The sequence below is a fragment of the Pseudomonas pseudonitroreducens genome (assembly GCF_021603645.1).
GTDB lineage: Bacteria > Pseudomonadota > Gammaproteobacteria > Pseudomonadales > Pseudomonadaceae > Pseudomonas > Pseudomonas pseudonitroreducens.
Genome location: NZ_BQHJ01000001.1, coordinates 1 through 113,555, shown reverse-complemented (window position 1 = coordinate 113,555; position 113,555 = coordinate 1). Strand labels below are relative to the sequence as shown.

The window sequence follows — 113,555 nt, the reverse complement described above, 5'->3', positions numbered from 1 at the left end:
CCTGGTCCTGGTCATGGAGCGCAATCACTTGCGCGATATCCACGAACAATCCCCGCAGTCCCGAGGCAAGACCTTCCTCCTCGGCAAATGGCAGAACGACCGAGAAATCCCGGACCCCTATCGCCAGGGGCAAGCGGCCTTCGAACACGCCTACGCATTGATCGACGAGGCCGTCGCCACATGGTCGAAATACCTCCGCACCACTCGATGAGCGTTAATCGCGAAGTATCCTTCATGCAGCCACTCCAAGCCCCGGTCGCGCCATCGTCCGCCGACGATGACGAAATCGACCTGCTCGCCCTGTTCGGCACCCTGCTCGATCACAAGTGGATGATCGCCGGCATCACCGCCGGCTTCCTGCTGACAGGGGCCGTGTACGCCGTGCTCGCCACGCCGATCTATCGGGCCTCCGCGACCATCCAGGTGGAGCAGAAGTCGCCGGGCATTCCGGGTCTGACAGAAATGAGCGACATCCTGGGTGGCTCGCAGTCCCAGGCCGTGACCGAAATCCAGCTGCTGACCTCGCGTAACGTGATCGGCAAGGCCGTGGACACCCTGCATCTGGATATCGACATCCAGCCTTCATGGTTCCCGCTGATCGGCAACTTCCTGCAGCGCCGCTATCAGCCGGAAAACCCCGGCGACCTGGCCGCCCCTCTGCTGGGCATGAGTCGATTTGCCTGGGGCGGCGAGAGCCTGGAGATTGCCCAGCTCGACGTTCCCAATGCCCTCCTCGAAAAGCAACTGACGCTGATTGCCGGCGAGGCTGGGCAGTTCCGCCTGCTTGATGATGATGACAATGTGCTGGTCGAAGGCGCAATCACCCAACCCTACGAGCAGAAAGGCATCAAATTGCTGGTGCAGAGCCTGCATGCCAACCCCGGCACGCGTTTCCGCGTTATCAAACACCTTCGCCTGAGCACCATCCTGGCGTACCAGGACGCCTTGAAGGTATCGGAGACCGGCAAGGAGTCCGGCATTATCGACCTGACACTGGACGATGACGACTCTTCCAGGGCGGTGGCGGTGCTGAATGAAATCAGCCAGCAATACGTCCAACAGAACGTCCAGCGCGCCTCCGCGGAAGCGGCCTCCAGCCTCACGTTCCTGCGCGGCCAGTTGCCCGAGGTCCGCCGCGACCTGGAGGCTGCCGAAAATGCCCTGAGCAGCTACCAGACCAAGGCCAAGTCAGCCGACATCAGCCTGGAAACCAAGGCGCTGCTCGAGCAAAGCGTCGCCCTGGATACCAGCATCTCCGAGCTGAAACTGCAGCAGGCCGAGATGGACCGCAAGTTCACCCGCCAGCATCCTGCCTACCAGGCGCTGGCCCGGCAGATCGGCGAACTCACCGCCAAGCAGCATGGCCTGACCAAACGCGTCGAAGGCCTGCCGGAAACTCAGCAGGACTTGCTGCGCCTGACCCGCGACGTCGAAGTCAGCACCACCATCTATACCCAATTGCTGAACAAGAGCCAGGAGCTGGACGTCGTCCGCGCCGGCTCCGTTGGCAACGTCCGCATCATCGATACCGCCGACGTCGACGTCACCAAGCCGGTAAAGCCGAAAAAGCCGTTGATAGTCGCCATTGCCACGTTGCTCGGCCTGTTCAGTGCCATCGCTTTGGTACTGCTGCGCAAAGCGCTGAACCGTGGCATCGAATCGGTGGATGCCATCGAGCAACTGGGCCTTCCGGTCTATGCCTCCGTCCCCTTCAGTGTTTTGCACAAATCCGAGGAGGAGAAACGTGGCGCCGGCAAGAAGAACAGTCGCGCGGTCGCTCCCTTGCTCGCGACAAGCCACCCGACCGACCTGGCGATCGAATCACTACGCAGCCTGCGCACCAGCCTGCACTTCGCCATGCTGGAGTCAGGCGACAACCGCCTGATGATCTCTGGCCCCAGCCCTGACGTGGGCAAGTCCTTCGTCAGCGCCAACCTTGCCGCCGTCATCGCCCAAACCGGCCAGCGCGTATTGCTGATCGACGTCGACATGCGCAAGGGCTATCTGCACAAGACGCTTGGGGCAAAGGACAAGGCCGGCCTCTCGGACCTGCTCATCCAGCGCTGCAGTTTCCAACAGGCAATCCAGCAAACCAGAGTGGAGAACCTGCACTTCATTTCCCGTGGAGAGATTCCACCGAATCCCTCGGAACTGCTGATGCATCCGAACTTTACCGACGTGCTGGAAGCCGCAAGCCGCGCTTTCGACCTCGTCATCCTGGATACCCCTCCCCTCCTGGCCGTCACCGATGCTGCCATCGTCGGGCACCAGGCCGGTACCAGCCTGATCGTCGCCCGCTTCGGCAGGAACGCTCCGCGCGAAATCGAGCTGACCATCCGCCGCTTTGCGCAAAACGGCATCCAGCTCAAGGGCGCCATCTTGAACGGCGTCGAGCGACGCGCAGCGGATTACTACGGCAATGGCACTTACAGCAACTACCAGTATGAATACCTCTCGGACAAGTCCTGATTCTTGGCCGACATGGATACCCCCAACCAGGGGAGTGAGATATGCAAGCTACAACTGAAAAGCGTTGGTACCTGGTGCAATGCAAACCCAGGCAGGATCTTCGGGCACTCGAAAACCTGCAATATCAGGGCTACGAGTGCTTTCTCCCGACACAACAGATAGAACGATTACGCAACGGCCAATGGAATCATCAGAAAGAGCCACTATTTCCTGGCTACTTGTTCATCGAACTGGACACATCACAAGACAATTGGATGCCAATCCGCTCAACACGAGGAGTTAGTCAGATAGTTCGATTTGGAGCCAACCCGCTGCCAGTTTCAAATCACATTATTAGCTACCTTCGACTTCATGCCCCCTCCGAAGATCATGAGTTTCAGCCGGGAGATAAAGTCATCCTCGACTGGTCAGGAACCAGCGGTATTGAAGCCATATTTCTCGCAAAAGATGGCACCGAAAGAGTATTACTCCTCCTAACTCTGCTGCAGAGAGTAGTTCAAGTCAGTGTTTCTACCAACAACCTAGTCAAGGCTAGCTAGATGTAATTATGTATTTCTGAGCGCTACGTAAAGGTCTACGAAACATTCGTACTCCAGAAAGAAGTAATCGCCATACGCCCGCGTCTCAGGAGTTAAACGAATAATCCTGGGGCGGTAGCGTGGCTATTGAATTTATCAAATAAGATAAACAAGCCAATTAAATACCACCCGAAACATGCCACCTATCTCCTACACTTAATCAACAAACAATTTTCGCAATCAGAAATATTCCATCCTCACTGATTGACAGCACCCAAAGGAAATTAATTTCATTCACAACCATCCATCTACGCAACTCCGATATGTATTTAAAGTGATGTAGGAGCGCTACATGATTATCAAGACGCTTTGTGTTTTCGGCACCCGGCCTGAAGCCATTAAAATGGCCCCACTAGCTTTGGCTTTGTCCGCAGATGGGAGCTTCGATGCCAAGATTTGTGTAACCGGACAGCATCGAGAAATGCTGGATCAAGTACTGGGATTGTTTGGCATTAAGCCAGATTTCGACCTCAACGTTATGAAGCCCGGTCAGGACTTGACCGATATTAGCATTGCCATTCTGCAAGGCATGAAGAATTTATTCAGTACTTACAGGCCGGATGTCGTTCTGGTTCATGGCGACACTGCAACAACCTTCGCAGCCAGCCTGGCAGCCTATTATCAGCAAATCCCAGTGGCCCATATTGAGGCGGGCCTGCGCACCGGGAACATCTATTCTCCCTGGCCTGAAGAAGCCAACCGCAAGTTGACCGGCGCCCTTGCCAATCTTCATTTCGCTCCGACCGATACGTCAAGGAAAAACCTATTGCTTGAGGGAGTGGCCCAAGAGTCCATCATCGTCACCGGAAATACAGTTATCGACGCTTTGCTGGACGTGGTGGGTCGCCTTGACAGAGACACGGAGCTCCGAAACCAGGCAACCGGACCATTCGATTTTATCAATCCACACCGCAAGATCATCCTTGTGACAGGCCATCGCCGCGAGAGCTTCGGCGGCGGCTTCGAACGCATCTGCCAGGCCCTAATGGAAGTGGCTCAGCAGCACCCCGAGATTGACATCGTTTACCCAGTCCATCTCAACCCGAACGTTCGCGAACCCGTTAACCGCCTACTATTCGGCATCCCCAATATTCACCTTATCGAACCGCTGGAATATCTGCCCTTCGTCTACCTGATGAGTCGATCGCACATCATCCTGACTGACTCAGGCGGCATCCAGGAAGAAGCTCCATCGCTGGGCAAACCAGTACTAGTCATGCGTGACACGACCGAGCGCCCCGAGGCCATCGCCGCTGGCACCGTCAAGTTGGTCGGTACGGACACCGCGAATATCGTCCGCGCGCTCAATACCTTGCTAACGGACTCCAACTCCTATCGCGCCATGAGCTATGCCCACAATCCCTATGGGGATGGCAACGCCTGCTCCCGCATTCTCGACGCACTACGCGCCCGATAACTGAGTCACCTCTTTCATTTTCAATCTTGCTTTTGTAGAGGAAATCAAATGCGTTACCAGACTATTTCCGTCGTTGGCTTGGGCTACATCGGCCTCCCCACCGCTGCCGTGTTTGCCTCGCGCAAGAAAAAAGTCATTGGTGTCGATGTCAATCGGCACGCAGTTGACACCATCAACCGAGGTGAAATTCATATTGTCGAGCCTGACTTGGACATGGTGGTGCACGCCGCCGTAGCCGAAGGATACCTGCGCGCCACAACCATTCCTGAACCGGCTGACGCCTTCCTGATTGCCGTTCCAACTCCCTTCAAGGGAGATCATGAGCCCGATCTTAGCTATATTGAATCCGCCAGCAATTCCATCGCACCGGTACTAAAGAAGGGTGATCTAATCATCCTAGAATCCACTTCTCCGGTAGGCGCAACTGAACAAATGGCCGCTTGGCTATCAGAGGCCCGTCCAGATCTAAGCTTCCCGCAGACCCACGGAGAAAACTCAGACATACGTGTGGCCCACTGCCCCGAACGTGTCCTCCCAGGTCACGTGCTTCGTGAACTGGTGGAGAATGATCGAGTGATTGGGGGTATGACCTACAAATGCTCCAACGCCGCTGTCGAACTTTACAAAGAATTTGTTGAAGGTGAATGCGTAATCACAAATGCCCGTACGGCGGAAATGTGTAAGCTGACGGAAAACAGTTTCCGTGATGTGAATATTGCCTTTGCCAATGAGCTGTCGATTATCTGCGACAAGCTGGATATAAATGTGTGGGAATTAATTCGTCTCGCGAATCGTCATCCACGCGTCAACATTCTCCAGCCCGGACCAGGTGTGGGCGGCCACTGCATCGCAGTAGATCCCTGGTTCATCGTCAGCAAGACACCGGAGCAAGCCAGACTAATTCGCACCGCACGCGAAGTGAATGATAGCAAGCCTGAACTTGTAATCGAGAAAGTCAAAGCGGCAGCAGCGCAATTTAAAAACCCGCGAATTGCGTGTTTTGGCCTCGCATTTAAACCCAATATTGACGATTTGCGAGAAAGCCCTGCACTTGAGATAACAAAAAAACTTTCTCAAATATTCCCTGATTCGATAATGGCTGTCGAGCCTAATATTGATAGAATCCCTAGTAAACTGGGATTAAATTTAAATCTGGTAGACATTGATACTGGCTTAAATAAAGCCGATCTTGTCGTTCTTTTAGTAGACCATACAGAGTTCAAGTCAATCAATAAAGAAAAGCTCAATCGTCTAGTAACGATTGACACAAAAGGCATCTGGCAGCAACCCAGCACGACCTAGAGTTTAGTCGAACAAAAATAAATGAAAGATATACTTTTTAGCGCTTTAAGCAACCTCCTCAACTTCCTATTTTCAAAAGGATCAATGGTTGCCGCCGGAATATTAGCAACCCACTTTACCACCATAGAAAACACTCAGACCCTCAGCATAATAATTGCGACAACATCTGCCTTTGGCACACTATTCCAACAGGCTGCATCAACAACAAGCATTCGATACCACTCACAGAAGATAATAAAAACAACAAAGTATCGATCGCTAATCATAATAATCACAAGCATACTTTCATTACCAGTATCAATATATTTATACATAACACATCAGCTTTCCATGGAAAACTCCATCCTAACTGCATTCATACTTATACTAAACGGAACCAGTGGATTAAAACTTGCGGATGCGACAATACAAAAGAAATTTCTGCGGATAAGCATACTGGGCACAGTGCAAGGTGCCGTAATATTTTTATCTATACTTGTAATAGTAAATTCAAACCTAAGTACCAATTTTTACACAATACCATTCTTAATCGCCTCAGCCCTATGGTTTTTCATACCGTCAGCGCAGATAGACCCACGTGAAACTTCCACATCTATCAATACTGCCATCACCAAAACATTCATACCTGCAATATTTACTGGAATTTTCTTCTTACCGGTAATCTGGTTTCTGATCGGAGATATTCAAGAAAGATTTGGGGAGCAAGAAGCCTTCCTCCTTAGCACAGCGAATCAGTGGAGAATGACTATTGGAGTCTTGCCTGCAATATTCGGTGGATATCTTTTATTACTAATCACCAAAACAAACAGCCAAGGAAAAAACAAGAAAGGCAATTACACAATAACCTATTACCCTGCTGTCGCAATTACAATATTTTTCTCAGCAATAATTAGCCATTTAGACTTAATTTATCCAGCAGAAATTGCAAACAACACAAGACTCAAACAAAGCATAATCTTATTTATGCTGGCCAGCGTGATAACAACGCTTAAAAGCTCAATTTCGAGAGAAATGATTGCCGCAGAACTGGCAAAATTAAGTATTGCAAGCAATTTAATATGGGCAATTATTTTCTGTACATTTCATTTCTTCATCTACTACCACGAGGGTGCATATGGAGTATCTAAGTCTTTCCTCGCATCCCAAGTCATTCATCTATGTCTATGGACACCAATAATAATTAAAAAAGAACTTATACCAAGAAGCTTCATAGACATAAATTTTTTTGTAAGTGTTATTCCCCTAGCCTGGATTTTATATGCAAACACAACATAATCAAACCAACTTCACGGCGCATATTCGGGGAGCGTACGGCCCCGGCAACCTTGGTGACGATGTACTCCTCGAAGTATGCATTAATATTTTGCGTAAATATTTTCCCGAGCAAACCACATCAGTTGGCTTGAAAAACCCAAAGAATCCAGGGTATTTAAGAAAATATCAATGTCGGTTCATTCATATTTCAACCCCTATAAAAACTGACTTCCTTTTCTATGGTGGCGGTGGTCAGTTCTTCGAATTCAAAAACAAAAAACACCATGAATCGACCATCCAGAAACTACTTGAGGCGAATAGACAAGGCGTCACACTGACAGATATCGCAAAAATATTTATTAATCGAGCACTAAAAAAAAACAATATATCATTCCAAAAGAGTGCTGCTATTTGCCTTGGGCTCGGCCCGTTTGAAAACCCTTCAGCAGACTCAATTCGAAGTAAGATCTCCCCCTTTCTGAGATCTGACTATAAGACAGTCAGAGATAATGAGAGCTTCCAAATTGCTGCCAAGTATACTCATGACTTGAAGATATATACTGATCCAACATTCCTTACCGGGCACTGGCTTACTTCTCCTATAAAGACACGGCCAACCGATGGTAGTGCTGTTGGCGTGATACTCAGAAAATGGAAACTAAATGATCACGGAAACACCGTTATTCTAAATACCATTGCTGCAGCAAGGTTACTGAGAAAATCGGGAAAGATGGTCTCCTTGATATCTTTTTATCGTGACTACGACAAGGATCTCATTGAAAGCGTTAAGGAATTTGACTGGATAATATGGGATCCGCAGAAGAACTCCCCTAGTGACTTCATCGAGGAACTTTCTAATACTTTCGACATACTTGTGAGCACTAGAGCACACGGCGTCCTTCTTCCTGCTCAGGCAGGCATTCCTAGCGTAGCTGTAGGAATAGAACCCAAGCTAAAGAACATCCACGACTTTCTTCCAAACGGCACTCTTTACTGTGATGGCAAGGATGTATCGGTTATTTTCAATCAAGCACTATCCTGCCTTGAAAGAAAAAGAGAACTAGTTTTAAAACTAAATTCTGATGTAAGAAAACAACAAATCCTCGCAGAAAGCTTCCTCAAAGACTTTGACTCATGGATAAAAACAGCAATAGAAAAACTGCAATAATTCTTTACTTTGGAGTCGGAGTTCAAACCACTCCAAAAATACAACTTATTAAAGGAACACTCGAAAAGAGATATAAAAATGTATTAATATCTGGAATTACCGCAAAACCGTTCGAGCCAGAGTCGAAGCATAAAATCATACCGGTAACCACAAACAATAAGCTCATGAAGGTATTGATATCAGTTACGGCAATAATAAAACTATGCTTCTGGATCAACAGTAAATCTCCCGATTTAATTTATGCCATCAACCCTATACCTGGATTGATAGCATCGACATTCAAAAAAATAAAGAAGACGAAATTCATATATGAGACGCTTGAGATTTTTAGCGGAATTGACTATTTCCCATACAGCAGGAGATATAGAAAATTATGGTATCTAGTAGAGAAGACAGCAATTCAAAATAGCGAAAAATCCTTCACAACGGACGAATTTAGATTAAAGCTACTTCGAAGATACTTAAAAGTAACATCTCAAAAACTAAGCTATACCTACAATACAAATAAGGCACCAACATCCTTAGAAATCAACTCCAAACCATCCCACGTAGTCCTTAGTTACTGCGGGGGTGTTTACCCAGGCCGTCAGATTGACGAAATTATATTAGCATTTTCTCTCTTTAAAAGAATTGAGCGCTCAGCAAAACTTATTATTGCCGGCAGTGGTGACCCACTATACCTAGAGAGCCTCAAGAAGCTTTCATATAATTTAAAACTAGCAGAATCCGTAAGATTTACGGGCTATCTTTCAAATGAAGAACTTAAAAATATAATGCGAAACTCAACAATAACTTTCGCATTCTACAAGAACGACTCACTAAACAATAGACTCAACAGCCCAAACAAAATATTTGATTCAATATTTAGCAAGACCGCTCTAATTACCACTTCATCTCCGCTCGCGAGAAAGGTAATTCTAGCCAACGGAGCCGGAAAAATTATAAACAGCACATCACCACAAGAAGTTTATAACAAATGCAAGGAGTTAATATCTATAGAACACTCCCAACCAAACTATGAGGAACTAATCAAAAAATACTGCTGGGAATCTGAAGAAAATAAAATATTAGAAGCGCTACCAGAAATATGATTTATATAATTCTATCACTGTCTTTTTTCGCCCTAGGACTACTAAGAAGAAAGGGAACCTATTTTTTCATTTTGGCGATTGCATGCCTTCCATTTGCAAACTCACTCTCGTCATATTTTTACAAATTTGGACTGTATTCATATGACTTCTTCTTTTTCGGCACATTAATCTCGTTCATATTCAAGAAAAAAACATCTATTCCATCGAATTTTAAATTGCAAAAGTTTGCACTAATACTATTCATCACACTGCTAGCATATGCACTAATTGCGCTATCCTCCGGTGCAGCAGTAGACGTTTATTTCTTAAGAGATTTGCGGCCAGCAGTTTTTGCCCTTGAATTAGCTACAGCTGCCATCATAATAAAAGACTCTGAAAAGCATATCACCGCAATAGCAGCAATATACATTGTGATATTAGCAGGATCCACCAATCTTTTATGGCTCACGCTTTCAATACTAGGAGCAATCTCACCCGACGATGAATACTACAAAACAAACAACTACAAATACTTCGACGCCAGCACTTATATATCTGCACTTTTTATTGTTTACTTTCTTTCGCAAAGAAAAAACAAAAAACCATAGAGAGCTCAATAAAACACTGCGCAAACTTCAAGCTATCGCACTTTTAGCATCACTATTATCGGTTGTGTTATCCGGCTATAGAGTTCTCATCCTGGCAACACTAGCAGCCGCACTATTAAGCAGCTTCAGACAGCCAAAAAAATTACTTCTTGCGCTAATAATAACTCCTGCCTGCGTAGCTATATTCATATATTTATCAACTTTATTTGGCGCTAACAGGGTTATAGAAAGCATTACCCTCGACGGAGCACTCTCTCAGTTATCAACTCGATACGCCCCTGCCTTTGATGTAATCGCCTCATTCACTCCAACCAACTACTTACTAGGCGCAGGCTTTGGAACCGTATTTGAAATTGACTGGTTTGGATATAGATCATTAGACACTACCAACAATTTTGTCGATAGTGCATACATCACTTTCTTCGCAAAATATGGCCTAGCTGGAATTTTCATGCTTTCATTAATAGTCTTATCTTTTAGATCCCTAGCGCCAACCTCACTAAAAGCCCCAATATCAATCTATCTACTTACCCTCTTCATAGTTTATGCAATTTCATATCAGGCAGCGTCTGCCGGCATGATCGTTGGGTGCATTTTAATTAGCAATTTAAACCTTCACCTATGCAAATAAAAAATGAAAGACTTATCTTCGTTTAAAATTGAAGTGCTTGGCTGTCCTATGCATGCCATCTCCTGCCATAAGACAGTGGAATTAGTACGGGAAAAAATATTAGAAGGAAATTTTATACAACACGTAGTGGTTAATGCCGCAAAGATCGTACACATGAGCTCTGATCCGAAACTGAAAGAATCTGTCACTTCCTGCGATATAATTAATATTGATGGAATGGGCGTTGTATGGGGAGCGCGGCTACTTGGGCATAAGGTCCCCGAACGAGTCTCCGGCATTGATTTATTCCATGAGTTACTCGCTATGAGCGCCAGTAACGGACTATCCGTATATCTACTTGGCGCAACAGATGAAATAGTTTCTCAGACAGCAAAGACGTTGCACGCGCTATATCCAAACATCACAATCGCCGGGTATCACCATGGTTATTTCTGGGACAACGAGGAAGCCATGGTAGAAAAAATTCGCGCTTCGGGTGCGAAACTCCTATTTGTAGCAATAACCTCACCCAAAAAGGAAAATTTCATCAATCGCTGGAAGGATCAACTGGGCGCTAACTTTGTCATGGGCGTAGGCGGGACCTTCGACGTGGTTGCAGGAAAAGTAAAGCGCGCGCCTATCTGGATGCAAAACTGTGGCCTCGAATGGTTCTACCGCGTCATCCAAGAACCCGGTCGAATGTGGAAGCGTTATTTGACAACCAATACTATATTTGCCTGGATACTGCTTAAGGAAAAGATCAAAAAAATCCTGGGCCGGTTCTATATCTCTAATTGACTGAATCCAACTACTCCAAGATTTTTAATATTTCTCTCACCGAATAACCCGATCGACCTAAATTAACGAAGATCTTGTGACATGCTCCCAATCTACAGGCGCAAAGGAGTGCCTAAATGAACCGCAAGGACCGCGGAATCCTCCGCCCCCATCAAGCCACTATCTCCGTGCTGCAGAAGCTGCTTGATCTCAGCGTCATCTGCCTCGGCATGAGCTTGGTTATTGCCGCTGACAGAGTGCACTGGGATTACTCAGCAGTCATCGCGACTCTGTTTGCCTTGGTCATCTTCTATCTGCTCGGAGACTTCGGGCAGCTCTATGTCTCCTGGCGGGGTGAACGAACTCGCGAGGAGTTGCGCAAGGTCGGTGGTATCTGGGCGATCAGCTTTACCGGGGTCGCGGTTACCGACTATCTCAGCCCAGAAATTACCGTGCTCAGTGGTTCAGGGCAGATTCAGTGGTTCTCGTTGGTACTTGCTGGATTGTGCGGTTACCGCGTGCTGTTGCGCACAGGCTTGCATGCATTGCGCCGGAGAGGTTTTAACGCTCGTTCGGTTGCCATTGCCGGTGCAGGGCCGCTGGGGCAGCGCCTGGCAACCAATATTGCCAGCGCCCCCTGGATGGGGCTGGAATTGGCCGGTTTCTTCGATGACACGCTGCATGCCCCGGTTAGCCTGGGCAATGGCGATATAAAGCTGCCTATTTCCGGCACGCTGGACCACCTGGTTGAACAGGCTCGCGCGGGCAAGCTGGATCGCGTCTACATCACCCTCCCGATGCGCAGCGAAACGCGAATCCGCTGGCTGGTGGAACAACTGAGCGATACCACGGCATCTGTCTATATCGTGCCCGATGTGTTCGTCTTCAACTTGCTCCACGCCCGCGCGCAGAACATCGACGGCATCCCTACCATCAGTATCTTCGACAGCCCTATGGTGGGTGCGGCTGCGCTGGTAAAGCGCCTGGAAGATATCGTCCTTTCCTCGTTGATCCTTTGCCTGATCGCCGTTCCCATGCTGGTCATCGCGGCGGCTATCAAGCTCACCTCCCCGGGCCCGGTATTCTTCCGCCAGAAGCGCTATGGCATCGATGGCCGCTCTATCGACGTGTGGAAGTTCCGCAGCATGCGGGTCATGGAGAACGGCGCGACCGTCACCCAGGCAACCCGCAACGACAGCCGCATCACTCCGCTGGGGGCCTTCCTGCGGCGCACCTCGCTGGATGAACTGCCGCAGTTCATCAACGTCTTCATGGGTGACATGTCCATCGTCGGGCCGCGCCCTCATGCCATCGCGCACAACGAGGAATATCGCGGGCAGATCAGCAGCTACATGCTGCGCCACAAGGTCAAGCCGGGCATCACCGGTTGGGCCCAGGTAAATGGCTGGAGGGGTGAGACGGATACGCTGGAGAAAATGCAGAAGCGTATCGAGTTCGACCTGGCCTATATCAACAACTGGTCGCTGTGGTGGGACCTGAAGATCGTCTTCCTCACGCTGTTCAAGGGCTTCGTGCACAAGAACGCCTACTGATCGCCGCCTCCCTCAGTTCAAGAATTTACTGCTCCTCCCCGCCAGCCGTTTCCTACATCCGCAATCCAGCCCCATTGCTACCCTGCGCAGCCTCCCGGCCAGCACCTTGCGCCCTGCAATTACGGCGCTGGAAATCGCTCGCGCCCTCCCCTTCACCCCTTTGTGTAGCCCCCCATGATTCGTCCCTTGTCCCTTGCCATCCTGTCTGCCCTTGCGCTTCAGGGATGCATGTTCTCCCCCGGCCAGAATCTGGATACCGAGCGACTGATACAGGAAGACTCGGCTGAATCCAGTCGCGTGCAGCTGGTGCAGATCACGCCCAAGCTGCTCACGGTGGAAGCGGCTACCCGGCAGGAGGAAGCCGTTCCCGAAGAACTCGCCAGCTTCCGTCCGGAGAGTTACCAGATCGGCGCCGGTGACCTGCTGTACATCACCGTATGGGACCACCCCGAGCTGACGTCGCCCGCCGGCCAACAGCAGCAGACCGACGCCAACGGTCGCCTGGTACGCCCGGACGGCACGCTGTTCTATCCCTACGTCGGCACTCTGCGCGTGTCGGGCAGGACGATCGAAGACGTACGCAAGACCATTACCAACGCCCTGGCGGCCTATGTCGAAGAGCCGCAGGTAGACATTGCCGTGCTGCGCTTCGCCAGCCAGCGAGTGATACTCAATGGCGCGTTCATCAAGGCGGGCCCGCAGCCAATCACCACCACGCCGCTGGCGCTGATGGAGGCCATAGGTGCGGCCCAGCTGGACACCCTCAACGCCGATCTCTCCGGCCTGACGCTGCAGCGCGACAACCAGGTCTTCCATCTGAACCTGGATGCGCTGAACACCGCCCAGGGCGCGGACCTGTACAAGCTGTACCTGAAGGACGGCGACCGCATCTACCTGCCCTACAACGACCGCAAGAAGGTCTATCTGATGGGTGAAGTGAACGCGCCGCGCGCGCTGACCTTCAAGACCCGCGAGATGAACCTGGCCGATGCGCTGGGCAGCGTCGGCGGCCTCAACCAGACCACCGCCAACGGCAAGGCCGTGTATGTGATTCGCGGTGTCGAGGATCTGGAGAAACAGCGCGCCACGGTCTTTCAGCTCGACGCCAACTCGCCCACCGCCTTCATCCTTGCCCAGCAATTCCAGCTGCAACCGCAGGACGTCGTCTACGTCGGCCCGGCCGGTGTGACTCGCTGGAACCGCCTGATCAGCCAGTTGGTGCCCTCCGCCGGCATTCTCGGCACCGGCTCGACCATTCAACGCAACCTCAACGACAACTGAGCGCCTCATGAACGCCTATCGCCTCCTCGCGTTGGTGGTGCTCGCCTGCGCCCTGGCCGCCTGTAACCCGCTGATGCAGGCCTCGCTGAATACGCTGGGCGCCAGCTTCGGCAGCCCAGCTCCGCTGGAGCTGACACGTGCCCAGGTCAATGCCCTGCCCTACTACCAGATCGAGGTCACCACCGAGTACGGCTCGGCAGTGATGGCGCTGGTACGCACGCAAGGCGACCTGCAGTACTGGCAGGCCTCTTCGCGCCAGCTGCTGCTCCTGCAGGATGGCGTGGTGGTGCGCACGCTGGGTTTCCCGGATGACTTGCTGGGCACCCGCCTCGCGCCGGACTCGCCCTTCATCAGCGGGCTGCTGCATATCGGCGAAGAGCAGGCGAGCCAGCGCTGGATCGACCTCGGGCCCGGCTACCTGCTGGACGTTCCGCTCACCGGCAAGCTGCGCCGCGTTGGCAATGAGACCGTACGCATCCTCGATCAGGACCACAGGCTGCTGCGCATTGACGAGCACCTGAGCGCGCCGATCAAGAACATGGCGGCCACCAACAGCTATTGGGTCGACCCTAGTGACGGCTTCATCCTGCAAAGCCGCCAGCAGGTCACGCCCAGCCTCAACGTCACCATTACCCAGTTGCGCCCATTGCGGAGCCAGCCATGAAAATGATTCGGCTAGCCTTGCTCGCGGCCAGCGTTGCAGCCGGCGCGACCGCCCATGCGGCAACACGGGTCGAAGTACTCGGCGAACTGCCCGCTCCGGGCGTCAGGGAAATCGACGAAGGCCTTCGCCTCGGCATGCTGCTGCAACAACTTCAGGTCAACCCGCAGAGCTATTGGCTGGGTGCCTCCTGGCAGCGTCAAAGTTTGCTGCGGGAGCAACGCCGGCTGAGGGCTGGAGTCCTGTTCGACCTGAGCCAGGTGCAACGTCTTGCCCTGCTGCAGGACAAGCCCGGCCTGGCGAATATCGCCCGACGTCTCGGCGAACAGGTGATCGCCCTGCCTGTAACCGGCCGCCAGTCCTATCACCTCGATCCGCTGCAGATAGAGCTCAACGCCGAGCACTCGCCAAAGCTGCAAGGCGGCGATCGGCTGGTCTTCCCGCCACGGCCGACCACCGTGCGGATCATCGGCGCGGTATCGAACGACTGCGAGCTGCCCTTCGTCCCGCTGCAACCGGCCTATCGCTATGCACCGCAGTGCCCCGCACTGGCTGAGGCAGACCCGGATTACCTCTACCTGATCCAGCCTGACGGCCAGGTCACCCGGCTGGGCGTTGCCCTGTGGAACCGCCAGGAGCAAGCCGCCCCACCGGCCCCGGGCGCCGTGCTGCTGGTGCCGCTGGATGCCCGGGAAATCAAGGACAGCGCCCCGGACTTGAGTCGCGAACTGGCCGACTTCCTGGCCACACAACCCCTGCCGGCGGAAACACCATGAAGCCTCGCCACAGTTTCTACCTGCTGCTGGCCGGTGCCAGCCTGGCGGTTGCCGACCCGCGCTACACGCAGAACGATTTCGGCGGCATAGGCCTGCTGCAGACCCCTACCGCGCGCATGGCGCCAGCCGGGGAAATCAGCATCAACGCCAACCGCACCGATCCCTATTCGCGCTATAGCTTCTCGCTGCAACCCTTCGACTGGCTGGAAGGCACCTTCCGCTATACCTCGATCAGCAACCGCAGATACGGTGCAGAGGATTTCAGCGGCAACCAGAGTTACAAGGACAAGTCCTTCGACGTCAAACTCCGCCTGCTGCAGGAGTCGCGCTGGGCGCCCGAGATTGCGCTTGGCGGCCGGGATATCGGCGGTACTGGGCTGTTCTCCAGTGAATATTTCGTCGGCAACAAGCGTGTGGGTGACCTCGATTTCAGTCTGGGGCTGGCATGGGGCTACATCGGCAATCGCGGTGATCTGGATAACCCTCTGGGCTGGGTCGATGACAGGTTCAAAAGCCGCCCAGTACCGGACTCGGATGTAGCGCGCGCGGGGTCGTTCGACGCTAATAGCTATTTCCGTGGCCGTCCCTCCCTGTTCGGCGGTATCAACTGGCAAACGCCGTGGGAGCCGTTGTCCCTCAAGCTCGAGTATGACGGCAACGACTATCAGCACGAGCCCCTGAACAACAACCAGAAGCAGCGTTCGCCGTTCAACATCGGCATGGTCTTCAAGGCCAGCGATTCCATCGACCTGCATGCAGCCTTCGAGCGTGGCAACACCGCCATGTTCGGCATCACCCTGCACACCAACTTTGCCAGTCGCACGGCCCCCGCGAAGGTCAACGATCCTGCCCCGGAACCGTTGCAGCAGAACGCGGCCCAGCGCGAGCCAGATACCGTGGACTGGGCGGATGTTTCCCGGCGCGTCGAAGAGAACGCCGGCTACAAGGTGGAGCGCATCACCCGCAAGAACAGTGAAGTCGTGGTCTATGGCGAACAGACCCGCTATCTGTACCCGCCCGAGGCCGTCGGCCGCACCGCGCGCATTCTCGACAACAGCGTCGATGACGACGTGCAATGGTTCACCGTCGTCGATACACGCTATGGCCAACCCATGGTCGAAACCAGCGTGCCGCGCCGGGTATTCCGCGACGTCGCGAACCAGGAACGCCCGCTGGAAGACTTGCGCCGCACCACCGAACAGACGGCGCCGCTACCGCAACAGGAAGAGCAGCTCTACAGCCAGCGGCCGGACGCCTTCAGCTACAACGTCGGGCTGGGCTACAACCAGAGCATCGGCGGGCCTGACAACTTCCTTCTGTACCAATTCACCGCCGATCTCGACAGCGAATACCGCTTCACCCCGAGCCTGTGGGGCAATGGCCTGCTCAGCGTCAACCTGATCAACAACTACGACAACTTCACCTACGACGCACCGAGCAACCTGCCGCGGGTACGCACCGACATCCGCCAGTACATGACCACCTCGAACGTCACGCTGCCCACCTTCCAGCTGAACAAGACCGCTCGGCTGGACCAGGACCTCTACGGCATGCTTTACGGCGGCTACCTGGAGACCATGTACGCCGGCATCGGTGGCGAGCTGCTCTATCGCCCGATGAACGAATCCTGGGCCCTGGGCGCCAACCTCGACCTGGTGCGCCAGCGCGATTTCGACCAGCACTTCGGCCTGCGCGACTACCAGGTTGCCACCGGCTTCGTGACGCTCTACTGGCAGACCGGCTTCGAGGACATCCTCGCCCAGGTCAGCGCCGGCCGTTATCTGGCGCGCGACTGGGGCGGTACGCTGGACCTCTCGCGGCAGTTCAGCAACGGCGTGCGCTTTGGCGCCTGGGTCACGCTCACCAGCGCCAGCAAGGAAGAGTTCGGCGAAGGCAGCTTCGACAAAGGCATCTATGTGTCGATCCCCTTCGACGAACTGATGAGCAGCTCCACCATGCGCAGGGCCAACCTCACCTGGGACCCGCTGACCCGCGACGGCGGCGCGCGCCTCAACCACTACTACTCACTCTACGACCTCACCGAAGGCCGCGACCCGCTGATGTTCCAGAACCTCTTCGGACGCATCGTGAAATAACTCGACGATCCTCCAGATCATGGCGCGGAAACCAAAGTCACCCACAATGGTCAGACGCCCCTTCGTGACCAAGGAGAGTTCCACCATGAAAGCCCTGCCACTCCTGTTGATGACCGGCCTGCTCGCCGCCTGCAGCTCCACGCCCTCCGGCGACAAGGCGTCGCTGGACGGCGAAGTCTTCTACCTGCAGCGCATGGCGCTGCCACCGACGGCCCAGGTCACGGTCAGCCTGCAGGACGTCTCGCTGGCCGATGCCCCTGCCGTCGATCTGGCCCGGCAGCAGTTGCAGCCGGGGCGCCAGGTGCCGCAGGCGTTCCACCTGGATTACGACCGCAGCCAGGTCAAGCCGGGCCATAGCTACGCCGTCAGCGCGCGCATCGAGGACAACGGCCGCCTGCTGTTCATCACCACTGAGCGCCACAGCGTCAAACTCGACGGTAGCGATCCGCAGCCGCTGCGTGTCCGCGTCGACCCCGTGCGCTGATTCACCGCGCCGCCGGGTTTTCCCCGGCGGCCAGACTCCGTTAATCTCCCCCCTCCCTTCTCCACCTCGGCGGTTCGACATCGCCGGGTTTCGCCAAGGAAGTATCGATGCTGCGATTCCCCGTTCTGCTGGTCGGCGCCCTGCTGTCCTTCAATGCCTTCGCCCTGTCCCTCTCCGACCTCAGCCAGAGTGACGCCACCGGCGGCCTGAAGGACGCGCTGACCCAGGGTGCGCAAATCGCTGTGAAACAGCTCAGCCAGCCCGGCGGTTTCAGCAACGACCCGGCCGTGCGCATCGAGCTGCCCGGCAAGCTGGGCAAGGCCGCCAAGACCATGAAGCAGTTCGGCATGGGCGCCCAGGTCGACCAGCTCGAAGCGAGCATGAACAAGGCCGCCGAAGCCGCCATGCCGCAGGCCCAGGCGCTGCTGGTGGACGCGGTGAAGAAGATGACCGTGACCGACGCCAAGGGCATCCTCCAGGGCGGCGAGCACTCCGCCACCGATTACCTGAACCGCAGCAGCCGCGAGCAGCTGCGCGCGAAGTTCCTGCCGATCATCAAGCAGGCCACCGACCAGGTCGGCGTGGCCAAGCAGTACAACGCCTTCGCCAGCCAGGCCGCCGCTTTTGGCGTGGTCGACGCGAAGAACGCGAACATCGAGAACTACGTGACCGAGGAAGCACTGGACGGCCTGTTCAAGCTCATCGCCGATCAGGAGAAGACCATCCGCCAGAACCCGACCGCCGCCGCTACTGGCCTGGCGAAGAAGGTGTTCGGGGTGCTCTGAGCTTCACCTCGACAACAAAAGAAAAAGCCCGGCTAACGCCGGGCTCTTTCAAATCTGCTCATGGAAATCACACGCTGGCTAATCTTCTCTCTGTTGCTCAACTCTGGTGCTGAGGCGCAACGGAAGCCTTCCACTCGTTGATGGCTTGCAGCGCAAGCGGGTCATCATCGAACCAGCCCCCCTCTGAAAGCCCCAGCCTCTCCTCGAGCAGTACACAGATCGCCAGAGCCGCGTTGGCGCGGTCTTCGCGCGCTTCCCGGATGGTATTTTCAATTTCTTTTCGCAGCTTCATGCTGTCCTGCCTTGGGCTTGGCCCACTGTCATGCGGAGGGCGCTCGGTGCACCGGATGCGGGCTGTGTGATCGGCCTACCGACCTTCTTGCCTCGTTCGGCTCCCTTTGTATTCTTATTTCAGCACCGGATCTTTCTGATTTTTAATTAAGAATGCTTGAGCGGCACACTTGTGTGCAAAGTCTCGCCAGGAGTTTCCTACGCAAGTTTAGGCCATAGACGTACTGGACAATCACCGTTTCGTGCGAGGCGGTGATCGTGCAAGTCCAGAGCCACGCCCGAATTACAGGAGCGCACCATGCACGCAATTCGCGGGTATGGCCCGCTCCTGCAGGTGCTACGGGCGATGGGTATCGCTTCGCTCCACGCCATCCTACGAGAAGCTACCGCGCTCCAGTAAGCGGCCAGCGTCGCCGAGGCGCAGCCAGATGCTGCCTTGCCATTCTAGTACGGCCAGCGGGTGGCCCTGTACCTCGCGCACAGCCTGACGAGGGCCATAGCCCATTGGCAGTTGGGCATCGCGCAGAGTCGGTACGACTTCGTTGCTCAGCCACTGGCGCAGGTTGCGGTTTTCCGGGTGGTAGAAGTACACGAGCAGCAGCGTGTAGAGGCCGCTTTCGCTGACCAGCAGTTCGTCCTCCCGGCTGCCGACCAGGCGCTCCCAGCGGTACTGGTCAGGGTCGAGCTTGCGGGTGGTGCGGCCGCTCACATCGGAATTGGTCAGGCGCGCGAGGTCGCGGGCGGGGAACCAGGCCTGGCGATCGATCATCAGGCCACGCAGGGTGCGGTCGAAGCGCTGGAAGGTGTGGAAGCTCAGGCCATTGTTGGCCGGGAACATCGTCGAAGGGTTCATGCGGTCTCTCCTCGTACAGCGAAAGAGCCGCCCCCGGGAAAGGGAGGCGGACCGTGCAAGGGTGGAAACCGGGTGCTACAGCTATCGACCGGTCGGGCCGAGGCCCGCCTCACACGGTCCGCCATGGACAGCCAGAGTTGGCCCGGCCTTCGAAAAGGCCGGGCCATCCCTGCTATGGCGATAGCTGGAGCACTACAGGTTTCCACACCTGACCACGGCTGTTCCGTGGTGGGGAGAACGCTAAGCAGCAGGCTTGTAGGACCGCAACGCCGTTGAAGAGTCAGGCGGTTCCTGAACGATTACCACGTACCTTACGGAACGATCCGGGCCTGGGAATCGGCTTCAGGAAAAGGTCATGAGGGTGACAGGTCGAAAGGTTCGCGTATGTCGGACGATTCGTTTCGGGCGGCCAGACGGCGGATAACGCTGCGCGTTATTCGCCCTACGCCGAGGATCGATGAGGAATCGAACTGTAGGAGCTAGGGGGACGCCCAGTCCTTGCTAGCGAACGGCCTTCCGGCAGCTCCTGCGCTGGGCGGGTTCGCGAGCAAGCTCGCTCCTACCAGTTAACGCTGGCGCTGATAGCACCGTAGGGCGCATAACCTGGAACAGGTTATCCGCCGGCCTCTACAGGGGGGGGCAACGCTGGCGCGTTATTCGCCCTACGCCGAGGATCGATGAGGAATCGAACTGTAGGAGCGAGGGGGACGCCCAGTCCTTGCTCGCGAACGGCCTTCCGGCGAATCCTGCGCTGGGCGGGTTCGCGAGCAAGCTCGCTCCTACCAGTGAACGCCGGCGCTGATAGCACCGTAGGGCGCATAACCTGGAACAGGTTATCCGCCGGCCTCTACAGGGCGGGCAACGCTGCTGCGTTATCCGCCCTGCATGCGCGATTCACGCCGCTGCGTGCCCTCGTCAGACTTCTTTCTTCACCCTGAACCATGCCGCATAGAGCGCCGGCAGGAACAGCAGGGTCAGCGCCGTGGCGACGATCAGGCCGCCCATGATCGCCACCGCCATCGGCCCGAAGAACACGCTGCGCGACAGCGGGATCATCGCCAGCACGGCGGCCAGGGCGGTCAGCACGATGGGGCGGAAGCGCCGCACGGTGGCTTCGATGATCGCGTGCCAGGTATCCAGGCCATGGGCGCGGTCCTGCTCGATCTGGTCCACGAGGATCACCGAGTTGCGCATGATCATCCCCGCCAGGGCGATGGTGCCGAGCATGGCGACGAAGCCGAAGGGCTTCTGGAACACCAGCAGGAACAGAGTCACGCCGATCAAGCCCAGCGGCGCGGTGAGGAACACCATGATCATCCGCGAGAAACTGCGCAGCTGGATCATCAGCAGGCTGAGCACCACCACGATGAACAGCGGTACGCCGGCGTTCACCGAGTCCTGGCCCTTGGCGGAGTCTTCCACGGTGCCCCCGACCTGCAGCAAATAGCCGTCCGGCAATTCGGCACGGATCGGGTCCAGCGTCGGCGAGATCTGTTTCACCAATGTGGCCGGCAACGAGTCGTCATAGATGTCGGCACGCACGGTCACGGTGGGCAGGCGGTTGCGCCGCCAGATGATGCCTTCCTCGAAGCCGTACTCCAGGGTCGCCACCTGCGACAGCGCCACGCTGCGGCCGCTGCTGGTCTGCATCGACAGGCTGGGCAGCTGCGACAGGTCATGCCGGCCGCGCTCGTCGCCGCGCAGGAGGATCTCGATCAGTTCGTTGTCCTCGCGGTAGTAGCTGACGGTGGAGCCGGTCAGCGAGCTCTGCAGGAACTGCGAAATATCCGAGGTACTCACGCCGAGGGCGCGGGCACGCTCCTGGTCGATGTCAAGGAAGATCGCCTTGCTCGGCTCTTCCCAGTCCAGGTGCACGTTCACCACGTGGGGGTTCTCGCGCATCTTGTCGGCGACCTTGCGCGCCAGTTCGCGGACTTCCGGGATGTGCTCGCCGGAGACCCGGAACTGCACCGGGTAGCCCACCGGCGGGCCGTTCTCCAGGCGGCTGATGCGCGTGCGCAGGGTCGGGAAGTCCTCGTTCATGTGCTTGATCAGCCACTGGCGGATTTCCTCGCGCGACTCCAGGCTCTTCGCCAGAACCACGAACTGCGCAAAGCTCGCCGCCGGCAGTTGCTGGTCCAGCGGCAGGTAGAAGCGCGGCGAACCGGTGCCCACGTAGGCGACGTAGTTGTCGATGCCCGGATGCTCGGCGAGCATTTTCTCCAGGCGATTGACCTGCTCGGTGGTGGCGGTGAGGGAGTCGCCCTCAGCCAGCTTCAGGTCGACCAGCAATTCCAGCCGCGCCGATGGCGGGAAGAACTGCTGCGGCACCAGGCGGAACAGCATGATCGAGCCGATGAAAGCGGCCACGGTCAGCAGGATCACTGTCTTGCGATAGCGCACGCACCACTCCACCACGCGGCGGAAACGCTGGTAGAACGGCGTCGAGTACGGATCGTGGCCCTTGTCGCTGCCGCCGTGCTTTTCCGCGTGGCGCTTGGCGAGATCAGGCAGCAGCTTCTCGCCCAGGTAGGGCACGAAGACCACGGCGGCGATCCACGACACCAGCAACGCGATGGTCACCACCTGGAACAGCGAGCGGGTGTATTCGCCGGTGCCCGATTGCGCAGTGGCGATCGGCAGGAAGCCGGCGGCGGTGACCAGGGTGCCGGTGAGCATCGGGAAGGCCGTGCTGGTCCAGGCGTAACTCGCCGCCTTGAGCCGGTCGTAGCCCTGCTCCATCTTCACCGCCATCATCTCCACGGCGATGATCGCGTCGTCCACCAGCAAGCCCAGCGCCAGCACCAGCGCGCCGAGGGAAATCTTGTGCAGGCCGATGCCGAAGTAGTACATGCAGGCGAAGGTCATCGCCAGCACCAGCGGGATCGACAGCGCCACCACCAGGCCGGTGCGCAGGCCAAGGGAGAAGAAGCTCACCAGCAGCACGATGATCAGCGCTTCGGCCAGCACGCGGACGAACTCGCCCACGCCCTCGCGCACCGCCGCCGGCTGGTCGGACACCTTGCGCAGCTCCATGCCCGCCGGCAGCGTCTGCTGCAGGTGCTCGAACTCGGCATCGAGCTTCTTGCCCAGCACCAGGATATCGCCGCCGTCCTTCATGGCCACGGCGATGCCGATGGCGTCTTCGCCCATGAAGCGCATGCGCGGCGCGGGCGGGTCGTTGAAGCCGCGGTGCACCTCGGCCACGTCGCCGATGCGGAAGGTACGGTCGCCAACGCGGATCGGGAACGAGCGAATGTCCTCCACCGAATCGAAACGCCCGGAAACGCGCAGTTGTACGCGGTCAGTGGCCGTCTCGAAGAAGCCGGTGGCGGTTACCGCGTTCTGCTCCTCCAGCGCCTTCTGCACCGCCGCCAGCGGCAGGCCGAGGGTGGCGAGTTTGGTGTTGGACAGGTCGATCCAGATCTTCTCGTCCTGCAGGCCGATCAGTTCGACCTTGCCGACGTCCTTGATCCGCTGCAATTGCAGCTGCAGGCGGTCGGCGTAGTCCTTGAGCACCGCGTAGTCGAAGCCTTTGCCCGACAGCGCGTAGATATTGCCGAAGGTGGTGCCGAACTCATCGTTGAAGAACGGCCCCTGGATGCCCTGCGGCAGGGTATAGCGGATGTCGTTGACCTTCTTGCGGATCTGGTACCAGAGCTCGGGAATGTCGCGGGAATGGAAATCCTCGCGGGCGACGAAGGTCACCTGCGATTCACCGGGGCGGGAGAAGGAGATGATGCGGTCGAAGTCGCCGGTCTCCATCAGCTTCTTCTCGATGCGCTCGGTGACCTGGCGCGAGACTTCCTCGGCGGTCGCGCCCGGCCAGTTGGTCTTCACCACCATGGCCTTGAAGGTGAACGGCGGGTCTTCGCTCTGCCCCAGCTTGGAGTAGGACAGCGCGCCGACGATGCCCAGCAGGAGCATCAGGTAGAGGACGATGGAGCGGTTCTGCAGTGCCCAGGCGGAGAGGTTGAATTGCATCGGGCGTTACTCCTTCGCCACCAGCTTGATCGACCGGTTCTCCCGGTCGACAGGCCGTACCTCCTGACCTTCACGCAGCACCTGGACACCCGCTGCCACTACCCAGTCGCCATCCTTCAGGCCTTCGAGCACCGGTACGCGGTCCTCGGCATAAGGGCCGATACGCACCGGGCGACGATGCAGGGTGGACGTCTTCGGATCGACCACCCAGACGAACGGCTGGCCGGCTTCCGAGGTCAGCGCAGCGAGCGGCACCGCCAGCGGCACCGTGCCCTCGGCATGGATGTACACACGGGCACTCTGGCCCAGTTCCGCAGGCACCTTGGCGTCGTCGAACGCCACGCGCGCGGCGAAGGTGCGCGACTGCGGATCGGCTGCCGGCGACAGCTCGCGAATCTTGCCGCTGAAGCGCTTGTCGCGCTGTGACCAGAGCTCGACGCTCACTGCCTCGCCGACCCGGAAGCGCTCGAAGGCATGCTCGGGGAAGCTGATCAGCACTTCGCGGTCGCCATCGGCGGCCAGGGTGAAGACAGTCTGGCCGGCGGCGACCACCTGCCCCACTTCCACCCGGCGGGTGGCGATCACACCGTCCTGGGGTGCGCGCAGTACCGCATAGCCAGCCTGGTTGCTGGCCACGTCGTATTCGGCGCGAATCTGTTTCACCCGCGCCTCGCCGGCGCGGTAGGTGTTCTCGATGTTGTCGAACTGCGACTGGCTGACCAGTTGGCGCTCGAGCAGGGTCTTGTAGCGGGTGTATTCGGAGCGCACGGTCTGCAGGTTGGCTTCGGCGGCGACCACCTGGGCGCGCGTGGCTTCGAGTTGCAGGCGAACGTCTTCAGGGTCGAGTTCCGCCAGCGGCTGGTCCTTCTTCACCCGCTCGCCGGTTTCCACCAGGCGTTTGCTGACCTTGCCACCGATGCGGAAGGCCAGTTCCGGCTCATGGCGGGCGTGCACTTCGCCGGGATAGGCTTCGGTGATGTCCCGCGCCGGCAGCGGCTGCACGACGATGGCCGGGCGCACGGCGGGCTTGGGAGGCTCGCCGCTACCGCAGGCGGAAAGGGAAAGGATGAAGGCAGCAGGCAGCGCGACAGACAGAGCATGGCGGAACATGATGTGTGACCTTTCGCAAAACGCGGTTGGAATTCTTATACTCACCGGTATAGTAAAAATACAGAACCCATCAGTCCAGTATTAGAAATGTAAAGACATGTCACCATCGAACTCATCGAACGGACCGGGTCGCCCCAAGGACCCGGCCAAGCGCCAAGCCATCCTCGAAGCCGCCAAGGAGCTGTTCGTGCGCCATGGCTACGACGGCAGCAGCATGGAAGCCATCGCCGCGGAAGCCGGGGTCTCCAAGCTCACCGTTTACAGCCACTTCACGGATAAGGAGACGCTGTTCGTCGAGGCGGTGCAGGCCAAGTGCGCGGAGAACCTGCCCGAGCTGTTCGCCGAACCATCGGCCGATGCGCCGCTGGAAAGCCTGCTGCTGAACCTGGCTCGCGGCTTCAATCAACTGATCAACAGCCCGGAGGCCATTGCGCTGAGCCGGCTGATGATTGCCCAGGGCGGGCAGAATCCACATCTCTCGCAGCTGTTCTTCGATGCCGGCCCGCAGCGCGTGCTGGACCAGATGGAACGCCTGCTGGAACAGGCGCGCCAGCAGGGCAAGCTGCAAATGGACAGCCCACGCCGGGCGGCCGAGCACTTCCTGATGCTGGTACAGGGCTGCGTGCATTTCCGCCTGATGATCGGCTGCGTCGAGCCGCCAAGCGAAGAAGAGACCGAAGCTCACGCGCAGGAAGTGGTGGCGCTGTTCCTCAAGGCCTTCAGGCCCTGACGAAGCCAGGCCCGCACCTGAGCTCCCAGGCATCCTGTAGGAGCGAGCTTGCTCGCGAACGGATTTCCCAGTGACTCAGGCGTTGGGCCGGTTCGCGAGCAAGCTCACTTCTGCAAGAGCAAAGCTGCGGCAAGATGATTCGTAGGAGCGGACTCCGTCCGCGATAGGTTCGAATCGCGCCGAAAGTCATCGCGGACAAAGTCCGCTCCTACGTGAAAGCTCTGCGCTCAGGTCGGCCCTCACCCTAACCCTCTCCCGGAGGGAGAGGGGACCGTCCTGAGCGCCCTGATCGCGCCGCGCTATCCGGCTGGCTCCGGAATCGATCCGGTGCGAACAGGATTTCCCGGCGATTTCGGCGTTGGGCCGGTTCGCGAGCAAGCTCGCTTCTGCAAGAGCAAAGCTGCGGCAACATGATTTGTAGGAGCGGACTCCGTCCGCGATAGGTGCGAATCGCGCCGAAAGTCATCGCGGACAAAGTCCGCTCCTACGTGAAAGTTCTGCGCTCAGGTCGGCCCTCTCCCGGGGAGAGGGAACCGTTAGGTGCAGGATGAAACCTCAGTGTCAGCCGGCTCGGGCTGCCCCCTCTCCCTGAGGAGCGGGGCGCGCAGCCAGGGCTGGGGTGAGGGGGATGTATTGGTACGGCCCCCGAGGAAAAAACAGTTGCTCCTGCGCAAATCCTCGGGCCCTCGAGTTGGCCGTCAGCCCTTCAGGCTCTTCAGCGGATAGATGTCATACCGGCTGGACTTGCCTTCCAGGCTGTAGCTGGGCTTCTGCCCCTCGATGATCGGCGCCTTGCGCGGGCGCTTCACCACCACTCGGTGGCTGGCCAGCTTCAGCGCCGCTTCCAGCAGCGCCGGTGCATCCAGGTCGTCGCCCACCAGCGGGCGGAACAGGCGCATCTCCTTCTTCACCAGCGCGCTCTTGTCACGGTGGGGGAACATCGGGTCGAGATAAATCACCTGTGGCGCCTCCCCCTCCCACGCGGCCATGCGCTCGATGGCGTTGCCCCGCAGCAGGCGCATGCGCGCGACGATGGCGCCCACCTCGAAATCCCCCGCCGCGCGAGCCAGGCCGTCTTCCAGCAACGCGGCAATGATCGGCTGACGTTCGCTCAGGTGCATCTCGCAACCCAGGGTCGCCAGCACGAAGGCGTCCTTGCCCAGGCCGGCGGTGGCGTCCAGCACATGCGGGCGCACGCCCTGCTGGATACCCACGGCCTTGGCAATCATCTGCCCGGCGCCGCCGCCGAACTGCCGGCGGTGCGCCGTGGCTCCCTCGAGGAAGTCCACCCGCACCGGGCCGGGCGAATCCGGCCCCAGTTGCAGCAGTTGCAGGCCGTCATCCCCCAGTTGCACGGCGAAGTCCGCATCACCCTCGCCCATCGGCAGCCCGAGCCGCTGCGCCCACTGCTCGGCGGCAGCCTGCCAGGCAGGCGCCAGCGCCTGGACGACGATGCGCGGCGGGGTGAGTACTTCGGTCATGACGGGGCGATCCTGGGAAAAACCGCAATTCTATCGCAGCGCGCGACCCGCTGGCTCAACGGCAGATCTGCCAGCCGCCCAGGTCGAGATGGAAATGATCATGGTGGGCGCGGTTGTAATCCGGGCCGAGCACACCGTCGAAATTGCCACACGCGCCATCGCGCACGGCACGCAGGAAGCGCGCGGCATCGCCATGTCCGTTCCAGTCCTCGGCCACCACGACACGTCGGCCATCGGCGAGGCGGAAGGCGGTGATATCCAGCGCATTGGCGCTGGCATGCTGACTGCGCCGGGCATCGGCGCGCCCGTAGATATTGCGGCAGGCAAAGCTGCCCAGGTGCTCGACTCCAGCCACCGGCTGACCATAGATATCCCGCGCGACCGGTTGCAGCGAGTGGCGCTCGAACAGTGCGAAGCTCACCGCCAGCGGGCAACTGGCGAGAAAGCTGCTGCTCAACTTCACCTGCGCGCCCTGCACCCGCCAGACGTTGTGCAACGGGCAGCCAGCGACCGGCTCGCTGTCGGCCATCGGCTGCGCCTTGAGATCGGAACTCTGCAACGCCAGGCGGCATAGGTCGACGTCGTCACGCAGGCGCCAGAGCTTGTAGCGGGTCAGCAGGTTGGGCTCATCGCGCACATCCAGCGGTGCCCAGGGATTCCAGCGAGCTGGCAGGCTCAGCCACTGCTGCTGCACCGACAACACAAACCCCGCGCAGGCGAGGACGAAAGCGAGCAGCCACCAGCGCAAGCCTCAGCCCCGGAACAGGCCGTTGATGCGATCGAAGGGCATGGCGCCGTGCATGGGCTGCAGGTCGCCTTTCGCCAACGCTTCGGAAGCACCGAAGAAGGCGCCATAGGCCGCTCGCGCCAGGGTCGAACCGACGCTGACACGCTTCACGCCCAGCTCGGCCAACTCCTCCAGCCCCAGTTGCAGGGCCGGCGAGCCTACCAGCACGTTGACCGGGCGCGGCGCCACGGCGCTGACCACGGCGGCGATTTCCTCGCGGGTCTTCAGGCCCGGCGCATAGAGCACGTCGGCGCCCGCTTCGGCGAAGGCCACCAGGCGGCGGATGGTGTCGTCCAGGTCGACTCGGCCGTGCAGGAAGTTTTCCGCCCGCGCCGCCAGGGTGAAGGTAAAGGGCAAGTCACGGGCGGCTTGCACGGCAGCGGTGACGCGCTCCACGGCCAGTTCCAGCGGGTAGATCGGCGCATCGGCCCGGCCGGTGGCGTCTTCGATGGAGCCGCCGACCAGTCCGCACGCGGCGGCAAGACGGATCGTTTCCGCACAGTGGTCCGGGGTATCGCCGTAACCGTTCTCCAGGTCGGCAGCGACCGGCAGCGGCGTCGCTTCGACTATCTCGCGCGCATTGGCCAACGCCTCGTCACGACTCACCGCACCTTCGGCGTCACGCCGACCTAGGGCGAAGGCCAGCCCCGCACTGGTGGTGGCCAGGGCTTCGAAACCCAGGTGGGCGAGCATTTTTGCCGAGCCGGCATCCCAGGGGTTGGGCAGGACGAACAGGCCATCGCGCTGGTGTAGCGCGCGGAAGGCTTCGCCGCGTTGCTGTTGTGGGGTCATGGCTGTCTCCTTGCCGAACGGGGAAGCAGCAGGTTAGCCCCCTCGCCCGCCCCACGCCACGCACAATTGCCAGCTCAGAGCAGCCCGAGCTGTTCCACTTCCGGTTTGTGCTCGAACAGCGGCGGCAGTCCCGGCAGGCGCTCGCGCAGCAAGGCGTGGAAGCGCTGTGCCTGCTCGGCGGCGCGGTGGTTGTCCGGCGTGTGGAGGAACACGTAGGGCGTCAGGCCCTGCTCGATCCACTCGGCCACCTTGCCGATCCAGGGCGCGAGATGGGCGAGATTGGCGTCCAGGTCCGGCCCTCCGATGAAGCGCACTTGCGGGCTGTCGCTGAAGGCCGCCGGGCGCACCGGCACCTTGGGTTTCTTCGACTGGGCATGGAGCACGGCAGGATCGTCGGACTGCACGGCGAACAGCGCCCGCGAGTCCAGGCAGATGCGCTCGACACCACGGTCCAGCAACAGGCGGTTGAGCGCCCGTTCTTCGTCGCCCTTGGCAAAGAAGGCCGGATGCCGGACCTCCACCGCGATGCGCCGCGTGGAGAAAGCGTCCAGCCAGGCGGCCAGCTCGGCGAGGCGGTCCGGGCCGAAGCCGGCGGAAACCTGCAACCACAGCGGCGCGACGCGCTGGCCCAGCGGCGCCAGCAGGTCGAGGAAGTCCTGGGTGTTCTCCAACTGGCCGCGCAGATCGCCTTCATGACTGATGTCGCGTGGCAGCTTGGCGCAGAAGCGGAACGTCTCCGGCATGGTCTGCGCCCAGCGCACGAGGGTGTCGGCGCTGGGTCGGGCATAGAAGGTGGTGTTGCCTTCCACCGCGTTGAATACCTGGGAGTAGAAGCCCAGGGTGTCGCCGGCGCGCAGCTCGGGCGGGTAGAAAGTGCCGCGCCAGGCGGGCTCGTTCCAGGAGGGGCAACCGAGGTAGTACGGCAGGCTCATGAAAAGTACGGCAGGGTCATGAATCAGGCGTAGAGGTCGAGACCGACGACTTCCTGGCCTTCGTACTGGCCCACCATGCTGGCGGTGCTGGTGTAGCTGGCGAGCGCCTGGGCCGCGCGGGAACTCAGCGGGCGCTGGTACTCGAGATTGTCACGCAGGGTCGCCGGCACACCGTAGCTGCTGGCGCTGGAGGATTCCACGCGGCGGGTCTGGGCCTGCGATTCCAGGCCCTGGCTGGCCGAGGTCGACGCGGGCTGTTCGCGGCGGGTTTCGACGTCACGTTGCACTTCCCGATACGGAGTGACCGCAGTGCCCGTACGGGACCCGCGCTCCGGTGTCTGGGAAAGGGAAGTGAAGCCGTCGATACGCATGGGAGAAACTCGGTGGGAATAAGCTCACTCTAGCGAGCGGGCGCGACTGCGGTCAATTGGCACAGGTCAGGCTTTCTTGGGTGTTGCCACGTTGTCGCGCAGGTACACCGGCTGGGCCTGCTCTGCGTCAACGGCATCGCCACGGGCCCAGGCGAATTCGGCCAGGGTCAGCAGGTCTTCGGCGTGCGGCAGCAGGCTCGCGTCACGGGCGGCAACCTTCACCGCCAGGCGCTCCTCGAAGCCCCAGCCGGTGCCGGAGCCGAACCACTCGCCCTGGGCGTCGCGCGGCAGCTCGACACGCTCGGGCGGCAACACCGCCTCGGCGCCGGCCAGGCGCATCTCGCCCTGCTCCACGCGGTAGCAACCCCAGTACACCTCGTCCATGCGCGCATCGATGGCCGCCGCTACCTGGCTGGCGCCATGCTCGCGGTAGGCACGCTGGGCCAGCACGGCCAGGTCGGAGATCGGCAGCACCGGCTTCTGCAGGGCGAACGCCAGGCCCTGGACGACGCCGATGGCGATACGCACCCCGGTGAAGGCACCGGGGCCGCGGCCGAAAGCGATGGCGTCGACGGCGGACAGCGCGATGCCGGCCTCGCCGAGGAGGTCCTGCACCATGGGCAGCAGGCGCTGGGCGTGCAGGCGCGGGATCACCTCATGGCGCACGAACCGGCGGCCGTCATGCAGCAGGGCGACGGAACAGGCTTCGGTCGAGGTATCCAGGGCCAACAGCGTGGGCATGGTGCTTTCCTTCAATGGCAAACAGCAGAAGCGATAAAAAACGGGCCGGCATTATAAACGCCAAAGGCCCGCGTGTGCGGGCCTTTGGCTGATACGGCGATGGATCAGTTCAGAGCGCCGAGCACCTTGGCGGTGATCTGCTCGACCGAACCGACACCCTCGACGCGGGTGTACTTCGGCGTGCCATCGGCAGCGGCGAGCTTCTGGTAGAAGTCGACCAGCGGCTTGGTCTGCGAGTGGTAGACCGACAGGCGGTGACGCACGGTGGCTTCCTTGTCGTCTTCGCGCTGGATCAGCTCTTCGCCGGTCTCGTCGTCCTTGCCTTCCACCTTCGGCGGATTGTGCTCGACGTGGTAGACGCGGCCCGAGGCCGGGTGAACGCGACGACCGGCGATGCGACCGACGATTTCCTCGTCGTCCACGGCGATCTCGACCACGTGGTCGATGGAAACGCCCGCTTCCTTCATGGCCTCGGCCTGGGGAATGGTGCGCGGGAAGCCGTCGAACAGGAAGCCCTTGGCGCAGTCGGGCTGGGCGATACGTTCCTTGACCAGGTTGATGATCAGGTCATCGGATACCAGGCCGCCGGCGTCCATCACGCTCTTGGCCTGCAGGCCGAGCTCGGTGCCAGCCTTGACCGCTGCACGCAGCATGTCGCCGGTGGAAATCTGCGGAATGCCGAACTTCTCAGTGATGAAGCGAGCCTGGGTACCTTTGCCGGCACCGGGCGCCCCGAGCAGAATCACACGCATCGATATGCTCCTTAATACTTGTTAAGCGAAATCACGGATCCGCCTCGTGGGGCCAATCTCATCATGCTTGGAATGGCGCAGAGGTGCGCCGAAAGGTTGCTCACGATACACAGCGGTCCCACACCACACAAGCCGGCCATGGGGACTGCGCACGCTGATCCCGGGCCATTTCCGCGCCCGGGATCAGCCATCAAATTAATCTCAATTGACGGCTCGGCAATTCACCTTTGGTGGGGGGTGAGCGAGCCTCAGCCGGTATTTCGCAGCCCTGCCGCAATACCCGCCACCGTCACCAGCATGGCTTGCTCCAGACCGCCGCAGGCATCGCCGGTACAGCGTCGCGAGCGTGCCAGCAGCTCGGCCTGGAGCAGGTGCAGCGGGTCCAGGTAGGTGTTGCGCACACCAATGGATTCGCGCGTCTCGGCGGCGTGGGCAAGCAGTTGCGATTGCCCGGTCAGGCCCAGCACCACGCGCACCGACTGCGACAATAGGTCGCGTAAATGCGCACCTAATGGTCGCAGTTCCGATTGCACCAGGCGCTCATCGTAGAGTTGGGCGATTTCCCGGTCGGCCTTGGCCAGAACCATCTCCAGCATGTCGATGCGCGTGGTGAAGAACGGCCACTCCTTGCGCATGCGGCCCAGCAAGGCCCCCTCGCCACGCTCGATGGCCTTGAACAGCGCATCTTCCCAGCCCAGCCAGGCCGGCAGCATCAGGCGCGTCTGGGTCCAGGCGAAGATCCAGGGGATCGCCCGCAGGCTTTCCACCCCGCCCTCGCGGCGCTTGGCCGGGCGACTGCCCAGCGGCAGGCGGCCCAGTTCCTGCTCCGGCGTGGCCTCGCGGAAGTATTCGACGAACTGCGGGTTCTCCCGCACCACTGCGCGGTAGGCGAGCACGCCATCGGCGGCGAGGCGGTCCATTTCCTCGCGCCAGGCAGGTTCGGGCACTGGCGGCGGCTGCAGGGTGGCCTCCAGGACAGCGGCGAGGTAGAGGTTGAGGTTCTGTTCGGCGATGTCCGGCAGGCCGAACTTGAAGCGGATCATCTCGCCCTGTTCGGTGGTGCGGAAGCGCCCGGCCACCGAGCCCGGCGGCTGCGAGAGGATCGCCGCGTGAGCCGGGCCGCCGCCACGGCCGACGGTGCCGCCGCGGCCATGGAACAGCAGCAGCTCGACGCCATGGTTGCGGCAGATGTCCACCAGCGCCTCCTGCGCGCGGTATTGCGCCCAGGCGGCCGCCAGGGTTCCGGCGTCCTTGGCCGAGTCGGAGTAGCCGATCATCACTTCCTGCGGCCCGGCCAGTTGGGTGCGGTAGCTGTCCAGGCTGAGCAGGCGGTCGACGCAGGGGCCGGCGTTGTCCAGGTCATCCAGCGTCTCGAACAGCGGCACGACGCGCATCGGCCGCTCCAGGCCGCACTCTTTGAGCAGCAGTTGTACGGCCAGCACGTCGGACGGCTGCCCGGCCATGGAGATGACGTAGGAGCCCAGCGCAGCGGCCGGCGCCTGGGCCACCACGCGGCAAGTGGCGAGGACCTCGGCGGTTTCCGGCGTCGGAGCGTAGTTTGCCGGCAGCAGTGGGCGGCGGCTGGCGAGCTCTTCGAGGAGGAATTCCTGGCGCACGCTTTCGTCCCACTCGGCATAGACGCCCAGGCCCAGGTACTCGGTGATTTCGCTCATCGCCCTGGCGTGCCGCGTGGAGTCCTGGCGCACGTCCAGCCGCGCCAGGAACAGCCCGAAGGTGGCGGCGCGGCGCAGGGTATCGAGCAAGGCGCCATCGGCGATCACGCCCATGCCGCATGCCTGCAGCGAGCGATAACAGAGGTTCAGTGGCTCCAGCAGTTCGCGGTTGTCCTGCAATACCTCGGCGCCGGGCTCCTCGCCGGTACGAATCGCGCGTTCTGCCCAGGCGCGGGTCGCGCGCAGGCGCTCGCGCAGTTGCTTGAGTAACGCGCGATAGGGTTCGGCGAGGTCGCCCACTGCTGCGCGCAATTCGTCGCTGGCCTGCTGCATGGACAGGTCGGACGCCAGGCTGTCCACATCGCGCAGGTAAAGGTCGGCGGCCATCCAGCGCGCCAGCAGCAGGACCTCGCGAGTGATGGCGGCGGTGACATTGGGGTTGCCGTCGCGGTCACCGCCCATCCAGGAGGCGAAGCGGATCGGCGCGGCGGTGAGCGGCAGGCGCTCGCCAAGGGTGTCCTGGAGGGTGCGGTCGACGTGACGGAGGAAGTCCGGCAACGCGTGCCAGAGTGAATGTTCGATCACCGCGAAGCCCCATTTCGCCTCGTCCACCGGGGTCGGCCGAGTGCGGCGGATCTCGTCGGTGTGCCAGGCCTCGGCAATCAGCCGCTAGAGTTTTTCCTGCACCGCCTGGCGCTCTTCGGGCAGCAGGTCGGCGTGGTCGCCGGCGGCCAGTTGCGCGGCGATGGCGTCGTACTTCTGGATCAGCGTGCGGCGCGCCACTTCGGTGGGATGCGCGGTGAGCACCAGTTCGATTTCCAGCTCCGCCACTTGCCGCGCCAGGCCCTCGGCGCCCAGGCCGGACTTGCGCAGGCGGCCCAGCAGTTCGGCGAGCACGCGGTTCTCGAAAGGCTCCGGCTCCTTCGCCGTGCGCCGACGGATGCGGTGGTACTGCTCGGCGATGTTGGCCAGATTGAGGAACTGGTTGAAGGCCCGCGCCACCGGCAGCAGTTCATCTTCGCCCAGGCCATCGAGGGTCGCGGTGAGCTGTTTGGCGCCTTCGGCAGAACCGCGTCGGGCGGCCTTGGCTCCGGTGCGGATCAGCTCGATCTTGTCGAGGAAGCCCTGCCCGTACTGGGCGCGGATGGTCTGCCCGAGCAGTTCGCCGAGCAGGTGAACGTCCTCGCGCAGGCGCGCATCGATATCCGGCATCGCAATCTCCTGGATAAAGGGCCCTTGTCCGAGAGCCCTTGATTGAAGGGGCGTCGCTTGGTTGCACAGTGCCGCCGGCGGGGCCGGCAGGCAAGCGCTCGACGAACGCCTGCAGTCCTGCTCGGACAACGTCTAGGCTGAAAGTTATCCCCATCGTCGGGAAAACCTGCGGCGGCCTCACGAGGGCCGACCGCCACGTATCGACCCTAGAGGTGAACATGAAAATCCGCGAGCTGGTACGCCATTGGGAAAAGAACGCCAGGGGGCGCATGACCAACCACCAATACAGCATTCCGCTGGACGTCGAGACGGCCGCGCGTCTGGCCGCGCTGCACGACATGTACCCCAAGCGCAGCGTCGAGGAGCTGCTGGGGGAACTGGTCAACGCGGCGCTGGAGGAGCTGGAGGCGAGCTTCCCCTATGTGCAGGGGAACAAGGTGGTGGCACAGGACGAACAGGGCGACCCGATCTACGAGGACATCGGCCCAACGCCGCGCTTCCTGGCACTGTCGCGCAAGTACCTGCATGAGCTGACGGAGGCGGAGCACTCCTGAAACCCAGCGCCCTGGAGTTTTCCGGGGTGCTGGATTCTATTTGTAGGAGCGAGCTTGCTCGCGAACAGGCCTGCCGGCAGCTCCAGCGCTGGGCGGGTTCGCGAGCAAGAACTAGGCGTCCCCCTCGCTCCTACATAAAAGCGGTGCCAACTGTCCGTTCCTACGCATGGCCTCGGATCAACAAATTGGCCCAGTAGGGCGCATGCCCTGGGACAGGTTATGCGCCAGCCGGCGCTCAATGGCGGATAACGCTGACGCGTTATGCGCCCTACGAATTCTCGAGCCCGACAATACGATCAATGCCGCCCATGAACGCCCGGGACGTGCAAATGCCCTGCCGCGGCGCACGTATCGGGAATCACCGAAGGCTCCGCCGGCTGCTCCAGCTCGCGGAGGATGCCGCAATCCTCGCTGCTACCCTCGCCCTGGCATTGCGCGCGCAGGTCACGCAATTGCTGGCTGAGCGACTGCAGTTCGGCGATGCGCACCTCGACGTGGTGCAAATGCTCGTCGATCAGCCGGTTGGCGGTGCCGCAGTCGGATTCGGGGCGGTCGCGCAGGCCGAGGAGGATGCGGATTTCCTCCTGGGTCATGTCCAGTGAACGGCAATGGCGGATAAAGGACAGCCGCTCGACGTGGCTGGCGTCGTACTGGCGGTAGTTGCCTTCGCTGCGCGACGGCGCGGGCAGCAGGCCTTCGCGCTCGTAGTAGCGGATGGTTTCCACCGGGCAGCCGGTCAGTTTCGCCAGTTCACCGATCTTCATTTTCGACTCCTCGCCAGCAGGTGCTTGACTCTGTAGTTGCTACAGGGTGTGCAATCAGCAGCAACTCGTCAAACAGGAACGGACGACATGACTGCCAATCGCCAGGGGCCGACCATCCAGGGCCCTGTCCAAGACCGCGAACATGACGCCTCCGGCTGCTGTGGCTGCGACAAAGGCGCGCTGCTGCGTGCCCCGGCGGCCGAACCTGCACCGCACAGACATGACCACGATCACGATCACGATCACGATCACGATCACGCCCATGATCATGGCGAGGATCGCAGCGCGCGCGCCGAAAGCGCCGCCACGGCTGCCGCCGGCTCTGCCAGCGGCGAGCTGCGCTGGACCAGCCTGCGTATCGAAGCCATGGATTGCCCCACCGAAGAGCGCCTGCTGCGCGATGCGCTGGGCCGCGTGTCGGCGGTGGAAGACCTCGACTTCAACCTGATGCAACGCCTGCTGCGCGTACAGCACCGCTTCGACAGCATCGAACCGCTGCAGAAGCTGGTGGCCTCCCTCGGCATGCAGGCCGAGCCGGTGGACGAAAACGCTCCTGCGTCCGCACCACCCGCCCAGCAGAAACCCTGGTGGCCGCTGGCGCTGGCCGGTGTTGCGGCGGCGGGCGCGGAATTCTTCGAATGGTTCGCCATCGGCCCGCACTGGCTGGTGGCGGCGCTGGCCATCGCCGCCATCCTCGGCGCCGGCCTGCCGACCTATCGCAAGGGCTGGATCGCCCTGAAGAACCGCAACCTCAACATCAATGCCCTGATGAGCATCGCCGTGACCGGTGCCATGCTGATCGGCCAGTGGCCGGAAGCAGCCATGGTCGCCGTGCTGTTCGCCATCGCCGAACTGATCGAGGCGAAGTCGCTGGACCGCGCGCGCAACGCCATTCGCGGCCTGCTGCAACTGGCGCCGGAACAGGCCACGGTGCAGCTGGACGGGCAATGGCAGGAGGTTTCCGCCAAGTCCGTCGCCCTCGGCGCGCGGGTGCGGGTGCGCCCCGGCGAACGCATTGCGCTGGACGGCGAGGTGCTCGATGGCCGCTCCAGCGTCAACCAGGCGCCGATCACGGGTGAAAGCCTGCCCGTGGAGAAACAGGCCGGCGATCCACTGTTCGCCGGCACCATCAACGGCGAAAGCGCTCTGGAATACCGCGTCACCCGCGTGGCCGACGACAGTACCCTGGCGCGCATCATCCACGCCGTGGAGGAGGCCCAGGGCTCGCGCGCACCGACCCAGCGCTTCGTCGACCAGTTCTCGCGCATCTACACCCCGGCGGTGTTCCTCATCGCCATCGCCACCGCGCTGCTGCCACCGCTGCTGTTCGGCGGCGCCTGGCTGGACTGGATCTACCGCGCGCTGGTACTGCTGGTGATTGCCTGCCCCTGCGCCCTGGTGATTTCCACCCCGGTGACCATCGTCAGCGGCCTGTCGGCAGCGGCTCGCCTGGGCATCCTGATCAAGGGCGGGGTGTTCCTGGAAATGGGCCGCTCGCTGAGCTGGATCGCTCTCGACAAGACCGGCACTCTCACCGAAGGTCGCCCGCGCCAGACCGACTTCACCGCCCTGCGGGAAACCGCCGCCGGCGATGTGCGCACCCTGGCTGCCAGCCTCGCCGCGCGCTCGGATCACCCGGTATCGCACGCCGTGGCCCAGGCTGCCGAGGCTGACAACATCGCGTTGTACAGTGTTGGCGAGCTGACCGCCCTGCCCGGCCGTGGGGTGAAAGGCGAGATCGGCGGCCGCACCTACCACCTGGGCAACCATCGCCTGGTAGAGGAGCTGGAACTCTGCTCGAAGGAGCTCGAAGCCCGCCTCGACGCCCTCGAGCAACAAGGCAAGACGGTCATCGTGCTCCTCGACAGCGAGGGCCCGCTGGCGCTGTTCGCCGTGGCCGACGGCGTCAAGCAGACCAGCCGCGAAGCCATCGCGCAGTTGCACGAGCTGGGCGTGAAGACCCTGATGCTCACCGGCGACAACCCCCACACCGCCAACGCCATCGGCGCCCAGGTAGGCATCGACGAGGCGCTGGGCAACCTGCTGCCGGAGGACAAGCTGCGCGAGGTGAAGCAACGCCAGGAAGGCGGCAAGCGCGTCGGCATGGTCGGCGACGGCATCAACGACGCCCCGGCCCTGGCCCGCGCCGACATCGGCTTTGCCATGGGCGCGGCCGGCACCGACACGGCCATTGAAACCGCCGGCGTGGCGCTGATGGATGATGACCTGCGCAAGCTGCCGTCCTTCATTCGCCTGTCGCGCCAGACCCATCGCGTGCTGATCCAGAACATCACCCTGGCGCTGGGCATCAAGGCGGTGTTCCTTGCCCTCACCCTGGCCGGTGAAGGCACCCTGTGGATGGCGGTTTTCGCGGACATGGGCGCCAGCCTGCTGGTGGTGTTCAACGGCCTGCGATTGCTGCGTCATCGCGGCTGATCCCGGTTGATCGTCACCAATGCCCGCCAATACGGCGGGCATTTTTTTTGAACCCCCTGACAAAACCCTTAGTCCCCTAATCAGATGCCCACGAAGCCGCAGTCCCGCGCGGCAGGCATCCACCGGCACTCGAATCGCCGAGGGAACCCCTTACCAAACGTCAGAGGATTCACCCAATGGAACTGAAATCTCAGAGCGCTCGAACCGTCCCGACCGCCTCCACCCGCGCCTCCCTGCGCCCTTCTCTGCGCCTCAGCCTGCTTGCCCTTGGCAGCGCCGTGCTGCTGGCCGGCTGCGCTGGCAACCCGCCGAGTGAGCAGATGGCCGTCACCGAGTCGGCAGTGAACGCCGCCGTCAGCTCCGGTGGACCGGAATTCGCCCCGGTCGAAACCAAGAACGCCCAGGACAAGCTGGCCCAGGCGCGTATCGCCCTGAACGACAAGGAATACGACCAGGCCAAGCGCCTGGCGCAGCAGGCCGAATGGGACGCCCGCGTGGCCGAACGCAAGTCGCAGGCCGTGAAGGCCCAGAACAACGTCAAGGACGCCCAGCAGGGCGTGATGGAGTTGCGTCAGGAAGGCCTGCAGCAGGCCCAGTGATCCTGCCCCTACGTCCGGTCATATAAGGAATTTCGACATGAACAAGCTCATCGTACTGCCCGCCATCTCGACCCTCGCCCTGGCCCTGGCCGCGTGCTCGACACCGCCCAACGCCAACCTGGAGAAAGCCCGCAACGACTTCCAGGCGCTGCAGGCAGAACCCCAGGCCACCCAGCAGGCCGCGCTGGAAACCAAGGACGCCGGTGATTGGCTGGCCAAGACCGACAAGGCCTATCGCGACGGCGCCGAGCAGAAGGACGTCGACCAGATGGCCTACCTGACCCAACAACGCATCGAGCTGGCCAACCAGACGGTGGCCCTGCGCAACGCCGAGGACCAGATGAAGAACACCTCGGCCCAGCGCGCCCAGGCTCGCCTGGATGCCCGTACCGCACAGCTGAACAAGCTCAAGGGCGAGCTGAACGCCAAGCAGACCTCGCGCGGGACCATGGTGTCCTTCGGCGACGTGCTGTTCGATCTCGACCGCGCCGAGCTCAAGCCCGGCGCCATGAGCAATGTGCAGAACCTCGCCGGCTACCTGCAGCAAAACCCGGAACGCAAGGTCATCGTCGAGGGCTACACCGACAGCAGCGGCTCGTCCTCCTACAACCAGGGGCTGTCCGAGCGCCGCGCCGACGCCATTCGCCTGGCCCTGCTGAGCCAGGGTGTCACCTCCGATCGCGTCGTTTCTCGCGGTTACGGCAAGGAGTATCCGGTATCGAGCAACGCCACCCCGGCCGGTCGCGCGATGAACCGTCGCGTCGAGGTGACCATTTCCAATGACGCCAACCCGGTGCAGCCGCGCTCGGCGGTGAGCAGCACTTACTGATTCTTCGGGATACAGCGCTCTTCCAGGATGGCGTGGAGCGCAGCGATACCCATCGATCACTGCACCTGCAGCATGGGTATCGCTGCGCTCCACCCATCCTACGGTCCGGATCCGGCGACACAATCGGCTCTTGCGCTCTTCTTAGGAGCGAGCTTGCTCGCGAACAGATTCACGCAACGAGCCCCTCACCCTGCCTCAAAACGAGAGGGCTGCGGCGAGGGCATGACAATGACGCGGGGGCGAACCTGGGTTCGCGAGCAAGCTCGCTCCTACAAGGAGCCATGGAGCCGCGTAGCCAGCAGGCGCCGATAGAGCTCCGCCATCTCTGCCGAAAATGGCACCAGCACCAACTCCTTCAGCGAACTTCCTTCACCGCGCGGGCGACGCAGTTCGTCCACGGCGATCTGCGCCGCAGCTTCGGCGGGATAACCGTAGATGCCGGTACTGATGGCGGGAAAGGCAATGCTGGCGAGGCCGTTGTCTTCGGCCAGTTGCAGGCTGTTGCGGTAGCACTGGGCGAGCAGTTCCGGCTCGCCGTGCTCACCGCCGCGCCAGACCGGCCCGACGGTATGGATGACGAAGCGCGCCGGCAGGCGGAAGCCGGGAGTGATCTTTGCCTGGCCGGTCTTGCAGCCACCCAGCGGGCGGCAGGCGTGGACCAGGTCCGGGCCGGCGGCGCGGTGGATGGCGCCGTCGACGCCACCGCCGCCCAGCAGCGAGCTGTTGGCGGCGTTGACGATGGCATCGACGTCGAGGCGAGTGATATCGCCCTGCCAGACGCGGATTTCGGGATGGCGCATGAGGCTTGCTCCCTTGGCCCGCACAGCGGGCCCGCCGTCACTTGACCTCTTGCGGGGTCTGCTCGCCCATGCAGCGCACGGCGCGCTTGCGACCGTCGACCAGCACACCGGTCAGGCCCTTCTGGGTCATGTCGAACATCACCAGCACGCCGTCGATGCACTGCGCCTGCTGGTCGGCCGGGTCCAGGGAGAGCTTGGTGTCCTGGCCGGGGATGCTTTTCAGCATGGTGAACTGGGTCAGCTCCAAGGCGTCCTCGGGTTTGGCGAAGTGCAGGTAGCCGTAGTACCAGAGCGTGCCGACCGAGACGAAGATGGTGGCGATGACAGTGAGGATGTAGGAGATCGGATTGCGCTCGTTCATGGATTGCCTTGTTGTTTCGGGTCCGCCTGCGATTCCTGTGGCGTCGCCGGAGAGGGAGAGTTCGGGACTTCGGCCAGCCGGCGCAGACCGGTGAAATGCTGCGGATCATCGAGGAACCGCAGCATCACTTCGCGCCACACGGGTTCGCCGAAGGTTTCCACATGGTTGCCGCGCGTCAGCTGGAAGACCTTGGGCGGCGGCGCGGCCTTGTACAGGCTCAGGCCGTTGGCCAGGGGCACAATGGTATCGTCGATGCTGTGGAAGAACAGCACGGGTGCGCCAGAAAGTCGCGGCATGGAACGGATCGCGCTGTCGCCATCAGGCACCAGCCAGGACAGCGGCACCTGCAGCGGCCAGGTCAGCCAACTGGTGGAAAGGGTGTATTGCGCCACGTCGCGGTAGCTCGCCGGCACTCCGTCGAGCACCACCGCGTGCAATTGCTTCTGCCGCTCCGGGTGCAGCCCCAGGTAGTGCACCGACAAGGCACCACCGAGGCTCTGGCCGAGCAGGATCACCGGCTTGCCCTGTACTTCCGGCGCCTTGTCCAGCCAGGCGAAGGCGGCATCGATATCCTGGTAGATCGCTGGCAGGCTCGGTTCGCCGCCGGAATGGCCGTAGCCGCGGTAATCCAGCATCAGCACCTGGTAGCCCTGTTCCGGCAACCAGTAGGCGCCGCCCAGGTGCCAGGCCATGTTGCCGCCATTGCCATGCAGGTGCAGCACGGTGCCCTTGACCGGCACGCCAGCCTTCGCCGGCAGCCACCAGCCGGCGAGCTTCACGCCATCGGCAGTCGTGAGCGTGACCTCTCTGAACTCGAGTTTGGCCCGCGCGGGCGTGATGGCGACGTCGTCGCTGGGGTAGAACAGCAGGGAGCTGCAGCCGCTTAGGGCGAACAGCAGCGAGACGGCAACAGCGCGGAAACAGCGGTTCAGCATGAGTTCATCCTTGGCATACATCGCACCCTGACTGCCGGGAAGCGCCTTGCGTAGGATGGGTGGAGCTTGCGATACCCATCGCCCTGCAGTGCCGGAATATCGATGGGTATCGCTTCGCTCCACACCATCCTACGACCGAGGTCCAATCCGAGTCCGCAGTCAGAGGATATTGGCGTAATCCGCCTCGATGCGGTCGAGGCTGAGGTGATTGAGGAAGTTCGAGAAGCACATCCACGCCGACAGTGCATTGAGATCACGGAATTGCGGCGGCAGGTACTTGGGCGGCACCACCAGGCCCTCGTCCACCAGTTGGCGCAAGGTGCGCATGTCTTCCAGGGTGGCCTTGCCGCAGAACAGCAGCGGGATCTGCTCCAGCTTGCCCTTGCGCACGGCGAGCTGGATGTAGTTGTAGATCAGGATGAAACCCTTGAGGTACGACAGGTCCTTGGTGAATGGCAGGCCCGAAGGCGTCGAACCGCGGAACACCCGGCTGGCGTTCTGGTAGCTGCTTTCCGCGCTGTAGTTCTGCTCGCGGTAGAAGTTGAACACTTCGAGGAAGTCCGCGCCCTCCTCCGCCATGTGGATGGCACGGGTGCGGTTGGTGAGCTTGCGCAGGCGCGTCGGGTAGGAGGCAAAGGCGATCACTTCCATCAGGATCGCCAGGCCTTCCTGGGTCACGGTGGACGACGGCGGGCCCTTGGCGAGGAAGGTGCAGATCGGCTGGTTGAGGCCGTTGAGCGTGGTGCCGACATGCACCAGGCCTTCGTGGACTTCCAGCGCGCGCACGTCGCGCTCGTTGAACATCGCGTCGGCGCGCACCTTGATGTAATCGGCGCCGGCGGCGGCGTCGGCAACGATGCCGTCGGACTCGAAGACGCGGATGGTGTCTTCCTTGCCGTCGAACACCTTGTTCAGGCGCTCCTGCAGCATCCTCACCGCGTCGCTGGCGGTGAGGGTCTTGGGTTCGTCCTTGAGGTCGCCACGGTCGGCGATGTTGTTCAGGTAGTCCGAGAGCATCAGGCCCAGGTCCGCGAGGGTCGGGTCGCCGGCGTGGAAGGCATCCGATGCCGAGCCGTAGAGCTCCTGGGAGATCAGGCCGAAGTCCTGGGTACCGCGCGCCTCGAGCATGCGGATGACCATGCGGTATTCCTTGCACATGCGCCGCATGATCTGCCCGACCGGATTGAACTGCCCCAGGTGGCGGGTGATGTCGCGCTCGATGTTCTGGAATTCCTGCTTCTTCGCGCTGCTGTCGAAGGACAGCGGTCGGCCATCGTAGTAGGCGCGGTCGACCTTGGGCGCATGCTTGCCGCGCCCCTTGAGGAAGTCGTCACGGATGCTGTCGTCCCATTTGATGGCGTCGAGCACGCGGATCGGTGTCTGTGCCTCGACGATGCGATCGGACAGGCCGCGGATGATCTGCTGGTACTCGTTGGGCGTGGACTTCTTGCGCCGTGGGGTCATTGCTGTTCTCCCGGGGTAACGCGCGAGAAGCGCAGCGCTTCGACGAACACGTCGGAGTTGGCGGGATCGTTCAGGTAGGCGATGACATCGGCCAGCGGGCTGCTCACCAGGGCGCCGGCGCCCTGCTCGGTGTCGACCTTCTCACCCTTGAGCGCGCCTTCCTTCATGTCCTGCAGGATGTGCTCGACATCCAGGTTATAGATCACCAGTTCGTCCTTGTCGGTGATCTCGAAACCGGCCAGGGCGAAGTTGCCGCCCATGCTTTTCGGCAGCCCGGCCGACAGATACCAGCGCTTGCCGTGGTGGGCGACGGTGAAGCCGAAGTCTTCGACGCTGTCGGTGTTGTCCTTGCTGTCGACGTAGCTGAGCGCACGGTAGAGGTTGGAGCCGGAACGGGTCACCTCGAGGAACTGTTCCTCGCCGTACTCGTCCACACGCGACCACTGGCCCAGCAGGTGAGCCGGCGCGGGCTCGTTGGCCGGAATCGGGTCCTTGAACGTCACCAGACAGCCACTGAGCAGGCCGATGCTCAACAGCAGCAGTGCACGCCAGACTTTCATCACGCCCTCCTTAGGTCCGGATGCCTTGGCATGCGATGCGTCAAGGCATCCGGAGTTCCGACACGAAAACCCCGCCGGATGGCGGGGTTGCAATGCAGCAGCTGGAGCTACAGGCCCATCACCAGGTCGAGATAGCGGCTAAGGATGGCACGCATTTCCTCGGTCTGCAGGTGGTCGGCCCCGTCCAGCAGGCCCTGATACTCCATCTGCAGGATGATGGCCGTCAACACCCGCGCATCCTGCTCGGGCTGTCTGGAACCGAGCACTTCGAAGAAATGCACCACGCCCAGGGACAGAATCCGCCGGTGACGCTGCGCCAGATCGCTGAGGCTGGGGTTGAGCAGCGCCTCCTGGCGGAAGGCCTGTTCGGCGAGCAGATGCTCGCGGCGCTCGTTGAGCTGGACCATGACGTACTGGATCGCCAGCTCGACGATATTCGCCGTCAGCTCGCGGCGCGCCTGCGGGTCGTCCTGGGCGAGGCCGGCGGCCATGGCCTGGAGGTCACCCTCGACGCTGCCCCAGAAGGTCGACAGGGCTTCGGCGCTGCGCTCGACGAAGAGCGCGAAGGTATCGGTGATGAGGTCCTGGATGTCCTTGAAGTAGTAGGTGGTGGCGGACAGCGGCACCCCAGCCTCGGCGGCCACGGCGCGGTGACGCACGGCGCGCACGCCATCGCGAACGATGATTCGCAGCGCGGCGTCGAGGATCGCCTGGCGGCGCTGTTCGCTGCCCTGGCGGCTGGCCTTGCGGCCCTGGTATTTGACACTTTCGGCGATGGCGCTGGCGACTTGCGCGGCGCTGTCTCGCGGGGACACTTGGGTCACGGGCATTACCTCCGGCGGCGCGGCCTGATGGCACATTGTTCGAGCTTTTCGGTGGGAAAACAATTGCCGCTGTGCGGCTGCGGCATCGGCGTGCGATGCGAGCCACGAGGCGGGGCTGGCGGCAGGGAATCAGGCCTGGGTGTATGACGTGCTACATAACGGCCAAGCCACCGTTCCGGCATGCATTTCGTCGGATGACATACCGCCAGAGCCGCCGGCATCTGTAGGAGCGAGCTTGCTCGCAAACGGCCGCATGGTGCGCTCCTGGAAGACTTCCGCGCTCCGGAACATCTGTCGCGTCGGGATCGGCGCCCGGGCCTCCCCCTCACCCCGGCCCTCTCCCTCAGGGAGAGGGAGCAGATAGTGCTGGCGGATACCTAGGCCCATCCTGCACCAAACGGCCCCTTTCCTTCAGGGAGAGGGAGCGGATAGTGCAGGCGGATATCAAGGCTCCCTCCTGCTCCGAACGACTCCCTCTCCCCTGGGAGAGGGCTGGGGTGAGGGGCGGACCGAGCGCGGAATCATCGGTTCCAAGCGCACCTTGGCCCTGTCCGGCCGAATAGGGGCGGACTCCGTCCACGAGCGCCGTCGCACCCAGGAGTCGCCCCGGCGGGTCCAGCACGCGGAAACGAAAAAGGCCGCCCGAGGGCGGCCTTTCTCACTGTTCCGGCACTTACGCCTGCGGGCGCATGTGCGGGAAGAGGATGACGTCGCGGATCGACGGCGAGTTGGTCAGCAGCATCACCAGGCGGTCGATACCGATGCCTTCGCCAGCGGTGGGCGGCATGCCGTATTCCAGCGCGTTGACGAAGTCGGCGTCGTAGTGCATCGCCTCGTCGTCACCGGCGTCCTTCTCCTTGACCTGCAGCATGAAGCGCTCGGCCTGGTCTTCGGCGTCGTTGAGCTCGGAGTAGGCGTTGGCGATCTCGCGGCCACCGATGAACAGCTCGAAGCGGTCGGTGACGCTCGGGTCGTTGTCGTTGCGGCGGGCCAGCGGGGACACTTCGAACGGGTACTGGGTGATGAAGTGCGGCTGCTCCAGCTTGTGCTCGACCAGCTCTTCGAAAATCATCACCTGCAGCTTGCCCAGGCCTTCGTGGCCGAGGACCTTGGCGCCGGCCTTCTTGGCGATGGCACGGGCCTTCTCGAGGTCGGTCAGGTCAGCCGCGGTCAGTTCCGGGTTGTACTTGAGGATGGCATCGAACACGGACAGGCGGGCGAACGGCTCGCCGAAGTGGAAGACCTTGTCGCCGTAGGGCACGTCGGTGCTGCCGAGCACGGCCTGGGCCAGCTCGCGGAACAGCTCTTCGGTCAGGTCCATGTTGTCTTCGTAGTCGGCGTAGGCCTGGTAGAACTCGAGCATGGTGAACTCGGGGTTGTGCCGGGTCGAGACGCCTTCGTTACGGAAGTTGCGGTTGATCTCGAAGACCTTCTCGAAGCCACCGACCACCAGGCGCTTGAGGTACAGCTCCGGGGCGATACGCAGGAACATGGCCATGTCGAGCGCATTGTGGTGGGTTTCGAAGGGCTTGGCCGCCGCGCCGCCAGGGATGGTCTGCAGCATCGGGGTTTCCACTTCGAGGAAGCCGCGATCGGAGAGGAAGCGACGGATGTGGGCGATGACCTGGGAACGCACGCGGAAGGTGTGGCGGGTTTCCTCGTTGACGATCAGGTCGACGTAGCGCTGGCGGTAGCGCTGCTCGGTGTCGGTCAGGCCGTGGTGCTTGTCCGGCAGCGGGCGCAGCGACTTGGTCAGCAGGCGCACGCTGGTCATCTCGACGTACAGGTCACCCTTGCCGGAGCGGGCCAGGGTGCCTTCGGCACCGATGATGTCGCCCAGGTCCCAGGTCTTGATCTCGGCGAGGGTCTCTTCCGGCAGGGTCTTGCGGTTCACATAGGCCTGCAGGCGGCCGCTGCTGTCCTGCAGGACGATGAACGAACCACGGTTGAGCATGATGCGACCGGCGACCTTGACCGGGATGGCGGCTGCTTCCAGCTCTTCCTTGGTCTTGTCGGCGTACTGTTTCTGCAGGTCCGCGAAGTAGTTTTCACGGCGGAAGTCGTTGGGGAAGGCAATGGCCTTGGCTTCACGCACGGCGGCAAGCTTTTCCTTGCGCTGGGCGATCAGCTTGTTTTCTTCCTGTTGCAGTTCGTGCTGGTCGAGTTGTTGGTCGCTCATGGTCGTCTATCTGCCTGGCGTCTAAATCAAATTGGGGGGATACGTGTAGGAGCGAGCTTGCTCGCGAAGCTCCTGGACGGGTTCGCGAGCAAGCTCGCTCCTGCAATGGGGCTCTGCGTCAGAGCCCTTGTTTGAGGCTGGCCTCGAGATACTCGTTGAGATCGCCGTCGAGCACCTTGTCGCAATCACTGCGTTCCACGCCGGTACGCAGGTCCTTGATGCGCGACTGGTCGAGCACGTAGGAACGGATCTGGTGACCCCAGCCGATATCCGACTTGGTCTCCTCCAGCGCCTGCGAGGCGGCGTTGCGTTTCTGCATCTCCTGCTCGTACAACCGGGCCCGCAGCATCTTCATGGCGGTGTCCTTGTTGGCGTGCTGGGAGCGTTCGTTCTGGCACGCCACCACGGTGTTGGTCGGCACGTGGGTGATACGCACCGCGGAGTCGGTGGTGTTCACGTGCTGACCGCCCGCGCCGGAGGAGCGGTAGGTGTCGATGCGCAGATCGGCCGGGTTGATCTCGATCTCGATGTTGTCGTCGATTTCCGGCGATACGAACACCGCGGTGAACGAGGTGTGGCGACGGTTGCCGGAGTCGAACGGGCTCTTGCGCACCAGGCGGTGCACGCCGATCTCGGTGCGCAGCCAGCCGAAGGCGTACTCGCCCTTGATGTGCACGGTGGCGCCCTTGATGCCGGCGACTTCGCCCTCGGACAACTCGACGATCTCGGCATCGAAGCCGTTCTTGTCGGCCCAGCGCAGGTACATGCGCAGCAGCATGTTGGCCCAGTCCTGGGCCTCGGTGCCGCCGGAGCCGGCCTGGATGTCCAGGTAGGCGTTGTTGGGGTCCATCTCGCCGCTGAACATGCGGCGGAACTCGAGCTTCTCGAGGATTTCGCGCAGGCGCTGGACTTCCGCCTCGACGTCGCCAACGGCGCCTTCGTCGTTCTCCTCGACCGCCATGTCGAGCAGGTCGCGGGAGTCGGCCAGGCCGCTGGTGAGTTCGTCGAGGGTCTCGACGATCTGCGCCAGCATGGCGCGCTCGCGGCCCAGGTTCTGGGCGTATTCGGGTTTGTTCCAGACCGCCGGGTCTTCCAGCTCGCGGTTTACTTCGATCAGACGATCATGTTTCAGATCGTAGTCAAAGATACCCCCGAATCGACTGGGTACGGTCGGAGAGGTCCTTGATGCTGTTGAGGATCGGTTGGATTTCCATGGCGGGCATCTCTCACGGGTAAAGGGCGTAGAAAAGCCGGCAAGTATACGTGAATTTTCGTCGCCTTTTCAGGCTTTGCGACAAAGCACGCCCACCGTTTCCGCGCCCTCCCCGCCCGTTCAGCCGGCGATGGCCACCTGGTTGCGACCGCCGTGCTTGGCGTTGTAGAGCGCCTGGTCGGCCAGTTCGATGAGCTGGCGGCAAGCCTGCCCGGCCTGGGGAATCAGGGTCGCCACGCCGATGCTGATGGTCAGCGACGAACCCGGGGTCGGCAGTTCGTGGCGGATGTTCAGGTCCTGCACCAGGCGCCGCAGCTTCTCCGCCAGCAGGCGCGCGCCACCAGGCGAGGTATTCGGCAGGACCATGACGAACTCTTCGCCGCCGTAGCGCGCCGGCAGGTCCGAGGGGCGGCTGGCGCTGGCACGGATTGCCCCGGCCACCTGGCGCAGCGCCTCGTCGCCCTGCACATGGCCGAAGGTGTCGTTGTAGGCCTTGAAGTGGTCCACATCGATCAACAGGATCGACAGCTGGGTCTGCTCGCGCAGGCCACGGCGCCACTCCATTTCCAGGTATTCGTCGAAGTGCCGGCGGTTGGACAGCCCGGTGAGGCCGTCGGAGTTCATCAGCCGCTGCAGCACCAGGTTGGTTTCCAGCAACTGCTGCTGGCTCTCGCGCAGGGCGCGGTAGGCCTCGTCGCGCTGCAGCAGGGCGAGGTAGGAGCGCGAGTGATAGCGGACCCGGGCGATCAGTTCGATGGCGTCCGGCAGCTTGACCAGGTAGTCGTTGGCGCCGGCGCTGAACGCCGCGCTCTTTACAGCAGGGTCTTCCTTGGTCGACAGGACGATGATCGGCAGGTCGCGGGTCGCCGGGTTGGCGCGGTATTCGCGCACCAGCGAGAGACCGTCGGCGCCAGGCATCACCAGGTCCTGGAGAATCACCGTGGGCTTGATCTGGATGGCCAGGGCGATGGCCTGGTGCGGATCGGAGCAGAAGTGGAAATCGATACTGGGGTCGTCCGCCAGCGCGCGGCGCACGGCTTCGCCGATCATCGGCTGGTCGTCGACCAGCAGCACCATCACAGCGGAATCGCCTGGGGTGTTCACGGGGTAGTCACTCGTCAAAGGGTTCATCTGATGGGGCTCCGTAGCCTGCACTCAGGCGCAGACTTCAGCGAGTCTTCGGGCGATGTCGCCCAGCGCACGAATCTCCACGGCGGCACCGATCGCCGCCGCGGCCTTGGGCATACCGTACACGGCGCTGCTGGCCTGGTCCTGGGCCAGCGTCAAAAAGCCACGTTCGCGCATGCGTTTCAATCCTTCGGCGCCGTCCCGGCCCATGCCGGTGAGCAGCACGCCAACGGCATCGCCAGACCAGTACTCCACCACGCTGTCGAAAAATACGTCGATCGATGGTCGATAGATGTGCCCGCTGGGCTCGGCGGTGTAGGCCAGCTCGCCGCCCTTGAGCAGACGGATATGGTGGTTGGTGCCGGCCAGCAGCACGCAGCCGGGCTGCGGCGGCTCGCCATTGCGCGCCAGGCGCACGGGGATCGTCGATTGGGTCGAGAGCCACTCGGCCATGCCGGCGGCGAACACTTCGTCGACGTGCTGGACGACCACGATGGCCGCCGGGAAATCCGCTGGCAGCCGCGCGAACAGGTCCGCGAGCGCCGCCGGGCCGCCCGCCGAAGAGCCAATGGCGATCAGCTTGCGCGCACCGCCCCCGCGCCGCACCGGGGCAACGCTGGCGTTCGGGCGGGTATCACGCGGGGCGGTCAGCCAGGCCAGGTTCTGCAACTTGCGCAGCAGCGGCCGGGCCGCCTCCGCGGGGTCGCCGACACCGATGGTCGGGGTGTTCACCGCGTCTACCGCGCCATTGCCCATGGCGTCGAATACGCGGCTCATGTTCTGTTCCAGATCGACCGTGACGACGATGATCGCGCAGGGACTCTGGGCCATGATCCGGCGGGTGGCCTCGACGCCATCCATCACCGGCATCAGCAGGTCCATGAGGATCACGTCGGGCTTGTGCGCGGCGCACATCTCCAGCGCTTCGGCGCCATTGGCGGCGACCCAGACGATGCGGTGCGCCGGCTCATAGGCCAGCGCGCGGCGCATCGCTTCCACCGCCAGGGGCATATCGTTGACTATCCCTATCTTCACCCGTGGGCTCCTCCGATCAGGTCGACCACCGCATCCAGCAGGGCCTCGTCGTGGAAGCTGGCCTTGGCCAGATAATAGTCGGCGCCGGCATCCAGGCCGCGCCGACGGTCTTCTTCGCGATCCTTGTAGGACACCACCATCACCGGCAGCGACTGCAGGCGGGTGTCGCGGCGGATCAGGGTGACCAGTTCGATGCCGTCCATGCGCGGCATGTCGATATCGGTGATGACCAGGTCGAAGTGCTCCGAACGCAGGGCGTTCCAGCCATCCATGCCATCCACCGCCACGGCGACATCATAGCCGCGGCCCAGCAGCAGCTTGCGCTCCAGCTCGCGCACGGTCAGCGAGTCGTCCACCACCAGCACGCGCTTGCGCGCCGGGCCGGTGAGGCGACCGGTGGGATCGATGCGCTCCAGGCGGCCGGTGGCGAGCAGTTTTTCCACCGACCGCAGCATGTCCTCGACGTCGAGGATCAGCACCGGGGTGCCGTCATCCAGCAGCGCGCCGGCGGAAACGTCCTGCACCTTGCCCAGCCGGGCATCCAGCGGCACCACCACCAGGGTGCGCTCGCCGATGAATCGCTCCACCGCCACGCCGTAGGCGCTTTCCCGCTCGCGGATCACCACCACCGGAATCTCGTCGGACGTGGCCTCGCCGTCGGGGCGCTGCAACAACTGGCTGGCCGAGACCAGGCCGACATGGCGACCCTCGTGCCAGAACTGCTGGCGGCCTTCGAGCTGGACGATTTCGTCCGGCGCCAGGCGGCGCATGCGTTCGATGTGCGCCAGCGGGAAGGCGTATGCCTCGCCGCCAATGCTGACGACCAGGCTGCGCACTACCGACAGCGTCAGCGGTACTTCCAGGTGGAAGCGCGCGCCCTGTCCGCGTACCTGCTCCATGCGGATGCCGCCACGCAGTTGGCGCACCATGTGCTGCACGGCATCCAGGCCGACGCCGCGACCGGACACTTCGGTAACCTGCTCGCGCATGCTGAAGCCAGGCAGGAACAGGAAGCTCAGCAGCTCTTCCTCGGTGAGACGCGCCACGGTCTCCTCGCTGGACAACTGGCGACGCACGATGGCCGAGCGCAGACGGTCCAGGTCGACCCCACCGCCGTCATCCTGCAGCTCCAGCACCAGCATGCCGGCGTGATGGCGGGCCAGCAGCTGGATGCTGCCCTCTTCCGGCTTGCCGTTGCGGGCGCGCACTTCAGCGGCTTCGATGCCGTGGTCGACGGCGTTGCGCAGCAGGTGGGTGAGCGGCGCCTCGAGCTTCTCCAGCACATCGCGGTCGACCTGGGTGGCGGCGCCCTGCACCTCCAGGCGCACGGCCTTGCCCAGCGAGCGACCCAGGTCGCGGACCATCCGCGCCTGCCCGGACAAGACGTCGGAGAAGGGCCGCATGCGGCAGGACAACGCGGTGTCGTAGAGCGACTGCGCGCGCTGCCCGGCCTTGAAGCTGAACTCGTCCAGCTCGGCGATCTGCTCGCTGAGCAGTTGCTGGCATTCGCCGACCAGACGACGGGCATCAGCCAGATAGGCCTGCGCCTCCACATCGAGATTGGCCGTGCTGGCGGCGTCACGAGCGCCATCGAGCACACGACTGGCGCTGGCCTGGATACGTTTGAGGCGCTGCAACGAATCGAGCAGCGGCTTCAGGCGCTGGGACTCCACCAGCGATTTGCTGGAGTAGTCGAGCAGTTGATTCAGACGCTCGGCAGTCACCCGCAGGACGCGCTCGCCCGCTTCATCACTGTCGCCGGAGCGGCGACGTGGAGCGCGCTCGGCAGCGGCGGCCGGCGCTGGCGCAGCTGCAGGAGTCGCTGCGGGTTGCGCGACAGGCGTCGGGGCTGGCTCGGCGAGCGGCGCGGACGGCGCGGACGGCGCGGACGGCGCGGACGGCGCAGGTTGGCTGGACGCCTTGGCAGACACCAGCGCCTGCAGGCGCTCGACCATGGCCGGCACGCCCTGCTGGGCCTGTTCGGCGCGCTCGGGCTGGGCATCGGCAATGTGCAGGAGGATATCGGTGCCGGCCAGCAGCGCGTCGATATGCCCGGAGGTCAGCAGCAGCCGCCCCTCCTGGGCGCCGACCAGGCAGTCCTCCATCACGTGGGCGACCTGCACGCCGGCATCCAGCCCGACGATGCGCGCCGCGCCCTTGAGCGAGTGCGCCGCACGCATGCAGGCTTCCAGCTGGTCGGCCTGGGTCGGGTTGCGCTCCAGCGCCATCAGGCCCTGCACCAGTACCTGCGTCTGGGCCTCCGCCTCCAGGCGGAACAGCTCCAGCATCGACGCGTCCTTCATCTGGTCCGGGGTCATGCGAGGCTCCGGGTGGCGGCATCGAGCAGGGCTTCCTGGTCGAGCAGGCGGATACTGCGCTGGCGCCACTGCATCACTCCGCGGGTGAAGCGGTCGTTGGCGGCGTGGCTCTGCGACGTGGCTTCGACGATGGCCTTCTCATCCAGTTCATGGATGCCGTCCACCTCATCCACCGGCGAGATGATCGGCCCGCCAACCGCCGCCAGAATCAGCATGCGCGGCACGATACGGGCGCCTTCGCGGGCAGCCGCGCGGCTGTCCAGGCCCAGCAGTTCGCCGAGGGAGATGCAGGCCACCAGGGTGCCACGAACGTTGGCCACGCCCAGCAGCGCTGGCGAGCGCTGGTGCGGCAGCGAATGCACGACACAGGCGGGCGCCACCTCGGCCAGCGCGCGGGTGGGCAAGCCCAGCCATTCTTCGCCCAGGCGGAAGATCAGGTGCGGGCGGCCCTCTTCGACGGCCGCTTGCGTGGTTTCCACAGGCGCCAGCTCGGCCCCGCTGCCCAGCGCGTAGCGATCCAGCAGGCTGATGGCGGCGGCGGCATGCACCGGGCAATTGCGGCAGTGAATGTGTTCGGCCAGCTTCGCGCAGCTGCGATCACCGCGCACGCCGATGCGGTTCCAGCAGTCGTCCACTGTCGGCAGGTCATCGTCATGGGACGAGCTGTCGATGAATGAAGCATCGCGTTCAACCATTGCGCTTCACTCCTCGCGCCGCGCGCTCCTGCAGGCGCCGCGCGCCAGCCGTGTCTCCCTGTGCCGCGAGCAACGCGGCCAGGTGTTGCAGGCTTTCCTGATGATCGGGCTGCAGGTACAGGGCCTTGCGGTAGAACGCCTGTGCCTCGCTGCCCTGGCCCTGGGCGTCGGCCAGCAGGCCGAGCCAGTAGAAGACTTCGGCGTCCGGGCCCTTATCGGCCAGCAGCGCCTCGCAGCGCTGCCGCGCTGCATCGGCCTGGCCGGAATTGGCCAGCCGGGCGATCTCCGCCAGCGCGTTGCCGGCAGGCGCGGCGACCGGCTGCTCGGGCCTGGCGCTCGGGCGCGGGCGCGGCGGCACCGGTTTTGCGGGAGCCGGGCGCAGAACCGGCGCCGGCGCGGCCCAGTTCGGCGGCGACACCTGGGGCGGCGGTTCAGCCCCCTGCAACGGGAAGGCAAAGGACTGCGGCACCCCCAGCGGGCGCAGGCCGATGCGCGACATCAGGCTGGCCTCGGCCGGGCCGATGAACAGTACGCCGTCCACGCGCGCCAGGCGACGCAGCACATCCACGACCTGCTCCTGGGTCGGGCGGTCGAAATAGATCAGCAGGTTGCGGCAGAACACGTAGTCGTAGGGCGCTTCGCCGGCCAGCAGGCCCGGCGCGAGCAGGTTGCCGGCGCGGAAACGAACCTTGCGGCGCACCGCCTCGGCCAGTTGGTAATCGTTGCCGTCGGCGCTGAAATGGCGCTCGCGGAATTCCAGGCTGGAGCCGCGGAAGGAGTTGCGCCCGTAGCGCCCCTCTTCCGCCCGCTCCAGCACCGCGCGGCTGACATCCAGCGCGTCGACCTGGAAGGCCGACGGCGCGAGGCCCGCGTCCAGCAGCGCCATGACGATCGAATAGGGTTCCTCGCCCGTGGAGCACGGCAGGCTGAGCATCCGCAGCGGCCGCGCCCCGGCCAGCTCCAGCACGCGTCGGGAGGCGAGCTGCGCCAGCGCGCCGAAGGATTCGGGGTAACGGAAAAACCAGGTCTCCGGAACTATCACCGCTTCGATCAGCGCCTGCACTTCCTCGGCCGAGCCCTGCAGGAGCATCCAGTAGTGCTCGGCGTTGCCGCCGCTGACCTTGTTGCAGCGCTGGCGTACCGCGCGCTCGATCACGGCATCGCCGACCGACTCGGCATCCAGGCCGATGCGCTCCTTGAGCAGTTGGGCGAAACGCGGATCGCTCATGCCGGCTCTCCGTCGCCCGGCAACAGGCGCGCACGGGCTTCGGCACTGAGCAACTGGTCGACGCCGACGAGCTGCAGCAGGCCCTGCTCATCCTCCAGCACAGGGCCGAGGTAGCGGGCGCTGCCGTTGTCCAGTTCATAGTCGCGGAACGCCGCCGGATCACACCGCAGCGTGTGGGTGGCCTGTTCGAGGATCAGCCCGAGGCGCTGCTCCGGGCCCTCGTCGACGCGATAGCGCACCAGCACCAGGCGCGTGCTGGTGCGGCGCGGTGCGCTGTGCCCGAAGGCCAGCTGGCTGAGGTCGAGCACCGGCAGCAGTTCGCCGCGGTGCGGGAACAGGCCGGCGATCCAGGCCGGCGCTTCCGGCACGCGCTTGAGCGCCGGCACCGGCAGCACCTCGATGACGTCATGCACGTCCAGCGCGTAGCGGTCCGCGCCCAGGCGGAATTGCAGGTACAGCCTGCCCGCCCTGGCGGCGTCAGACCTTGAAGCGGGAGACGCCATTGCGCAGTCCGTTGGCCACGAGGTTCAGCTCATCGATGGCGAAGCTCGCCTGGCGCAGGGATTCCACGGTCTGCCCGGTGGCCTCGCCGAGCTGTACCAGCGCCTGGTTGATCTGCTCGGCGCCGGTGGCCTGGGCCTGCATGCCTTCGTTGACCATCTGCACGCGCGGCGCCAGCGCCTGTACCTGCTGGATGATCTGCGAGAGCTGCTCGCCGACCTGGCCGACTTCCGAGATGCCGCGCCGCACCTCCTCGGAGAACTTGTCCATGCCCATCACGCCGGCGGAAACCGCGGACTGGATCTCGCGCACCATCTGCTCGATATCGTAGGTGGCGACGGCGGTCTGGTCGGCCAGGCGGCGCACTTCGGTGGCCACCACGGCGAAGCCACGGCCGTACTCGCCGGCTTTCTCCGCCTCGATGGCGGCGTTGAGCGAGAGCAGGTTGGTCTGGTCGGCCACCTTGACGATGGTGGTGACCACCTGGTTGATGTTGCCGGCACGCTCGTTGAGGATCGCCAGCTTGGCGTTGACCAGCTCGGCGGCGCCCATCACGTGGTGCATGGTCTCTTCCATGCGCGCCAGGCCCAGTTGGCCGGAGCCGGCCAGGGTGGATGTCTGTTCGGCGGCCGAGGACACCTCGGTCATGGTGCGCACCAGGTCACGCGAGGTGGCGGCGATTTCACGCGAGGTGGCGCCGATCTCGGTAGTGGTGGCGGCAGTCTCGGTGGCGGTGGCCTGCTGTTGCTTGGAGGTGGCGGCGATCTCCGTCACCGAGGTGGTGACCTGGATGGCCGAGCGCTGCGCCTGCGATACCAGGCCCTTGAGCTCCTCGGCCATGCCATTGAAGCCGGTCTCGATCACCGCGAACTCATCGTTGCGCTCCATTGCCAGGCGAGTGGTGAAGTCACCACTGCCCATGACCTGCAGGCCCTTGACCACCTGGCTCACCGGCTCGGTGATGGCGCGCATCAGCAGCAGCCCGCAGACGGCCGCCGCGGCAATCGCCAGCAGCAGGGAAATCAGCATGATCGCCTTGGCGGTGGCGACCTCGTCGACGATATTCGACGCCGCGGCGTCGGCGATTTCCTTGTTCAGGGTAATGAGCTGGGTAAGCGTCTTGCGGCCGTCTTCCCACAGCGGTTCCAGACGTTCCAGCAGCAGCTTGCGCGCGCCTTCCCGGTCGCTGGCGGACAGCTGCAGCACCTGCGCAAGCAAGGCGTCGTACTGGCTGACCTGCTGTTTGAAGTGGCTGAGCATCTCCTTGTCGCGCGGGTCGCTCACCGTGCGCTCGTACTGGCCAAGGCGCTCGAGCAGGGTGTCGTGGTTGGCGCTGAACTCCTGACGGTGCTTTTCATCCAGCGTCTGGCCGTTGGAGAGACCGACCAGTACCTGGGTCATCAGGATACTGTCGGTCCAGGTCGAACGTACCTGGGTCAGGGCGTAGGTGCCGGGCATGGCATCTTCATTGACCCGCTTGGTGCTGGCTTCGACACGCAGCAGGCGGGTGTAGGAAATCACCACCATCAGCAGCATGATCGCGATGACGACGGCAAAGCTGGCCAGGATGCGTTGGCGTAGAGTCCAGTTCTTCACAGCGTTCCCCAGGAGATGTGTGGCGTGCCGACGGATGATGCATTCGGGCGCATGGTCGCGCGAATGTAAATTCCTACTAAATCCTCAGCAAGATAGGACATATAGTATCTGGAGACGTCTGAAGCTCATCCCTTTATTCCAAATTTTTAGCACGACGGTTCCTGTCATTCTGACCGCCCCCTTTTCGCCCTTTTTGTCCTGACCAATGCTCAGCCTCGCCCTGGCCGCCCATGCAGGCCTGTTCCTCTCCGCCTTCGGCGCCGCCACCCTCTTGCCGCTGCAATCGGAAGCCGTGCTGGTCGGCCTGTTGCTGGGCGGCCAGTACCCGCTGTGGTCGCTGTTGCTGGCGGCCAGCCTGGGCAACGTGCTCGGCTCGCTGGTGAACTGGCTGCTGGGCCGCGGCATCGAGCGCTGGCATGGCAGCCGCTGGTTCCCGCTGAGCGATGCAGCGCTGGAAAAAGCCCAGCGCCACTACCGGCGTTTCGGCAGCTGGTCGCTGCTGCTGAGCTGGGCACCGGTGATCGGCGACCCGCTGACGCTGATCGCCGGCGTCATGCGCGAGCCACTGTGGCGCTTCCTGTTGCTGGTCACGCTGGCCAAGGTCGGGCGCTACGCAGCGCTGGCCTGGCTGACGCTCGTCTGAATCCTGCCCTCCCCGAAAGCGGACAGGTTTTTCGTCTGCTAGTCCTGTTTTGCCACTGCTGCGAAAAAATGTCGCCCAGCAATATCATTGCGCCATCAGCGTACATGGCGGAGCCCATGGGCTCTACACACTGGATGAAGAAAGGGAATTCACGATGTTCAGAAGCATGAGTATTGGCCGCCGCGCGTCCTTGGGTTTCGCTGCCATGGGCCTGCTCCTGGTGTTTCTCGGGTTGTTCTCGCTGTATAAGCTCTCGACCTTGCGCGCCGCGTCCGAAGAGATCGACAGCAACTGGCTGCTGAGCATCAACCACATGAACCAGCTGTCGGGGGATATCGCCCGCATCCGCCTGGAATCCATGCGCCTGCTGGTCAACCACGAGAGCGCCGCACGCCAGCGCAGCCTGGAGCTGATCGCCGAAGCACGGCAGGACAAGGACAAGGTGCTCGCCGACTACCGCCGGCTGATTCTCAGCGCCGAGGAGCAGCAGCGCACCGACGAGCTGCGCCAGGCACTGGACGGCTATCTCGGTTTCGTCGACCAGTTGCTGGAGAAGATCCGCCAGGACGACAACGCCGGTGCGCTGCTGATTCTCAATGGCAACATCACCCAGCAGGGCGCGGAACTGAACAAGCGCCTCACCGCCCTGATCGACCTCAACCGCAACGGTGCAGGCGCCGCCGCCGACCGCGCCGTGGAGCAATACCAGAGTGGCCGGCTGGTGGTCAGTGCAATCCTGCTGCTGAGCGTCGGCCTGACCCTGCTGCTGGCCTGGCAGCTCACCCGCAGTATCGTCGTACCGCTCAACCAGGCGGTGCGCGTGGCCAGGACCATCGCCAGCGGCGACCTCAGCCAGCGTTTCACGGTCGAGGGCCGCGACGAGCCGGCGCAACTGCTCAACGCCCTGGCGGACATGCAGAACAGCCTGCGCGAGACCATCCGCGGCATCGGCAATTCGGCCAGCCAGTTGGCGTCCGCCGCCGAGGAAATGCACAGCGTGATGGAGGAAAGCAGCCGCGCGCTGCAGCAGCAGAGCGACCAGATCGAAATGGCTGCCACCGCGGTCAACCAGATGACCAGCGCCGTGGAGGAAGTCGCCAGCAACGCTGCCTCCACCTCCGCCGCCTCCCGCGAGGCCATCGACGCCGCGCGCAGTGGCAGCGAGCGGGTGGACGAGACCTCCAGCGCCATCGGCACCCTGGCCGGCGAAGTGGGCCAGGCCTCGCACCTCGCCGAAGCCCTGGCGAACCAGGCACAGGACATCGGCAAGGTACTGGAGGTGATCCGCAGCGTTGCCGAGCAGACCAACCTGCTGGCACTCAACGCCGCCATCGAAGCCGCCCGTGCCGGCGAGGCCGGGCGCGGCTTTGCGGTGGTCGCCGACGAGGTGCGCTCACTGGCCCAGCGCACGCAGAGCTCGACCCGCGAGATCGAGGAACTGGTCTCGGCCATCCAGAACGGCAGCGACCGTACCGTCGCCGCCCTGCTCAGCAGCACCGCCCATGCCGAACGTACCGTCAGCCGCACCGGCGAGGCCGGCGCTTCACTGCAGGTGATCCTGGAACGCATGTCGCTGATCAACGAACGCAACCTGGTGATCGCCAGCGCCACCGAGGAACAGGCCCAGGTCGCCCGCGAGGTGGACCGCAATCTGTTGAACATCCGCGACCTGGCGACCCAGACCTCGGCCGGCGCCACGCAGACCAGTGCGGCGAGCCAGGAGCTGTCGCGCCTCGCCGTGGACCTGAACGGCATGGTGGCGCGCTTCGTGGTCTGACGACTGCGGCCTACTGCCGTTTCGTCAGCATTGCAGCGAAACGGCAGCGGCCGGCAGGGAATTATTCCGGCCTTTTCCTATCCAATGGCCATCATGGAACGCCACAAGGGTGGATAGATGAAACTGTTGAAATTGTCGGCCGTGCTGGCCGCCGCCGCGCTGCTGAGCGCCTGCGGGGGCAACGAGGCCAAGGTCTGCGGGTCGGACGATGTGAAGAACCAGTTGGTGAAGATCTTCCTCTCCGGCGCGCTTTCCGCTCAGTCCGACGCGCTGAGCAAGGCCGAACTGAAGGACGTGGCGATCATCGACAAGGACCCGGACAGTGGCGTGCTGGAGTGCGTTGGCACCCTGACCGTGCCGGTGGTCGGCCAGGTGGCTTCGGGCACCCTGAAGTACCAGATCGCGCCGGCAGCCAAGTCCGAGCACGATTACCTGTTGTTGCTGGCCGATGGCCCGCTGGCCAATGCCTTCGCCAAGCGCATCGAGGGAATGATCCCGGCGCAGTGAGGGTTATCCACAGGCAATGAAAAACCGGCCCAGGTGGCCGGTTTTTTATTGGACATTTTTTGTAGGAGCGAGCTTGCTCGCGAACCCGTCATTCACAGCGGGGTTTGTTCGCGAGCAAGCTCGCTCCTACAGATACGCGCTGCTCCTGGGGTTAGCGTTGGGAATGGATTCCGCCAGGAGGATTCGCGGTGGCCCACTGCAGGGACTTTCCGCTCAAAAGCCTTCCAGATCGATCAGCTCGCCCTCGAAGCGCAGCCAGCCGCCCTCTTCATTTGCCTCGCCGCCCTGGATCTCACCGTAATAGGACAACCCGTTATCTAGCGTCACGCAGACATGCGTCGGCTCTTCCGGGGCATCCAGCTGGCCGTTGAAACGCACCTCGATCACACCCTCTTCCGGCGCGCTGAGGCTGATGATGACGTGGGCGTTATCCACTGCTTCGGCTTCGCGGCCCCAGTGCTCGGCGCTGACGGTAACGGTGGCGATCTCTTGACTCATGCTCGAACTCCAATACGAATGGCCCGCTGCGCAGGCCAAGTCGGCATAGGGTAAGCGACAGCGTGGCGCCGCGATACCTCCGCACAACGAACAAGGCCCGCAGTGCGCGGGCCTTGTCCAGGTCAATCGCCGCTCAGTCGGCGTGAATATCGTTGTCCTTGGTCTCCTTGAGGAACAGCAGCGAGCAGACCAGGCTCATCGCGGTGATCAGCACCGGGTACCACAGCCCGTAGAAGATGTTGCCGGTGTACACCACCAGCGCGAATGAGATGGTCGGCAGCAGCCCGCCGAACCAGCCGTTGCCGATGTGGTACGGCAGCGACAGCGAGGTGTAGCGGATGCGCGTCGGGAACAGCTCGACCATCAGCGCCGCCAGCGGGCCGTAGCAGCAGGTGGCGATGAAGATCAGCGCGACGATGATGGCCACCACCATCGGCCGGTTCACCAGCGAGGAGTCGGCCACGGTCGGGTAGCCGGCGTCCTTCACCGCAGCGCCCAGCGCGGCGGCGTCGAAGCCCTCGATACGCTTCTCGCCGACCGTCACCACCAGCTCGCTGCCCACCGGGGCGGCCACCGAGCTGTAGGGCACGCCGCCCTTCACCAGCAGGGTCTTGGCCTTGTCGCAGGCGCTGTCGAATTTGGCCTTGCCCACCGGATCGAACTGGAAGGTGCAGGTGGCCGGGTCCGCCATCACGGTGACCGGCGCCTGCCGCGAGGCCGCGTCGATCTGCGGGTTGGCATAGTGGGTCAGCGCCTTGAACAGCGGGAAGTACAGCACCGTGGCCAGCAGCAACCCGGTGATCAGCACCGGCTTGCGCCCGACCTTGTCCGACAGCCAGCCCATCAGCACGAACAGCGGCGCGCCGATCACCAGGGAGATGATCAGCAGCCCGTTGGACAGCGCCGGGTCCACCTTGAGTACCTGGGTGAGGAAGAACATCACGTAGAACTGCGCGGCGTAGAAGGTCACCGCCTGCCCGGCGTTGATGCTGAACAGGGCGATCAGCACGATCTTCAGGTTGCTCCAGCGGGTGAAGGACTCCTTGAGCGGCGACTTGCTCACCTTGCCCTCGGCCTTCATCTTCAGGAACGCCGGCGACTCCTGCATGGACAGGCGAATCCAGGTGGAAATGCCCAGCAGCACGATGGAGATCAGGAACGGCAGGCGCCAGCCCCAGGTCTCGAACTCGGGCCCGGTAAGCTGGCGGCAACCCCAGATCACCACCAGCGAGAGCAGCAGGCCACCGGTCGCGGTGCACTGGATCCAGCTGGTGTAGGCACCGCGCTTGTGGTCCGGCGCGTGTTCGGCCACGTAGATCGCCGCGCCGCCGTACTCACCGCCCAGCGCCAGGCCTTGCAGCAGGCGCAGCACGATGAGGATGACCGGCGCCGCCACACCGATGGTGGCGTAGGCCGGCAGCAGGCCGACGGCGAAGGTCGACAGGCCCATCAGCAGGATGGTGACGAGGAAGGTGTACTTGCGCCCGATCATGTCGCCCAGGCGGCCGAACACCAATGCGCCGAACGGGCGGACCAGGAAACCGGCGGCAAACGCCAGCAGGGCGAAGATGAAGGCGGTGGTGTCATTGACCCCGGCAAAGAAGTGCTTGGCAATGATCGCCGCCAGCGAGCCGTAGAGGAAGAAGTCGTACCACTCGAATACCGTGCCGAGCGACGAGGCGAAGATCACCTTGCGCTCGTCGCGACGCGAGGTCGCGGGACGCTCATAGGAGCTGGGCTGTGCTACGTCGGTCATTACGGGCTCTCCTGCCCCTTCTGGGGGCTTTTGTTTTTGTCAGCCTCGACTGCCACGGCTTTCACACCGCGCGATAGCGTTTCTTGCAGCTCCTTGTAGGAGCGACTCTGTACAACAAATACGTAGGATGGCGTGGAGCGCAGCGATACCCATCGATGAGCGCGCCGCTACGGCATGGGTATCGCTGCGCTCCACCCATCCTACGAGCTTGTTTTTGTCAGCCTCGACTGCCACGGCTTTCACACCGCGCGATAGCGTTTCTTGCAGCTCCTTGTAGGAGCGACCCTCTACATCAGTTCCGTAGGATGGCGTGGAGCGCAGCGATACCCATCGATGAGCGCGCCGCTACGGCATGGGTATCGCTGCGCTCCACCCATCCTACGAGCCACACAGATTTCGGCCGCACACCATCACGCCACCGGCGCTTGCTCCTGTGTGCGCCCACTGGAAGGGATGACCTCCGCGGCGCGCGCGGGTTCGCTCAAAATCATCTGCGCGGCCTTTTCGGCGATCACCAGCACCGGCGAGCAGCTATTGCCGGAGGTCAGGCTGGGCATGATCGAGGCATCGGCGATGCGCAGGCCGGGTATGCCGTGCACGCGCAACTGGCTGTCCACCACCGCGCCCTCGCCCTGGCCCATGCGGCAGGTGCCGGCCGGGTGGAAAATGGTGGTGCCGATCTCGGCGGCGGCGCGGTGCAGGTCTTCCTCGGTCCGGTAGTCCGGGCCGGGCTTGAACTCCACCGGGTTGAAGCGCGCCAGCGCGGGCGCAGCGGCAATGCGCCGGGTCAGGCGGATGGCATCGGCGGCCACGCGCAGGTCCTGCGGGTGGCTCAGGTAATTGGGCTGGATCACCGGCTTGTCGCGCGGATCGAGCGAGCGCAGCGTCACCGAGCCCCGGCTCAGCGGGCGCAGGTCGCAGACCGACGCGGTGAACGCCGGGAAGCTGTGCAGCGGCTCGCCGAAGCGCTCCAGCGACAGCGGCTGCACGTGGTATTCGAGGTTGGCCGAACGCTGGCCCGGGTCGGACCTGGCGAATGCGCCCAACTGGCTCGGCGCCATGGACAGTGGGCCACTGCGCTTGAACAGGTACTCCAGGCCCATGCCCATCTTGCCCCACAGGGTCGAGGCGATCTGGTTCAGCGAAGGTGCACCGTTCATGCGGTAGATCAGCCGCAGCTGCAGGTGATCCTGCAGGTTGCCGCCCACGCCGGACAGTTCATGGCGCACACCGATGCCGTGCTTCTCCAGCAGGACACGCGGGCCGATACCCGAGCGCTGCAGCAATACCGGCGTGTTGATCGCCCCGGCGCAGAGGATTACTTCACGCCGCGCGCGCAACTCGCGCCGCGCGCCCTGCCAGTTCACCTCCAGCCCGGCGGCGCGGCCGTTCTCCAGCAGCACGCGGAGGGCCTCGACATTGGTCAGCACAGTGAGATTGGCGCGATTGGCGATGGGCCGCAGGAAGGCCTTCGACGCATTCCAGCGCACTCCGGAACGCTGGTTCACCTGGAAATAACCGCAGCCTTCGTTGTCGCCGCCGTTGAAGTCCTCCACCGACGCTATCCCCGCCTGCGCCGCCGCCTCGCGGAAGGCATCGAGGATCGCCCACGACAAGCGCTGCTTCTCCACTCGCCACTCGCCGCCGCCACCGTGCAGCGCGCTGGCACCCGCGAAGTGGTCCTCCATCTTCATGAACAAAGGCAGCAGGTCGCCCCAGCCCCAACCGGGATTGCCCTCGGCGGCCCAGCCGTCGTAATCCAGCGCCTGGCCACGCATGTAGATCATGCCGTTGATCGAGGAACAGCCGCCCAACGTGCGTCCGCGCGGGTACTTGATGGCGCGGCCGTTAAGGCCCGGCACCTGCTCGGTGTCGAAGCACCAGTCAGTGCGCGGGTTGCCGATGCAATAGAGGTAGCCGACGGGAATGTGGATCCAGGGATAGTTGTCCGGGCCGCCGGCTTCGAGCAGCAGCACGCGGTTGGCAGGGTCGGCGGACAGGCGATTGGCCAGCAGGCAACCCGCAGGGCCCGCGCCGACGATCAGGTAGTCATAAGCATCCAGTGCCTGGGGCATGGAGAAGTACCTCGTCGTTCTTGTTCTTTTTACTCTGACGAACGAGCCTAGTCGTTCGTTCGTGATAAAAGAACAGTCGTTTCGAGTCACCTGCTGTGCGTTTTCTAACAGCGCGCCTTCTGCCAACGAGAGCCGCCCATGTTCGACTGGAATGACCTGCGCTACTTCCTCGAGCTGCATCGCAGCGGCCGCCTGCTGACCACCGCCAAGCGCCTGGGCACCACCCACGCCACGGTGGCGCGGCATATCGAAAGTATCGAACGCGACCTCGGCACCCAGCTGTTCGCCCAGCACACCGGCGGCTACCAGCTCACCCCGGCCGGCCAGGCGCTGCTCAAGCACGCCGAGGCCATGGAGAACACCGCCCTGCTCGCCCAGGAGGAAATGAGCCAGGCCATCTCGCCGCTGGGGCAGATCCGCATCGGCGTCACCGAAGGCCTGGGCACCATGTTCCTCGCCCCACGCCTGAGCGAACTGATGCAGCGCTACCCCGGCCTGGAAGTGGAGCTGGTGTCAGTGCCGCGCTTCGTCAGCATCACCAACCGCGAGGCCGACATCGCCATCACTTTGGAACGCCCCAGCGCCGACCTGCTCATCAGCCGCCTGCTCACCCGCTACCGCCTGAGCCTGTTCGCCAGCGCTGCCTACCTGAAAAACGCCCCGCCCCTGCGCGATCGCGAAGACCTCTGCAAACATCCCTGGATCGGCTACGTCGACGACCTGCTGTTCAGCCAGGAACTCCTGTTCCACCACAGCTTCTGTCGCCACCCGCAGGTGGTGTTCCGCAGCACCAGCGTGGTCGCCCAGCAACAGGCCGCCCAGGCCGGCATCGGCATCGCCATCCTCCCGCAGTACATGGGCCTGCACGACCCGCGACTGGTGCCGGTGCTGCCAGAGGAGTTCATCGAACGGGAATACTGGATGTGCACCCGCCGCGAGCTGCACCGGTCGGTACGGCTGCGGTTGGTGTGGGATTTCCTGGTGGAAGTCTGTGGGCGGGAACAGGGAATTCTGGTGGGCGGGAAAACCTCAGTGCCTGCGTAGGGCGGATAAAGCGGAACGCTTTATCCGCCGACCACGAGCGCGGATAGCTCCTGGCCCTAACCGTCCGCCTAGGTTAGCCCCAGCGACTGCGACGCGCATTGAACTGCAAAGCGAAGCCGGGCAAAGGCCAAGCAATCTTGCCAATCACGTACCACTGCCAATTCAGACAGAACCGGCTCCCCGCTCCCCGTCCTCCGAAAATTTGCTCATAAGGGCCGGGATGAAGCTGGCACTCAACGCCGATTCAAAGCGACTGGCCGTCTGAAATGTCTGATTTAGAGCCTTTCACCACACTTGTATTGCTGAACCAAGGCTGAACAAACATAACGTCCCTGTCCCGGTAGCGCCCCTGCGCGGCCATCGCTGACAGGAAGTTAAGATGAACGCTCCGCAACAGCCGGATGCCCCTGCCAATCCAACAGACAGCGGCCTCGAATGTCTGGTGACCCTCGCCCGCTTTCACGGCATCGCCGCCAGCGCCGAACAACTGCGGCACGAACTGGCGCACAGCTCGCAGCTTTTCGGTCGCGATCAACTGCTCCTCGCCGCTCGCCAGCTGGGACTACTCCGCAGAAGCTAGATAAACATTCAAGATTTCTACTCACTTGACGAAAGAAAACCCATAAACATGCTCGAAGCTCTTTAACAAAAACAACTTAAAACCCCAAAACAGGAATCATATAACTTGGCCATTGGAATATCTAAAAACCCTCTCGTAAGCATCATAACACCCACCTGGAATCGAGAGAAATTATTACCGACCACCTACAGGGCTTTTAAATCACAGAGTTATTCGCCACTCGAATGGATTGTCGTAGATGACAGTGAGCAGCCGAGTGCTTTTATGACAAGCCTGAATGACCCGCGCGTCATTTACCGTCACTTACCTGCGAGAACTTCCATTGGCGAAAAGCGCAACATAGCAATCGAACTGGCGAATGGAGAAATTATCTCGCACTTCGATGACGATGATATCTACGCAAAAGACTATATCAACGCCATGCTTAGCCAAATGCAAAATCACGGACCTGACTTTGTCAAGTTAAGTGCATTCTTCCTTTATAACACTCACCTAAAGCAGTTCGCATACTGGGACTTGATGCATACAAGTGGCCTGCACTTTCGATGGGATGGCGGCCCGGTTACAGCACTTGATTTCCCAGTGAATTATAAAAAATTCTCTGACAACCATCTAGGATTTGGATTTAGCTATATCTACAAAAAAAAACTATGGACTGAGCAACCATTTGAGCCGGTCTCATTTAATGAGGACGGACTTTTCGCGATTGCCGCACGCGATCGCGGAGTAAACATTGCCCTACCTGCGGACGAAACGGGATTGTGCCTCCACATTACTCACAAGACAAACACATCCGTCAGTTTCCCTCAGTCTCTTCTGCCTGAAAAACTCGTCTCACGCCACCTCCCAGAATTTCGCGAGGCGGTCAAAAACATGGCACACATACAACAACCAAATTGAGTTTGGAAAAGTTATTCCTAGCAAGATCGGGGTGCCAATAGAATCAGCGGGGAGACCGCAAAATGCGGTCTGCACTGGCCGCACTTCTCTGACGGATTTCGACACTGAGCGCCCTCAGAATCAAGCCAACTGACTAAAAGCACTCTACAGTTCCTTCCTAATCTTTGCTTTCGCGAACACTTCGCCACAGACATTTCCTGCATTACAGACGCACCTATCCTGCACTCGCCAGCAAGTATCGGCTCACCATCTACAAACTGGACAGAACAATCGGCGTGAGGATCTGTGCCGCATCCTTCGACGGCAGACAGAAGCGCATCTGCATATGGCCAAGCCGGAGTTCGAGCTTGGCCCGTGCCCGAGCCTTGGCTTATCGAGCTTGCCCTTGGCCCTTCACTGCGCACCACGCTTGCCCACGCACTTGCTGGACGTTCCGCCGGGCTGCGGCTTGCCAAAACCTGGAGAGCAGCGCCATTCAAAGAAAAATTCCGAACAAGCTCCAGAAAACCCTGACAGCAACGCTCGCCAAGCCTGCGCATCCTCTCAGCGCAACCGATTCGGCACGAATCCTCCGTCCCGGACGTCCCGGAACATGCATCGCTCTGGCCATTCCCGGACCATTGCCAAGAAGCTCCTCCATTCCGGCTTTCAAAGCACTCGTCCCCGGAAGCTTGGACTTGGCCAAGACGGCATTGCCTGCGCTTCGCGACGTCACTGAACAGGCCTTTGCACATGAAGCGTTCTCACCCCGCCAAGCCCCACGGACAGCGCTCCCCCCGAAGCGTCGACGCGCTCTTTGCGCAGGTCGGCGCCCTCTACCAGGCCAATCAGTACAACCAGGTGCTGGAGACATGCCGAACGCTGCTCAGGTTGGCTCCACGGCACTCCGGTGCCCTGCTCTACGCCGGTGTTGTCTGCTACCTGAATAACGACCTTGTCGACTCGGAGCGCTACCTTAAAGCCGCAGCCGCTGCGGGTAACCCGGATGCGCACAGCAACCTGGGGTTGACGCTTTCCGCCATGCACCGCTTGCCGGAGGCTGAAGCAGCCTATCGCCGCGCTGTTCAGTCGAATCCGCGGGCAGCGCAGGCCTGGAACAACCTGGGCAATATCCTGAAGAACAGCTTCAAGGCCGAGCGTCGCCAGGAAGCGCTGGAGTGCTACCGACAAGCGATCGCGGCCAATCCTGGCTACGCCAATGCGCACAACAACCTCGGCCATGCGCTCGACTCGATCCTGGGTGACAAGGCTGGTGCAGAGGAGAGCTTCCGCGCCGCCATCGCCCACGATCCAAACTACCTCCAGGCCCACCTCAATCTGGCGGACATTCTTGAGCGAAGTGGGCGGCCGGACGATGCCTTGAACAGCCTCCGGCAGGCGCTCGTCCTGCAGCCGAACAATTTCCAGGTCATTGGCCGCGCCCTCGGCCTGCGTCGCGGCCTCGCCGACTGGGACGAAAACCAGGGCCCTGCGATGAGCGACTTCCTGGCCGCGCTGCCACAGGGCAATTCCAGCGAGTTCCAGCCTTTGAATCTGCTTGCCTGGCCGGAAATCGACGCGGCCACCCAGTGCCGCCTGGCGGGTCTGTTTGGCCGCACCCGCTGGGCCGCTGCGCTGGCGGCGCCGCCCATGGTTTCCGCGGTTGCCAGCGCCCGCAACGGGCGCCTGCGGGTGGGGTATCTGTCGGCGGACTTTCGCAATCACCCGGTGGCTCATCTGGTCACCCAGGTCATTGCCGCCCACGACCGGGAGAATTTCGAAGCATTCCTGTATGCCTACGGCCCGGAGGTGGATGACGCCGAGCGACGCCAGCTGATCACCGCAGCCGACCATTTCACGGTCGTCAGCCGTATGGAGGACCAGGAAGTCGCCACCCTGATTCGCGATGACCGGATCGATATCCTGGTCGACCTCACCGGCTACACCACCCATGCCCGACCAGGCATCTGCGCCTTGCGGCCGGCCCCCGTCATTGCATCGTGGATTGGCTACATGGGCTCTCTGGGCGAGCCTCGTCTGGCGGATTACATCATCGGCGACGCCATTGCCACGCCGCCGGCAAATGCCTGGCAGTTCAGCGAGGCACTGGCGCTGATGCCCGAGTGCTTCCAGCCGAACTGCCCTTTGACGCCACTGGCCCCGCCACCACCACGGTCGCAAGAGGGTTTGCCGGACGACGCCGTGGTCTTCTGCAGCTTCAATCAGGTCTTTAAATTGACGCCGCAGCTCTGGGACGACTGGTGCGAAATTCTGCGCAATGTTCCCGACAGCGTGTTGTGGATAGCACCGGGGTCTTCGGAGGTCATCCGCAGCAATCTGCTGAAGGAGACCCGGAAGCGTGGCGTCGCGGCAGAGCGCATTGTCTTTGCCGCCCGCAAACCCTTGGCGGAACATCGCGCGCGGCTCGCCCTCGCCGATATCGCCCTGGACACCTTCCCCTACAACTCCGGCGCCACCGCCAGCGATACCCTGCGTGCCGGTGTGCCATTGGTTACCTACATGGGCGAAACGCTGGTCAGCCGCATGGCTGGGAGCCTGTTGCACGCGTTGAATTTGCAGGAACTGTGCACCACCAGCCGTCGTGACTATGTGGAACTGGCCATCGCACTGGCCAAGGACGCCGCCAAACGGCAGGCGATTCGCCAGAGACTCGGCGAGCAGTTGACGACCTCGGTGCTGTACCAGCCCGAGAAGTTCGCCGCTCAACTCGAGCAACTGTTCAACGCCATGCACGAGCAGGCCAGGATCGGACGGCGCGAAACCATCGATCTCACCAGGCGCTCAGCGCCGGCATGAAATCCGCTCGGGCGTAACCGGAAGGTAGCCGGAAAGTAACCGGCATCCAATTTCACCCCAGAGAACTTGAATAGAGGCCCAGCCTCCTCTTTTTCGGAGCACAGCATGCGCCAACATCGTCCTACCCTTTCCGCGCAATCCGTTCTGGCCGCGCTGCAGAGCGGCGACGCTGAGCTCAGCGAAGCCATGGCGCGACAGCTGCTACGGACCAAGCCCCGCGATGCAGAAGTACTGCACCTGTGTGGCGCCGCCTGCCTGATGCTGGGAAGGGCTGCGCAGGCACGGGAGCTGTTCAAGCGCGCGCTGGGGGTGCGCAAGGACGCCTCCTGCTACCTGAATCTGGCCCTGGCCGAGCAGAGCCTAGGAGACACGCCGGCCAGCTCGGAGGCGCTGCGCAACTGCCTGCGCCTGCAACCCGGAAACGCGAAAGCGGCCAACAACCTGGCCAATCTCCTCGACCACCAGCGTCACTACGCCGAGGCTGAGCAGTTCTATCGCCAGGCCATTGCCAGCCAGCCCGGTTACCTGCTGGCCTACAAGAACCTGGGCAATCTCTTGCGCACGCAGGGCAGGCAGGAAGAGGCGATGTCGCTCCTCGAGCACGCCCTGGCGCTGAGTCCCGGCAGTGCCGAATTGCAGTTGGAATTTGCCAGGGCATTGGAAGACGGCAAGCGCTTCGCCGACGCCGCTGGCTGGTTCGCCAAGGCCGGTAGCTGGGCCGAATTGCAGTGGGTGTTGCGGGCCTTGGCCAGCTGGCCGCAACTGGCCGCGACCGATGCCGCCACCCTGCAGCAACTGGGCAATCCGACTCAGGAATCCATCGATCCCTGGAGCCTGATCAACCTGCCGGCACTGACTCCCGAGCTGCACCGCGATGCCGGTCACCACTTTGCCGAGTCGAACTGGCCTGGAGAACTCACCACCGCACCGCTGGCCGTCGAGCCCGAGCAGAATGGACGGCTGCGCATCGGCTACCTGTCCAGCGACTTCTATGGCCACGCGACGATGCACCTGATGATGGGCGTGCTGGAAGCGCATGACAGCGCCAAGGTGGATATCCAGCTGTTCGACTACAGCCCGCCGCGTGAGGACTATTTCACCCACCGCATTGCCGCGACCGGCCTGCCGCGCCATGAGTTGCGCGAGTTGTCCGACGAGGCGGCAGCAAAGCTGATCGCCGAGCAGCGCCTGCACCTTCTGGTCGACCTGAAGGGCTACACCACCGGGGCGCGCCTGGGTATCACAGCGCGGCGTCCGGCGCCGGTGATTGTCAGTTGGCTGGGCTATCCGGGCAGCCTGGGTCATCCGCGGTTGGCCGATTATCTGATTGGCGATGCCACCGTGACCCCGGCCGAACATGCCGGGCACTTCAGCGAAACCCTGGCGCTGATGCCGCACAGTTACCAGCCCAATGACCGTAATCGGCCGCTGGCTGATCACGCCAGTCGCATCGATGCAGGGCTGCCGGAACACGGCTTGGTGTTCTGCAGCTTCAACCAGTTGCTCAAGCTGAATCCCGACGAGTTCGAACTCTGGTGCCGGCTGCTACGGGAGGTGCCCGGCAGCGTTCTGTGGCTGCTGGAGCCCGAGGCGGCGGAAGCTTGCGACAACCTGCGCCGGGAAGCACAGGCGCGCGGAATCGACGCCGAGCGCCTGGTGTTTGCACCTCGGCTGAAGCAGGACGAACATCTGGCACGCCTGGCATTGGCGGACCTGGCTCTGGACAGCTTCCCCTGCACCTCGCACACCACCGCCAGCGATGCTCTGTGGGTCGGCGTACCGCTGATGACTCGGCTCGGGGAGACGTTCACCAGCCGAGTGGCGGGCAGCCTGCTGAAGGCGCACGGGTTCGATGAGCTGGTGGCAACCGATACGCAGGACTATTTCGAACGGCTCAAGGCGCTGGCCCTGGACCACGCGAAACGCGATGACCTGCGCCAGCGGCTGCGCGCAGCGAGAATGACATCGCCGCTGTTCGACACAGCGCGCTTCACCCGCGATCTGGAAGTCTTGTACCGACGCATCTGGGAGCACCACTGCAGCAAGCCGGAAGAGCGTCCAGAGGTTGTGGTGGCAGCTTAATTTTGTAGGAGCGAGCTTGCTCGCGAACCCAGCCAACGCTGGAGCCCTGAGGAAAGCTGTTCGCGAGCTCGCTCCTACGAGAGCAAAGCGCTGGGGCGTTACTCCGCGCGGGCGTGCTCGACCTTGTCGGAGGCGGACCAGAGTCGGTAGCGCACTTCGACGTCCTTCGGCGCGTAGATCACGATGGGCAGCTTGCTGTTGTAGCGCAGCACGAAGCCTTCGCCGATCACCGGGACGAAGTCCTTCTTGCTCTTGCCTTCCGGGCAGGCCATCAGGGTGCTGGCCGGGCCGCTGACCTTGTCCAGGCGGTAGTAGGAGTAGCCCCAGCCTTCCAGGGTCTTCTCTTCCAGGGTGCCGCCCAGGCGCTGGCGGTTGCAGTCGACGGTCAACGTCTTGCCGGCGAGGATCTCGACCTTGAAGTTCTCTTCATGGGCCTGCTTGGGCAGGTGGATGACCTGGCGCACGAAGCCTTCATCAGCCTTGGGATAGGGCGCGACATCTTCAAGCTTGGCGGCGTTGGCCAGGGTGGCGGTGGCGCTGAGCAGCAGCGCGGCGGGCAGGGCGAAACGAGCGAACGGCATGAAGCCTCCTTGCAGAAAATTGAAGGGCGAGCACACCGCGCGGGTGCGCTCGTCCGAGCCTCTCTGACCGTCAGATTGTACGAATGCTCCTACAGCCATGCCCTGAGTTGTATCAAGCTACTTCACCGCCGGCCTTCGCCTGCTGTTCCAGGTGCGCCTGCAACTGCGGGTCGAGATTGAGGTTGTAGGCGAGCTCGTCGAGGTAGGTGCGCTCGGTGTCCTGCTGGTCGTCTACCAGCATCACGCTGACCAGGTACATCTCGGCGGCTACCGCGGGGTCCCCCTGGGCTGCCCGAGCGACATCGGCGGCGTCGAGCGGCTTGCGCATTTCGGCGTCGATCCACGCTTGCAGCTGTGGCTCGCCGGCATGGCGCTGCAACTCGGCCTGGATGGCCGCCTGTTCGCGCTCATCGATACGACCGTCGGCCTTGGCCGCTGCCAGCATCGCCTGGAGGATGGCATGGCTGTGCGCCTCGGCTTCGGGGCCGTCGAGCTGGTCGACAGTAGTCAGCGATTGCTGCTGGGAGGGATTGGCGCTCTGCTGGCGCTGCCAGTTCTGATAGGCCTGGTAAGCCATCATGCCCAGCGAGGCAAGCATGGCATAGTTGACGCCGCCCCGCGTGGAACGCCCCTGGGGAGTGCCGCCTGTGCTGGCGCCGCCACCGAGCATGCTGCCCAGCACGCCACCCAGACCGCCAAGTCCACCACCGCCGGAGCCACCTGCGCCAGCGCCGCCGAGAATCGAACCGAGGCCACCGCCACCGCCGCCGCCCAGCAGCCCACCGAGCAAGCCACCCAGGCCACCGAGCGGGTCCGCGCCACCGGCGCCGCCCTGTTGCTGTTGTGCTGCCGAGCCTTGTCCGGCCCGCAGCAGTTGTTCCAGTAGATCGGTTGTGTTCATGACCAGTCCCTCGCCATAGCGCGGTGTGCGTTGGGCAACGATAGTCCCGCCACACCGATGCGCCAGCGCCGTCCGCCGGCCGGCCCGGAATGGACGGGACGCCCAACGACGGAGACTGCTGCGCGGCGCGAGCTTTATCCAGCGCTTGCGAGGGTGGTCACGGGTTTACGCGGGTACGGCATCCAGCGCTTTCTGCGCCTGCGCTTCCAGTTCGACCTTGAGGCCCGCATCGAGGCTCAGTTGGCGCGCCAGTTCGTCGAGGTAGGCGCGCTCCATGAAGTTGGTCTCGTCGACCATCAGCAGGCTGGCCAGGTACATCTCGGCGGCCATTTCCTCGCTGGTGGCAGCGCGGGCGACTTCGGCCGGGTCCAGCGGCTTGGCCAGTTCGCGGTCGAGCCAGCCTTGCAGCTCGAGGTCGCCGGTGAGTTTGGCAATCTCGCCATCGATCAGCTGGCGTTCGCGATCATCGATATGACCGTCGGCCTTCGCGGCGGCGACGATGGCCCGCAGGATGGCGTGGCTGTGCTGCTCGGCCTGGGCCGGCGGCAGGCGGTCGACGGTCTGCGGCTCGCCGCGCGGGGCGCTGGCCTGTTTCTGCTGCCAGTTGCCGTAGGCCTTGTAGGCGAGCACGCCGAGCGCCGCCAGGCCGCCATAGGCGACGACCTTGCCGCCCACCTTGCGCGCCTTCTTGCTGCCCATCAGCAGGCCCAGCGCACCCGCCGCCAGGGCGCCGCCACCGGCGCCGGAGAGCAGGCTGCCGAGGTCCAGGCCACCCTTGCTGCCGCCCTGTGCGGGTTGGCCGCCGCCCTGCTGGGCCAGGCCCTTGTTCTGCATCAGTTCCTGCCCGGACTTGAGCAGTTGGTCAAGCAGGCCGCGTGTGTTCATGGCGATCTCCACTAGCTATCGAGATGAAAAGTCAGGCCTCCGACTCTAGCTCGCAGCCTTGTGACAGCGGAGTTGCAGAGTGCTTCCGGATATTGCGGGCCTTTCTCGGCGGGTCCGCAGGGCAAATAGGCAACTTCCATTCGATTAAAAAGAATGCTCCTATAGATTTTCGATAATCAACAATGAAATGCGCCGAGACCGGCTAGACAAGGCTCTAGATCGAGGCTCCGCGCGCCAGCGGCCAAACGCCCATGATGACGCTCCGCCAGATCCGCCACTTCATCGCCGTCGCCGAGACCGGCTCGATCTCCGCCGCTGCCCAGGCGGTGTTCATTTCCCAGTCGACCCTGACACTGGCCATCCAGCAACTGGAAGAAGAGATCGGCGTGCGTCTGTTCGACCGCCACGCCAAGGGCATGACCCTGACCCACCAGGGCCACCAGTTCCTGCGCCAGGCGCACCTGATCCTGGCCACCGTGGAGAACGCCAAGCGCAGCCTGCAGCAGAGCACCGACCAGGTGGCCGGCAGCCTGACCATCGGGGTGACCAGCCTGGTAGCGGGCTATTACTTGGCCGACCTGATCAACCGCTTCCAGCGCGCCTTCCCCAACGTGAAGACCCGCGTGGTGGAGGACGAGCGCCCGTACATCGAGCACCTGCTGGTGAGCGGCGAGATCGACGTCGGCGTGCTGATCCTCTCCAACCTGGAAGACCGCCACGCCCTGCAGACCGAGGTGCTCACGCACTCGCCGCACCGCCTCTGGCTGCCGGCACAGCACCCACTGCTGGAACGCGACAGCATCGGCCTGGCCGATGTGGCGGGCGAGCCATTGATCCAGCTGAACGCCGACGAGATGGGCCTGCACACCCAGCGCATCTGGTCGCGCGCCGGGCTGGTGCCGCAGGTGACGCTGCGCACCGCCTCGGTGGAAGCCGTGCGAAGCCTGGTGGCGGCGGGCCTGGGCCTGTCGATCCAGCCGGACATGACCTACCGTCCCTGGTCGCTGGAAGGCGACATCATCGAGGCGCGGCCGCTGGTGGACCTGTCCGAACCATTGGACGTCGGCCTGGCCTGGCGTCGCGGCACCGCGCGACCGGCGCTGGTGGACCCATTCCTCACCGTCGCCCGCGAGCAGCCCAACGCCAAACGCCTGTCGATCTGAGGACCGGATTACACAAACACGCCGAGCCAATGTAGGGCGAATAACCGCTCGCGGTTATCCGCCAAATGGACCGGGAGAAAATGGATGGCGGATAACGCTTGCAGCGTTATGCGCCATACGAAAGCCGCTACGCAATGGCAAAACGCCTTGCGATCTAGAGGCTTACAGCATTCGATTTAATCGAACGGCGCTTTCAGTAATTAGAATTTGTCGACCCCACGTCCGGACTCTAGTCTCTCGTCCCATACCAAAGGGCCAAGTTCCGGGCACCGCCCCTACGCCGGAGCACGCACATGGCCCCCGAAAACAAGACAGATAAAAGACGAGTTTCCAAGATGACCGGCGCAACCCTGCATAACGCCTTGCTGATTGACGGCCAACTGGTCGCCGGCGAAGGCATGGCCGAGCCGATCATCAACCCGACCACGGGCGAAACCATCGCCAGCATCGCCGACGGTTCCATCGACCAGGTCGAGCAGGCCATCGCCGCTGCACACCGTGCCTTCCCCGCCTGGGCCCGTACCACACCCGCGCAACGTTCCGCCGCGCTGCTGGCCATCGCCGATGCCATCGACAAGCGCGCGAACGATCTCGCCCAACTGGAATCGCTGAACTGCGGCAAGCCGCTGCATCTCGCGCGCCAGGACGATATCCCCGCCACCGCCGACGTGTTCCGCTTCTTCGCCGGCGCCGTGCGCTGCCAGCAGGGCCAGCTCGCCGGCGAATACGTGCCTGGCCACACCAGCATGGTGCGCCGTGACCCGGTGGGCGTAGTCGCTTCGATTGCGCCGTGGAACTACCCGCTGATGATGGCCGCGTGGAAAATCGCCCCCGCGCTGGCCGCCGGCAACACGCTGGTGTTCAAGCCGTCCGAACACACCCCGCTGAGCATCCTGGCGCTGGCGCCGGCATTGGCCGAGATTCTCCCAGCGGGCGTGATCAATATCGTCTGCGGCGGCGGCGAAGGGGTCGGCAGCCACCTGGTCAGCCACCCGAAGGTGCGCATGGTCTCGCTCACCGGCGACATCGTCACCGGCCAGAAGATTCTCCAGGCCGCCTCGCGCACGCTCAAACGCACCCACCTGGAACTGGGCGGCAAGGCGCCGGTGATCGTCTGCAACGATGCCGACCTCGAAGCCGTGGTCCAGGGCGTGCGTACCCATGGTTACTACAACGCCGGCCAGGACTGCACCGCTGCCTGCCGCATCTACGCCCAGGCCGGTATCCATGACCGCCTCGTCGCCGAGCTGGGCGATGCCGTGGCGAGCATCCGCTTCGCCCGCAAGCGCGACGCCGATAACGAGATCAGCCCGCTGATCAGCGCCCGCCAGCGTGACCGCGTGGCCAGCTTCGTCGAGCGTGCCCTCGGCCAGCCGCACATCGAGCGCGTTACCGGCGCCGCCGTGCATTCCGGCCCCGGCTTCTACTACCAGCCGACCCTGCTGGCCGGCTGCAAGCAGCAGGACGAGATCGTCCAGCGCGAAGTGTTCGGCCCCGTCGTCACCGTGACCCGCTTCGATCAGCTGGAACAGGCGGTGGACTGGGCGAATGACTCCGAATACGGCCTGGCCTCCTCGGTGTGGACGCAGAACCTCGACAAGGCCTTCCAGATCGCCAACCGCCTGCAGTACGGCTGCACCTGGATCAACACCCATTTCATGCTCGCCAGCGAGATGCCCCACGGCGGGCTCAAGCGCTCGGGCTACGGCAAGGACCTGTCCAGCGATTCGCTGCAGGACTACAGCGTGGTGCGCCACATCATGGCGCGCCACGGCCAGCAACTGGATTGAACGACCCCGGCGGCGCCCCCGCCGGTCCATAAGAAAGCACCCCGGCGAATCGGCGCGCCCGCTCGCACGAGGGTGGTTGCTCGATTGAACTGCCCCACCAATAGAGACAACAACGAGAGGGAGACACCCGATGCGCAAGACCGCACTGCTCAGTGCCATCACCACCGCCCTGCTGGCCAGCGCCGGCGTCCAGGCCGCCGAGGCCCTGAAGGAAGTCGGCAAAGGCGAAGGCCGTCTGGACATCATCGCCTGGCCCGGCTACATCGAGCGCGGCCAGTCCGACAAGAACTACGACTGGGTGACCCAGTTCGAGAAGGACACCGGCTGCCAGGTCAACGTGAAGACCGCCGCCACCTCCGACGAGATGGTCAGCCTGATGGCCAAGGGCGGCTACGACCTGGTCACCGCTTCGGGCGACGCCTCCCTGCGCCTGATCTACGGCAAGCGCGTGCAGCCGATCGATCCGTCGCTGATCCCCAACTGGAAGAACATCGACCCGCGCCTGAAGGACGCCGCCTGGTACGTGGTCAACGGCAAGACCTACGGCGCGCCGTACCAGTGGGGCCCGAACCTGCTGATGTACAACACCAAGGTCTTCCCCACCGCGCCGGACAGCTGGAAAGTCGTGTTCGACGCGCAGAACCTGCCCGACGGCAAGCCGAACAAGGGCCGCGTGCAGGCCTACGACGGCCCGATCTACGTCGCCGACGCCGCGCTGTACCTGAAGGCCACCCAGCCGGAACTGGGCATTACCGACCCCTACCAGCTCGACGAGAAGCAGTACGCCGCCGTGGTCGAACTGCTGCGCAAGCAGCATGACCTGATCCACCGCTACTGGCACGACACCACCGTGCAGATGAGCGACTTCAAGAACGAAGGCGTCGCCGCTTCCAGCGCCTGGCCGTACCAGGCCAACGCCCTGAAGGCCGAAGGTCAGCCGATCGCCACCGTGTTCCCGAAGGAAGGCGTCACTGGCTGGGCCGACACCACCATGCTGCACGCCGAAGCCCAGCATCCGAGCTGCGCCTACAAGTGGCTGAACTGGTCGCTGGAGCCCAAGGTGCAAGGTGACGTGGCTGCCTGGTTCGGCTCCGTGCCGGCCGTGCCGGAAGGCTGCAAGGCCAGCACCCTGCTGGGCGGCGAAGGCTGCGCCACCAACGGCTACAACCAGTTCGACAAGATCGCGTTCTGGAAGACCCCGGTGGCCGAGGGCGGCAAGTTCGTCCCGTACAGCCGCTGGACCCAGGACTACATCGGGATCATGGGCGGCCGCTGATTTCGGCTCCCCTCTCCCTCTGGGAGAGGGGTTGGGGGTGAGGGCCCGGCCGTGTGCCGTGGCTTCCCTCACCCCGGCCCTCTCCCAGAGGGAGTTCCCGCCCCCCCAATTCGCATCGATTCACCCGTATCTCAGATTCACGGGCAGGGCCCGGCCGCGCCGGAATCCTGCCCCTTGGAGCGTGCACCATGACCACCCCCGCTGTTCAATTCACCCAGGTCTCCCGCCAGTTCGGCGAGGTGAAAGCCGTTGACCGGGTGTCCATCGACATCAAGGACGGCGAGTTCTTCTCCATGCTCGGCCCGTCGGGTTCGGGCAAGACCACCTGCCTGCGCCTGATCGCCGGCTTCGAGCAACCCAGCGCAGGCTCCATCCGCATCCATGGCGAGGAGGCCGCAGGCCTGCCGCCGTACCAGCGTGACGTCAACACGGTGTTCCAGGACTACGCGCTGTTCCCGCACATGAGCGTGCTGGAGAACGTCGCCTACGGCCTGAAGGTGAAAGGCATCGGCAAGGCCGAGCGTCTCAAGCGCGCCGAAGAAGCCCTCGGCATGGTCGCCCTGGGCGGCTACGGCGTGCGCAAGCCGGTGCAGCTCTCCGGTGGCCAGCGCCAGCGCGTAGCCCTGGCCCGCGCCCTGGTGAACCGCCCGCGCGTGCTGCTGCTGGACGAACCGCTCGGCGCCCTCGACCTCAAGCTGCGCGAGCAGATGCAGAGCGAGCTGAAGAAGCTGCAGCGCCAGCTGGGCATCACCTTCATCTTCGTCACCCACGACCAGAGCGAAGCGCTGTCCATGTCCGACCGCGTCGCGGTGTTCAACAAGGGCCGCATCGAGCAGGTCGACACCCCGCGCAACCTCTACATGAAGCCGGCCACTCCGTTCGTGGCCGAGTTCGTCGGCACCTCCAACGTACTGCGCGGCGACATCGCCCAGAGCCTGACCGGCAACGCCCAACCGTTCTCCATCCGCCCGGAGCACATCACTTTCGCCAACGGTGAGCGCGCCACGTCGGACATCGAGATCAGCGGCCTGCTGCACGACATCCAGTACCAGGGCGCGGCGACCCGCTACGAGATCCGTCTCGACAACGGCCAGAACCTCTGCCTCAGCCAGGCCAACAGCCAGTGGGCCGACATCGACCTCGCCCACCAGCCGGGCCAGCGCGTGACCGCTCGCTGGGCACGCGAGGCGATGGTGGTGCTGAACGAGGGCGCGTGAGATGGAACTGACGATGAATGCAGCGCTGCCGGCGGCCAGCAATGGCCCGCTGCGCCGCCTGTCCAACCTGCTCTACCGCAAGCCGACGCTGTACCTCTCGCTGCTGCTGATCCCGCCGCTGCTGTGGTTCGGCGCGATCTACCTCGGCTCGCTGCTGACGCTGTTGTGGCAGGGTTTCTACACCTTCGACGACTTCACCATGACGGTGACGCCGGACCTGACCTGGGCCAACTTCGGCTCGCTGTTCAGCGGCTCCAACTTCGACATCATCCAGCGCACCGTGCTGATGGCCGTCGCGGTGTCCATCGCCAGCGGCGCGGTGGCCTTCCCCATCGCCTACTACATGGCGCGCTACACCACCGGTAAGACCAAGGCGTTCTTCTACATCGCCGTGATGATGCCGATGTGGGCCAGCTACATCGTCAAGGCCTACGCCTGGACCCTGCTGCTGGCCAAGGGCGGCGTGGCGATGTGGTTCGTCCAGCACCTGGGCCTGGAGCCCCTGCTGAACCTGCTGCTGGGCATTCCGGGGATCGGTGGCAACACCCTGTCCACTTCCAGCTTCGGGCGCTTCCTGGTGTTCGTGTACATCTGGCTGCCGTTCATGATCCTGCCGATCCAGGCCTCCCTGGAGCGCCTGCCGCCGTCGCTGCTGCAAGCCTCGGCGGACCTCGGCGCGCACCCGCGGCAGACCTTCTTCCAGGTGATCCTGCCGCTGTCGATCCCCGGCATCGCCGCCGGCTCGATCTTCACTTTCAGCCTGACCCTGGGCGACTTCATCGTGCCGCAACTGGTGGGCCCGCCCGGCTACTTCATCGGCAGCATGGTCTACGCCCAGCAGGGCGCGATCGGCAACATGCCGATGGCCGCCGCCTTCACCCTGGTGCCGATCGTGTTGATCGCCGTCTATCTCTCCATCGTCAAACGTCTGGGGGCCTTCGATGCACTCTGAGAAAGCTTCCTGGGGGCTCAAAGCAGCTGCCTGGGGCGGGCTGGTGTTCCTGCACTTCCCGATCCTGATCATCTTCCTGTACGCCTTCAACACCGAGGACGCGGCCTTCAGCTTCCCGCCCAAGGGCTTCACCCTGCACTGGTTCAGCGTCGCCTTCGCGCGCCAGGACGTGCTCGAAGCCATCGAACTGTCGGTGAAGATCGCCAGCGTCGCCACGCTGATCGCCATGCTCCTGGGCACCCTGGCGGCCGCCGCGCTGTACCGCCGCGACTTCTTCGGCAAGGAAGGCATCTCGCTGATGCTGATCCTGCCGATTGCCCTGCCCGGCATCATCACCGGCATCGCGCTGCTGTCGGCGTTCAAGACCCTTGGCATCGAACCGGGCTTCCTGACCATCGTCATCGGCCACGCCACCTTCTGCGTGGTGATCGTCTACAACAACGTCATCGCGCGTTTCCGCCGCACCTCCCACAGCCTCATCGAAGCCTCGATGGACCTGGGCGCCGACGGCTGGCAGACCTTCCGCTACGTGATCCTGCCCAACCTCGGCTCGGCGCTGCTGGCCGGCGGCATGCTGGCGTTCGCGCTGTCCTTCGACGAGATCATCGTCACCACCTTCACCGCCGGCCACGAACGCACCCTGCCGATCTGGCTGCTCAACCAGCTGGGCCGCCCGCGCGACGTGCCGGTGACCAACGTGGTGGCGATGCTGGTGATGATCGTGACCATGCTGCCGATCCTCGGCGCCTACTACCTGACCAAGGGTGGCGAGGGCGTGGCGGGGAGCGGGAAGTAATTTGGGTGCCGTGCAGCCCTCACCCTAACCCTCTCCCGGAGGGAGAGGGGATGACCGTGCAGCGGGATGTCACAGAGCTGCGGACGGCCCCCTCTCCCTCTGGGAGAAGGCTGGGGTGAGGGAGACGCACAGCACCAGTACTACACAGAACCCCTCAGGCCCGCCGCCCATAAACCGGCAGGCCCTTAAAAAGAAACACCTCAACCGAATTTGCACCACGTTCCTGACCAAGAGGACTCAACCATGCAAACCAACCTGCTGATCAACGGCCAACTGGTCGCTGGCGAAGGCGAGAAGCTCGCCGTTGTGAACCCGTCCCTGGGCACCACCCTGGTGGAAATCGCCGAGGCCACCCCGGCCCAGGTCGACGCCGCCGTACTGGCCGCCGATGCCGCCTTCGACGGCTGGTCGCAGACCGCGCCGAAAGACCGCGCGATGCTCCTGCTGCAACTGGCCGATGCCATCGACGCCAACGCCGAGGAACTGGCCCGCCTGGAATCCAACAACTGCGGCAAGCCCTACTCCGCCGCGCTGAACGACGAGCTGCCGGCGGTGGCCGACGTGTTCCGCTTCTTCGCCGGCGCCTGCCGCGTGATGCAAGGCTCCGCCGCGGGCGAATACCTGCCGGGCCACACCTCGATGATCCGTCGCGACCCGGTGGGCGTGGTCGCCTCCATCGCGCCGTGGAACTACCCGCTGATGATGGTCGCGTGGAAACTCGGCCCGGCCCTGGCCGCCGGCAACACCGTGGTGCTCAAGCCGTCCGAGCAGACCCCGCTGACCGCCCTGCGCCTGGCGCAGCTGATGGCCGATATCTTCCCCGCCGGCGTGGTCAACCTGGTGTTCGGCCGTGGCCCGAGCGTTGGCGAGCCGCTGACCACCCACCCGAAAGTACGCATGGTGTCGCTGACCGGCTCGGTCGCCACCGGCAGCCGCATCATCGCCGGCACCGCCGACACCGTGAAGCGCATGCACATGGAACTGGGCGGCAAGGCCCCGGTGCTGATCTTCGACGACGCCGATATCGACGCCGCCGTGGAAGGCATCCGCACCTTCGGCTTCTACAACGCAGGGCAAGACTGCACCGCCGCCTGCCGCATCTACGCGCAGAAAGGCATCTACGCCAAGTTCGTCGAGAAGCTCGGCGCAGCGGTTGCCAGCATCCAGTACGGCGAGCAGGACGACCCGAACACCGAACTGGGCCCGGTCATCACCGAGCAGCACCTGGAGCGCGTCATCGGCTTCGTCGAGCGCGCCAGGCAAGTGCCGCACATCGAAGTGGTCACCGGCGGCAAGCGCGCCGACCGCGCGGGCTTCTTCTTCGAGCCGACCGTGCTCGCCGGCGCCCGCCAGGACGACGAAGTGGTCCGCCGCGAAATCTTCGGCCCGGTGGTTTCGGTCACCGAGTTCGACGACGAAGCGCAGGCGCTGGCCTGGGCGAACGACTCCGACTACGGCCTGGCCTCCTCGGTGTGGACCAGCGACATCGGCCGCGCCCATCGCCTGTCCGCGCGCCTGCAGTACGGCTGCACCTGGGTCAACACGCACTTCATGCTGACCACCGAAATGCCACACGGCGGCATGAAGCTGTCGGGCTACGGCAAGGACATGTCCATGTACGGTCTCGAGGACTACACAGCGATCCGCCACGTCATGATCAAGCACTGATTGGGAGTACGGCCTGCTGCGCTTCGGCGGAGCTGCGTTGGACGGCGGTTCGTGTCCAGTTATTTACCCTCCTGGGCCCGAACCACCTTCCGCCTTGCTGCGCTCTAGCTCGCGAGGCCCAACAGTACGGTGAAAAAAGCAACCAGCGGACCAAGGTCCGCTGGTTCAACGGTGCCCCGCTCGACCGGGACCGCCGCGCGGCCACGCATGCCGCAACCCCTTCCGGCATGGAAGGGCAAAACCATGACAGCCCTGCCCCGGGCCATCACCTTGCAAGGATTTCCCATGACCATTACCCGCCGCGACTTCCTCAACGGCGTTGCCCTCACCATCGGCGCGGGCCTCACCCCGCTGCAACTTCTCCAGGCCGCTCCGTCCGGCCGCTACTACCCGCCTGCCCTCACCGGCATGCGCGGCAGCCATCCCGGCGCGTTCGAGGTCGCGCACCAGATGGGCTGGGAGAAGAAGGTATTCGATACCGATGGCCTGAAGATCGAGGAGCAGTACGACCTGGTAGTGGTCGGCGGCGGCATCAGCGGCCTGTCCGCAGCCTGGTTCTATCGGCAGAAGCACCCCAAGGCGCGCGTGCTGATCATCGAGAACCACGACGACTTCGGCGGCCACGCCAAACGCAACGAATTCCAGGCCGGTGGCCGGATGATCCTCGGCTACGGCGGCAGCGAAGCCTTCCAGTCGCCCAAGCACCTGTACAGCGACACGGTGAACGGCCTGCTCAAGCAGCTCAACGTCGACGTCGACCGCTTCGAAACCGCCTTCGACCGTGACTTCTACCCGAACCTGGGCCTGTCGCGCGGGGTGTTCTTCGACAAGGCCGGCTTCGGCGAGGCGAAGATGGTCAGCGGCGACCCGACGCCGATGGTGGCCGACGACATCGCCCCGGAAAAGCTCAACGCCCGCAGCTGGCGCGCCTTCATCGGCGACTTCCCGCTGCCCGAGGCCGACCGCCAGGCGCTGATCGACCTGCACGAGGCGCCGAAGGACTACCTCGCCGGCAAGACCCGCGAGGAGAAGGAAGCGCACCTGGCCAAGACCAGCTACCAGGATTTCCTGCGCAAGGACGTGGGCCTGAGCGAGGCCGCCACCCGCTACTTCCTCAGCCGCACCAACGATTTCTCCGCGCTGAGCATCGACGCCGTCTCTGCCGATTCGGCCTACTCCGTGGGCTTCCCCGGTTTCGCCGCGATGGACCTCTCGCCGATCAGCGAGGAAGCCAAGTCGGAGATGGAAGAGCCGTACATCTACCACTTCCCCGACGGCAACGCCTCGCTGGCGCGCCTGCTGGTGCGCGGCCTGATTCCGGGCGTGGCGCCGGGCAAGGACATGAACGACATCGTCCTGGCCACCTTCGACTACGCCAAGCTGGACCAGCCGAACAACGCCGTGCGCCTGCGCCTGAACAGCACCGCGGTGAGCGTGAAGAACCGCGACGGCGGCGTGGACGTCGGCTACAGCCGCGCCGGCGCCCTGCACCGTGTGCGCGCCAGGCACTGCGTGCTGGCCTGCTACAACATGATCATCCCCTACATCCTGCGTGACCTCTCCGCCGAGCAGTCTCACGCCCTGGCGCAGAACGTGAAGTTCCCGCTGGTGTACACCAAGGTGGTGATCCGCAACTGGCAGAGCTTCATGAAGCTGGGCGTGCACGAAATCTACGCGCCGAGCCAGCCGTACAGCCGCGTGAAGCTGGACTACCCGGTGGACATCGGCGGCTACAGCCACCCGCGCGACCCGAACCAGCCCATCGGCCTGCACATGGTCTACGTGCCCACCAGCCCCAACGCCGGCATGGACGCACGCACCCAGGCCCGCGTGGGCCGCGGCAAGCTCTACGCCATGAGCTTCGAACAGATGGAAGGCATGATCCGCGACCAGTTGCAGGCCATGCTCGGCCCGGTCGGCTTCGACCACCAGAAGGATATCCAGGCGATCACCATCAACCGCTGGTCGCACGGCTACTCGTACTTCTCCAACAGCCTCTTCGATGATGAGCAAGAGAGCGAAAAACTGATGAACCTGGCCCGCACCAAGGTTGGCAACGTCACCATCGCCAACTCCGATGCCGCCTGGGACGCCTATGCCCATGCGGCCATCGACGAAGCCTGGCGCGCGGTGGGCGAACTGTCCTGATAGACCCGGCGCCACGCCCTGCGTGGCGCCACACACAACGGCCATCCGGCCGAAACCCCGCGGGCACGCCCGCAACGGAGGCAAGCATGCGTCACCTCGTCAGAGCGTTTTACCTGCTGTCACTGTTCACCTTTGCCGGCCTGGTCCAGGCCGCAGGCTCTTCACAAGAGAATCCCAAACAGATCGTCGACGCCTACATGGCTGCGTGGAACGCCCACGACGCCGAGAAGGCCGCCGGCTACCTGGCCAAGGATGCGGAGTATTTCGACGTCACCGTCGGCACTCCGCAGAAAGGCCGGGAAGCCGCGCGCGACAACGTGATCAAGGTGTTCGTGGGGGCCGTGCCGGACCTGAAATGGAAGATGAACGGCAAGCCGATCGTCGACAAGGACGGCATCGCCTTCCAGTGGACCTTCAGCGGCACCAACACCGGCGCCTGGGACGCCCAGACCCCGGCCACCAACAAGCCGCTGTCGTTCGACGGCGTGAGCTACGTGAAGGTCAAGGACGGCAAGATCGTCTACCAGGGCGACTACTACGACGCCCTCGGCCTGCACAAGCAGTTGGGTTGGTAACGCAAGCGCAGGGCGGATAACCCGGAACGGGTTATCCGCCGTTCAGCCATGGCGGCGGATAACGCTACGCGTTATTCGCCCTACGGGTCTGTCTGGTAATCGGGTACGCCTGGCACCGCAGATCCCGTTTGCGTAGGAGCGGACTCCGTCCGCGATAGTCTCCCGCCCACGCGAAAACATCGCGGACGGAGTCCGCTCCTACGTCCAGACGCCCAGCGCCGTAATACAGCCGCGCCTTCACGGGCGGCTGACATTAGAAGAAAGAAGCCCTCGCCTACTCCTGCCCTCATCCGCCACTGCAGTGTCCCTACCCATGCCAAGCACACTCGAAAGCCGGCCCGCGAGCGCCGAAGACAGCTCCAGCACCCGCTCCACCATCGACCAGGTCAAGCAACTGATCGCCGACCTCAACGTTCGCTGGACGCAGATCAGCAAGGTCTCCGAAACCATCAAGCAGATCGCCAGGAACACCAACCTGGTGGCGCTCAATGCCGCCATCGAAGCCGCCCGCGCCGGGGAAAGCGGGCGCGGTTTCGCAGTGGTCGCCGACGAGGTGCGCCGCCTGGCGACGCAGTCGGCCAACGCCACCGCCGACATCGGCAACGTCGTCGCCTCGATCAAGAGTGAAAGCGCCAAGGCCCTGGCCGATGTCGAACAGGCCGAGCACTCCAGCCTGCTGGACACCGCCCGCGTGGTGCTGGCTGGCGAGGCCCAGCGTCTGGAAGCGCGCTTCGCGGTGATGGCCACCGCGCTCTACGGCCTGAAGCACTTCATCCTCGGCCTGAAGGCGCGCAACCTCGGCCCGCAGCGCGAGCAGATCGACGCGGTGATGCACGAATACCTGACCCGCAACCCCGACCTGCTGGCCTTCGCCTGCGGCTGCGAACCGAATGCCTTCGACGGTCGCGATGCCGAGTTCAGCCATACACCGGGGCACGATGCCAGTGGTCGCCTCATGGCCTACTGGCACCGCGGCAGCGGCGTGGCCCAGCGCGAATGCCTGGTCGGCTACGACAAGGCCGACGGCAGCGGCGACTGGTATCAGGTCCCCCGCGACAAGGGTCGCGACGTGTTCATGGAGCCCTATGAATACAGCGTTGGCGGCAGCAGCGTGCTGATGACCTCGTTCATGTCGCCGATGTTCGCCAATGGCCGCTTCCTCGGCATTCTCGGCGCCGACTACACCCTGCACCAGTTGCAGGAAAGCCTCGGCAAGCTGGCGCCGATGGGCAACGGCCGCTACGCCATGCTCTCCAACGCCGGCGTCTACGTCACCCACGCGGACGCCAAACGCCTGGGCGACAAGGCCAGCGAACTGCCGCAGGAAGCGCGCAGCGCCATCGCCCGGGGCAAGGCCTGGGAACAGGTGAAAGGCCAGCGCGTGGAATTGCTGCAGCCGATCCGCGTCGGCGACAGTGATGCGCCGTGGGCGCTGCTGATGAGCTTCGAGCTGGCCCAGGCCGGCGAGTGATCGCAACGCAGTGACGCTGCCTGTCGTTCGCGAGCAAGCTCGCTCCTGCAAGGCCGGCTCCGAAGTGAGACTGACTGTAGGAGCGAGCTTGCTCGCGAACCCAAGCCCAAACCCCACCTCCAAGCTCGATGCAACCCCGGCCTACCCCCGCTCGGGCAACTCGGTGATATGGATTTCCGTCACCAGTGCCGGCTTCACCAGTGGTGTGCGCGACAACAGCGGACAGAAGCGCGAGAGCGCGCCGATCAGCTCCCACTGGGTATCCAGGGATTTCGCCAGCACGTCCACATCCGCCAGCACACGCTGGCCGACGCGCTGCAGGTGCGGATCGGGGCTATGCCCGAGCTCCACCGACAACTGGGTGATCAGCGTGCTGAGGTTGGACATGTTGCGGGTGGCGAGGGCAAGGATGTTCGCCAGCAGGGCGATTTCCGATTGAGCGATGACAGCAGGCGTTGCAGAGGCGTCCATGCGTGCTCCAGTGATGCTCTGGTGGGGTGTGGCGCAGTCCTTGCGCGAGCCCGGTGAGAGTAGCATCACAACGCCACTGTGCGACAGATATCACATTTCATTTCTTTTCCTGACCTCCTGGTCACGGGCGCATTCGCTGCCGCCGTCTCCTTCGCAAACCGCGACCTGATCCTCAAATCCCCATCCCGGCAACGGAAACCATCGAGTGCGTTTGAACCTCGGCGATTGGCTTCCTATGATCCGCGGCCATTTTTCGAATATTCACAGCTTGCTACTCGTGCCCGGTGCCCCGCTTCCCGCACGAGGCCAGAAAACCCTCTTCTTCAACCTATTGAAGATGTACCCGATGGAACCGACCGCGAACGCCCCCCGATCCCCCGACACCCGGAAGCCTCCGAGTATTCCGCGTGCCGATTCGGCGCCCGGCGAGCCGCTGAGTTCCTGGTATGGTCCAGGCACCGCCTACAGGGTGACGCCGCGCCCCGCCGTTGCTTCACAGCCGAGCGCTCAACCACCGAGCCAGGCTGAGGCAGTCGTGCCGGCGGCCGCGGCTCAGCAGCCCACGCCACAATCCCCCGTGAACTGGTTGCTGATCGGCGTCGCTGCCATCTGTCTGCTGCTCGGCGCGCTGCTGGCAACGTTGTGGAAGTACTGGCCCAGCAACAATCCTGGCGATGTCCCGGCAGCAATCCAGGAGCCGAGCCCGCAGCCTCCTGTGCACGCGCAATTCAGCGACAGCCCGGCAGACAGCGGCGTGATCGTCACACAGGAACCCATGGACGACGAACCGTTGCCGGTCGTCCCCTCCGAGCCCGCCCCGGCACAGCCGATGGCTGAGCCCCGCGAGATGGGCGCTTCCGCCGACCAGGCGCCAGCAGCGGACACGATCGCGCAAGCGCCCCCGGTCCAGACGCAGAAGCCGGCAACGCCCACACTGCCGGTTATCGCGCCGCCCAAGCCACGCCCCGTTCCCTCGCCGCCCATGACCATCGTCGACAGGAAACCCGTTGCTCCGGCCAAGTCCCGCAGCGCGCCCGTGCCAGCCGCAGTCGGCACGCTGATCGTCGCAGTCCAGCCGTGGGCCGAAGTCTGGGTCGACGGCAAGAAGCATGGCATCAGCCCCCCGCTGTTGAAGCTGCAACTGTCACCCGGCAGCCACAGGGTCGAACTGCGTAACCCCGATCTGCCCAGCTACAGCCAGCAATTGCAGATTTCCGCTGGCCAGTCCGTGACGCTGCGCCACACCTTCCAGTAAGCGCCGGCAGGCCTCCCTTTTCGCGTACGGACAACACCATGAAAGCTTTGCGCACTCTCCTGACGCCCCTGTTGATCGCCTGCCTGGCGGCCGCTGCGGGCTGCCGGCATCACCTTGAAGATGAGCCCGTGCCGCCAGCGGAGGATATCCAGGCGAACGCCGAGAGCACCTTCGCTGAAGGCCTGCGGCTGTACGAGGCAGGGAACTACACCCAGGCTGAAGAACAGTTCCTCTCGCCAGCCCTGTGGGCCGGCGGCACCCAGGTGCAGTTGCAGGCACTCAAGTACCTGGCGTTCAGCTACTGCGTGAGCGAGCAGCCGATCCGGTGCCGCTTCGCTTTCGACCGCGCCCTGCAGATCGATCCGACTTTCCACCTGGGAACCGCTGAAGCGAGCCATCCCCTGTGGGGGCCGGTATTCGTCCAGGCGGCACACCGTTGACCCGTTCCCCCGATCGCGAGGTCCCCATGTCACTCCACCATCGGCTGCGCCGCTACTGGTTGACGATTCCCCTTCTGGGTCTGCTGCCGCTCGCCCACGCCGACACTCATGAAAGCCTGAGCGCTGCCGTCGAGAGTCTCTGGAGCAGCGAACAGACTTCCACCAGCGTGCTTGGCTCCAGCTTTACCCGCCAGGTTTCGAAAGCCGGCAGCGAATACCGGACCGAGGCGAAGGACGCCCCCTCCTATCTGGAAACCGCCGGAGAATCAGCCTGGCTGGTGATGGGCAAGCAGCGCTTCGACGCCGTCGCCACACCCTGGGGAAAATTCCCCCGGCTGGACCTGCGCGACGGCCGCCTGCTGGAAATCAACCTGCCGGACAGGCGCTACCAGGTGATTGCCAGCAGCGGTGCCGGTCTCTTCGGGGTAGGCGACTGGCGGCGCTATGGCTTTCTCCATGTGATCGACGTCAGCACGCCGTCCGCTCCGACCTACTACCCGCTCTACGCCGATGCCAACCTGGGTGAGCACGCCCTGGGGCGCCTGCCGGGCTCCGCGGTGCTCAACTATGCGCGCCTGGTGCCCGCCAGCCGCAACAAGGCTGGCGAGATAGAGGCTTACGAAGTCTCGCTCTATGCGCTCGGCGGCAAGGGCCCGGAGCGACTGTTCAGGGAAGGTGCGCCGCTGGCCTATCAGCTCAAACAGGAAGGCGACGGCTGGGTCATCGACAGCGTGGGCCGTACCCCGGTGACGAATGAGCGCGACGAAGAGCATCGCTCCTTCACCACCCCGCTTCGTCCCCCGTTGTTCCTGGTACGGGAAAACGCCAAGGAGTGAGCGGCCGCCGCCAGCGCTGCTGCGGCCTGCTCACGTGGCACTCGTCCGCGTGACCCGCGCCAACGTCAAACCTGCCCGTAGGCCTTGCGCTTGGGCGTGCCGCGTTGCGCGGCACGCAGGTACTGTGCCGGCCAGGGCACCGGCTGGCCGCCCAGCTCATCGGCGGCATGCAGCGGCCAGTAAGGGTCGCGCAGCAGCTCGCGGGCCAGCAGAATCAGGTCGGCCTGCCCGGTGCGCAGGATATGCTCGGCCTGCACCGGCTCGGTGATCATCCCCACGGTGCCGCTGGCGACTCCCGCCTCCTTGCGCACCCGCTCGGCAAATTGCGTCTGGTAACCGGGCCCTACGGGAATCTCGGCATTGACCGCGGTGCCTCCGGACGACACATCGATCAGGTCCACCCCCAAGTCCTTCAGGCGGCGCGCCAGCTCCACGGTCTCGTCGGGGTTCCAGCCATCCTCCACCCAGTCGGTGGCGGACAGGCGGACGAACAGCGGCAGCTCCTGCGGCCAGACCGCACGCACGGCAGCGGTGACCTCCAGGAGGAAGCGGATACGGTTCTCGAAGCAGGTGCCGTACTGGTCGCGGCGCTGGTTGGACAGCGGCGAGAGGAACTGATGCAGCAGGTAGCCATGGGCGGCGTGCACCTCGGCGATCTTGAAGCCGGCGGCCAGGGCGCGCTCGGCGCCGCGCACGAACTGCTGCTTGATGGTCGCCATCTGCTCCTCGCTCAAGGCGATCGGCGCGGTGTGCTGCGGGTCGAAGGCAATGGCCGAGGGTGCTACGGGCGTCCAGCCGCCTTCACTGACCGGCACCGAACCATGCTTGCCCAGCCAGGGCGCCCAGGTGCTCGCCTTGCGCCCGGCATGGGCCAGTTGCACTCCAGCCACCGCGCCCTGGGATTCGATGAAGCGGGTGATGCGCCGCAGCGGTTCGACCTGCTCGTCATTCCAGATGCCCAGGTCCTCGGCGCTGATCCGCCCTTCCGGGGCCACGGCAGTGGCCTCGACTATCACCAGACCGGCGCCGCCGACGGCACGGCTGCCCAGGTGCACCAGGTGCCAGTCGTTGGCCAGGCCATCCTGGGCGGAGTACTGGCACATGGGGGATACGGCAATACGGTTGGACAGGGTCAGCTGGCGCAGGGTCAGGGGCTCGAACAACTGGCTCATGGTGGCACTCCCTCGGGTCTTCAGAACTTGTCACTTCAACTGTAGACCGGGATCGCCTAAGGATAAGTTCGGATGATCGGCGGAAATCCTTCCTGCCTGCGTGAACGTCGCCGGCGTGGTCGAACGTCCAGCCCCGCCCGACCAACAGGGCCGCCAGCGTCAGCCAGCGGCCGTTCTTTCGCGGGCCATCCACTGCAGCCTCGCTGTCAGTGCAACTCGCTCGACTTGCCCATGGCCGCCACCGCTCCGGGTGCCAGGCTGTAGCGCTTGTTCTGGTCACGCTCGAGCAGGCCGGAGAGGTGCAGGCGGCGCAGGGTCTGGCTGACGCAGCTGAGGGAGATGGGCAGGCCCGGCTCTTCCAAGTAGGCATGCAGTTCCACAGCCGTCGCCTTGCGGCAGGCCACCAGCGCATCGAGGATGTTCAACCGCGGCAGGCTGCTGCGCAGACCGGCGTGTTCCAGCAGTTGCCGGGCGGGCCGCGGCAGGCGCGGGCGGAGCGGGGTGCTGGCTTTGATAGCGACTCTCATGGGCGCACCTCGAAAGACAGAGTGGCAACGTGGATCACGCTGTCGTAGCGCTTGCCGTCGACGCTGGCGCCGCCGTTGACCTGGGCCGAGACCTCCAGCACGTAGCGCGCCGGGAACGGCGTGGCCAGGGTCACGGTGCCGTCGGCCGCCGGCTTCAGGCTGCGGCTCCACTGCTCGGAGGTGTACACGTTGACCTGCGAGGCCGGCACCACGGTGCCCTTCCAGTGCAGGGCAAAGGTATTGCCGCCGGGCGCGGTGGGCACCAGCTCCAGGTCATTCTGCGCCCGGGTCTCGCTGCGTCCCTCGCGGGCCTGATAAATGGTCAGGGTGCTGCCTTCGGCACGCTGGGCGGCGACGCGCAGGTCGCCCGCTGGCACGGCGCCGATATCGAAGGACTCGACGCCAGCCTTCATCGGCGCCGTCTTGCCCTCGCCCAGCACGACGTGGGCATTCTGCAACTGGGTCACCGGCAGGTGCTCGCCGGGCTGCTGTTCGCTGAAATAGCTTTTCGCGCTCTGCCCTGCACTGCGTTCCAGCCACAGGTAGTCCGCGCTGGCCAATGGCGCACAGCTCAGCGCCACGGCCAGCAGCGTGAGCTGGCGAAGGTAGAAGGTCATGCGGTTCTCCTGTTGTCTGGCTGAAGTTCGCTTCCGTTGCGAATCGATCGCTTTCACATACAAGACGGATGAGCCGCAAAAAACACGCACAGAAAATGTGTAAAGAAATGGAAAAGACCGCGAAAACCGCACCGAAACATTTATTTGCAACTGCAGATGGCCGGTTTTTCGATCTCATCCGTCCTTATTCCTAGAACACCGCTGCTCCTTGGTGTCTTCGCGCCTCGCCGGCCTTGTCCGGCGAGGGCCTTTTCCTTTGCCTTGCCCTTGCGTGGCCGTGATTCCCCATGTCCAAGAAATCCCGCTCCAGGCTCTGGTTCCTGGTCCACAGCTGGCTGGCCCTGCCCATCTGGTTCTTCGTGTTCCTGGTGTGCATCACCGGCACCCTGGCCACGGTGAGTCAGGAGATCATCTGGCTGGCCGATCCGTCCGTGCGCGCCAATCCGCCAGACGATGACGCCCAACGCCTGGGCTACGACCAGGTACTCGCCGCCATGGCCCAGCAGCAACCGCAGGCCGCCGTGCGCGTGATCAGCGCGCCCAGCGAAACGCATTTTGCGCTGCGGGTCAGCGTCACTTATCCCGACAGCGCTACCGCCATGCTCTACGTGAACCCCTATACCGGGGTTATCCAGGGCAAGATGCCGCTGTTCGACTTCCGCCAGTTCACCCGCGCGCTGCATGGCTGGTGGTTGGTGCCGTTCAGCCACGGTTTCAGCTGGGGCTGGTACCTGGTGTCGCTGCTCGGCCTGCCGATGCTCGCCTCGCTGGTCACCGGCCTGGTGGTGTACAAGCGCTTCTGGCGCGGTTTCCTCAAGCCGACCCTGCGCCTGCGCCAGGGCGCGCGCATCTTCTGGGGCGACATGCATCGGCTGATGGGTATCTGGTCGATCTGGTTCATCGCGGTGATTTCCATCACCGGCACCTGGTTCCTGATCCAGGCGATGCTCTTCGACAACAGCATTTCCATCTCCAGCGAAGGCGTGCCGACCATCATCCAGCGCGACAGCATCCCACTGAGCGTGGACGGCAAGGCGCCACCGCGCATCGGCCTGGACGCTGCCGTGCTATCCGCGCAGCAACGCATTCCCGGCTTCGAGCCGACCTTCTTCCGCCTGCCCTCCAGCGCCTACGACCCGCTGACCATCTTCGGCAAGGCCTGGTACCCGCTGATGTCCGAAAGCGCCCAGGTGAACCCCTATGACGGTAGCATCGCCTCGACCCGCCTGCTGGGCAACCGCTCCGGGCTGGAGTTCGTCACCGAGTCCATGCGCCCGCTGCACACCGGCGATTTCGGCGGCGTGTGGGTCAAGCTGATCTGGTTCGTGTTCGGCCTGATCCTCAGCATGATGGTGCTCAGCGGCCTGATGATCTGGAGCAAGCGCACCCTGATCGCCACCGCCAAGGAACTGAAGAAGCAGAAAGCCCGCGAACGCATCGCTGTCGCGGCCACCGCGGAGGCCAGCCAATGAGCGGCAAGAGCAAGCTGCGCCGCCTGTGGCTGCGCTGGCGTTTCCACCTCAGCGCCCTGCTGGTGCTGATTCCGCTGGGCTTCATGCCGCAGTACTTCCACGAAGCGAAGCTCGACCGTGGCCTGCGCGGCCTGGGCGAGCGCGAGATCGGCAATCTGCAGGTCGGCCCCTGGACCGCGCGCATGGCCGAATGGGAAGTCGGCGAGCCGGAAGACGAAGGCCGCGCCGGCTTCGTCAAGGCCTTTACCCTGGCCTTCTGCGACAGCTGCTATGCACAGGTGAAGGCCGCCTACCTGCGTATCGGCGAACCACGCAGCCTGCGTGCCGCCGGCGGGCTGTTCGCCGGCACGCCGCACCAGCAGTTCGCCGAAGTCACGATCCCGGCCCGGGTCACGCCGGCCGACGAGCTGTGGCTGACCGTGGAAGGCTGGGATGGCGCGGTGCATCAGGCGCAGATCCCTCTCGACAAAGCCTCGCCGTCGCTGGTGGCCTGGCTGGAAAAGACCCGGAGCAATCGATGAAAGCGATCCCCAAGTACAGCGCCCTGCTGCTCGGCCTGGCCGCCAGCACCAGCGCCCTGGCCCACGCGCCCTTCTGCGAATGCACGGCGCTGGATGCCGAGACGATCCGCTGCGTCGGCGGCTTTACCGATGGCAGCGCCGCGCCAGGCGTTACCCTGGATGTGCTGAGCGCCACCAACCACAAGGTGCTGCTGCCCGGCAAGCTGGGGGCGGACTCCAGCCTGACCTTCAAGCGCCCAGGCGAAGACTTCTACATCCTCTTCGATGTCGGGCCGGGCTATATGGTCGAGGTCGATCCGAGCGAGATCAAAGGCATCTGAGCTAGCGCTGCAAGGTATCCCTGCAGGAGCGAGCTTGCTCGCGAACGGCCTCCGCTGCAGGGCCGGGTTCGCGAGCAAGCTCGCTCCTACGAAAAGCAGATCAGCGCCGATCGGCTCAGCGTGGCGCGATATGCGCCACCATCAGTTGCACGGTCTCGTTGCCGCGAAACTCGTTGACGTCCAGCTTGTAGGCCACTTCCGCCCAGCGCACGGTGGGGTTCGGCCAGATTTCGCGGTCGATGTTGAAGGCGATGGCATCCAGTTGCAGCGAGCCGCACTCGGTCTTCAGCAGCAGTTTCAGGTGACGCTCGCCGACCACGCGCTGCTGGACGATCTGGAAGATGCCGTGGAACAGCGGCTCAGGGAAATGCTGACCCCAGGGGCCGGCCTGGCGCAGCGCGCGGGCCAGCTCCAGGTGGAACTCCTCGGCGCCAAGCTGGCCGTCGGAGAGCAGGCGGCCGGTGAGGTCTTCTTCATCCAGTTGGCGGCGGACTTCGGCATCGAACGCAGCGGCGAAGGCACCGAAGTTCTCCTGCGGCAACGACAGCCCGGCGGCCATCGCGTGGCCGCCGAACTTGCTGATCAGCCCCGAATGACGAGCGGCCACGGCATCCAGTGCGTCACGAATGTGGAAGCCCGGCACCGAACGTGCCGAGCCCTTGAGCGTGCCGTCGCCGGCATCGGCAAAAGCGATGGTCGGACGGTGGTAACGCTCCTTCAGGCGCGAGGCGAGAATACCAATCACGCCCTGGTGCCATTCCGGGTCGAACAGGCACAGGCCGAATGGCATTTCCTCCACCGGCAGTTCCTTGAGCTGGGCCAGCGCTTCGCGCTGCATGCCCTGCTCGATGGCCTTGCGGTCCTGGTTCAGTTGGTCGAGCTGCACCGCCATGTCGCGGGCGACGCCTTCGTCCTCGCAGAGCAGCAGTTCTATCCCCAGGGACATATCGTCCAGGCGCCCGGCGGCGTTCAGTCGCGGGCCAAGGATGAAGCCGAGGTCGGTGGAGGTGATCCGCCGGCAATCGCGCCCCGCCACTTCGAGCAACGCACGCAAGCCCGGACGGGCACGCCCGGCACGAAGCCGCGCGAGGCCCTGGTGCACCAGGATGCGGTTGTTGGCGTCCAGCGGCACCACGTCGGCGACGCTGCCCAGGGACACCAGGTCGAGCAGCTCGGCGAGGTTCGGCTCGGCGATGCCGCGCGCAGCGAACCAGCCGCGCTCACGCAGGCGGGCGCGCAGGGCGAGCATCACGTAGAAGATCACGCCGACGCCCGCCATGGCCTTGCTGGGGAAGTCGCAGCCGGGCTGGTTCGGGTTGACGATGGCATCGGCGGCGGGCAGTTCCGCTCCCGGCAGGTGGTGGTCGGTGACCAGCACGCGCAGGCCGGCGGCCTTGGCGGCGGCGACGCCGTCGATACTGGAGATGCCGTTGTCCACGGTGACCAGCAGCTCCGGGCGCTTTTCCAGCGCCACGGCGACGATTTCCGGGGTCAGGCCGTAGCCGTACTCGAAGCGGTTGGGCACCAGGTAATCGACCCAGGCCGCACCCAGCATGCGCAGCGCCAGCACGCCGACGCTGCTGGCGGTGGCACCGTCGGCGTCGAAATCGCCGACGTAGAGAATCCGCTGGCCCTTCTCCAGGGCATCGACCAGCAGCTCCACCGCCGCGTCCACGCCCTTGAGCTGCTGGTACGGGATCAGCCGCGCCAGCCCCTTGTCCAGCTCCTCCGCACTCTGCACGCCACGAGCGGCATAGAGGCGGGTCAGTAGCGGCGGCAGGTCGCCCAGGTTGGGCAGGGTTGGCGGGAGGGGACGGGATTCGATGCGCATGGAGTCCAACTATTCCTTTGTGCTTGATCTTGCGCCTTGCGAGCTAGAACACGGCAAGGCGTAAACAGGCATGGGCTGCGGAGTTTGCTGCGGCCAATGAGCAGGCCCACGCCTGTTCACAACGCAGCCGGGCCGAAGCACAGCTAGCGCAAATCAGCGCTCGCCCATCAGCCACTCGACCTGCAGTTCGTGCTGGCCGCGCTCGTCGGTGACGAAGATGGTTCCTTCGCTGATCATCACGGTCCAGTTGATCGAGCGCGGCAGGTCGCGGGAGATTTCCTCCAGCGCCTCCTGGGGCATGGCAACGACATTGAGGTTCTTCAGGTGGCGCACGCTGTCGAGCACCTTGGTGGTCCACACGCGCAGGTTGCCGTAGGCGACCAGGGTCAGCTTCTCGCAACGGCGCGAGCACCAGGTCAGGCGGTCGGCGTCGGGCTGGCCGACTTCGATCCAGTGCAGCACGCGGTCGTCCAGGCTTTTTTCCCACAGCGAGGGCTCTTCGACGTCCGACAGGCCACGGCCGAAGGCCAGCTGCTCGTTGTACCAGATGACGTAGGCGAGCAGGCGCACCGCCAGGCGCTCCTCGGTTTCCGAGGGGTGACGGGCGACGGTGAAGCGCAGGGTCTCGTAGACCCCACGGTCGAGGTCGGTCAGGCTGATATCGGCTTTGTAGGGCGTGGCGGACAGGGCCATGGGTGTTCCCGGCGAATTTTCGAAGGCGGCAAGTCTACCGCGAAAGCACTGGCTCGGCGGATTAACTCCGTGGACGTCGGTCGGTTCCCGGCTCCGGCGCGGCCAGTTCGATACGGTTGCGGCCTTTGGCCTTGGCCGCATAGAGCGCCTGGTCGGCCAGCGACAGCAGGCGCAGCAGGTCATGGCCCGCCTCGCGGCTGGTGGCGATACCGATGCTGACACTCAACTGACCCTCCGCCATGAACGGCAGTTCGGCGAATTCACGGCGCACCCGCTCCGCCACCTGGCAGGCACCCTCGGTGTCGGCGCCCACCAGCAGGCAGGCGAACTCTTCCCCGCCGATGCGGGCGAACTGGTCATGCTTGCGCATCCGCGACGCGGTGATACGGCTGAACTCCACCAGTACCCGGTCACCGGCCGGGTGGCCGAAGGAGTCGTTGAGACGCTTGAAGTTGTCCAGGTCGCAGAGCAGCAGCGAAGCCTGCTCGCCACGCTCGGTGCACAGGCGCAACAGGCGCTCGCCGGTCTCCATGAAGGCCCGGCGGTTGCCCACGCCGGTCAGCGGATCGCTCAGGGCCGCGCTGCGGAACTGCAACTCGGCGCGCTCCTTGACCATCGCCAGGGTGGCGAAGGCAATGCCGATGGCGAAGAGCATGGTCTCGAAGACCAGGAAGGTGAAGAAGGTCGAGCCCTGGCCATTGTTGGCCACGCTCTCGAACGGCATGCCGCGGTCGACTACCAGCCGCACCAGGTAAACGAGGGTGTGGAACGCCAGCAGCGTCAGGGTTGGCCGCAGTTCCACCTCGAGCTTCTGGCGGTCGCGCCATAGCTCGGCGATTGCCGCCAGGCAATAGATGACCGTGATCCCGGTACTGACGGCAATCCGTGCCGCCAGGGACTCATAGAACGGCGGCAGCAGGCAGAGCAGCGCCCAGCCCGCAGCACCCGCGCCGACCAGCGGCCAGTGCGGCTTGCGCCCGCTGAAGACACGCATCGAGGTCCAGGTCATCGCCGAGCAGAGGTGCAGCACCACATTGCCGATCAGGATTGGCAGCCAGTCCACGCCGATGCCGCGCAGGGTGGCGAGGAACGTGCCGAGGGCGCCCAGCAGCAGCGCGGCACTCATGTAGCCCAGGGTGTGTTCGCGGCGACCGCTGTGCCAGGCGAACGCCATCAGCACGCCGACCAGGGTCAGCACGTAGAGGTCGACGACCACCAGCGTCGGCAGGTTCAACGTCATGCAGCCCCCTCGCCGCCCGGCTGCACGCATTCTCCGGAGAATGCCGCCAGGCCATCGGGCTGTAGGGAGGAAGACCAACGCATCACGGAGTACCTGCGCGAAACCGCGCGAGCGAAAGTAGGAAGCATCTGAATGTAGCTACTCTACGCGCGCACAGGGCCGTCGCAAAGCACCGAAACCCGGTGCCTGCCCGGCGGCCTGTTCGAAGCCGCGCACACGGGTTAGAGTCCCGCCACTCTCCTTGCTCGGACCCACCGATGAACAGCACCGCCAAACCCCTCGCCGGCCTCAAGGTCATCGAACTCGGCACCCTGATCGCCGGCCCCTTCGCCTCGCGCCTGTGCGCGGAGTTCGGCGCCGAGGTGATCAAGGTCGAATCGCCCGATGGCGGCGACCCGTTGCGCAAGTGGCGCAAGCTCTACGAGGGCACCTCGCTGTGGTGGTTCGTGCAGGCACGCAACAAGCGTTCGCTGACCCTGAACCTCAAGCACGAGTCCGGCCGCGAGGTGCTGAAGAAGCTGCTGGCCGAGGCCGACATCCTGATCGAGAACTTCCGCCCCGGTGTACTGGAGAAGCTCGGCCTGGGCTGGGAGGTGCTCCACGCGCTGAACCCGAAGCTGGTGATGGTGCGCCTATCGGGCTTCGGCCAGAGCGGCCCTTACAAGGACCAGCCGGGCTTCGGCGCGGTCGGCGAATCCATGGGCGGGCTGCGCTATATCACCGGCTTCGAGGACCGCCCACCGGTGCGTACCGGCATCTCCATCGGCGACTCCATCGCCGCATTATGGGGCGTGATCGGCGCGCTCATGGCCCTGCGCCACCGCGAAGTGAACGGCGGTGCCGGGCAGGTCGTCGACGTGGCGCTCTACGAAGCGGTGTTCGCCATGATGGAATCCATGGTTCCGGAGTTCGACGTGTTCGGCTTCATCCGCGAACGCACCGGCAACATCATGCCGGGCATCACGCCCTCCTCCGTGCACACCACGGCCGATGGCAAGCACGTGCAGATCGCCGCGAATGGCGACGCCATCTTCCGCCGCTTCATGAACGCCATCGGGCGCCTCGACCTTGCCGAAGACCCGACGCTCGCCAGCAACGACGGCCGCGATGCGCGCCGCGACGAGCTGTACGGCATCATCGACCGCTGGGCGCGTTCCGAATCGCTGGATAGCGTACTCGAGGTGCTCAACGCAGCCGAGGTACCAGCCAGCCGCATCTTCTCCGCCGAAGACATGTTCAGCGACCCGCAATTCCTGGCCCGGGAGATGTTCCTCTCCGCCAAGCTGCCGGACGGCAAATCCTTCCGCATGCCCGGCATCGTCCCCAAACTGTCCGACACCCCCGGCAGCGCCGAGTGGATCGGCCCGAAGCTGGGCGAGCATACCGACGAGGTGCTTTCCGGACTGGGCTACGACGCAGCCGCCATCGCGGCATTGCGCAAGGACGGCGCCGTCTGACCACTTTGCTTTGGTAGGGCGCATAACGCGCCAGCGTTATCCGCCGTATTGAAGCCGGCGGATAACCTGCTCCAGGTTATTCGCCCTACGGCTCTTGGTGCAGCAGCGAGCTCCTGCAATAAAGTCAGTCAGCCCGCTTCCTGCTCTGGCGCTTCGCTCTGCGCGATGAACTCCAGCATCTTCTCGCTGCCGTCCAGCAGGTCGGCGTGGATCGCCTCGCGGGCGGCCGCGCCGTTGCGTTCGCGCAGGGCGCGCAGGACATCCCAGTGGTGCTCTATGGCCATGCGCTCGTTGAAGTCGGCGTAGGCCTGGGCGATCAGCGGGCCGGTGCGCATCCACAGGCTGTCGAGGAAGGCGCGCAGCAGCGGCATGCCGGCGATGTCGGCGAGGGCGAAGTGGAAGGCCTGGTTGAGCTTGAGCGCCAGCACCAGGTCGTCGGCATGGATCGCCTCGAGGTTCTCGCGGATGTTCGCTTCCAGCTCGTCCAGCTGCCCGTCGCTGGCGCGCGCGGCGGCGGTTTCGGCAGCAAGGCCTTCGAGCGCCACGCGGATGCTGCGGATCTCCAGGTACTGCTCGAGGGTGAGCAGCGGCACGCGGATGTCCCGCGGCGTCTTCAGCACCAGCGCCTGCTCCTTGGCCAGTTGCAGGATCGCATCGCGCACCGGGGTAACGCTGGTGCCCAGTTGCTGGGCCAGGTCACGGATGCGCAGGCGATCGTCCGGCTTGAAGCGGCCGGTGATCAGCGCCTCACGCAGCAGCGCGTAAACGCCGCTGCCCAGGTAGGAATGATTGAGCCCTTCGATCGGGTAGTTCATGGCTGTCTCATCGCGTGCTGCGGCATTCGGGCGCGCATGATGGTCGCTGATTGCGCCGAATGCCAGCCGGTTTCACACATGCTGCCCGCCGTTGACGTGGATTTCCGCGCCATTCACGTAGGACGCCCCGCTGGTGCAGAGGAAGTGGATCAGCGAGGCAACCTCCTCCGGCTTGCCCAGGCGATGCATCGGGATGTCGCGTTCGACGATCAGTTCGGTGCCCGACGACAGGATGGCCGTGTCGATCTCCCCCGGCGCGATGGCGTTGACGCGCACGCCGTGCGGACCGAAATCGTGGGCCATCTCGCGGGTCAGCGCGGCCAGCGCAGCTTTCGAGCAGGCGTAGGCGGCACCGGCGAACGGATGCACGCGGGAGCCGGCGATGGAGGTGACGTTGATCACCGATCCCTTGGCCGCCTTCAGCTCGTCGAACAGGCCGCGCGCCAGCAGCGCCGTGGAAAACAGGTTGACGTTGAACACCTTCAGCCAGGTGCCGTAGTCGCTGCCCAGCACACCCAGGCGCTCGCCTTCCGGGCCCTTGGGCGAGATGCCGGCATTGTTCACCAGCGCGTGCAGCGAACCGCCGAGTTTCTCGCGGATCATCGGCAGGCTGGCCTGCACACTGTCGATGTCTTCCAGGTCCAGGTGGATATGGTTGATCAGCCCTTCGGCCCAGGGGCATTCGGCGCTCCAGTCCTGCCGCGAGGCGGTGAACACGCGCCAGCCGGCGGCGTTGAAGTGCTTCACCGTGGCATGGCCGATGCCACGGCTGGCGCCGGTGAGCAGCAGGGTGCGGGTCTGGTTCATGGTGCTTCCCTCTCAAGTCTGAGCCGCTATCTGCGCCCCATCGGGGCGCGCGATCTGTGAACATCCGTGAAGCGATGGCGTCAATAAAAACATGATGCATCATGTTTTGGAAGATGTTTTAATCGGTCCAGCTTGGTCCTACAACGAGCTATCCGAACAACAACAAGAAACGGAGCAACTTCCCATGATCAACCGCACCAGTTCCGCCCGTTCCTCTCCCTGATGTCCGAGGGCAATGCCAGCCGGCCTTCCAGCTTGGTCCGGCGCAGCGCCCCACTCTTGAAGCTGCCCTCTTATAAATGGGCCGGATTGGCCCGCTCAGGAGTCAACGCATGTTCAAGAAAGCCATAGCACTGATGATGCTGGCCGGCGGCGCCGCCCAGCTCCACGCCGAGACACTCACCGTGGTGTCCTTCGGTGGCGACAACAAGGTGGCCCAGGAAAAGGCCTTCTACAAACCCTTCGAACAGCAGGCCAAGGTCACTGTGCAGGGCGCCGAGTACAACGGCGAGATGGCCAAGATCAAGGTCATGGCCGACACCGGCAAGACCAGCTGGGACGTGGTCGAAGTGGAATCCCCGGAACTGATGCGCGGCTGCAGCGAGGGCCTGTTCGAACAGCTTGACTGGAGCAAGCTCGGCAAGCAGGCCGACTTCCTCGACGCCGCCGTGAGCGATTGCGGCGTGGGCATCTTCATCTGGTCCACGGTGCTCACCTACGACGCCAAGAAGCTCGCCAGCGCGCCCACCGGCTGGGCCGACTTCTGGGACGTGAAGAAGTACCCGGGCAAGCGCGGCCTGCGCCGTGGCGCCAAGTTCACCCTGGAATTCGCCCTGGAAGCCGACGGCGTGAAACAGGCCGACCTGTACAAGGTGCTGGCCACCAAGGAAGGCGTGGACCGGGCGTTCAAGAAGCTCGACGAGATCAAGCCCTACATCCAGTGGTGGGAAGCCGGTGCGCAACCGCTGCAATGGCTGGCCGCCGGCGACGTGGTGATGACCTCGGCCTACAACGGCCGCGTCGCCACCGCACAGAAGGAAGGCCGCGACTTCGCCATCCAGTGGAACGGCAGCATCTACGACCTGGACCACTGGGCCATCGTCAAGGGCAGCCCGAAGAAGGAACTGGCCGAGCAGTTCATCGCCCTGGCCAACAAGCCTGAGCACCAGAAGGTCTTTGCCGAGAACATTCCCTACGGCCCGACCAACAAGAACACCATCCCGCTGATCGACGCCGCCATCGCGCCGAAGCTCCCCACTGCGCCGCAGAACCTGGAGAACGCGCGCGCCATGGACACCGAGTTCTGGATCGACCACGGCGAGGAACTGGAAACCCGCTTCAACGCCTGGGCAAGCAAGTAAGTGGATGGCGCCTGCCCGGCCCCGCGCCGGGCAGGCGCGCCACCCCGCCCGGCCGCTGCAATACCCGAACGACCGCTGAACCTGCTGGAGATGTACCCGTGCCCCTGAATACCGCTCCCGTCCACGATCACCTGCTGGAAGCGGCCCCCGCCCAGGTGAGCGACGCCCAGGCCGCTGCCATCGCCGACGAATACTTCGGCCAGCGCGGCACACTGAACCGCCTCGCCGGCGAACGCGACCTGAACTTCCACATCGCCCACGGCCATGGCGACGACCGCCTGCTGAAGCTCTCCCACCCGCTGGAAGACCCACAGGTGGTGGACTTCCAGACCCGCGCCCTGCTGCGTGTCGAGGCCCGGGACCCGACCCTGGCGGTGCAGCGTGTCTATCCTGCGCTGAACGGCGAACACCAGATTTCCATCAGCGTCGACGGCCAGCCGATGATTGCCCGGCTGTTCTCCTTCGTCGACGGCGTCCCGCTGCACCGCGTACCGCAACGCAGCCGCGCCCTGCGCGAGAACCTCGGCGATGACCTGGCGCGTCTGGGCCTGGCGCTGAAGGACTTCGAACACCCGGCCACCGCCGACCACGAACTGCTCTGGGACCTCAAGCACGCCTCGCGCCTGCGCAACCTGCTGACCTATATCGAAGACCGCGATCAGCGCGCCCTGGTCGAGCGTTTCCTCGACAATTTCGAGTGCCATGCCCTGCCCCGCCAGGCCACGCTGCGTGCCCAGGTGATCCACAACGACCTGAACCCGCACAACGTCATCGTCGATGCCGAGCATCCGGACCGGGTACGCAACATCCTCGACTTCGGCGACATGGTTCACGCACCGCTGATCAACGACCTGGGTGTCGCCGCCGCCTACCAGGTGGGCGAGCCGGACGCACCGCTGGCCACCGCCTGCGAGATGATCGCCGCCTACCATCGCCGCTGCCCGCTGCTGGCCGAGGAACAGGAAATCCTCGCCGACCTGATCGCCACGCGCCTGATCATGACCCTGAGCATCACCGCCTGGCGCGCCAGCCTGCATCCCGAGAACCGCGACTACATCCTGCGTAACACCCGCCACGCCTGGCAGGCCGTGCAAGGCCTGGCCCGCCTGAGCCGGGAACAGGCGCAGGAGCAGATAGCCGCCGCCTGCAACCACCCCCGCGCGAATCAACAGGAGCCCCGCCCATGACCATGCCCAACGGATTCAGCGCCGCCGACGCCGAGCGCCTGAGCGAACAGGAGCGCCGCCTGATCGAGCGCCGCGCGCGCCTGCTCGGCCCGGCCTACCGGCTGTTCTACGAGCGCCCGCTGCACACCGTGCGCGGCGAAGGCGTGTGGCTCTACGACAACCAGGGCAAGCGTTACCTCGACGCCTACAACAACGTCGCCTCCATCGGCCACTGCCACCCGCGCGTGGTGCAGGCTATCGCCAGCCAGGCGGCTGTGCTCAACACCCATACCCGCTACCTGCAGGAAGGCATTCTCGACTACGCCGAGGACCTGCTCGCCACCTTCCCCGAAGGCCTGGACCAGGTGATGTTCACCTGCACCGGCAGCGAGGCCAACGACCTCGCCCTGCGCATCGCCCGCCAGTACACCGGTGGCACCGGGGTGATCATCACCCGCTTCGCCTACCACGGCGTCACCGGGACCATTTCCGAGCTGTCGCCGTCCCTCGGCGCCGGCATCACCCTGCCCGCCCACGCCCGCACCGTGCGTGCGCCGGACGCTTATCGGCTGGGTGCCGAGAACGTTGGCAAGCTGTTCGCCGATGACGTGCGCGCCGCCATCGCCGATCTGCGCGCCCACGGCATCAAGCCCGCCGCGCTGCTGTTCGATGGCATCTTCGCCAGCGACGGTGTGCTCGCCGATCCGGCTGGATTCCTCGCCGAAGCCGTGAAGGTCGCCCAGGACGAAGGCCTGCTCTACATAGCCGACGAAGTGCAGAGCGGTTTCGCCCGTACCGGCGACGCCATGTGGGGCTTCCAGCGCCACGGCGTGCAGCCGGACCTGGTCACCCTTGGCAAGCCCATGGGTAACGGCCAGCCCATCGCCGGCGTGGTGGTGCGCCCGGAAATCCTCGAGAGCTTCGGCCGCGAGGTGCGCTACTTCAACACCTTCGGCGGCAACCCGGTGTCCTGCGCGGCGGCCCAGGCGGTGCTCGACGTGATCCGCGATGAGCAGCTTCAGGAGCGTTCGCAGCGCATCGGCGCATTCATGCTGCAGGGCATCCGCCAGCTCGCCGAGCGCCATGAGCTGATCGGCGACGTGCGCGGCGCGGGGCTGTTCCTCGGCGTCGAACTGGTGACGGATCGCGCGGCAAAAACGCCGGCCGCCAACCAGACCCGCCAGGTGGTCAATGCCATGCGCGAGCGCGGTGTGCTGATCAGCGCGGCCGGTCCCCTGGAGAACATCCTGAAGATCCGCCCGCTGCTGGCCTTCGAGCAGGAACACGCCGAGCTGTTCATCGACTGCCTGGACAAGGCGCTGAAGGACGTCACCGTCTGACGTCCCCTTCAAACAGAAACGGCGCGGGCCGCAGTGATTTCGCACTGCGGCCCGCGCCGTTTCGCTTCAGGAAAACCTAGAAGCGCACGCCGACGTTGACCATCGCCGCGGAGCCGCCCAGCACCACGAACTCGGTACCGACCGGCCCCAGATGTGCGCCCACCGACGGGATGATCGCTGGCGCGACGCCGTAGCGGTTCAGCGGAATCTTGTCGCGGTAGTCGCCGCGATAACCCTGCAGCGCGCCGCCGGTGACCTTGGCGTAGAACGGCGTACCTTCCCAGTCTAAGCGCTTGCCGGCATAGACATAGTTGGAACGCTGGCTGAACGAGTTCTTGAAGGTCGCGCCGCCCCAGACCACGCCATCGGTGCGGTTGCGCTCCAGGCCGATCAGTTCCTGGTGGTTGTTGTGCTCCGGGTCGTTGGTCCAGTGGGTCGTGTAGACGCTGGTCTGCAGGTACCAGAAGCCTCCGTCGTCAGCCATGGCGGAGCCACAGCCGAGCAGAACCAGTGCGGCGATCAGCAGGCGGCGCATGCGGCGTCCTCCGTTCATATGGTGACGCGGCTGGCGCCGTTGACCGTCATGATGCGGACGCGATCACCGATGCGGAACGTCTGGTTCGCCTCCACCGCCTGCACATAGGCACGGGTGCCGCCGTCGTCCTCGCGAACCACGATCTCGACGCCCTGGGTGCGGGTGATGCCTTCTTCCACCGCCGAACCTGCCGCACCGCCAGCGACGCCGCCGAGAATGGTGGTGATGGCCTTGCCGCGGCCGCCGCCGATGGAGCTGCCGGCGATACCGCCAACCGCGGCGCCCGCCAGGGTGCCGATGGGCGTCTTGGTTCCTTCGATCTGAACCGGGCGCAGGGACTCGATGGTGCCCATGCGCACGTTCTGCACGGCGCGGGCATCGGCACGCGAATAGGAAGAACCCGACAGGTCGGAAGCGCAGCCGCTCAGCAGGGCGGCGCTGGTGAACAGAGCGGTCAGCAGCAGAGTGGGACGGTTCATGGTGGTGTCCTCGGAAGGCTCTCGAAAGTGATGGAGAAAGCCTAACGAGCGGTCCCTGAACTCCCCCTGAACCCTTTCTGAACCATGGCTGAACGAAGCTGAACGAAACCTCTGTCAGCCTTCCAGGGCGACCAACTGCATCCGGCTGCGCTCGAACCAGCGCAGCAGGTAATCCGCCAGCAGCTGCGTGCGGCGCGGCAAGCGGCTCTGGTAGGGGTGGATGAGGAAGACCGGCTGGGTCCGGGTCTGGTAGTCACGTAGCAACCAGACGAGACTGCCTTCAGCCAATTCCTGCTGAATCATGTAGGAAGGCAGTCGGCTGACTCCTGCTCCGGCCAGTGCCGCCTTCTTCAACAAGGTGTAGTGGTTGCTCGCCAGCAGCCCACCCACCGTCACGCGAAACAGCTCGTGGTGGCGCTGGTAAAGCCACACGTCGCTGTCCTGGTAGTGGGTGTTCTGCAGGCAGGAATGCCCGGCCAGGTCCGCCGGAGCCTCCGGCACTCCGTGCCTGGCGAGATAGTCCGGCGTGGCGCAGGTCAACTCCTGCAGGGCGAACAGCGGGCGCGCCACCAGGCGTTCGTCCACCGCCAGGCTGCCGGAGCGGATCGCCAGGTCGAAGCCGTCGGCCACCAGGTCACGGCGCTCGTTGGACAGGTCCAGCTCAAGGCGGATGTCCGGGTACTGGCGGGAAAACTCCATCAGCCAGGCATCGAAGAATGTCTCGCCCAGCGACACCGGCACGCTCAACCGGACCTTGCCTTGCGCCTCCTCCTGCAACGCCAGCACCGCCTGCCGCGCCCTGGCGGCCTGGGCATTGAGCGCCTGGGCTTCGGGCAACAGTGCGGCGCCCGCCGCCGTCAACGACAGGCGCCTGGTGGTGCGGTGCACCAGGGTCGCGCCCAGCGCCTGCTCCAGCGTGGAAATGCGCTTGGACAACTGGCCCTTGCTGCAACCGAGCTTCTCTGCGGCGCGGGTGAAGCTGCCGCATTCAAGCAGCACGGCAAAGGCGGACAGGTCTGCCAGGTCGCTGGCGATTGTTTCCATATGAAAACCAAAGGTTATCGATTAGGCGGATTATCACAACAGGAACTCACTCTAGACTGAATTCACCTTCAGCCAAACCACTCCGTGGAGAGCCTCATGAAAATCATCCTGATCGGTGCCAGCGGCACCCTCGGTAAAGCCGTCGCCAACGAACTGGGCCCGCGCCACGAGATCATCCGTGTCGGTCGCAACAGTGGCGACCTGCACGTGGATATCACCGACAGCGCCTCGATCCGCGCATTGTTCGAACAGACTGGCGGCTTCGACGCGCTGATCAGCGCCGCCGGCAAGGTGCACTTCGGTGCGCTGGCAGAAATGGGCGAGGCGGAAATGGCCGTCGGCCTGAAGGACAAGCTGATGGGCCAGGTGAACCTGGTGCTGATCGGCAGCCAGTACGCCAACGACGGCGCTTCCTTCACCCTGACCACCGGCATCCTCAGTGAACAGCCCATCGTGCTGGGCAGTTCGGCCAGCCTGGTCAACGGCGCGGTGGAAGGCTTCGTGCGCAGCGCCGCCCTGGAGCTGCCCCGTGGCCAGCGGATCAACGCGGTGAGCCCGAACGTGCTGGTGGAATCGATGGAGGGCTACGCGCCGTTCTTCCGCGGCTTCAAGCCGGTGCCGGCCGCCGATGCCGCCCTGGGTTTCGCCCGCAGCGTGGAAGGCAAGCAGAGCGGGCAGGTGTACAAGATCTGGTAACCGCCCTGCACGACTCGCGAGCAACTTCGTAGGGCGCATAACCTGGAACAGGTTATCCGCCGTGAATACCAGAGGCGGATAACGCTGGCGCGTTATGCGCCCTACAAAGCTGCGTTTCTAACGGCTTCGCGCAGGATGGTGTGGAGCGAAGCGGTGCCCATCAATGCATCGGCAGACATTGTCGATGGGTATCGCTTCGCTCCACCCATCCTACGGTCCTGGCTGTCGGATTGATGCCGTGGCGTCTGCCGTTCACCTGGGTTCGCGAGCAAGGACCGCCTCTACTCGGTCTTGCCGGCATAACAGGCCGGCGAACTCCCCTCGCCCTGCTTCTCCAGTTCGTCTTCGAGAAACTCCGCCAACACCTGCGCGTTGTTGTGCTCCTCGTCCCTGGCCGCATAGAGCAGCGTCAGCGTGCCCTTGCGCGCCAGGTCCAGCAGCCCCATCCAGTGTTCCGGGTGAGCGTTCAACTCGCCGTGGTAGGCCCTGCGGAAGTCCTCGAACTGGCTCGGGTCGTGATGGAAGCGCTGGCGCAGTTCGTTGGACGGCGACGCCTCCTTGGCCCACTGCGCCATGTGCAGGTCTTCCTTGCGAATGCCGCGCGGCCACAGGCGGTCCACCAGCACCCGCTGACCGTCTTCCTGTGCCGCTGGATCATAGGCGCGCTTGCAACGAATCATCCGAAATCCTCCTCGTCGGCTTGAGCTGACCGGCCGCGCTGGGTAACGTGGGCGCACTTTCGAGGAGCCCGTTCCATGCGATCCAGCCGTTTCATTCTGTTCAGCCTGCTACCCCTGTTCGCCGCCTGCCAGGTGTGGACGCCGAACAAGACCGATCTTAACGCCTCCACCCGCCTGCAGGGCGAACTGAGCCGGCTGGACGGCAAGCTGGTGTTCCGCAGTTGCACCGAGCAGCGCCGCTTCAGCATCGAGGACAGCGGCAACACCGGTCTGCCCCGCGACGCGCTGGAGATGTTCAACGACGGCGCCACCTCGCTGTACGCCGACCTGCGCGGCAGCTTCAGCGGTAGCAGCGCCCAGGGCACCGACGGCAAGCTGGAAGTGGCCAAGGTCTATCGCCTGCAGAACGAAGGCGCCGGCTGTGACGACCCGAACTTCAAGCGCGCGGTGGTCCGCGCCCACGGCAACGAGCCGGGCTGGAGCGTGCTGGTGAATGGCCAGGGCATGCTGATCGAGCAGCCCGGCAAGGAGCCCCTGGTCCTGCCCTACATCGCCGAAGGCGTGCCCGACGGCAGTACCAGCTACTCCAGCGAAGCCAACGGCGAGAAGGTCGAACTGTGGGTCGCTCCGACGCGCTGCCAGGACAGCATGAGCGGTGCCCTGAGCAACCTGTCCGCCGAGCTGCGCCTGGACGACAAGGTCATGCGCGGCTGCGCCTATCCGGGCGGTTCCAGCGGGGATTGATCGACCCCGCACAAGTTTTTCCGACAACGTAGGAGCGGACTCCGTCCGCGATCGGTCCGCATCGCGCCGGATGCCATCGCGGACAAAGTCCGCTCCTACACCCCCGGTAATTTCGGCACCGTAGGGCGCATAACCTGGAACAGGTTATCCGCCGGCAACCTCAAACGAGGAGCCCCGCCGCGACCAGTCGCGCCTTCAGCGCGGCAAACTCCCCGGCGTACTCCCAATAGGCCAGCCGGCCATCGCTGGCGGTCACCAGCACGTACTTTTCGCTGATCGACTGGATGCGCTCGACGCGCACCAGTTTCTCGACGAAGTCCGGGTCGGAGACCTGCTCGATCACCTCGCGGTTCTGCTCGTCGTAGCCATGCATGATGAACGCTGCGCGCACCTTCAGGCTGATGAAGCTCATGCTTGCGTCCTCCTCAGATAGCCGCGTCGGCCGCGCGCAGGGCATGCAGCGCAGTGGTATCGAACAGCTCCACCGAAGCGTCCACCGGGCCAACCAGCAAGGAAATCTCCGTGCAGCCGAGGATCACCGCCTCGGCTCCCTGCTCCACCAGCGCGGCGATGATGCGCCGGTACTCCTGCCGCGATGCTTCGCGAATCTGCCCCAGGCACAGCTCCTCGTAGATGATCCGGTGCACCACCTGGCGATCGGCTTCGTCAGGCGTCAGCACCGTCAGCCCGAACGTCTCCACCAGGCGATCCTTGTAGAACGCCTGCTCCATGGTGAAGCGCGTGCCCAGCAGGCCGACCGTGGCAATGCCGGCCGCGCGGATCGCCTCGGCGGTCGGGTCGGCAATGTGCAGCAGCGGGATATCCACCGCCGCCTCGATGGCTGGTGCGACCTTGTGCATGGTGTTGGTACAGAGCACCAGATAGTCCGCGCCAGCCGCCTGCAGCGAACGCGCCGCATCAGCCAGTAGACGGCCGGCAGCCGGCCAGTCACCGGCGTGCTGCAGACGCTCGATCTCGTGGAAGTCCACGCTGTACAACGCGATCTTCGCCGAGTGCAGGCCGCCGAGTTTTTCCTTGATGCGTTCGTTGATCTGCCGGTAGTAGGGAATGGTCGATTCCCAGCTCATGCCGCCGATCAGGCCGATGGTCTTCATGCTTCGCTCCCGATGAATCAGTCCAGTCCGATGCAGGGCAGATCGCCGGGCAACGCGGCGCCGTGTTCGGCGCACTGGCGTACCGCCTCGATCAGCGGATCGAGGTCGAAGCCCTGGGAAATCAGCCACAGCGGGTTGTAGTAGGTGGTCTCGTAGCGCTCGCCACTGTCGCAGAGGATCGCCACCACCGAGCCGCTCTCACGCCGCGCCACCATTTGCCGCGCGACCAGCAGTGCGCCGATCAGGTTGGTGCCGCTGGAGCCGCCGACATGCCGGCCCAGGCGTCGGGCGAGGTAGTGCATGGCCGCCAGCGACAGGTCGTCCGGCACCTTGCAGCAGGCATCCAGCACGTTGGGCAGGAAGGACGCCTCGACGCGCGGGCGGCCGATGCCTTCGATGCGCGAGCCATAGCTCAGGGTCAGCTCGCGATCGCCGGTGCGGTAGGAGTCGAAGAACACCGAGCGCTCGGCGTCGGCGCAGAGCACGCGGGTTTCGTGGCGACGATAGCGGGCGAAGCGGCCCAGCGTGGCCAGCGTGCCGCCGGTGCCGGGGCTGGAGACCAGCCAAGCTGGCTCGGGGAAACGCTCGTGGCGCATCTGCTGGAAGATCGACTCGGCGATGTTGTTGTTCGCCCGCCAGTCGGTCGCGCGCTCGGCGTAGGTGAACTGGTCCATGAAGTGGCCGCCGGTTTCCTTCGCCAGGCGGTCGGACTCGGCGTAGATCTGCGTGGGGTCGTCCACCAGATGACTCTGGCCGCCGTAGAAGGCGATCTGCGCGATCTTCTCCTTCGAGGTGCTGGCCGGCACCACGGCAATGAATGGCAAGCCCAGCAAGCGGGCGAAATAGGCCTCGGAGATGGCCGTCGAGCCGCTGGAGGCCTCGATCACCGGAGCGCCCGGCCGCAGCCAGCCGTTGCACAGCGCATAGAGGAACAGCGAGCGCGCCAGGCGGTGCTTGAGGCTACCGGTGGGGTGACTCGACTCATCCTTGAAGTACAGCTCCACGCCCGGCAGGCCGGGCAGGTCCAATGGGATCAAGTGGGTATCGGCGCTGCGCTGGAAATCCGCTTCGATGATGCGGATCGCCTCGCGGGTCCAGCTGCGTTCCTGGGCGGCCATCGTGTCGTTCTCCTGGCAGGGCAAGCGATTCAATGAGTTCAGTCCAGCACACCGGCGGGCGACGTGGGCGGCGCGCTGCGCCACTGGCTGAGGGCGACACCGGCAAACACCAGGCCGGCGGCCAGCGCCTGCTGGCCGCTGAGCACCTCGCCGAGCAACAGCGCGGCGAAGATCAGGGTGAACACCGGGATCAGGTTGATGAAACCGGTCGCCTGGCTCGCCGGCAGGCGGCTGACGCCGAAGTTGTACAGGCCGTAGGCGCCTACGGTGACCACGCTGCCCAGGTAGACCAGGGCGAACCAGCCGGTCGGCCCGGGCGCCGCCGGCATTCCGGACGTTGCCAAGGCAAGTGGCAGAAAGAACGCCGAACCGATGAACGCCTGCATCGCGGTGAGGATGAACGGCGAATAGCGCGCCGACAGGTGCTTGAGCAACAGGGTGTAGCCGGTGGCGCAAAGCATCGCCAGCAGCTCGTAGAAATTGCCCAGCAATGGGTTGGGCGCGTGGCGGTCCGGCTCACTGGCCAGGGTCAGCCAGAGCGAGCCGAGCACTGCCAGGGCAAAGCCCAGCCAGGTGTTGCGGGCGATCTTCTCATGCAGCAGGAAGAACGCGCCGACGGCCACCAGCAAGGGCAACAGCGCGGTGATCATCCCGGCTTGCGCGGCGCTGGTCTGCTGCAGCGCCAGGGACTCGAAGATGAAGTACAGGCACGGCTCGCAGGCGGCCAGTGCGAGCAGCCACTTCCAGTCACCGGGTCGGTAGTCGATGCGCCCGCGCCAGTGCCAGGCGGCGAGGAAGATCAGGCTGCCGAGCGCCATCCGGGCGAAGATCACCCACATGGCGGGCATTTCCTGGAAGGCGAATTTCAGCGCGATGAAGGAACTGCCCCAGAGCGCCATGGCCAGCACCAGGCACGCGAGGGCGAACGGCCGGGATTGCTGCACGGGACGCTCCAGTCAAAAGGTCTCCGGAGTATAGGAGGCGCCCGGTCAGGACCGACAGGTACAGAATCGTGGGGAAACTGTATGGGCTGGATTCGAACTGCAGGAGCGAGCTTGCTCGCGAACAAACTCACCGGCGGCTCCGGCGCTAGGGCGGTTCGCGAGCAAGCTCGCTCCTACGAAGAGCCCGCCTTTCCCTGACTTTGGCTTTGTGTAAGCGCGCGCCGCTTTTGGCACTGCCTTGCGCGATGCTTGGCACCGCCTTCCGCCGCTGAGGCCGCCCGATGTTTGCGCGACAATTGGCACCGCCGCCTCACACCCACCCGAAGGTCGGCTGATCGAGATGGCGCAGAACCTGATGCGTTACTGGGTTGAAGCTCGCCAGGTCAAGCCCTGCGCTCTGGCCCTCGGATGTTGTGTAGCTGAATGGCTCGCCGTGAACCCCGCTCGGCGTCAGTGCCGAGGAGTAGTACCGCAGCTCCGGGACAAAGACGGTCGTGACGTTCTCCGGGTATCGCAGCAGGACTTCAACCGCGAGGTTGGAAACCCCCGCGAAGGTCAGCAGAGGGTGGACGCTGCGAAAGCCCCCTGAGGGGTAGGCATACATGGCCGGAATCAAGGCGGGGATAGCGTCGTCTTCTGGCGCTCTGAAATAACCAATCTCGTCAATGCCGCCAGGTGTATCGCTGCTGCCGGCCTGGCTCTGCACCTCCGTTTGGCCGAACGTCGTGCGCATCGTGCCGCTGTCCACTGTGCGCTCGCCGTTCTCGCCATAAGCTGTAGCGTCGCTGGATAGCTGGGAACTAGCGGACACCGACAAAGAAACGCCGCCGCCAGAGATTTCATAGGTGTAGTCGTAGCTTTCCTGCTTGGACGATATGAACACCATGTCAGCGCCGCCCCCTGTCACGGAGGCCGTGCGCGTAACGGTGCCCACCGCGCGGGCGGTAAAGCGCAGAACTTCCGCCTCGCCCGACTCCCCATACCAAGCCCAGTAGTGGGAGGCGATGGAGTAGTCGCACAGGAATTCCCCTACACGCGCGCGGCTGATTCCGCCCCTGACAATGGTCCCCGGATCATCTCCAGGGTCGGCTGCAACGGTGATCCTGCCGCGACAGTCTTTACCACTGGCAAGAATGGTATGGCTGACGCCCAGGTTGTCGA

At 63.5% G+C, this 113,555-nt stretch carries 103 protein-coding genes and 2 pseudogenes (1 of these 105 running past the window's edge); 53 read left to right on the top strand and 52 right to left on the bottom strand.

What is annotated here, in order from left to right; all coding sequences use genetic code 11:
• From L6D89_RS00520 to L6D89_RS00440, 17 genes are all read left to right on the top strand, one after another.
• A protein-coding gene (locus L6D89_RS00520; RefSeq protein WP_236198436.1) for a low molecular weight protein-tyrosine-phosphatase crosses the window boundary here: on the top strand, positions 1 to 211 show its 3' end. The gene continues 236 nt to the left of window position 1, outside the view; only the last 211 of its 447 coding nucleotides appear in the window; its start codon lies off the left edge, out of view; it ends in the stop codon at positions 209 to 211.
• Between the two features lie 23 nt (positions 212 to 234).
• Complete coding sequence (locus tag L6D89_RS00515; protein ID WP_236198435.1) at positions 235 to 2,469, top strand: polysaccharide biosynthesis tyrosine autokinase; 2,235 nt, start codon at positions 235 to 237, stop codon at positions 2,467 to 2,469.
• Between the two features lie 41 nt (positions 2,470 to 2,510).
• The gene (gene rfaH / locus L6D89_RS00510) at positions 2,511 to 3,008 is read left to right on the top strand and encodes a transcription/translation regulatory transformer protein RfaH (protein ID WP_236198434.1); all 498 of its coding nucleotides are present in this window, start codon (positions 2,511 to 2,513) and stop codon (positions 3,006 to 3,008) included.
• 331 nt (positions 3,009 to 3,339) lie between these two features.
• A complete protein-coding gene (gene wecB / locus L6D89_RS00505) occupies positions 3,340 to 4,464 on the top strand; it encodes a non-hydrolyzing UDP-N-acetylglucosamine 2-epimerase (protein WP_276574773.1) in 1,125 nt (374 codons plus the stop codon).
• A 48-nt stretch (positions 4,465 to 4,512) separates the two neighbouring features.
• On the top strand, positions 4,513 to 5,766 hold the full coding sequence (gene wecC / locus L6D89_RS00500; RefSeq protein WP_236198433.1) for a UDP-N-acetyl-D-mannosamine dehydrogenase: 1,254 nt from the start codon (positions 4,513 to 4,515) through the stop codon (positions 5,764 to 5,766).
• A 21-nt stretch (positions 5,767 to 5,787) separates the two neighbouring features.
• Positions 5,788 to 7,041 carry an MATE family efflux transporter gene (locus L6D89_RS00495; protein ID WP_236198432.1) on the top strand — a complete coding sequence of 418 codons (1,254 nt, stop codon included), beginning with the start codon at positions 5,788 to 5,790 and terminating at the stop codon, positions 7,039 to 7,041.
• The gene (locus L6D89_RS00490) at positions 7,025 to 8,188 is read left to right on the top strand and encodes a polysaccharide pyruvyl transferase family protein (RefSeq protein ID WP_236198431.1); all 1,164 of its coding nucleotides are present in this window, start codon (positions 7,025 to 7,027) and stop codon (positions 8,186 to 8,188) included. The genes L6D89_RS00495 and L6D89_RS00490 overlap by 17 nt, the downstream gene beginning before the upstream one ends.
• The gene (locus tag L6D89_RS00485) at positions 8,155 to 9,279 is read left to right on the top strand and encodes a glycosyltransferase (protein WP_236198430.1); all 1,125 of its coding nucleotides are present in this window, start codon (positions 8,155 to 8,157) and stop codon (positions 9,277 to 9,279) included. Before L6D89_RS00490 ends, L6D89_RS00485 begins: the two co-directional genes overlap by 34 nt.
• A 480-nt stretch (positions 9,280 to 9,759) precedes the next feature.
• On the top strand, positions 9,760 to 10,497 hold the full coding sequence (locus L6D89_RS00480) for a DUF6369 family protein (protein WP_236198429.1): 738 nt from the start codon (positions 9,760 to 9,762) through the stop codon (positions 10,495 to 10,497).
• A 3-nt stretch (positions 10,498 to 10,500) separates the two neighbouring features.
• On the top strand, positions 10,501 to 11,274 hold the full coding sequence (locus L6D89_RS00475) for a WecB/TagA/CpsF family glycosyltransferase (protein WP_236198428.1): 774 nt from the start codon (positions 10,501 to 10,503) through the stop codon (positions 11,272 to 11,274).
• Positions 11,275 to 11,390: 116 nt separating this feature from the next.
• Positions 11,391 to 12,806 (top strand): undecaprenyl-phosphate glucose phosphotransferase, encoded by a 1,416-nt coding sequence (locus L6D89_RS00470; protein WP_236198427.1) that lies wholly within the window; start codon positions 11,391 to 11,393, stop codon positions 12,804 to 12,806.
• Positions 12,807 to 12,980: 174 nt separating this feature from the next.
• Complete coding sequence (locus tag L6D89_RS00465; protein ID WP_236198426.1) at positions 12,981 to 14,087, top strand: polysaccharide biosynthesis/export family protein; 1,107 nt, start codon at positions 12,981 to 12,983, stop codon at positions 14,085 to 14,087.
• Positions 14,088 to 14,094: 7 nt separating this feature from the next.
• Positions 14,095 to 14,751, top strand: coding sequence for a YjbF family lipoprotein (locus L6D89_RS00460; protein WP_236198425.1), 657 nt, complete (start codon positions 14,095 to 14,097; stop codon positions 14,749 to 14,751).
• The gene (locus L6D89_RS00455; protein ID WP_236198424.1) at positions 14,748 to 15,524 is read left to right on the top strand and encodes a capsule biosynthesis GfcC family protein; all 777 of its coding nucleotides are present in this window, start codon (positions 14,748 to 14,750) and stop codon (positions 15,522 to 15,524) included. Before L6D89_RS00460 ends, L6D89_RS00455 begins: the two co-directional genes overlap by 4 nt.
• Positions 15,521 to 17,620, top strand: a complete 2,100-nt coding sequence (locus tag L6D89_RS00450; RefSeq protein WP_236198423.1) for a YjbH domain-containing protein — start codon at positions 15,521 to 15,523, stop codon at positions 17,618 to 17,620. The genes L6D89_RS00455 and L6D89_RS00450 overlap by 4 nt, the downstream gene beginning before the upstream one ends.
• Positions 17,621 to 17,705: 85 nt before the next feature.
• A complete protein-coding gene (locus tag L6D89_RS00445) occupies positions 17,706 to 18,104 on the top strand; it encodes a YbaY family lipoprotein (protein ID WP_236198422.1) in 399 nt (132 codons plus the stop codon).
• A gap of 107 nt (positions 18,105 to 18,211) precedes the next feature.
• A complete protein-coding gene (locus tag L6D89_RS00440; RefSeq protein ID WP_236198421.1) occupies positions 18,212 to 18,889 on the top strand; it encodes a DUF4197 domain-containing protein in 678 nt (225 codons plus the stop codon).
• Positions 18,890 to 18,986: 97 nt separating this feature from the next.
• Here the strand turns inward: L6D89_RS00440 and L6D89_RS00435 are convergent, their stop codons facing one another.
• The 4 genes from L6D89_RS00435 to L6D89_RS00420 all read right to left on the bottom strand — a co-directional run bounded on the left by L6D89_RS00435 (position 18,987) and on the right by L6D89_RS00420 (position 25,127).
• The gene (locus tag L6D89_RS00435; RefSeq protein ID WP_236198420.1) at positions 18,987 to 19,181 is read right to left on the bottom strand and encodes a hypothetical protein; all 195 of its coding nucleotides are present in this window, start codon (positions 19,179 to 19,181) and stop codon (positions 18,987 to 18,989) included.
• Positions 19,182 to 19,553: 372 nt separating this feature from the next.
• Positions 19,554 to 20,033 carry a BRO-N domain-containing protein gene (locus tag L6D89_RS00430; protein ID WP_236198419.1) on the bottom strand — a complete coding sequence of 160 codons (480 nt, stop codon included), beginning with the start codon at positions 20,031 to 20,033 and terminating at the stop codon, positions 19,554 to 19,556.
• A 915-nt stretch (positions 20,034 to 20,948) separates the two neighbouring features.
• Positions 20,949 to 24,017, bottom strand: a complete 3,069-nt coding sequence (locus L6D89_RS00425; protein WP_236173140.1) for an efflux RND transporter permease subunit — start codon at positions 24,015 to 24,017, stop codon at positions 20,949 to 20,951.
• A gap of 6 nt (positions 24,018 to 24,023) precedes the next feature.
• A complete protein-coding gene (locus L6D89_RS00420; RefSeq protein WP_236198418.1) occupies positions 24,024 to 25,127 on the bottom strand; it encodes an efflux RND transporter periplasmic adaptor subunit in 1,104 nt (367 codons plus the stop codon).
• 97 nt (positions 25,128 to 25,224) lie between these two features.
• On the opposite strand from L6D89_RS00420, the gene L6D89_RS00415 reads away from it, so the two are divergent.
• Positions 25,225 to 25,857, top strand: coding sequence for a TetR/AcrR family transcriptional regulator (locus L6D89_RS00415; RefSeq protein WP_236198417.1), 633 nt, complete (start codon positions 25,225 to 25,227; stop codon positions 25,855 to 25,857).
• Between the two features lie 698 nt (positions 25,858 to 26,555).
• Here the strand turns inward: L6D89_RS00415 and L6D89_RS00410 are convergent.
• The 8 genes and pseudogenes from L6D89_RS00410 to ppc all read right to left on the bottom strand — a co-directional run bounded on the left by L6D89_RS00410 (position 26,556) and on the right by ppc (position 34,598).
• Positions 26,556 to 27,338, bottom strand: a complete 783-nt coding sequence (locus L6D89_RS00410; protein ID WP_236173143.1) for a class I SAM-dependent methyltransferase — start codon at positions 27,336 to 27,338, stop codon at positions 26,556 to 26,558.
• Positions 27,339 to 27,393: 55 nt separating this feature from the next.
• Positions 27,394 to 28,086 carry an extensin-like domain-containing protein gene (locus L6D89_RS00405; protein WP_236198416.1) on the bottom strand — a complete coding sequence of 231 codons (693 nt, stop codon included), beginning with the start codon at positions 28,084 to 28,086 and terminating at the stop codon, positions 27,394 to 27,396.
• Between the two features lie 3 nt (positions 28,087 to 28,089).
• Positions 28,090 to 28,917: an isocitrate lyase/PEP mutase family protein gene (locus tag L6D89_RS00400; protein ID WP_236198415.1), complete on the bottom strand. Its 828-nt coding sequence runs from the start codon at positions 28,915 to 28,917 to the stop codon at positions 28,090 to 28,092.
• A gap of 74 nt (positions 28,918 to 28,991) precedes the next feature.
• Positions 28,992 to 29,849 carry a DUF72 domain-containing protein gene (locus L6D89_RS00395; RefSeq protein WP_236198414.1) on the bottom strand — a complete coding sequence of 286 codons (858 nt, stop codon included), beginning with the start codon at positions 29,847 to 29,849 and terminating at the stop codon, positions 28,992 to 28,994.
• A 23-nt stretch (positions 29,850 to 29,872) separates the two neighbouring features.
• Positions 29,873 to 30,220, bottom strand: a complete 348-nt coding sequence (locus L6D89_RS00390; protein ID WP_236173147.1) for a hypothetical protein — start codon at positions 30,218 to 30,220, stop codon at positions 29,873 to 29,875.
• A 66-nt stretch (positions 30,221 to 30,286) separates the two neighbouring features.
• Positions 30,287 to 30,961 (bottom strand): tRNA (adenosine(37)-N6)-threonylcarbamoyltransferase complex dimerization subunit type 1 TsaB, encoded by a 675-nt coding sequence (gene tsaB / locus L6D89_RS00385; protein WP_236198413.1) that lies wholly within the window; start codon positions 30,959 to 30,961, stop codon positions 30,287 to 30,289.
• Positions 30,962 to 31,065: 104 nt separating this feature from the next.
• The gene (gene adk / locus L6D89_RS00380) at positions 31,066 to 31,713 is read right to left on the bottom strand and encodes an adenylate kinase (RefSeq protein ID WP_236173149.1); all 648 of its coding nucleotides are present in this window, start codon (positions 31,711 to 31,713) and stop codon (positions 31,066 to 31,068) included.
• Between the two features lie 248 nt (positions 31,714 to 31,961).
• Positions 31,962 to 34,598, bottom strand: a pseudogene (gene ppc / locus L6D89_RS00375) (phosphoenolpyruvate carboxylase).
• A gap of 218 nt (positions 34,599 to 34,816) precedes the next feature.
• Here ppc and L6D89_RS00370 point away from each other — a divergent pair.
• Positions 34,817 to 35,152, top strand: coding sequence for a pilin assembly protein (locus L6D89_RS00370; RefSeq protein WP_236173151.1), 336 nt, complete (start codon positions 34,817 to 34,819; stop codon positions 35,150 to 35,152).
• 296 nt (positions 35,153 to 35,448) lie between these two features.
• On the opposite strand, the gene cadR is transcribed toward L6D89_RS00370, so the two are convergent.
• The gene (cadR, locus tag L6D89_RS00365; RefSeq protein ID WP_236173152.1) at positions 35,449 to 35,916 is read right to left on the bottom strand and encodes a Cd(II)/Pb(II)-responsive transcriptional regulator; all 468 of its coding nucleotides are present in this window, start codon (positions 35,914 to 35,916) and stop codon (positions 35,449 to 35,451) included.
• A gap of 87 nt (positions 35,917 to 36,003) precedes the next feature.
• Here cadR and L6D89_RS00360 point away from each other — a divergent pair, with 87 nt between their 5' ends.
• From L6D89_RS00360 to lptF, 3 genes are all read left to right on the top strand, one after another.
• Complete coding sequence (locus tag L6D89_RS00360) at positions 36,004 to 38,352, top strand: heavy metal translocating P-type ATPase (protein ID WP_236198412.1); 2,349 nt, start codon at positions 36,004 to 36,006, stop codon at positions 38,350 to 38,352.
• A gap of 176 nt (positions 38,353 to 38,528) precedes the next feature.
• Positions 38,529 to 38,951, top strand: a complete 423-nt coding sequence (locus L6D89_RS00355; protein ID WP_236173154.1) for a DUF4398 domain-containing protein — start codon at positions 38,529 to 38,531, stop codon at positions 38,949 to 38,951.
• A 37-nt stretch (positions 38,952 to 38,988) separates the two neighbouring features.
• On the top strand, positions 38,989 to 39,780 hold the full coding sequence (gene lptF / locus L6D89_RS00350; RefSeq protein ID WP_236198411.1) for a lipotoxin F family OmpA-related lipoprotein LptF: 792 nt from the start codon (positions 38,989 to 38,991) through the stop codon (positions 39,778 to 39,780).
• Positions 39,781 to 40,049: 269 nt separating this feature from the next.
• Here the strand turns inward: lptF and L6D89_RS00345 are convergent, their stop codons facing one another.
• The 15 genes from L6D89_RS00345 to L6D89_RS00275 all read right to left on the bottom strand — a co-directional run bounded on the left by L6D89_RS00345 (position 40,050) and on the right by L6D89_RS00275 (position 56,617).
• The gene (locus L6D89_RS00345) at positions 40,050 to 40,580 is read right to left on the bottom strand and encodes an O-acetyl-ADP-ribose deacetylase (protein ID WP_236198410.1); all 531 of its coding nucleotides are present in this window, start codon (positions 40,578 to 40,580) and stop codon (positions 40,050 to 40,052) included.
• 37 nt (positions 40,581 to 40,617) lie between these two features.
• On the bottom strand, positions 40,618 to 40,941 hold the full coding sequence (locus L6D89_RS00340; protein ID WP_045209962.1) for a PA3694 family proteiin: 324 nt from the start codon (positions 40,939 to 40,941) through the stop codon (positions 40,618 to 40,620).
• Positions 40,938 to 41,876: an alpha/beta hydrolase gene (locus tag L6D89_RS00335; RefSeq protein ID WP_236198409.1), complete on the bottom strand. Its 939-nt coding sequence runs from the start codon at positions 41,874 to 41,876 to the stop codon at positions 40,938 to 40,940. The genes L6D89_RS00340 and L6D89_RS00335 overlap by 4 nt, the downstream gene beginning before the upstream one ends.
• A gap of 159 nt (positions 41,877 to 42,035) precedes the next feature.
• Entirely contained in the window at positions 42,036 to 43,340 is a 1,305-nt protein-coding gene (locus L6D89_RS00330; RefSeq protein ID WP_236198408.1) for a flavohemoglobin expression-modulating QEGLA motif protein, read from the bottom strand.
• Positions 43,337 to 43,900: a hypothetical protein gene (locus tag L6D89_RS00325; RefSeq protein WP_236198407.1), complete on the bottom strand. Its 564-nt coding sequence runs from the start codon at positions 43,898 to 43,900 to the stop codon at positions 43,337 to 43,339. Before L6D89_RS00325 ends, L6D89_RS00330 begins: the two co-directional genes overlap by 4 nt.
• A gap of 107 nt (positions 43,901 to 44,007) precedes the next feature.
• Positions 44,008 to 44,724: a TetR/AcrR family transcriptional regulator gene (locus tag L6D89_RS00320; RefSeq protein ID WP_236173161.1), complete on the bottom strand. Its 717-nt coding sequence runs from the start codon at positions 44,722 to 44,724 to the stop codon at positions 44,008 to 44,010.
• A gap of 673 nt (positions 44,725 to 45,397) precedes the next feature.
• Positions 45,398 to 46,903, bottom strand: a complete 1,506-nt coding sequence (gene lysS / locus L6D89_RS00315; protein ID WP_236198406.1) for a lysine--tRNA ligase — start codon at positions 46,901 to 46,903, stop codon at positions 45,398 to 45,400.
• 118 nt (positions 46,904 to 47,021) lie between these two features.
• Positions 47,022 to 48,117 (bottom strand): peptide chain release factor 2 gene (gene prfB / locus L6D89_RS00310; protein WP_236173163.1). Its coding sequence is split into 2 segments (ribosomal slippage): positions 47,022 to 48,044 and positions 48,046 to 48,117, totalling 1,095 coding nucleotides; the frame shifts between segments, so codons are not numbered across the junction.
• Between the two features lie 119 nt (positions 48,118 to 48,236).
• Positions 48,237 to 49,247: a response regulator gene (locus L6D89_RS00305; RefSeq protein ID WP_236173164.1), complete on the bottom strand. Its 1,011-nt coding sequence runs from the start codon at positions 49,245 to 49,247 to the stop codon at positions 48,237 to 48,239.
• Positions 49,248 to 49,271: 24 nt separating this feature from the next.
• Positions 49,272 to 50,279, bottom strand: coding sequence for a chemotaxis response regulator protein-glutamate methylesterase (gene cheB / locus L6D89_RS00300; protein WP_236198405.1), 1,008 nt, complete (start codon positions 50,277 to 50,279; stop codon positions 49,272 to 49,274).
• Entirely contained in the window at positions 50,276 to 52,597 is a 2,322-nt protein-coding gene (locus L6D89_RS00295) for a hybrid sensor histidine kinase/response regulator (RefSeq protein WP_236198404.1), read from the bottom strand. Before L6D89_RS00295 ends, cheB begins: the two co-directional genes overlap by 4 nt.
• Positions 52,594 to 53,292, bottom strand: a complete 699-nt coding sequence (locus L6D89_RS00290) for a chemotaxis protein CheW (protein WP_236198403.1) — start codon at positions 53,290 to 53,292, stop codon at positions 52,594 to 52,596. The genes L6D89_RS00295 and L6D89_RS00290 overlap by 4 nt, the downstream gene beginning before the upstream one ends.
• Positions 53,285 to 54,520, bottom strand: coding sequence for a CheR family methyltransferase (locus L6D89_RS00285; RefSeq protein WP_236198402.1), 1,236 nt, complete (start codon positions 54,518 to 54,520; stop codon positions 53,285 to 53,287). Before L6D89_RS00285 ends, L6D89_RS00290 begins: the two co-directional genes overlap by 8 nt.
• Positions 54,517 to 55,023 (bottom strand): chemotaxis protein CheW, encoded by a 507-nt coding sequence (locus L6D89_RS00280; RefSeq protein WP_236198401.1) that lies wholly within the window; start codon positions 55,021 to 55,023, stop codon positions 54,517 to 54,519. Before L6D89_RS00280 ends, L6D89_RS00285 begins: the two co-directional genes overlap by 4 nt.
• Positions 54,998 to 56,617 carry a methyl-accepting chemotaxis protein gene (locus tag L6D89_RS00275; protein ID WP_236198400.1) on the bottom strand — a complete coding sequence of 540 codons (1,620 nt, stop codon included), beginning with the start codon at positions 56,615 to 56,617 and terminating at the stop codon, positions 54,998 to 55,000. Before L6D89_RS00275 ends, L6D89_RS00280 begins: the two co-directional genes overlap by 26 nt.
• Positions 56,618 to 56,822: 205 nt before the next feature.
• Here L6D89_RS00275 and L6D89_RS00270 point away from each other — a divergent pair, with 205 nt between their 5' ends.
• The 3 genes from L6D89_RS00270 (at position 56,823) to L6D89_RS00260 (ending at position 59,544) form a co-directional block, all read left to right on the top strand.
• Positions 56,823 to 57,260: a YqaA family protein gene (locus tag L6D89_RS00270; RefSeq protein ID WP_236173171.1), complete on the top strand. Its 438-nt coding sequence runs from the start codon at positions 56,823 to 56,825 to the stop codon at positions 57,258 to 57,260.
• Between the two features lie 154 nt (positions 57,261 to 57,414).
• Positions 57,415 to 59,037 (top strand): methyl-accepting chemotaxis protein, encoded by a 1,623-nt coding sequence (locus L6D89_RS00265; protein WP_236198399.1) that lies wholly within the window; start codon positions 57,415 to 57,417, stop codon positions 59,035 to 59,037.
• Between the two features lie 117 nt (positions 59,038 to 59,154).
• Positions 59,155 to 59,544 (top strand): hypothetical protein, encoded by a 390-nt coding sequence (locus L6D89_RS00260; RefSeq protein ID WP_236198398.1) that lies wholly within the window; start codon positions 59,155 to 59,157, stop codon positions 59,542 to 59,544.
• Positions 59,545 to 59,757: 213 nt separating this feature from the next.
• On the opposite strand, the gene L6D89_RS00255 is transcribed toward L6D89_RS00260, so the two are convergent.
• The 3 genes from L6D89_RS00255 to L6D89_RS00245 form a co-directional block, all read right to left on the bottom strand.
• Complete coding sequence (locus L6D89_RS00255) at positions 59,758 to 60,042, bottom strand: hypothetical protein (RefSeq protein ID WP_236198397.1); 285 nt, start codon at positions 60,040 to 60,042, stop codon at positions 59,758 to 59,760.
• Between the two features lie 133 nt (positions 60,043 to 60,175).
• Complete coding sequence (locus tag L6D89_RS00250; RefSeq protein ID WP_236198396.1) at positions 60,176 to 61,798, bottom strand: MFS transporter; 1,623 nt, start codon at positions 61,796 to 61,798, stop codon at positions 60,176 to 60,178.
• A 410-nt stretch (positions 61,799 to 62,208) separates the two neighbouring features.
• On the bottom strand, positions 62,209 to 63,873 hold the full coding sequence (locus L6D89_RS00245; protein ID WP_236198395.1) for a GMC family oxidoreductase: 1,665 nt from the start codon (positions 63,871 to 63,873) through the stop codon (positions 62,209 to 62,211).
• Positions 63,874 to 64,011: 138 nt separating this feature from the next.
• On the opposite strand from L6D89_RS00245, the gene L6D89_RS00240 reads away from it, so the two are divergent.
• The 5 genes from L6D89_RS00240 to L6D89_RS00220 all read left to right on the top strand — a co-directional run bounded on the left by L6D89_RS00240 (position 64,012) and on the right by L6D89_RS00220 (position 71,275).
• Positions 64,012 to 64,917 carry a LysR family transcriptional regulator gene (locus L6D89_RS00240; RefSeq protein WP_236198394.1) on the top strand — a complete coding sequence of 302 codons (906 nt, stop codon included), beginning with the start codon at positions 64,012 to 64,014 and terminating at the stop codon, positions 64,915 to 64,917.
• Positions 64,918 to 65,296: 379 nt separating this feature from the next.
• A complete protein-coding gene (locus L6D89_RS00235; RefSeq protein ID WP_236198393.1) occupies positions 65,297 to 65,497 on the top strand; it encodes a cysteine peptidase family C39 domain-containing protein in 201 nt (66 codons plus the stop codon).
• A gap of 105 nt (positions 65,498 to 65,602) precedes the next feature.
• Positions 65,603 to 66,397 (top strand): glycosyltransferase family 2 protein, encoded by a 795-nt coding sequence (locus tag L6D89_RS00230; protein ID WP_236198392.1) that lies wholly within the window; start codon positions 65,603 to 65,605, stop codon positions 66,395 to 66,397.
• A 732-nt stretch (positions 66,398 to 67,129) separates the two neighbouring features.
• Positions 67,130 to 69,193 carry a tetratricopeptide repeat protein gene (locus L6D89_RS00225; RefSeq protein ID WP_236198391.1) on the top strand — a complete coding sequence of 688 codons (2,064 nt, stop codon included), beginning with the start codon at positions 67,130 to 67,132 and terminating at the stop codon, positions 69,191 to 69,193.
• 105 nt (positions 69,194 to 69,298) lie between these two features.
• Positions 69,299 to 71,275 (top strand): O-linked N-acetylglucosamine transferase, SPINDLY family protein, encoded by a 1,977-nt coding sequence (locus L6D89_RS00220; protein ID WP_236198390.1) that lies wholly within the window; start codon positions 69,299 to 69,301, stop codon positions 71,273 to 71,275.
• 98 nt (positions 71,276 to 71,373) lie between these two features.
• On the opposite strand, the gene eco is transcribed toward L6D89_RS00220, so the two are convergent.
• The 3 genes from eco to L6D89_RS00205 form a co-directional block, all read right to left on the bottom strand.
• Entirely contained in the window at positions 71,374 to 71,856 is a 483-nt protein-coding gene (gene eco, locus L6D89_RS00215) for a serine protease inhibitor ecotin (RefSeq protein ID WP_236174683.1), read from the bottom strand.
• Between the two features lie 112 nt (positions 71,857 to 71,968).
• On the bottom strand, positions 71,969 to 72,757 hold the full coding sequence (locus L6D89_RS00210; protein ID WP_236198389.1) for a tellurite resistance TerB family protein: 789 nt from the start codon (positions 72,755 to 72,757) through the stop codon (positions 71,969 to 71,971).
• A 165-nt stretch (positions 72,758 to 72,922) separates the two neighbouring features.
• Positions 72,923 to 73,642, bottom strand: a complete 720-nt coding sequence (locus L6D89_RS00205) for a tellurite resistance TerB family protein (protein WP_236198388.1) — start codon at positions 73,640 to 73,642, stop codon at positions 72,923 to 72,925.
• Positions 73,643 to 73,893: 251 nt separating this feature from the next.
• Here L6D89_RS00205 and L6D89_RS00200 point away from each other — a divergent pair, with 251 nt between their 5' ends.
• The 11 genes and pseudogenes from L6D89_RS00200 to L6D89_RS32720 all read left to right on the top strand — a co-directional run bounded on the left by L6D89_RS00200 (position 73,894) and on the right by L6D89_RS32720 (position 86,698).
• Positions 73,894 to 74,805, top strand: a complete 912-nt coding sequence (locus tag L6D89_RS00200; protein WP_045209919.1) for a LysR family transcriptional regulator — start codon at positions 73,894 to 73,896, stop codon at positions 74,803 to 74,805.
• A gap of 335 nt (positions 74,806 to 75,140) precedes the next feature.
• Positions 75,141 to 76,595 carry a gamma-aminobutyraldehyde dehydrogenase gene (locus L6D89_RS00195; protein WP_373874917.1) on the top strand — a complete coding sequence of 485 codons (1,455 nt, stop codon included), beginning with the start codon at positions 75,141 to 75,143 and terminating at the stop codon, positions 76,593 to 76,595.
• Between the two features lie 130 nt (positions 76,596 to 76,725).
• Entirely contained in the window at positions 76,726 to 77,871 is a 1,146-nt protein-coding gene (gene ydcS / locus L6D89_RS00190) for a putative ABC transporter substrate-binding protein YdcS (protein ID WP_024765696.1), read from the top strand.
• Between the two features lie 188 nt (positions 77,872 to 78,059).
• The gene (locus L6D89_RS00185) at positions 78,060 to 79,088 is read left to right on the top strand and encodes an ABC transporter ATP-binding protein (protein WP_038803388.1); all 1,029 of its coding nucleotides are present in this window, start codon (positions 78,060 to 78,062) and stop codon (positions 79,086 to 79,088) included.
• Between the two features lies 1 nt (position 79,089).
• Positions 79,090 to 80,040 (top strand): ABC transporter permease, encoded by a 951-nt coding sequence (locus L6D89_RS00180; protein WP_054908254.1) that lies wholly within the window; start codon positions 79,090 to 79,092, stop codon positions 80,038 to 80,040.
• Positions 80,030 to 80,836: an ABC transporter permease gene (locus L6D89_RS00175; RefSeq protein WP_024766933.1), complete on the top strand. Its 807-nt coding sequence runs from the start codon at positions 80,030 to 80,032 to the stop codon at positions 80,834 to 80,836. Before L6D89_RS00180 ends, L6D89_RS00175 begins: the two co-directional genes overlap by 11 nt.
• Positions 80,837 to 81,079: 243 nt before the next feature.
• Positions 81,080 to 82,504: a gamma-aminobutyraldehyde dehydrogenase gene (locus tag L6D89_RS00170; RefSeq protein WP_236198386.1), complete on the top strand. Its 1,425-nt coding sequence runs from the start codon at positions 81,080 to 81,082 to the stop codon at positions 82,502 to 82,504.
• Between the two features lie 285 nt (positions 82,505 to 82,789).
• Positions 82,790 to 84,652 (top strand): FAD-dependent oxidoreductase, encoded by a 1,863-nt coding sequence (locus tag L6D89_RS00165; RefSeq protein ID WP_236198385.1) that lies wholly within the window; start codon positions 82,790 to 82,792, stop codon positions 84,650 to 84,652.
• An 86-nt stretch (positions 84,653 to 84,738) separates the two neighbouring features.
• Entirely contained in the window at positions 84,739 to 85,227 is a 489-nt protein-coding gene (locus tag L6D89_RS00160; RefSeq protein ID WP_236198384.1) for an ester cyclase, read from the top strand.
• A gap of 313 nt (positions 85,228 to 85,540) precedes the next feature.
• Positions 85,541 to 85,834: pseudogene (locus L6D89_RS32725) on the top strand (methyl-accepting chemotaxis protein); the annotation flags it as partial.
• Between the two features lie 132 nt (positions 85,835 to 85,966).
• The gene (locus L6D89_RS32720) at positions 85,967 to 86,698 is read left to right on the top strand and encodes a cache domain-containing protein (RefSeq protein ID WP_373874411.1); all 732 of its coding nucleotides are present in this window, start codon (positions 85,967 to 85,969) and stop codon (positions 86,696 to 86,698) included.
• Positions 86,699 to 86,839: 141 nt separating this feature from the next.
• Here L6D89_RS32720 and L6D89_RS00150 read toward each other — a convergent pair whose 3' ends face one another.
• Entirely contained in the window at positions 86,840 to 87,169 is a 330-nt protein-coding gene (locus L6D89_RS00150; protein ID WP_236174691.1) for a hypothetical protein, read from the bottom strand.
• Between the two features lie 205 nt (positions 87,170 to 87,374).
• Here L6D89_RS00150 and L6D89_RS00145 point away from each other — a divergent pair, with 205 nt between their 5' ends.
• From L6D89_RS00145 to L6D89_RS00135, 3 genes are read left to right on the top strand one after another with little or no spacing between them, the layout of a single operon-like run.
• Complete coding sequence (locus L6D89_RS00145; protein ID WP_236198383.1) at positions 87,375 to 88,424, top strand: PEGA domain-containing protein; 1,050 nt, start codon at positions 87,375 to 87,377, stop codon at positions 88,422 to 88,424.
• A gap of 38 nt (positions 88,425 to 88,462) precedes the next feature.
• Positions 88,463 to 88,864 carry a TssQ family T6SS-associated lipoprotein gene (locus L6D89_RS00140; RefSeq protein ID WP_236198382.1) on the top strand — a complete coding sequence of 134 codons (402 nt, stop codon included), beginning with the start codon at positions 88,463 to 88,465 and terminating at the stop codon, positions 88,862 to 88,864.
• Positions 88,865 to 88,890: 26 nt separating this feature from the next.
• A complete protein-coding gene (locus L6D89_RS00135; RefSeq protein ID WP_236198381.1) occupies positions 88,891 to 89,700 on the top strand; it encodes a hypothetical protein in 810 nt (269 codons plus the stop codon).
• A gap of 65 nt (positions 89,701 to 89,765) precedes the next feature.
• On the opposite strand, the gene L6D89_RS00130 is transcribed toward L6D89_RS00135, so the two are convergent.
• The 3 genes from L6D89_RS00130 to L6D89_RS00120 all read right to left on the bottom strand — a co-directional run bounded on the left by L6D89_RS00130 (position 89,766) and on the right by L6D89_RS00120 (position 92,016).
• Positions 89,766 to 90,872, bottom strand: coding sequence for an NADH:flavin oxidoreductase/NADH oxidase (locus L6D89_RS00130; protein ID WP_236174695.1), 1,107 nt, complete (start codon positions 90,870 to 90,872; stop codon positions 89,766 to 89,768).
• 206 nt (positions 90,873 to 91,078) lie between these two features.
• Positions 91,079 to 91,399, bottom strand: coding sequence for a transcriptional repressor (locus L6D89_RS00125; RefSeq protein ID WP_236174696.1), 321 nt, complete (start codon positions 91,397 to 91,399; stop codon positions 91,079 to 91,081).
• Positions 91,396 to 92,016 (bottom strand): hypothetical protein, encoded by a 621-nt coding sequence (locus L6D89_RS00120; protein ID WP_236174697.1) that lies wholly within the window; start codon positions 92,014 to 92,016, stop codon positions 91,396 to 91,398. The genes L6D89_RS00125 and L6D89_RS00120 overlap by 4 nt, the downstream gene beginning before the upstream one ends.
• A gap of 287 nt (positions 92,017 to 92,303) precedes the next feature.
• Between L6D89_RS00120 and L6D89_RS00115 the strand changes: the two genes are divergently transcribed.
• The 3 genes from L6D89_RS00115 to L6D89_RS00105 are packed head-to-tail and all read left to right on the top strand — an operon-like array spanning position 92,304 to position 94,329.
• On the top strand, positions 92,304 to 93,488 hold the full coding sequence (locus tag L6D89_RS00115; protein WP_236198380.1) for a PepSY-associated TM helix domain-containing protein: 1,185 nt from the start codon (positions 92,304 to 92,306) through the stop codon (positions 93,486 to 93,488).
• The gene (locus tag L6D89_RS00110; protein ID WP_236198379.1) at positions 93,485 to 94,009 is read left to right on the top strand and encodes a thiamine pyrophosphate-binding protein; all 525 of its coding nucleotides are present in this window, start codon (positions 93,485 to 93,487) and stop codon (positions 94,007 to 94,009) included. Before L6D89_RS00115 ends, L6D89_RS00110 begins: the two co-directional genes overlap by 4 nt.
• On the top strand, positions 94,006 to 94,329 hold the full coding sequence (locus L6D89_RS00105; RefSeq protein WP_236174700.1) for a hypothetical protein: 324 nt from the start codon (positions 94,006 to 94,008) through the stop codon (positions 94,327 to 94,329). The genes L6D89_RS00110 and L6D89_RS00105 overlap by 4 nt, the downstream gene beginning before the upstream one ends.
• A gap of 115 nt (positions 94,330 to 94,444) precedes the next feature.
• Here L6D89_RS00105 and recJ read toward each other — a convergent pair whose 3' ends face one another.
• The 3 genes from recJ to L6D89_RS00090 form a co-directional block, all read right to left on the bottom strand.
• Complete coding sequence (gene recJ, locus L6D89_RS00100; RefSeq protein WP_236198378.1) at positions 94,445 to 96,160, bottom strand: single-stranded-DNA-specific exonuclease RecJ; 1,716 nt, start codon at positions 96,158 to 96,160, stop codon at positions 94,445 to 94,447.
• Positions 96,161 to 96,313: 153 nt separating this feature from the next.
• Positions 96,314 to 96,853 (bottom strand): YaeQ family protein, encoded by a 540-nt coding sequence (locus L6D89_RS00095; RefSeq protein ID WP_045209899.1) that lies wholly within the window; start codon positions 96,851 to 96,853, stop codon positions 96,314 to 96,316.
• Positions 96,854 to 96,914: 61 nt separating this feature from the next.
• Positions 96,915 to 98,093, bottom strand: a complete 1,179-nt coding sequence (locus tag L6D89_RS00090; protein WP_236198377.1) for a GGDEF domain-containing protein — start codon at positions 98,091 to 98,093, stop codon at positions 96,915 to 96,917.
• Positions 98,094 to 98,350: 257 nt separating this feature from the next.
• Here L6D89_RS00090 and L6D89_RS00085 point away from each other — a divergent pair, with 257 nt between their 5' ends.
• Positions 98,351 to 99,550 carry a CaiB/BaiF CoA transferase family protein gene (locus L6D89_RS00085; RefSeq protein ID WP_236198376.1) on the top strand — a complete coding sequence of 400 codons (1,200 nt, stop codon included), beginning with the start codon at positions 98,351 to 98,353 and terminating at the stop codon, positions 99,548 to 99,550.
• A 128-nt stretch (positions 99,551 to 99,678) separates the two neighbouring features.
• On the opposite strand, the gene L6D89_RS00080 is transcribed toward L6D89_RS00085, so the two are convergent.
• The gene (locus tag L6D89_RS00080; protein WP_236198375.1) at positions 99,679 to 100,365 is read right to left on the bottom strand and encodes a GntR family transcriptional regulator; all 687 of its coding nucleotides are present in this window, start codon (positions 100,363 to 100,365) and stop codon (positions 99,679 to 99,681) included.
• 72 nt (positions 100,366 to 100,437) lie between these two features.
• On the bottom strand, positions 100,438 to 101,172 hold the full coding sequence (locus tag L6D89_RS00075; protein ID WP_045209895.1) for an SDR family NAD(P)-dependent oxidoreductase: 735 nt from the start codon (positions 101,170 to 101,172) through the stop codon (positions 100,438 to 100,440).
• Between the two features lie 332 nt (positions 101,173 to 101,504).
• Between L6D89_RS00075 and L6D89_RS00070 the strand changes: the two genes are divergently transcribed.
• From L6D89_RS00070 to L6D89_RS00060, 3 genes are all read left to right on the top strand, one after another.
• Positions 101,505 to 102,533, top strand: coding sequence for an ABC transporter substrate-binding protein (locus tag L6D89_RS00070; RefSeq protein WP_045209894.1), 1,029 nt, complete (start codon positions 101,505 to 101,507; stop codon positions 102,531 to 102,533).
• A 98-nt stretch (positions 102,534 to 102,631) separates the two neighbouring features.
• Positions 102,632 to 103,720: a phosphotransferase gene (locus tag L6D89_RS00065; protein ID WP_236198374.1), complete on the top strand. Its 1,089-nt coding sequence runs from the start codon at positions 102,632 to 102,634 to the stop codon at positions 103,718 to 103,720.
• On the top strand, positions 103,717 to 105,039 hold the full coding sequence (locus L6D89_RS00060) for an aspartate aminotransferase family protein (protein WP_236198373.1): 1,323 nt from the start codon (positions 103,717 to 103,719) through the stop codon (positions 105,037 to 105,039). Before L6D89_RS00065 ends, L6D89_RS00060 begins: the two co-directional genes overlap by 4 nt.
• Positions 105,040 to 105,115: 76 nt before the next feature.
• Here the strand turns inward: L6D89_RS00060 and L6D89_RS00055 are convergent, their stop codons facing one another.
• From L6D89_RS00055 to L6D89_RS00045, 3 genes are all read right to left on the bottom strand, one after another.
• A complete protein-coding gene (locus tag L6D89_RS00055) occupies positions 105,116 to 105,574 on the bottom strand; it encodes a sn-glycerol-3-phosphate transporter (RefSeq protein ID WP_236198372.1) in 459 nt (152 codons plus the stop codon).
• Positions 105,575 to 105,588: 14 nt separating this feature from the next.
• Positions 105,589 to 106,053 carry an outer membrane lipoprotein gene (locus L6D89_RS00050; RefSeq protein ID WP_236174710.1) on the bottom strand — a complete coding sequence of 155 codons (465 nt, stop codon included), beginning with the start codon at positions 106,051 to 106,053 and terminating at the stop codon, positions 105,589 to 105,591.
• Between the two features lie 114 nt (positions 106,054 to 106,167).
• Entirely contained in the window at positions 106,168 to 107,097 is a 930-nt protein-coding gene (locus L6D89_RS00045; protein WP_236198371.1) for a LysR family transcriptional regulator, read from the bottom strand.
• Between the two features lie 96 nt (positions 107,098 to 107,193).
• Between L6D89_RS00045 and L6D89_RS00040 the strand changes: the two genes are divergently transcribed.
• Positions 107,194 to 107,793, top strand: a complete 600-nt coding sequence (locus tag L6D89_RS00040) for a short chain dehydrogenase (protein WP_236198370.1) — start codon at positions 107,194 to 107,196, stop codon at positions 107,791 to 107,793.
• A gap of 281 nt (positions 107,794 to 108,074) precedes the next feature.
• Here the strand turns inward: L6D89_RS00040 and L6D89_RS00035 are convergent, their stop codons facing one another.
• A complete protein-coding gene (locus tag L6D89_RS00035; protein ID WP_236198369.1) occupies positions 108,075 to 108,473 on the bottom strand; it encodes a DUF488 domain-containing protein in 399 nt (132 codons plus the stop codon).
• A gap of 75 nt (positions 108,474 to 108,548) precedes the next feature.
• On the opposite strand from L6D89_RS00035, the gene L6D89_RS00030 reads away from it, so the two are divergent.
• Positions 108,549 to 109,217: a COG3650 family protein gene (locus L6D89_RS00030; protein ID WP_236174714.1), complete on the top strand. Its 669-nt coding sequence runs from the start codon at positions 108,549 to 108,551 to the stop codon at positions 109,215 to 109,217.
• A 160-nt stretch (positions 109,218 to 109,377) separates the two neighbouring features.
• Here the strand turns inward: L6D89_RS00030 and L6D89_RS00025 are convergent, their stop codons facing one another.
• From L6D89_RS00025 to L6D89_RS00005, 5 genes are all read right to left on the bottom strand, one after another.
• On the bottom strand, positions 109,378 to 109,629 hold the full coding sequence (locus L6D89_RS00025; RefSeq protein ID WP_236174715.1) for a hypothetical protein: 252 nt from the start codon (positions 109,627 to 109,629) through the stop codon (positions 109,378 to 109,380).
• Between the two features lie 13 nt (positions 109,630 to 109,642).
• Entirely contained in the window at positions 109,643 to 110,332 is a 690-nt protein-coding gene (locus L6D89_RS00020; protein WP_236198368.1) for an aspartate/glutamate racemase family protein, read from the bottom strand.
• Positions 110,333 to 110,349: 17 nt separating this feature from the next.
• Entirely contained in the window at positions 110,350 to 111,450 is a 1,101-nt protein-coding gene (locus tag L6D89_RS00015; protein WP_236198367.1) for a PLP-dependent cysteine synthase family protein, read from the bottom strand.
• Positions 111,451 to 111,488: 38 nt separating this feature from the next.
• On the bottom strand, positions 111,489 to 112,394 hold the full coding sequence (locus L6D89_RS00010) for a DMT family transporter (protein ID WP_236198366.1): 906 nt from the start codon (positions 112,392 to 112,394) through the stop codon (positions 111,489 to 111,491).
• A gap of 310 nt (positions 112,395 to 112,704) precedes the next feature.
• The coding region (locus L6D89_RS00005) for a hypothetical protein (protein ID WP_236198365.1) at positions 112,705 to 113,555 on the bottom strand (851 nt) is incomplete at its 5' end.

Coding starts and splice junctions, on each gene's coding strand:
- L6D89_RS00050 (WP_236174710.1), bottom strand. CDS start 106,053: ATGAACCGTCCCACTCTGCTGCTGACCGCTCTGTTCACCAGCGCCGCC.
- L6D89_RS00105 (WP_236174700.1), top strand. CDS start 94,006: ATGAAAGCGATCCCCAAGTACAGCGCCCTGCTGCTCGGCCTGGCCGCC.
- L6D89_RS00180 (WP_054908254.1), top strand. CDS start 79,090: ATGGAACTGACGATGAATGCAGCGCTGCCGGCGGCCAGCAATGGCCCG.
- L6D89_RS00340 (WP_045209962.1), bottom strand. CDS start 40,941: ATGAACGAGCGCAATCCGATCTCCTACATCCTCACTGTCATCGCCACC.
- cadR (WP_236173152.1), bottom strand. CDS start 35,916: ATGAAGATCGGTGAACTGGCGAAACTGACCGGCTGCCCGGTGGAAACC.
- L6D89_RS00045 (WP_236198371.1), bottom strand. CDS start 107,097: ATGGAAACAATCGCCAGCGACCTGGCAGACCTGTCCGCCTTTGCCGTG.
- L6D89_RS00075 (WP_045209895.1), bottom strand. CDS start 101,172: ATGAACCAGACCCGCACCCTGCTGCTCACCGGCGCCAGCCGTGGCATC.
- L6D89_RS00185 (WP_038803388.1), top strand. CDS start 78,060: ATGACCACCCCCGCTGTTCAATTCACCCAGGTCTCCCGCCAGTTCGGC.
- L6D89_RS00415 (WP_236198417.1), top strand. CDS start 25,225: ATGTCACCATCGAACTCATCGAACGGACCGGGTCGCCCCAAGGACCCG.
- L6D89_RS00150 (WP_236174691.1), bottom strand. CDS start 87,169: ATGGACGCCTCTGCAACGCCTGCTGTCATCGCTCAATCGGAAATCGCC.
- L6D89_RS00015 (WP_236198367.1), bottom strand. CDS start 111,450: ATGGCCGCCCAGGAACGCAGCTGGACCCGCGAGGCGATCCGCATCATC.
- L6D89_RS00475 (WP_236198428.1), top strand. CDS start 10,501: ATGAAAGACTTATCTTCGTTTAAAATTGAAGTGCTTGGCTGTCCTATG.
- L6D89_RS00080 (WP_236198375.1), bottom strand. CDS start 100,365: ATGAACTACCCGATCGAAGGGCTCAATCATTCCTACCTGGGCAGCGGC.
- L6D89_RS00250 (WP_236198396.1), bottom strand. CDS start 61,798: ATGACCGACGTAGCACAGCCCAGCTCCTATGAGCGTCCCGCGACCTCG.
- L6D89_RS00495 (WP_236198432.1), top strand. CDS start 5,788: ATGAAAGATATACTTTTTAGCGCTTTAAGCAACCTCCTCAACTTCCTA.
- L6D89_RS00395 (WP_236198414.1), bottom strand. CDS start 29,849: ATGAGCCTGCCGTACTACCTCGGTTGCCCCTCCTGGAACGAGCCCGCC.
- L6D89_RS00175 (WP_024766933.1), top strand. CDS start 80,030: ATGCACTCTGAGAAAGCTTCCTGGGGGCTCAAAGCAGCTGCCTGGGGC.
- L6D89_RS32720 (WP_373874411.1), top strand. CDS start 85,967: ATGGCCACCGCGCTCTACGGCCTGAAGCACTTCATCCTCGGCCTGAAG.
- L6D89_RS00295 (WP_236198404.1), bottom strand. CDS start 52,597: ATGACCCCGGACCAGATGAAGGACGCGTCGATGCTGGAGCTGTTCCGC.
- eco (WP_236174683.1), bottom strand. CDS start 71,856: ATGCCGTTCGCTCGTTTCGCCCTGCCCGCCGCGCTGCTGCTCAGCGCC.
- L6D89_RS00255 (WP_236198397.1), bottom strand. CDS start 60,042: ATGAGTCAAGAGATCGCCACCGTTACCGTCAGCGCCGAGCACTGGGGC.
- rfaH (WP_236198434.1), top strand. CDS start 2,511: ATGCAAGCTACAACTGAAAAGCGTTGGTACCTGGTGCAATGCAAACCC.
- L6D89_RS00325 (WP_236198407.1), bottom strand. CDS start 43,900: ATGAAAGTCTGGCGTGCACTGCTGCTGTTGAGCATCGGCCTGCTCAGT.
- L6D89_RS00060 (WP_236198373.1), top strand. CDS start 103,717: ATGACCATGCCCAACGGATTCAGCGCCGCCGACGCCGAGCGCCTGAGC.
- L6D89_RS00220 (WP_236198390.1), top strand. CDS start 69,299: ATGCGCCAACATCGTCCTACCCTTTCCGCGCAATCCGTTCTGGCCGCG.
- L6D89_RS00265 (WP_236198399.1), top strand. CDS start 57,415: ATGTTCAGAAGCATGAGTATTGGCCGCCGCGCGTCCTTGGGTTTCGCT.
- L6D89_RS00200 (WP_045209919.1), top strand. CDS start 73,894: ATGATGACGCTCCGCCAGATCCGCCACTTCATCGCCGTCGCCGAGACC.
- L6D89_RS00095 (WP_045209899.1), bottom strand. CDS start 96,853: ATGGCCCTGTCCGCCACGCCCTACAAAGCCGATATCAGCCTGACCGAC.
- L6D89_RS00120 (WP_236174697.1), bottom strand. CDS start 92,016: ATGACCTTCTACCTTCGCCAGCTCACGCTGCTGGCCGTGGCGCTGAGC.
- L6D89_RS00335 (WP_236198409.1), bottom strand. CDS start 41,876: ATGCTGAACCGCTGTTTCCGCGCTGTTGCCGTCTCGCTGCTGTTCGCC.
- L6D89_RS00055 (WP_236198372.1), bottom strand. CDS start 105,574: ATGCGCCGCCTGCTGATCGCCGCACTGGTTCTGCTCGGCTGTGGCTCC.
- L6D89_RS00485 (WP_236198430.1), top strand. CDS start 8,155: ATGGATAAAAACAGCAATAGAAAAACTGCAATAATTCTTTACTTTGGA.
- L6D89_RS00240 (WP_236198394.1), top strand. CDS start 64,012: ATGTTCGACTGGAATGACCTGCGCTACTTCCTCGAGCTGCATCGCAGC.
- L6D89_RS00165 (WP_236198385.1), top strand. CDS start 82,790: ATGACCATTACCCGCCGCGACTTCCTCAACGGCGTTGCCCTCACCATC.
- L6D89_RS00285 (WP_236198402.1), bottom strand. CDS start 54,520: ATGAGCGATCCGCGTTTCGCCCAACTGCTCAAGGAGCGCATCGGCCTG.
- L6D89_RS00260 (WP_236198398.1), top strand. CDS start 59,155: ATGAAACTGTTGAAATTGTCGGCCGTGCTGGCCGCCGCCGCGCTGCTG.
- lptF (WP_236198411.1), top strand. CDS start 38,989: ATGAACAAGCTCATCGTACTGCCCGCCATCTCGACCCTCGCCCTGGCC.
- L6D89_RS00210 (WP_236198389.1), bottom strand. CDS start 72,757: ATGAACACAACCGATCTACTGGAACAACTGCTGCGGGCCGGACAAGGC.
- wecC (WP_236198433.1), top strand. CDS start 4,513: ATGCGTTACCAGACTATTTCCGTCGTTGGCTTGGGCTACATCGGCCTC.
- L6D89_RS00425 (WP_236173140.1), bottom strand. CDS start 24,017: ATGCAATTCAACCTCTCCGCCTGGGCACTGCAGAACCGCTCCATCGTC.
- L6D89_RS00090 (WP_236198377.1), bottom strand. CDS start 98,093: ATGACGTTGAACCTGCCGACGCTGGTGGTCGTCGACCTCTACGTGCTG.
- L6D89_RS00035 (WP_236198369.1), bottom strand. CDS start 108,473: ATGATTCGTTGCAAGCGCGCCTATGATCCAGCGGCACAGGAAGACGGT.
- L6D89_RS00020 (WP_236198368.1), bottom strand. CDS start 110,332: ATGAAGACCATCGGCCTGATCGGCGGCATGAGCTGGGAATCGACCATT.
- wecB (WP_276574773.1), top strand. CDS start 3,340: ATGATTATCAAGACGCTTTGTGTTTTCGGCACCCGGCCTGAAGCCATT.
- L6D89_RS00130 (WP_236174695.1), bottom strand. CDS start 90,872: ATGAGCCAGTTGTTCGAGCCCCTGACCCTGCGCCAGCTGACCCTGTCC.
- L6D89_RS00135 (WP_236198381.1), top strand. CDS start 88,891: ATGTCACTCCACCATCGGCTGCGCCGCTACTGGTTGACGATTCCCCTT.
- L6D89_RS00420 (WP_236198418.1), bottom strand. CDS start 25,127: ATGTTCCGCCATGCTCTGTCTGTCGCGCTGCCTGCTGCCTTCATCCTT.
- L6D89_RS00370 (WP_236173151.1), top strand. CDS start 34,817: ATGAAAATCCGCGAGCTGGTACGCCATTGGGAAAAGAACGCCAGGGGG.
- L6D89_RS00360 (WP_236198412.1), top strand. CDS start 36,004: ATGACTGCCAATCGCCAGGGGCCGACCATCCAGGGCCCTGTCCAAGAC.
- L6D89_RS00125 (WP_236174696.1), bottom strand. CDS start 91,399: ATGAGAGTCGCTATCAAAGCCAGCACCCCGCTCCGCCCGCGCCTGCCG.
- L6D89_RS00270 (WP_236173171.1), top strand. CDS start 56,823: ATGCTCAGCCTCGCCCTGGCCGCCCATGCAGGCCTGTTCCTCTCCGCC.
- L6D89_RS00160 (WP_236198384.1), top strand. CDS start 84,739: ATGCGTCACCTCGTCAGAGCGTTTTACCTGCTGTCACTGTTCACCTTT.
- L6D89_RS00480 (WP_236198429.1), top strand. CDS start 9,760: ATGAATACTACAAAACAAACAACTACAAATACTTCGACGCCAGCACTT.
- recJ (WP_236198378.1), bottom strand. CDS start 96,160: ATGCGCATCGAATCCCGTCCCCTCCCGCCAACCCTGCCCAACCTGGGC.
- L6D89_RS00225 (WP_236198391.1), top strand. CDS start 67,130: ATGAAGCGTTCTCACCCCGCCAAGCCCCACGGACAGCGCTCCCCCCGA.
- L6D89_RS00400 (WP_236198415.1), bottom strand. CDS start 28,917: ATGACCCCACAACAGCAACGCGGCGAAGCCTTCCGCGCGCTACACCAG.
- L6D89_RS00430 (WP_236198419.1), bottom strand. CDS start 20,033: ATGAACCCTTCGACGATGTTCCCGGCCAACAATGGCCTGAGCTTCCAC.
- L6D89_RS00390 (WP_236173147.1), bottom strand. CDS start 30,220: ATGCGTATCGACGGCTTCACTTCCCTTTCCCAGACACCGGAGCGCGGG.
- L6D89_RS00025 (WP_236174715.1), bottom strand. CDS start 109,629: ATGAGCTTCATCAGCCTGAAGGTGCGCGCAGCGTTCATCATGCATGGC.
- L6D89_RS00455 (WP_236198424.1), top strand. CDS start 14,748: ATGAAAATGATTCGGCTAGCCTTGCTCGCGGCCAGCGTTGCAGCCGGC.
- L6D89_RS00195 (WP_373874917.1), top strand. CDS start 75,141: ATGACCGGCGCAACCCTGCATAACGCCTTGCTGATTGACGGCCAACTG.
- L6D89_RS00305 (WP_236173164.1), bottom strand. CDS start 49,247: ATGAACCCTTTGACGAGTGACTACCCCGTGAACACCCCAGGCGATTCC.
- lysS (WP_236198406.1), bottom strand. CDS start 46,903: ATGAGCGACCAACAACTCGACCAGCACGAACTGCAACAGGAAGAAAAC.
- L6D89_RS00245 (WP_236198395.1), bottom strand. CDS start 63,873: ATGCCCCAGGCACTGGATGCTTATGACTACCTGATCGTCGGCGCGGGC.
- tsaB (WP_236198413.1), bottom strand. CDS start 30,961: ATGCCCACGCTGTTGGCCCTGGATACCTCGACCGAAGCCTGTTCCGTC.
- L6D89_RS00490 (WP_236198431.1), top strand. CDS start 7,025: ATGCAAACACAACATAATCAAACCAACTTCACGGCGCATATTCGGGGA.
- L6D89_RS00290 (WP_236198403.1), bottom strand. CDS start 53,292: ATGGTTGAACGCGATGCTTCATTCATCGACAGCTCGTCCCATGACGAT.
- L6D89_RS00030 (WP_236174714.1), top strand. CDS start 108,549: ATGCGATCCAGCCGTTTCATTCTGTTCAGCCTGCTACCCCTGTTCGCC.
- L6D89_RS00450 (WP_236198423.1), top strand. CDS start 15,521: ATGAAGCCTCGCCACAGTTTCTACCTGCTGCTGGCCGGTGCCAGCCTG.
- L6D89_RS00470 (WP_236198427.1), top strand. CDS start 11,391: ATGAACCGCAAGGACCGCGGAATCCTCCGCCCCCATCAAGCCACTATC.
- L6D89_RS00410 (WP_236173143.1), bottom strand. CDS start 27,338: ATGACCGAAGTACTCACCCCGCCGCGCATCGTCGTCCAGGCGCTGGCG.
- L6D89_RS00435 (WP_236198420.1), bottom strand. CDS start 19,181: ATGAAGCTGCGAAAAGAAATTGAAAATACCATCCGGGAAGCGCGCGAA.
- L6D89_RS00115 (WP_236198380.1), top strand. CDS start 92,304: ATGTCCAAGAAATCCCGCTCCAGGCTCTGGTTCCTGGTCCACAGCTGG.
- L6D89_RS00110 (WP_236198379.1), top strand. CDS start 93,485: ATGAGCGGCAAGAGCAAGCTGCGCCGCCTGTGGCTGCGCTGGCGTTTC.
- L6D89_RS00085 (WP_236198376.1), top strand. CDS start 98,351: ATGAACAGCACCGCCAAACCCCTCGCCGGCCTCAAGGTCATCGAACTC.
- L6D89_RS00040 (WP_236198370.1), top strand. CDS start 107,194: ATGAAAATCATCCTGATCGGTGCCAGCGGCACCCTCGGTAAAGCCGTC.
- L6D89_RS00140 (WP_236198382.1), top strand. CDS start 88,463: ATGAAAGCTTTGCGCACTCTCCTGACGCCCCTGTTGATCGCCTGCCTG.
- L6D89_RS00170 (WP_236198386.1), top strand. CDS start 81,080: ATGCAAACCAACCTGCTGATCAACGGCCAACTGGTCGCTGGCGAAGGC.
- L6D89_RS00070 (WP_045209894.1), top strand. CDS start 101,505: ATGTTCAAGAAAGCCATAGCACTGATGATGCTGGCCGGCGGCGCCGCC.
- L6D89_RS00355 (WP_236173154.1), top strand. CDS start 38,529: ATGGAACTGAAATCTCAGAGCGCTCGAACCGTCCCGACCGCCTCCACC.
- L6D89_RS00440 (WP_236198421.1), top strand. CDS start 18,212: ATGCTGCGATTCCCCGTTCTGCTGGTCGGCGCCCTGCTGTCCTTCAAT.
- L6D89_RS00445 (WP_236198422.1), top strand. CDS start 17,706: ATGAAAGCCCTGCCACTCCTGTTGATGACCGGCCTGCTCGCCGCCTGC.
- L6D89_RS00205 (WP_236198388.1), bottom strand. CDS start 73,642: ATGAACACACGCGGCCTGCTTGACCAACTGCTCAAGTCCGGGCAGGAA.
- L6D89_RS00515 (WP_236198435.1), top strand. CDS start 235: ATGCAGCCACTCCAAGCCCCGGTCGCGCCATCGTCCGCCGACGATGAC.
- L6D89_RS00235 (WP_236198393.1), top strand. CDS start 65,297: ATGAACGCTCCGCAACAGCCGGATGCCCCTGCCAATCCAACAGACAGC.
- adk (WP_236173149.1), bottom strand. CDS start 31,713: ATGCGTGTGATTCTGCTCGGGGCGCCCGGTGCCGGCAAAGGTACCCAG.
- L6D89_RS00280 (WP_236198401.1), bottom strand. CDS start 55,023: ATGGCGTCTCCCGCTTCAAGGTCTGACGCCGCCAGGGCGGGCAGGCTG.
- L6D89_RS00460 (WP_236198425.1), top strand. CDS start 14,095: ATGAACGCCTATCGCCTCCTCGCGTTGGTGGTGCTCGCCTGCGCCCTG.
- L6D89_RS00345 (WP_236198410.1), bottom strand. CDS start 40,580: ATGCGCCATCCCGAAATCCGCGTCTGGCAGGGCGATATCACTCGCCTC.
- L6D89_RS00465 (WP_236198426.1), top strand. CDS start 12,981: ATGATTCGTCCCTTGTCCCTTGCCATCCTGTCTGCCCTTGCGCTTCAG.
- ydcS (WP_024765696.1), top strand. CDS start 76,726: ATGCGCAAGACCGCACTGCTCAGTGCCATCACCACCGCCCTGCTGGCC.
- L6D89_RS00330 (WP_236198408.1), bottom strand. CDS start 43,340: ATGACCCCACGGCGCAAGAAGTCCACGCCCAACGAGTACCAGCAGATC.